The sequence below is a fragment of the Streptomyces venezuelae genome (assembly GCF_008642375.1).
Lineage (GTDB): Bacteria > Actinomycetota > Actinomycetes > Streptomycetales > Streptomycetaceae > Streptomyces > Streptomyces venezuelae_G.
Genome location: NZ_CP029194.1, coordinates 8221037 through 8336379, shown reverse-complemented (window position 1 = coordinate 8336379; position 115343 = coordinate 8221037). Strand labels below are relative to the sequence as shown.

Sequence of the window (115343 nt, the reverse complement as noted above, 5' to 3'; positions counted from 1 at the left end):
AGCTGTCCTCGCAGCACAGGATGTCCTGGACGGTGATCCCGGCGGCACGGATCCGCCCGCGCAGCGCGCCGCGCCGCTCGCGTACGGTCTCGTCCTCGAGCAACTCCCCGATACTGCGGCCCTCTTCGTTCATGCGTCCCCCCCTGAGGCCTCGGATCCCCCACCGCGTGGCGGTTCACACCCGTTGGGGGTGCTCCCTCCAGTGGCCCTCGGGAACCCCTCGTGTTGAAGGGGCAGTTCGCCGGCGCGCTCGGTGTGCCCCGCCGACCGCGGCACCTTGGAACGGCCGGACTATTCGCTCGGCTCCACATGCGCGTTGTCGATGTACAAGTACATTCCGCCGTGCTCCGAGCACCGGAGGCCGACAGAGACGCGCCGCGCCATGTCGTCCTGGCCGAGCACCATGGCAACAGCCACCTGGAACACCATGGTTCCGTCGGAGCATCTGAAGTAGTCCCCGGACGACAGCGAAGGAAGCGGGGTCACGGACGGTACGAGTCGCCAGGGAAAGGAAAGCACCTCCGAGGGAAACGTCGCCGGGTCGTCCCCGTGCCACACCCCGATCGCTATGAGGCAGCCGACGCAGTAGCAGTCCCCCGCCCACACCTCGAACTCGTCCACACCGTCCGAGCCGCACAACCGGCAGGCCACCGGCACGGCCACAACCCTCTCCCCCGCCCCCGCCCGCACCGACCGCTCGACCAGCGACACCAATGCGACGTACTCCGCACCCGCTTCGGCCGCCTCAGCGCCACATCCGAGATCATGATCCATTCCTCGATGATCACACGCACCCGGATCCCTGAGCCGACCGTCGACTCGGCGGCGCAGCACCTGTCATGCGCGACCGTGGCGCGTCCCGAGGATCAGGACGCGTTCGGCGCGGGGTCTCCGCAGCCCGCTGCTGCAATGCGGCGGCGTGCGAGTGTCGTACGGGTCCGGTGTCACGATGCACGCGCGACGGGCGACGACTACCGTCGTACGCGCGCGACGGTCGCGCGGCGCTCGGGTTCGTACGGACCGCACGGCTGCGGTTCCACGGCGGCGGCGAGTGCCCGGAACGCAGGGGGTGGGGCTCCATGCCGAGTCGTCGCGTGGTCGTGGTCGGAGCCGGGATCGGCGGGCTCACGGCCGCTGTGGCCCTGCACCGCCGCGGCTGGCACGTCACCGTCTGCGAACGCGCCCCCGAACCCCCCGTCACCGGCGCCGGGATCGGCCTCGCCCCCAACGCGCTGCGCGCACTCGACGCCATCGGTGTCGACGTCACGCGCGTCACCGGCAGCGCCGTACCCGGCGCGATGGGGGTGCGCCGCTCCGACGGCCGGTGGCTCGTCCGGGTCGCCACCGCCGACCTGGCGGCGCGCTACGGGATGTCCCCGATCGCCGTCCCGCGCCCGGCCCTCAACGTCGCTCTCGCCGCCGCCCTGCCGGCGGGGGCTCTCCTCTACGGCTCCACCGTGACCGCCGTCGACGACGCCGGGGGCCGCCCGGTCCCGCGCACGGAAGACGGACCGGACCTTCCCGGCCTTCCCGCGGACCTGGTCGTCGCCGCCGACGGGATCCACAGTCCGCTGCGCCGCGCGCACTTCTCCGGCCACCCCGGCCTGCGTTATGTCGGCGAGACCGCCTGGCGGGCCCTGGTGGAAGCTCCGGACCTGGGGATCCAGGCGATGAGCGAGACGTGGGGGCGGGGCGAGCGGTTCGGCGTGACCCCGCTCTCCGACGGCCGGTTCTACCTCTACGCCACCGCGGCCGTTCCGGCCGGTGGCCGGTCGGACGACCCCCGTGCCGAACTCCGCCGTCGGTTCGGCTCGTGGCATCACCCGATTCCGGCGCTGCTGGACCGCGTCGACCGGCTCACCCCCGGCGACGTCCTGAGGCACGACCTCTACGAGTTGGCCGCCCCGCTCCCCCGGCTGCACCACGGCCGGATCGCCTGGCTCGGCGACGCCGCCCACGCCATGGCACCGAACCTCGGCCAGGGCGGCTGCCAGGCCATCGAGGACGCGGTGGTCCTCGCCCACCTCCTGCCCGCCGGGGACGACGGCGCCGGTGCGGACGGCACGGACTGCGCGGATGGCGGGGACGGTGCGCACGGCGTCCCGGCTGCCCTCGCCGCGTACACCGCCGCCCGTCGCGACCGCACCGATGCCGTGCGCGTCCGTGCCCGCCGCGTCGGTCGGCTGGGCGCCTTCCGTCACCCGCTGGCCGTGTCGGCCCGCGACATCGCGGTCCGTGCCACCCCTGTCCGGCTCGCCCTGCGTGGCATGGACGACCTGTTCAACGGCTTTCGGCTGCCGGACCGACCGGTGGGGTGACGCGGTGGAACCCGTCCACGGCTCCTGCCCCACCCTCGGATGCGCACTCATCTGCCGCCGATGCCTGAAGTCGTTCCGTGCGGAGTCTCAGAGGGCCGTCCCCTTGCAGTCCGGCGGCTTGAAGGCGGCCCGGAAATCCGGGCCGGTGTACGCGAAGACCACTCCGCCGTACCGTGAGCTTCGTCCCCTTCGCGGAGGCCTCCTTCGGTCCCCCGGCCCGACCCGCGGCTGACCGCCACAACTCTCGTCCGCTGGTGCCGGCCGAGCCCCCGCCCAGCGCCCCTACCGGCCGCGCAGGGTCCGCATCCGTAGCGAGTGATCGGACACGCCGTAGAGGGCGTTGGCGAAGGCGGTCAGGTCACCCCGCGAGCGAGCCGGTGTCGGGTTCGGGCATCCGCTGCTCGACGACCGCGCGGTAGCCGTCCATCACGAGGACCGCCTTGGACTTCCACCAGCGGTAGATGGTGCTCTTGGCGACGTCGGCACGCAGCCTCCGCTCACGAGGTCGGCTACGACGAGCTCGCCGAGTTCTCGCCACCCCGGACGACCACGTCGAGGTGCCCGAGGCCGTCCGGCTCGTCACCGAACTGCTCGGCGCCTGACCGCCGCGGGCGCTCGCCGACGCAGATCGGCAGGACCGGCGTGAGCGCCGGCACCGACGGGTCGCGGTCTTCGGCGCGGGTTACATCGGCCTCGTGACGGGTGCGTGCCTGGCGGAGCTCGGCCATCGGGTCGTCGTGCGCGACATCGACCCGGAGAAGGTCCGGATCCTCGAAGGAGGTGACGTGCCGATCTACGCGCCGGGCCTGGGCGACATGATCGCCGGGAACAAGGAGCGGTTGCGGTTCACGCTCGATCTCGACGAGGCGCTGGACAGAGCCGAGGTCGCCTACGTGTGTGTCGACACTCCGCCTTCCGTGTCCGGCGACGCCGATCTGTCGCGGGTGTGGTCCGTCGTCAGGTCCCTGGCCGGCGCCGCGCATCTGCGCGCGGTCGTGGTGAAGTCGACGGTGCCGGTCGGCACGGGCGCCCGGGCCCGCGCCGCGCTCGACGAGGCCGGGCTCACGGGCACCGGTTACGTGTCGAACCCGGAGTTCACCGCCGAAGGCCGCGCCGTGAGCGACTTCATGCACCCGGACCGGATCGTCATCGGCACCGACGACCCGGCAGCCGCGGCGCTCGTCGCCGAGCTGCACGAGGGCATCGAAGCGCCCGTCGTGACGATGGACGTCCGGTCGGCCGAGATGGTGAAGCTCGCGTCGAACGCGCTGCTCGCCACACGGATCAGCTTCGCGAACGAGATCGCGACCCTGTGCGAGAACACCGGGGCGGACGCGATGGAGGTCCTGGGCGCGGTCGGGCTCGACCACCGGCTCGGCCCGCACTTCCTGCGTCCGGGGATCGGATGGGGCGGCTCGTGCTTCCCCAAGGACTCCGAGGCGCTGCGGCAGCTCGCGAGCAACACCGGCTTCCATCCGATGCTGCTGTCGGCGGTGATCGATGTGAACAACATCCAGAAGCGGCGGGCGGTCCAGAGGCTCAAGGACGTCCTCGGCGATCTGGCCGGCCGGGAGATCGTGCTGCTGGGCATGGCGTTCAAACCGGGTACGGACGACATGCGCGAGGCTCCGTCGACCGTCCTGGCGTCGCGGCTCGCCGCCGAGGGCGCGCACGTGCGGTGCTGGGACCCGCTGGCCCGGCACGGCGAAACGGAGCCGTGGCTGTCCGCCACCCGGTACGCGAGCCCGGACGAGGCCCTGGACGGTGCGGACGCGGCGGTCCTCGTCACGGAGTGGCCGCAGCTGAAGGACGTCGACTGGGCACGGGCGGCCGCGGCGATGCGGCAGCCGGTCCTCTTCGACGGACGGAACCTGCTGGACCCGGTCCGGATGCGGGAGTTCGGCTTCACCTACATGTCGGTCGGCCGCCAGTAGACCGCGCCGGCGCCCGCTGTCCCGGCCGGAGGTTCCGGCCGGCCGGGACAGCGATGCTGAGCTGCGTTGCTCAGGTGACGGCTGCAGGGCTACGTCACCTGCGCGGAGCCGCTCAGCCGTACATCGCCGCGCGGTACAGGGCCGCGAGCGCGCCGTCGATGGGATGGGGCTGCGGATTGCCGGAGGAGTCGAGCTCGTTCCACCTCTGCCTGTTCACCGCGACCGCCATCTGCCGCTCGCCGTCGGCGCGGATCATCGCCAGCGCTCCACCACCCCAGACGGTGCCGCCATGCCCCCAGAAGACACCCTCACCAGGACCCTCCATCGGGTGCAGGCCGAGGCCGTAGTCGATCACCCGTCCTTCCTGGGAGACGACCGGGACGGTGTGCTGCATCTGCGCCAGTGACGGCAGGCTGACGATCTTCCCGGCCAGCAGTGCGCGAGAGAAGCGGTTGAGGTCCGAGACCGTCGATATCAGCGAGGCCGACGGCCCCACCCATGACATGTCGTAGACGCTGTAGTCGCGCGGCGGGTCGATCATGCCGAACCACGACTCGTAGAGCAGCGAGTGCGGCCCGCTGACGTACGGCTCCGTGGGGAGTTCGGTGTCCCGGAGCCCGGCGCGCTCGATGACGTTCCGGGTGATGTACCGCTCGGCCGTGGTGCCCGTCGCCTGTTCCAGGAGTTGGACGAGGAGCAGGTAGTTGGTGTTGGAGTACACCCCTGGCGTGCCGCCCGGGAGGCCGACGGCAGGTGCGGTGACCCCCATCTCGATCAGGTCGACGGGGTCGAACCGCGTGAACCGGTGGTCGTCCAGGCTCTGGGGCCCGGTGTTCGCGAGGTCGGGGAACGCCTTGAGGGAGGGATAGGCGTACGGAAGGTACTCGGCGAGGCCGCTGGTGTGGTTGAGCAGCATCCGGACCGTGATCGCGGCACCGCGCTCTCCGGGAACCAGCTTCGGAAGGTAACGGCCGATCGGCGTGTCGAGCCCGATCCGCCCCTTCTCCACCTGCTGCAGCACCGCCGCGGCGGTGAAGACCTTGGTGATGCTGCCGACGCGGTGCCGCATGTCGGCTGTGACGGGGCGGCCGGTGGCCACATCGGCGACACCGGCGGCGCCTCGCCAGACCTGGTCGCCGTCCCGCACCTCGGCGAACAGGCCCGGCATCCCGGCGCGGTGGACGGCTTCGACAGCCGCGTCCAGCGCCGCTGAATCCAGTGGGTTCTTCACGTCATGCGTCCCTTCGTATCCCCCGGGGCTCCGCATCGGTCGGTCGCCTGACCCCGGCCGCCTCCTGCCGGGCACACCTCCCGGCAAGCTCATGTCCTCATTATGCACGCGGTGCGTGCAACACCAAGTGCATAGGCTAGGCTGAAGTTCGGCGAGAGGAGCAAGATGGCAGGCCGAAGGCGTTGGTCGACCGAAGAAATCCTTGATGCGGCGGCGGAACTGCTGCGCACGGGCGACGCCGAGTCGTTCAGCGTGCGAAAGCTGGCCGCGACCCTCGGGACCGATTCCTCCAGCCTCTACCGACACTTCCGCAGCAAGACCGAACTGCTGCGCGCGGTCGCCGACCGGATCCTGGTCGCCGCCATGGACGGCCACCGCGCCGAGGGCGACTGGAAGCAGCGCGTCACGGCCCTGGCCCTGCGCGTGCGGGAGGCCTTCGGCCGGCAGCCTCAGCTCGCCGCGGTATGGGGACGTTACGCGTCGGGCGGCACCGGATCCCGGCTGGTCATGGAAGAGGCGCTCCAGGCACTGCGCGCCTCGGGACTGCCCGACGAGGAGATTCCGGTGCGCTACCACCGGCTCGCGGTCCTCATCGCCGCACTGATCGCCTCCGAGGCCGGGGCCGGCACGGTCACCCCGGAGGAGCGTGAGCAGGGCCTGGAGCTGTTCCGCGTGGCGGTGCTGGGCGCCGACCCCGAGCACTTCCCGGCCCTGGCCCATTTCGCCAGGGACGTCCGCCCCCTCGGGGCGGACCGCCGCGCCGCTTTCGAGGAGATCCTCGCCGCCCACCTCGCCGACGTCGAAGCCGCGGTCCGTCCGGGCTAGCCGGCCGAATCCCCCGATCCGCCGACTCGCACTAGCCTGGAGTCATGGCAGTGGTGCGGGTCGGCGACGTCGACGTCGCCTATACGCGGAAGGGACGCGGGCCGGTCGTGGTCCTCGTTCACGGGGCCGGCGTCGACGGGCGGATGTGGCAGCCGCAAGTCGAAGCGCTGGCGGACGAGTTCACGGTGGTGGCCTGGGACGAGCCGGGGTCCGGGCGGTCCGGCGCCTTGCCGCCGGGCTTCGGGCTCGCGGACTTCGCGCGCGCTCTCGCCGCGGTGATCGAGGACGTCGGGCTCGGGCCCGCCCAGGTCGCGGGCCTGTCCTGGGGCGGGACGGTGGTCCTGGAGCTGTACCGGTGGCGGCCGGACCTGGTGCGGTCGCTGCTGATGGTGGACACGTACGCCGGCTGGAAGGGCTCGCTGCCCCCGGAGGAGGTCGCGGCGCGGGTCGAGGGAGCACGGCGGATGCTCGCCGCCCCTCGGGAGGAGTTCGACCCGACACTGCCGGGGCTCTACGCCGCCGGCCCGCCGGAGCGCTTCGCGGTGCTGCTGGAGGACATGGGCCGGGACGTGCGGCCGGAGACCATGGCCGCGCAGCTCTCCTTGATGGCCGAGGCCGACGAGACGGACCTGCTGCCCCGGATCACGGCGCCGACCCTCCTGCTGTGGGGCGAGCGCGACGCCCGCTCCCCCCTTGCCGTGGCCCACGCCTTCCAGGCCGCGATCCCGCACGCCGAGCTGGTGGTGATCCCCGCGGTGGGCCACGTGAGCAACCTGGAGGCGCCGGAGGCCTTCACGGCGGCAGTGCGCGCCTTCTGCCGCGCCCACGCCTAGAGCCCTTCCGGCACACACCTTTCAGCGGACCATGCCGTGACTCACCAGGTACCGCGGGCTCAACCACCGCCACGACCGCCGCCCCCGCGACTGCCCGGTCTTCCCGACCTCGCCGCAGCCGTCTGCTACTACGAGCGACTCCTCCGCCTCGCCATACAGGGCACGGTCTCAACCGACCCCGTACCGAGCGGTTTATCCCATGCACCTATGCATGCAGCATATTCCTTGACAAATGGCGCGCACCGGACAAACGTGGGCAGCAAGTACCGCGCCCGTGGAATCGAGCACATCATGACCGGAACCACGAAGACCAAGAGGATCGGTGCTGCACTCGCCGCCGTGGCGGCGTCCTTCGCACTGGGTCTCGGTGGGGCCTCGATCGCGGAGGCCAAGATTCAGCCGGTGGACATTTCCTGCACCAACAACGCGGGCCATGAGCCCGGCGGCCAGCAACCGTCCTGCAAGGGCAGTTCACTGACTCAGGAGTCCGAGAACCAGAACCCCGCAGGCCACGCCCCTCGCGGCCATAACTGACACCCCCCCTGTAACCCTCTAGCGGCCTCTTCGATCGCGCCGGCGAGCGCGGTGAAGAGGCCGAATCAGGCGGCGGACGCCTGCGCGGTGACGTCGGGTCAGCTTGGTCGGATTCGGCACTTTCACAACAGGCCGTAGGGCGTTTCGTACAGATCAAAGATCATCAGGTCCGCCTCCCCGGGCCCTGGCCCGGGGCCTCCCGCGCCGGCGGGGCGATTTCGTCGATGACGTCCAGGAAGGGTTCCACCAGGGGGTTCTTGCCCGCGGTCGGCCACATCAAGCCGTAGTCGATGCTCGACGCGTCGTGGACGGGCACGAAGACCATCCCCGGTCTGGTGTGGAACTGCTCGGCCCGGGCGGCGACGGTGCTGACGCCGACACCGGACGCGACATGGACCAGGACCTCCGGCCAGTACGTCGTCGCCGGCCCTTGAGGGATGGGACGCCCCGCAGGGGTACGGCGGGGGAAGTAGCGGTCCATCCAATAGCGCGGGATGCGAGCGTCGGCGAGGGTCACCAGAACGGTGTCCGCGAGCTCCTCGAGCGAGACGGACTCCCTGGAGGCGAACGGGTGGTCAGCGGGGACCATCAGGGACCGCGGTTCCTCGAACAGCACCCTCCCGGTGGTGATGTCCGGCTCGTTGATCGGGAACTCGGTCATCTGCACATCGACGGTGCCGGCCCGCATGCCGCCCAGGGGATCACACAGCTGGATCTCCTGGATCTCGACCTCGCAGTCGGCATACCGGGCGCGGAACAGGTCCGCGGCCCGCACCATCAGGTTCCCGCACCACGGCCCGGACCAGCCCACCCGCACCACCCCCTTGATCCGTACACCCCGAGCGGTCGCGATGGCCTGCGCGAGCCCGAGACCGATCTGCTCGTAGGCCGGCAGCAGGTCGTCCCGCAACCGCTCCCCCACCTCCGTCAGAGTCACGCTGCGACTGTTCCGTACGAACAACTGCGCGCCGACGCGGCGCTCCAGCTTCCTGATGGTCTGACTGATCCGGCTCGTCGTCACGCGCAGCCGCTCCGCCGTACGCCCGAAGTGCAGTTCCTCGGCAAGCGTGAGGAACGCCTCCAGCTCCATGCGCTCCAGCATGTCCTTCCCCTCCCCCTTCGTGAAGCCACGCTCAACGCAGCGTGCCTTCTTCCGTTCTTGTCGGCGGATCCGCCGTTCTTGGATGCTGAGGTCACCGCGTTCGACGGACGGACCGCCTCGGTCGACCGCGAAGGACGCGGCACCCGGACGCGCCCCCGCACCACACCCCGGCCAGACCCCGACCACACCCCGACCTCGCCGTCGATCGCCTCTCGGTCGTCGCATCGCTCGGTCGTGTCCTGGTCGCACCCTGGCCGCACCTCGGTCGCGCCCCCGGCCCTACGAGAACGGAGCAGCACTCATGAGCAAGGTCGTCGTCGTCATGTACGTGTCCCTGGACGGCGTGGTCGAGAAACCCGCGTGGACCGGCCCCTTCTGGAACGACGAGCACGCCAAGTACCAGCACGGACAACTGCTCGCGAGCCGGGCACTCCTGATGGGTCGCGTCACGTACGAGGAGATGGCCTCCTCGTGGCCGGCCCGGGACGAGTCGGACCCCTTCACCGCCCGCATGAACAGCATCCCGAAGTACGTCGCGACCACCACGCTCGACAAGGCGGAGTGGAACGCCGTCCTCATCGAGGACGACGTCGTCGAGCAGGTGGCCAAACTCAAGTCCGAGCCCGGACAGGACCTGCTCGTCTACGGCAGCGTCACCCTCGTCGACCACCTCATCGCCCACGACCTGGTCGACGAACTCAAGCTCTTCCTCCACCCGGTGGTCGTCGGCGCCGGCCGCCGCCTCTTCTCCGACGGGGCCGTCGGACGGACATGGACGCTCGCCGGCACGGCGGCCCTCAGCTCCGGCGCGATCGTCCTCGACTACCGGCCGGTGCGGTCCTCCTGATCCGGTGACCGATCGTCCGCTCACCTTCAGCAACCCCCTTTCCCACCAAGGAAGTACACCACCATGCGCAAGATCATCAACTCCACGTACCTCTCCCTCGACGGCGACTCGGAGAAGCTCGACCAGTGGTCCTTCGACTACTGGAGCGACGACCTCGAGCGCTACGCCAACAAGCTGCTCTTCGCCGCCGACGCCCTCCTGATGGGCCGTGACACCTACCTGAACTTCGAGCCCGCGTGGTCGCAGCGAGCCGGCGCCGACGCGTTCGCCGACCGCATGAACAGCATCGACAAGTACGTCGTCTCCTCCACCCTCACCGGAGGCGACTGGGGCAGGACGACCGTCATCCCCCAGGACGCTGCCGTCGAGGCCATCACCGCGCTCAAGGAACAGCCGGGCGGCGACATCCTCATGTACGGCTTCGGTCCCGTCGCCAAGACCCTGCTCACGCACGGCCTGCTCGACGAGGTCCACTTCTGGGTGCACCCGGTGATCGCCGGCGGCGGAACCCTCGTCACCGACGGGTTCCAGCACCGCCTCACCCACACGCACACCGAGGTGCTCGACACCGGCGTCGTCGTCCTCACCTACATCCCCGCGCCCGCCCCCAAGGGCTAGGCCCGCTTCCCGTAGCGCCGGGTCGGCGCCGCCGTGGCGGCAGACCGAGATCACCCAGAAGCTGTCCTACGGCTACGCCCAGTACGCCGACCCGGCGATGCGCGCCCAGACGCTTCAGTACCGGCGATGCTTCTGGAGGTCGACCGCGTCAACGAGCCCATCGACGACCTGGTGGACGAGCTGCGGCGGTACACCGAGCGGTACGAGCTCTTGGCGTCGAAGGCCGACGCTGCCAAGGTGAAGGCGACCTGGGGAGCGGCGGTGCGCGACTTGCGTCTGTGGTCGCGGATCTATTCGGCATCCCAAACGGCCCGACAGGGCTTCATGGGCGTGGCCTGCTTGACCCGCCAGGCCGCCGCCTGCACAGTCGGGATGCGGCACCGTGGCAGCGCCGCACCCATCTGTCGGCTGGTCCCTCGCCCATGGGGCGTCGACGACCCTGACTTCCAGGAGCGACTGGCCCGATGGTTCTCGACCTGGTGGTGATCGGTACGGCCATCACCCTGGGGCCCCTGCACAACAGCGCCTTCATCCTGCTGCTCTCCTCGCGGCGCGGCGTCCGTCAGGGTCTGGCGTTCTTGTTGTCGTGGCTGGCTAACCTGATCACCGTGATCGCCGTCGTGGTGCTGCTGACCGGCGGCCAGCCCCCGGCCCGGCACAGTGCGCCGTCGACCACCGCGATCGCCGCGAAACTCGCCATCGGTCTGGCCCTGGTGCTGTACGGCGCGCACCGGCACCGCCGGCCGCCGCGCCCGCACGGTCCACCGCGCTGGGCCGCTCGGATCGACAACGCCTCCTGGGTCACGGCGGCGGGTCTGGCGTGGCTGCTGCAGCCCTGGGGCCTGGTCGGCGCCGGGGCCGCCACTGCCCTCGAGGCGAACCTCTCCACCGCCGGCGACTGGCTCGCGCTGACCGGCTACTGCCTGCTGGCCACCCTCAGCCTCATCGTCATGGAGATGTACGCGGTCTGGGCGCCCACGGCCGCGTACGCCCGACTGAACGCCCTGCGGAACTGGCTGGGCCAGCATCAGGAACAGCTGATTGTCACGATCTCCCTGCTCGCCGGTCTCTGGCTGACCGCCGTAAGTATCTACGAGCTGGTCTCCTGAAGCAGGCGGGCCCCAGTTGCGGTCCCCGGGCGGCTTGATGGCGCTCGACGAGGAATCCTTCGGGGAAATACCGGAACCCGCAGGATTCAGCTTGTGCGCTGCAGTGCGGGCGGCGTCCAGTCGCCGGTGAGGGCGGGCCGCCGGGGCCAGTACAGGCGGAGGAAGACGTTGAATCTGCCCGCGGGTGCGGGGAGCCAGTTGCCCTCGCGGTCCGGGCCCGGGTGGTCGTGCTGGACGTAGACGTCCAGGGAGCCGTCGGGGTTGGACCGCATGCCGCTGCGGTCGCCGATCGCATACCGGTTCAGCGCGTTGTCGGCGAAGAGATGGCGCTCGTTCATCATCGTGAGGGACCAGAAGCCGTCGACGGGCGGGATCTGATCGGCGTCGAAGTGGAGCACGTAGCTGTGGGCCCCGTCGAGGGGCCGGCCGTCGGCGTCGGCGGTGGCGTGCGGATACAGCGCGTCGGCGTCGAGGTTGGCCCCGTACCCGACGAGGGTGATGACCGCGCGCTTGGCGTAGTCCGTTCCGTAGCCCCCGAGGCCTCGGTGCACGGCCCACCCGCCCGTGTTCACGGACTCCGCCTGCTCGAGCAGGTCTCGCAGGGTCTCCGGGCCTCGCCGCGCGCCCGCCTCCAGGGCGGCGAGCTGCTGGGCGGACAGGTCGTCCAGGCTCGCGCCGGGTGCGATGCCGAGTTTGGCCAGGCGGCCCAGGACCGGTGCGTCGGCGGGGTCAGGGGGGTTGTCCACCATCATCCGGTTGAGGAGGGTGAAGTACTCGCGGCCACCGAGCGCGTGGACCTGGTCGACGGGCGCCGTCGTGGTGTCGACACCGGCGGAGACAGGCACGTCGGTGGGAGGAGAATAGTCGGCGGGGTCGCCGGTCCACCGCGACAGCGGAATCAGCCGGGTTTCGTCCTGCAGCTTGTTCACGGCCGGGAAGTCGGACGGGCCGCTGGTCGCGTACCGGGCGATGATCCAGTTCACTGCGGTGGGCGACTTCAGCAGGGTCAGCCCGGGCGGCGTCGCTCCCGACCAGGACGGGCCGACGATCAGGAACGGGCCCGCGGACGGGCCGTACTCGCGTCGGCCGACGACGGCGCAGACATTGGACCAGGCATCCAGGATCGGGACCATCCAGAACCGGTCGCCGAAGTCGGGCAGGGTCAGCACCAGGGGCTGGTCGGACAGATCGAGCCAGGCACTGGAGTACAGGGTGTCGGCGTTCGGTGAGACGACCTCGGTGAAGGAGGCGTCCGGGGTGGCGCGCATGTAGCAGAACTGGTTGACCGGGGCCTTCCGCCGCGCGTCGTCCCGGGCGGGCACCGCCGTCATGGAGTCCTTGGTCAGGGCCGCCGTGACCAGCGGATACCCGTAGATCCACGCCTCCGTGGCCGGCTTCTCCATCGACTCATCCGTCATCGGCATCTCCCAGGTGCTACGGCGAACCTCATCCGGGCCGACGCTATGAGCGCCGTCCACCGCCCGCGCGGCGAGTCCGCCGGACGGGTGACGCGGACGGACTTGCCGGGCCTGACCGGCGAACGGCGTGTCCACGCTCGGCGGGCGACGGGCGCATCTCACCGATCGAGGGGTAATCGTGGAACATGCGGCACGACGCAGCAGCGTGAGCACCACGGCCGGCGAGTGTGCCGCAGAGGCCACCAGCCGGTCTGCCCGAACAAATCAAGGTCGGGCAATGCACTCACCCAGGCTGCGACGGAGAAGTCCAAGCTGCTGGATACGGAGTTCATGGCGGCCGGGAGCGGGAAGAGACGTGCAACCCAAGGATCGTCGGCCCACCCACGGGACAGGTGGTGCTGTCCGGACGGGACGGGCCCGGGCGGTGGCCCGGGCCCGCGTAGTGCCGGTGATCAGTCTTCATCCGCGGACTTGTCGTCCGGCGGCGCGTCGGTCTTGCCGCCCTGGTTCAGCATGCCGCCGAGGGCGCTGAGGTTGCCGGCACCGCCGGTCAGGGCCGGTGCCGCCTTTCCGGCTGCGTCGACGGCGATCTGGGCCATCTTCTGCAGGTGTTCGGTGGCGGTCTTCAGGGCCTCCTGGGCGCGTTCTCCGGCGGCCTTGTCGTTGCCGGCAGCGGATTCGATGCCCTTGGTGAGTACCTGGCTCATGTTGCTGAGGCCGCTCATGTCGCGGAACAGGTTCGCGGTGACCATGGCCTGCGCCGCTTGCAGGGCGGTCGGGTCGGGCATCGCCGCGAGCGGCGTGAACTTCGCTTGGGAAGCTCCCATGCCGGCCGCCGTGACGTCGAGGTTCTGCGCCCGTGTTCCGGTGGAGACCGGTGCGATGTCGGCCGGCGTGATCTGGATGGGCGAGTCCTTCCAGTTCCAGAAACGGGTGAGGTCGATCTTCTCCGCCGAGTTGGCCCGGCCCAGCACGGCCTCGGCGAAGACTCCCTTGGTGGCGATGGCGATCGTGTTGGTCACCGGCGCCCCGAACGTGGCATCGCCCGGCTGGCGGGCTTTGGTCCACGCCTCTCGTTCCTGTTCGCTGCTGAAGTTCCACCGGAAGCCGAGGTAGTTGCCGGTGGCGGCGATCGGCTTGGGGTCCAGGAGCGTGCCGAGGAGGACCGGTGCGGCGTTCGAGCCCGGGGGCGTGTACGAGTAGTTGGCGAGGATGCGGCTGAGTGTCAGCTCGTCGGCGTTGGCCCACACGGCCTGGCTGTAGTGGCGGCGGTTGTCGTTCAGGTGGTCCAGAACCGCCTGTGGCACGTTCCCGCCGCGCACGTGGAATCCGAGTGAAGCGAGGTAGGTGCGGGTGCCTGACTTCACCGTCGAACCGAACAGTCCGCAGATGGCCGCGCCGCCGGCGTCCTCGGACAGGTCGGGGGCGGCGGTGGTGGTCTCGGCGATCCCGAAGTTCGCCACGCCCGAGGCCATCGTCAGGCGCAGTCCGGCGAGACTGCCGCGGGCGGCCGTACCGGCCCAGGCGTCGACGGAGATGAGCTTGTCGGCGCCTGCGAAGGCGTACGAGGCGCGCTGCAGCACGCCGGAGCCGCCGGTGTCGCCGCAGCGGAAGGTGTGGCCCGGGAAGACCACCTGGAGGCTGCGTATCCCGAACTCGTCGTACCAGACGTCGATCTTGGACGCGTAGGGAGAGTCGGTCTTCGGCGGGACGTCGAAGGCGACCGGTGCCTCGCGTGCGGCGGTGAGCAGCCGGAGGATGTACCCGTTGCTCATCAGCGCCCAGTATTCTCCGCCGACGGACGAGACGACATCCACCAGTCCGGGGACCCCGGCGAAGTACTTGGGGGCAGTCCAGGTCGTCGCACCGGCCTCCACCACGTGGGACTTGCCGTCGGCCGCGACGCCCCAGAGCACGCCGTCCGGGCCGGCGGACAGGCGCTGCACGTTCGGCGCCGGAGTCCGCTCCACCCAGTTGGTGCCGTTGCGCTCCCACGTCCGCCCCTGCCGGCAGTACCACACCTTGTTCTTTCCGACGACGGCTACATCGTCGGCGGTGATCTTCAGGTTCTGCGACGCGCCGTTCGGGTCGCGCTGGTAGAGCGAATTGTCCATGCCGACCAGGTAGAGCGTGCCGTCAGAGCCGCAGGCGAGGCTCAGCCCCGCCCAGCCCTGCGGGTCGGGTCGCCAGGTCGTCCCGTCGAATTGCAGGAGCAGGTTGTCGTTCCTGAGCGCCCACACGGTGTTCTTGCCCGGCGCGATGCGGATGAGTTCGGTGTTCAGGCCGGTGGTGGGCATCGGGTTCCACTGCCGGGACACGGGATCGAACTTCACCGGACTGCCGTCGGACTTGCGCACCCCGTAGGTCCCCATGGCCGATGCGGCGATGTCTACCAGCTCTACCCCGTCGAACACCTGGGGGACCGACGGCGTCTCCGGAGCCGAACACGCGTTGAGCTTGCGCACAGTGGTGTCGAACGGGTTCGCGGCCCGTATCTTCGCCGCCCAGTCGGCCGGCGCCACCGATGCGAGCGCCTCCTTGTACCGCTGGAGGCTGGTGTAGTTGAAGGTGAGCTCTTGCAGCGGGATGAACAGGCAGCGTTCCAGTTTGGTCGGCTTCGTCGTCACGTTGTAGACCTGGACGACCTCGTAGTACTGCACCGACATCGCGTGCATGTGGTTGTAGTTGGTGACGACCCGGGTGACGACCTGGTCCTTCTCCGACTGCGTCGTCTCGCGCACGACCGTCATGTTCCGGCTCCGGGCCGCGGTCGCCAGCTGCTGGGTCCGCGCGCTGATACGCTGCGCCGCCTCCTCCGCGACCGACTTCACGCCGGTGGAACGCGACACCGCGGTCGTGAAGCCGGTGTTCGACGACTCGCCCCAGTTGCCGCCGGCCCCCATGCCGAATAACGCAACACCGATGCTGCCGCCCGAGCTGGATGACTTGCTTGCCTGAGACGCCTGGGACGTGCCGTACTGCTCCTCGCGAGCGATCGCGTTCGCGACCTCGCTGATCGAACGGTTCTGATCAGTGGTTCCGGCCAGGGCTTCGTTCTCAGAAGCCGTCTCGGTGCCGGTGACCTTGGTGCTGCGCTGCCAGTCGACGACCGCGACCCTGGTGCTTTCGCCGGGCGCGAGCGCGAGGCTGTGCAGCAGCCGGCCGAGGGTGACGCCCTGGGCCGACCAGCTCTGCTCCGTCGTGACGATCATGCCCTCGGCCGGCCGGTCGTAGAACGGCAGGTTCTCCTCGCCGAGGTCGATGGCACCGGTCAGCTTGCGCGCCGGTTTCGCTCCGGGGATGTCGGTGAGCACCACCGAGCGGTACCGGACGATCTCCACCGGGTAGTTGCCGGTGGTCGGCAGAAGGTCCTTCGGCGTCGGACCGTCGAGCATCGCCTTGTCCACCTCGAACTTCGGCGACGTACTCGACGGCGTGGTGGTGTTCGTCGGGGTGGCTTTGGGGGTGGTGCCAGGTGTTCCGGTGCTCGTATCACTCATCACGATGCCCGTCTGTGAAGACAATGAGAAGGGTCGGCATGACCGCCGGACCTTGGAGCGCCTGACTCGAAGGCAGGTCACGCCTTCCGGATCGCTCGAAAACTACACAACTTGATCACGAAAACGACAAACTTTGTCAAACTTGGCCGGAACCAGCGCCCGACTCGGCGCCCCTTTCGCAGCGCCTGCTTCAGGCACGCCCGGCTACCGGGCGCCGGCCGGCTTGGGTGCCCGTGCACCGTGGGACCGAACGACATGCGGCCTGGCGCCCGCCGGGACGAATGGAGTCGCGAAGTTGCCGGTGATCACGCCACCGCGCGCACCGACCGTTGCTCACCGGCAGGAACGGCCGTAGCCGTTCCCACTCCGCATCCGACAGATCACCCCGCCCCACACATGGGACGACGATCCGACCAGCCGACAGTCACATGACCGGCCGGACAGCTCATGGTCCCCGGTCCGGGGACTCAAGGAAGGAACGTCACTGCCGGGAAGGCCCGGGACGGTCCGTCGAGCAAGTGCCCCCGGCGGTGGCGCAGGTGCTCGTCGAAGAACGCGAGCGGGTAGGCCTGCTGGATCCTCACCGCCTGGTCGGGGGCGAGGCTGCCGATCACGTCCTCCAGCTGCCGCCCACTCCATCCGAGCAGCTTCGCCAACTGGGGATACAGCGCCTCGTTGTCACCGTATGAGACGTGGGCCGCCCCCTGGACCTGGATGTTCAGCCGCCGGCCCCGCAGGCACGACCAGAACGTGGCGACCGCGGGATCCGTGGCTCGTGTGAACGCGGCGGACATCAGCATGAACGGCCGGTCCAGCTCCCCGGCCAGTGGCGGGTTCATCTCCATCGGGCCGTCGAGACTCAGCCCGGCCCGGATGCGCTCGTCCGCGAGCGTGGCGCAGGCGGTGGCCGTCCCGCCCTTCGACCAGCCGAACGCGCCCATGCGCCGCGGATCGAGCGAGCCGAGCAGCCCGGTGGGCGGCTCCCGCCGGTCGGCGTCCGGATTGGACCCGGCGGCGAGCCGCTCGACGCAGTCGAGAACGAAGCGCAGATCCGCGGCGAAGTCCCCGGGCAGGGTCGGCGCCTTCCGGTCGCGGTGGGGGACGGCGACACGGCCGTCGGGAAGAACGGTGTACGTGTCGTACTGGTGAGCCACCGTCACCACGGCGTACCCGTGGCTGGCGAGCTCCTGGACCACGATGGTGTGGTCCCCCTGGTGGCTGTGCGCTCCGTGCGAGAACACGACGACGGGCAGCCGTCGCCCCGACCGCCGCACCGGAGCGCCCATGTGGCCGGCGGTGAGCGGAACCAGGAGGCCCAGGTCGCCGAACCCCGCGTCGGCGAGGAACGCCTGGAAGGCTCCTGCCGGCATCCAGGGCGCCACCGGGTACCGCTCGACGTTCCGGGCGGGATACCAGACGGTGGCCATCAGCTCGCGGGAATGCCCCGGGCCCGCGATGGCGTCCGGGCGCGACCGGTCGACGAGGCGCAGCGGGACCGTGCCCACCGGGTGCGGCCCGGTGGGCACGGGCAGCGTGAAGCGCACGGGCGCAGGCGTGCCCGTGCCCGAATCCGCCCACACGGGGCCGACGCTCGCGGCAAGCGGGACGGTGGTCCCGGCGGCCAGCGCTGCTCCCAGAATGCGGCGGCGCGTCATGCCCTGTCGGCTGATGAACGGTGCGGTCGCCATGACCCTCCTTTGATGACGGATCGTCAATCGTGCCGTGACGGGCGGTCCGTGGGCACATGGGAACGCTGCCACGAGCCCCGCCCGTGCGGCATCGGCCCGCGGGTTTACACCCTGGGTCTACGTGGTCGGCGATGGTTGTCTCCCGATGCCGGGTCACCGCGCCGGCCCACCGCACCACGGCAGTGGGTCCGTCTCCTCACGCTCGCCGCCGAGAGGCCAGCCAGTCGCGGTTCCTGCTCACGCCTTGGGCTTGAGAAGGAACCTTTCACCCCGTCCGTCCGTCATGTCCACGGGGGTCCCTGGAGACCCCAGCACCCCGCCTGTTCGCTCTTCACCACCGAGGCCTGAGGAGATCCATGGCCGACACCGTTCACTCACTGGCTGCCGGCGTGCACGAACTGCTCGTGGCGATAGGGACCAGCGGTCCCTCCGCGGTGGCCACCGCGGGCATCCATGACGTCATCGCGCGCGCCACGGTGCTCGGCCCTGACGCCGCGTGGCTCGTCGCCGCGGGCCAGGCGACGCTGGGCGTCCTGGCCGTCGCGCACGGGCAGAGGGATCAGGCCGTCGTCCACCTCGACGCCGCGGTGGCGGCCGGTTTCAACGACTGCGTGATGCTCCACTCCGCCCCGCTGCGTCCGCTGCACGGTGATCCGTACTTCCGAGCGCTGTATCAGCGGATGCTCATCACCGAGGCCGACCTCGACGAGCTCTTCTGGCTGCACCGGGAAATGCAGCTCATGGCCCAGGACGCCCAGACAGCGATGATCGACGACATCGGCCGACTCGACACCGGAGTGTCGCTGCTCCCGCAGGCCCCCATGCCGACCCGCGTACCGAACACCCCCGGCATCCTGATCACCCGCATCGATCTCGCCGCGACCCAGACGACACTCCAACAGGCCGCCCTGAAGCTGGACTTCCAGCGCAGTTCAGGCAACACCAGCCTCAGTCTCATCGACGACTCGTGGGACTACACCCGCGCCACCCGCGACGCGTGGCTCGCCGACGACCGGGAATCCCGGCGCCGGCGGGCCGCCGAGGCCCGGGCCTTCGTCGAGCGCCCCGGCGCCGGTACCACGCTCGCGCTCTGCCCGCCCCTGGGCTCGATCACCTACCCGGCCTGAGGACATGCGGGGGTGGCGATGGACCGGCCGATCGCGGAGGTGGCCCGGAAGTGGGAGGACCTGGCCCATCTTGTCGCCGAAGCGGCGGAGGGTACGGGGCAACTGCCGTCTCCCGCTGCGTGCATGAGACGTACGGTGTTTCTCCGGTCACCGGCCGCCCGCGAGTCAGGCTGCTACTTCTCCACGGTGTAGGTCAGCTGCGCGAAGCCGCCCCCGAGGGCCGCGACCCCGTCCAGGCGGAGGGGGACGTCGTCGTGCAGCTCGCCGAAGAGCCGGTGGCCGCCCCCGATCAGGACCGGGGCGACGCTGATGATGAAGCGGTCGACGCGACCGGCGCGGATGAAGCTCTGGACGAGGCGTCCGCCGTCGGGGTAGACGTGCTTGACTCCGCGCTGGTCGAGGTCGGCGACGAGGGTGTCGATGTCGCGGTAGACGGTGACACGCGGGTCGGCGTCCTCGGGGAGCGTGGTGCTCAGGACGCCCACGTGACGGTCGCCGTAGAGCCAGTTCTCCTCACCGAAGCCGATGACCTTGTCGTAGGTGTTACGGCCCATGATCACGGCGTCCACCGAGTCGAGGAACGCGAAGAAACCCAGGTCGCCGGCCTTCTCGCCGCGCGAGGTCAGCCACTCGATGTCGTCGTTCGAGCGGGCGATGTAGCCGTCGAGACTGGTACCGATGAAGACGGTGGCGGCGAACGTCATGCGGGCCTCCTGAGCAAGTGGTCGAGGTCGTCGTGGAGCAGAGTGGCGGGATCGCCGTCGCCGGTCATGGCCCACCGCAGCAGGGAGCCGTCCATGGTGATCTTCACGGCGCGGGCGAGGCGCGGCACGTCCGCGCCGGCGGGGAGCTCGCCCCGTGCGGCAGCGTCGGCGAGGAGCTCTCGGAGCACCGCGTCGACCGCGCGGGTGTGCGCGGCGGCATGGACGCGGAACTCGGGGTCGGACAGGTCGAGTTGGAGCATCCCAAGATGGTTGGCCATCTCCTCGGGAGTGGACATGCGACGGGCGAACTCGTCGGCGACCGCGTGCAGCGCCGCGAGGGGCGATTCGTACGCGGCCTGTGCGCCGCGGTACGGCGCGGCGGCGCCGGCGGCGGCGTCCGCGGCGAACGCCAGCAGCAGGCCCCGCTTGGACCCGAAGCGCTGCAAGAGGGTCGCCGGGGAGACCCCCGCTTCGGCGCCGACATGCGCCAGGGTGAGCCTGCCGGGACCGTGCGCGCCGATGGCGCGCCCTGCGGCGGCGAGGATGTCGGTGTCGCTGGTGACGCGTGGCCGTGGCATGGACCCTCCTTCGGGATCGACCGTAGCACGTTAGTAAATGGGCGTTCATTTATTAACCGGTCCCCCGAGGGGGACGAAGGCTCGGGTGCGGGCGACGGAGCGGATTCTGCCCAGGGGGAGGCCGGTGAGGGCGGCGATGCGGTCCGGGCTGTAGCCGAGGGCGGCCAGCGTCCCCAGTTCTTCGCGCAGGGCTCCGGTGGAGCAGCAGGGTTCGCCGTCGTTCGCGTGGACGTGACCGTTGAGGAGTGTCCACGCGGTGTTCGTCGGACTGGATGAGCCGAGTACGGCCCTCCAGCCGCCGGACAGGGCGAGGAAGGTCTGTTCCACCGCCTCGTCGGCCCTGTGCGAGGGCAGGCACGCCCGGGCGTAGGCGAGGTAGTCGGCGTGGTGCAGGGTCCGGAACGCTTCGAAGGACAGCGGCATGGCCGCGTGGCGCCTGTTGATGGTCATGATCGACGCAGAGATCACTCTTGGCCCCGTGGGTGTGTGGTGTTCAGCCGAAGGCCGCTGCGGGCAGGGCCGAGGTGGACGGGGATACTTTCGCGGCCTGCCAGAGCGGGCGGAGGTCGGCAGGGCTCCCCCTCAGGGAGAGAATGATCTTGGCGATGGTCTCCCAGTCGGGTATGCGCGAGCCGTTGAGGGCCAGGACGATCTCGGGGAAGGTCGGCTTCGTGTCGGCGTTGACGGCGCGCTGGATGTCCCAGGGGGTCGGCCGGCCCGCGGCCAGGTAGAGGGCGCGCAGACTGGTGTGGAACTTGACCCTGGCGGCTTCCGGGTCATCCGGGGCGGGCCCCTGGTCGTGGTCCGGGGTGCGCTGGGCGGCTTCCCACAGGGCACGCAGCTCGAAGGGGCTGCCTTCGCAGGTCTCCACGAACCGCTCGACGACCGGCCATGCCGGCCGCCTCGTGCCGGCGAGGATGCGTGAGACGTAGGACGGGGAGACACCGACCTTGAACGCGGTGTCCTTGATCGTGAGACCGGTGGCCCGCTGCAGCGATGTCATCGCGGCGGCGAACTGCTCACCGGGAGTCTGGGCGGGCGGGAGAGGGGCACCGGCGGCGCGGACCGTGGTGTCGGGGCGGCCCGTCGCCGCGGGGCGGCTCTGCCGTGTTTCCCGGGCGAGAGCGAGGCGGCGGCTCACCTTGTCCTGGGTCCACTTCTTGCGGAAGCTCTCGGCTCCGCACCCGGCGGCCTCCGCGATCACCATCCACGAGTCCCCCCGGGCGCGGCCGCGCGCGACGATGGCGGCCTCGACGTCCATGAGGAACCGGTAGTGCTCGGTGACCTGCCGCATGAGGACGTCGGTGTCCTCGCTGCCCTGCACGGCGGCGAGCATGGTGGTGGCGGAGAGCTGGAGATCCTCGGTGGTCGCCGCCAGGTCCTCTTCGTACCGGGTGAGGTCCGGAGGCTCGGCACAGGAGCTGCGCGCGGCGGCGCGGCATGCGCGGGAGCAGAAGGTGTTCGGGCGTCCTCGCCTGACGGCGTACTGGAAGTCCGTGCCGCAGCGGGAGCACTGCCGCGTCTGCTGCCGTGGAGAACCGGACGGCATGAAGGTGCCTCTTTCGGGGTGCGTGCGGGGAATTAAGGCGGGCGGACCGGTCACGGATGGCCCGCTGCGCGGAAAAGTCCGGCAGCGGGCCCCTGATCGGCTCGGCCGTCGAGCGCCCGGCTCACGGAGCCGGTCGCGGGACGCTCCGGATGGGGGGTGGCGAATTTCTCGTCCGCCGAGTGATCTTCAGGATCGGCGAACGCGCTTGTAGACCACCCTGGTCCCCGCACCCAGTACGGAAATAGCTATGGCCAAAGCTCCGACGACCGCCGGATCCTGCCCCCCGGTGATCAAGATGATCGGCAGAACGGGGAGAGCGAGAAAAGCGCTCCCACGTGCCGTGACCGTCAAGTCATCCCCACGACGCATTTCCCCTGGACAAAGCGGGGTCATGATAGCGTCGGCACCTGACTCCGGCACCCATAACGGGCGCAGGTGGTGATTGCGGTCGTAAGGCATGAAGCGAACCCTCCTTGGGTGCAGTTCGGCACTGCACGGCCGTGATCGAGGCGATGGAGCAAGGACCCTGGCTCTGGTTTGACGGCCCGCCAGGGTCCTTGTCGTACCGGCGTATACCGGTGAGCGGGACCCTAACCCCGGACCGATACGTGGCGCCACGCGCACACAGGGTTATGGCCGCATGCGCCCGTCCCGCGCACACAAATCCTCGCTCTCACCCCAGATCACTTTTGACACGCTAATTCGGGCATCCATCGCTAGAGGCGATCAATTTCGATCACGCCAGGCTTAAGAGCGGTCGAAATTCTCGGGATATTGGCGCGCCGGGCTGAAGAAACCCGCGGATCTTCCCCGAAACCTGCCTCCGTAACCCCGCGCCCCCCACCCCGGCCGTGCCCCACGCCACCGTTCGCCACTCCCCGCCACAGCGCATACGCCGAAATGCGCGCCCCGGCGGCCGAGCCACCGGTCCGGAGCCGAACGGTGCACGATCAGCCACCACAACGAGCCCTCGGCCCGCGCGCGTGCCACCGTGAGAAGTACCTATGACCGCCACAACGGCCGACGCGCGGCAGGTGAGGACGTGAACGGACCCCGCACCGACTACCAGGCGGTCTTCCAGGCCCTGCCCGGCGCGGTCGCGCTGCTGACCCCCGACCTCGTGTACGTGGACGCCAACGGGGCGTTCCTGTCCATGGCCGGCCGCACCCGCGACCAGCTCATCGGCCGCTACCTCTTCGACGTCTTCCCCGACAACCCCCGCGACCCCTCCGCGACCGGCATGCGCAATCTGTCCGCCTCCCTGCAGCGCGTCGCGGCCACCGGCGAGCGCGACACCATGGCCCTGCAGCGCTACGACGTGGAAGACCTGAACCGTCCCGGCGTGTGGCAGGAGCGGTACTGGAGCCCCGTCAACGTCCCCGTCCTCGCCCCGGACGGCAGCGTGACCCTGCTGCTGCACCGTGTCGAAGAGGTCACCGAACTCATCAGGGCCCGAGGCGGCCGACCGGGCGGGGACCACGCCCAGGTCCTGGAGGCCGAGCTCTACACCCGCGCCAGGGAACTCCAGGAGGTCAACGAACGGCTGCGCAAGGCCCACGCCCGCGAACGCGAAGTCGCCCTCCACCTCCAACAGGCGATGCTGCCCGCCCCCCACGCCCTCGGCCAACACCACGCCGCCGTCCGCTACCGGCCCGCCGTGGGCGCCCTGAACGTCTGCGGGGACTGGTACGACCTCGTCGACATGCCCGAGACAGGCCGCACGGCCGTAGCCGTCGGCGACGTCGTCGGCCACGGACTGCACGCGGCGGGCGTCATGGGCCTGCTCCGCAGCGCCTTGTCAGCCGCCTCACACGTCGCCGACGGCCCCGCCCAAGCCCTCGAAGTCCTCGGCCTGTACGCCCGCACCGTCGCAGGAGCCGAATCCACCACCGCCGTCTCCGTGTACATCGACTGGAACAACCACACCCTCACCTACAGCAGCGCGGGCCACCCCCCACCGGCCCTCTGCCACCCCGACGGCACCGTCACCTTCCTCGACCAGGCGACCGACCCCCCACTAGGCGCACGCCCCGAACACGCCCCGAGGCCCCAGGCCCACACCCCCTTCACCAACGGATCCGCCCTCGTCCTCTACACCGACGGCCTCATCGAACGCCGCGGCGAGGACATCGACACCGGTCTCACCCGCCTCGCCGACTCCCTCGCCCGGCACCACACCGCCCACCCCGATGCCCACCCCGACACCCTTGCCGACGCCCTCCTGGCCGACCTGATCCCCCCGGCCGGCCTCACCGACGACACCGCCCTCCTCGCCATCCGGCTCTGACGCCGGCACCGATACCCACACCGGGCTTCGGCACACCGTGCGCCCCGCCCCGCGTCACGGTGCGCCGGAACCCTCCTCCGCCTCTCCCCAGCCCCGCAGTTCGGCCGAGCCGGGCAGCGTGCCGGTCAGCCGGACCGGGCCCGCCGCGTTGGTACGGAGGGCCAGGACCCGTCCTCGTACGGTGGCAGAGACGGGACCACGGGCGGTGACCGCGGTCAGGGCACGACTGCCCGCGGCGAGGTAGTAGCGCGCCCCGGACGGGGCCGTCCAGTACGCCCCCGCCAGCACGTGCTGGCCGAACCGACTGCACGCCGCCGTGTGCGCGGGCCGCGTGCCCGCGGGCCGTACCGGCGCCGGTCCGCTGCGCCTGTCCGGCCCCTCCCACGCCACCGTCACGCGGGCGCGCCCGTCCCAGTTCTCCGCCCGGGTGCACGTCCACGTGGCGCGTCCGGCGCGCTCCGGCAGGGTCTGCTGGGCGAACTCCCACCGGTTCACGGCGCGCACGCCGGCTCCCCGCAGGTCCGGCAGCGCGCAGGCGGAACGGGCCCAGGCGGCGAGGCCCGCCGCCGACGTCGCCTCCCGCGGCTGCCGCGCGGGGGCTCCGGTCCCCGGTGGCGGGGTCCACGTGAGGTGCGCGGGGTTGAGCTCCCCGAGATCCGCCAGCAGGAAGGAGTGGTTCTCGACGATCCGGGAGGAGGACCGTACCTGCAGCGCGGGAACGCGACCGCAGTCCCCCGGCCCCGGGGGTACGGGGTCGGTGACGCCGTCCTCGGAGACGGCCAGCCGCCGGGCGGGCACGTCGGGCCGCAGGAGGTCCCGCACCGCGCTCTCGTCGATCCAGGGGGCGAGCAGGAACCGCGCTCCGAGCGGCGTCCTGCTCACCGTCACGGCGGCGCCGGTGGTCACGTCCGCGTCGTCGGCCCGGGCGAGTTCGAGGGCCGCCCCGCCCTGGCCGGTGAGCGGTTCGGCGTACCGGACGAGGCGGTCGCCCTCGTGCAGGAGGACGACGGCCGAGCCGTCGACCTGACCCGCGAAGAGCAGACGGGCCGGGGCGGCGGGCGGGGTCGTCGGCGTGCCCGGCGCGACGGTCACCCGGACAGCGGTCCGGTCGCCGTTTCGTCGGACGGTCCGGCTGCCGCTCCCCCGTGCCCAGGCGTCGAGAGCGCGGGACAGCAGGGCTGTGTCGCCTGTTCGGGCCCCGCGAGCGGGCCACGCGGTGAGGTCGACGCGGGCGGTGTCGGACCATTGCTCGCCAGGGGTGCGGACCAGGAGCTCGGGGTCGGCCGCGCGGGCGGCAGCGATGTCGAGGGCCGTGGCGGGCGGCGCGGGCGTGGCCGTCCCGGGCTTCGGGGTGAGCACCGCGGCCGTGGACGCGGCGAGCAGCACGGCGGCGGCGAGGGCGGCCATTCGGGTCCGGTGCCGGCGACGCAGCAGGTCCGTCGGTCGTGCCTGAACGGTGCAGGGGTCGAACTCGGCGCCCTGCAGAAGCGATTCGGCGGCCGGGCCGATGGTGGTGCGGAGATGTTCGGCGGCGTGGAGCGCTCGGTCCGGCGCGGTCACTCCCGCTGTCGAGAGGAGGAGGGCGGCGGACTGCGGGGTGAGTCCTTCGAGTACGCGCAGGGCGAAGGCGGCCCGTACCTCGGGGGTCACCGCCGCCAGCGCGGATTCCAGCGCGAGCTCGTCGTCGCCACCGGCCCGGGGAAAGAGCCGCAGCCCGAGGACGGCGGGGAGCGGGTGCCGCCCGAGGGACCACCTGGGACGGGCGGCCGCCCGCAGGGCGGCGGACACGACACGTGACCGCAGCCAGGCCAGAACCGGCCCCTGCCCCTGACCCTGCCCTTGGCCCGGCCCCGGCTCGTCGCGCTGCGCGGGAACGGTCGGGCCGGGTGTCGGGCCGGGACGCGACCGGGCTGCCGTGAGGGACTTCTGTACGAGGGAGTGCGCGGCGAGCACGCGGCGGTGCCGGCCGAGGGCGGGCGGGAGGATCAGGTGCGCGAGCCGGACGAGCCGCGGGTAGTGCTCGACGAGCGCCGCCTCGGCATCGTCGCGACCGGGGCGAGGGGGCGCGGCGGGGGATATTCCGGTGCTGGGGAAGGTGTCGTACGACTGCATGCCTGTGCAAACGAGAGCCGCGGGGAGCGGTCACCTCGGACAGGTGCTCCGAAGGGTCCCCCGGATCACGTACCACGCTCGCAGCGTTCGTGCGTCGTACGATGAAGGGATGACGGACGCGACACACGGCGTCACCACGGGTGCCGTCGCCCGGCGGCTGGGCGTCTCCCCCACGACCCTGCGGTCGTGGGACCAGCGGTACGGAATCGGTCCGGCGGCCCGTGAGGACGGGCGTCACCGGCGCTGGTCACCGGCGGACATCGCCGTGCTCGAGGCCATGTGCCGACTCACGACATCGGGCGTGCCACCGGCCGAGGCGGCCCGGGTGGCCCTGGCCGACGCCGGGCACCGGCCGTCCCTTGCGCGGGCCCCCGGCGTCGCCGCGCCCGCGAGCGCCCCGGGATCCGGCAACGGGCTGCCGCTGGGTGGGGTCCAACGGGAGTTCCGGGGCCTGGCCCGGGCGGCCGTACGCCTCGACAGCCCCACCATGGACACGTTGCTGCGCGAACTGGTCGCCGCGCACGGGCTCGTCACCTCGTGGGAGGAGGTGATGGCGCCCACCCTGCACGCCGTCGGCCGCAAGTGGGAGTCCTCGAACGACCGGTACGTCGAGGTCGAGCACCTGCTGTCCTGGCACATCTCCACGACCCTGCGGCAGGTGGCCGCTGCCGCCCGCCCGCACCCGGCCGGCTCGCCGCCGGTCCTGCTCGCCTGCGTCCCGGGCGAGCAGCACACCCTGTCACTGGAGGCCCTGGCCGCCGGCCTCGCCGGACAAGGCCTGCCGTTCCGCATGTTCGGGGCCGCGGTACCGGCCGAGGCGCTGGACGCGGCGGTGCGACGGCTGGGGCCGACCGCCGTCGTCCTGTGGTCACAGTCGCGCTCCACCGCGAGCCACGCGCTCGCCCGGCACGTGGCGGACACCGCTTTCGGCGTCAGGGGCGCCCGGACGCACCCGCTGGTGCTGCTCGGCGGCCCCGGTTGGGCGGGGCGGCCCGTCGCACCCGGAATGCTGCGCCCCACCGGCCTGCGCGAAGCGCTCGCCGCCCTCGCCCACCGCTGCGCGGCCGCCTCCGGCCCGACGTCCGGACCCCACGCCGCAGACCGGCAGGCCACCGTCACCGTCGAATGAGAGACGGTGGAGACGGGCGGGACGGCGCAGCGACAGGCGACGCGGCGCCGCCGTGGGCGCTCCGGCTCGATGGGCCGCCCGCCGCGGGGGCGGGCTGCCCGGAATCGGTGCGGGTGGCGGGAGCGAGGCTGTGGCACAGCCGCTGCAGTCCGCGCCGGGTGTGGCTCTTGACCGTGCCCAGCGGCAGGCCCGTCCGCCGCGCGATCTGCGTCTGCGTCAGGTCACCGAAGTACGCGAGGGCCAGGACGTCGCGCTGGACGCGCGGGAGCCGGGCGAGCTCGCCGGTGATCACGAGGCGGTCGAGCAGGTCGTCAGGGCCGTCGGCGGCCGCGGCGTGCGGAGGCAGGGCCGCCCCGGCGGCGGCGACGAGCTCGGTCCGGCGGGTGCGGGCAGCGAGCGTGTCGGCGATCCTGCGGCGCGTGATGCCGACCAGCCAGGCCGGGACGGGGCCCCGGTCGGGGCGGTATCCGTGGCGGCCGCGCCAGGCGGCGAGGAACACCTGCTGGGTGACGTCCTCCGCCTCGCAGGCGTCCCCGATCGTCCGGGCGGCGAGGGTGAACACCAGGCCGCCCCAGCGCTTGTACGCCAGGGCGAGGCACTGCGCGTCGCCCTGGGCGAGTCCTGCGCCGATCTCCGCGTCGGTCGGCTCGGCGATGTCCGGGAGGAGGGGACGAGGCTCCTCGCCCGCCGCGAGGGGCTGCGGGCGACCGACCGTGGGCACTGCGCTCATGACGACTCCTCCTCCGGCCCGGGGTGTGCGGGCGGGTGCTCCCTGCCTCCTCAGGTTCCGTCGGACGGCGTCAGCGGCTCAAGACGCATCGGTTGTGCGTTGTTTTCCGGAAGACCCGGGGCCCGCCCTGCGCGGCCGGCGGCGGCGTGGACTCAGTCCTGGCCACGGGCTCGCCGGAAGCGGCCCAGGCCGTCGGCGAGCGACACGATCGGGTCGGGGTAGTCGAGAGTGGCCCGGTCCAGCGGGGCGAGCTTCCACGGCTCGTGGATCAGGGGGGCCTCCAGAGCGGCGAGTTCGGGGACCCAGCGGCGGACGTAGGCGCCGTCAGGGTCGTACCTCCGCGCCTGGAGAACGGGGTTGAGGACCCGGTTGGGCCGGGTGTCGGTGCCCGTGCCCGCGGCCCACTGCCAGTTCAGCTGGTTGTTCGCGATGTCGCCGTCGACGAGGAGACCGAGGAAGTGGCGGGCTCCGAGCCGCCAGTCGAGGTAGAGCGTCTTGGTCAGGAACGAGGCAGCGAGCAGCCGTCCCCGGTTGTGCATCCAGCCCTCGTGGGCGAGTTGACGCATGGCGGCGTCCACGAGGGGGTAGCCGGTCAGGCCGGCCTGCCATGCCCGCAGGTCGGCGTCGGCCTGCTTCCCGTGCCGCCAGCGGTCGTGCCGGGTCCGGTAGTCCTGCGTGGCGGCGTGCGGGCGGGCGTTCAGCACCTGGTGGTGGAAGTCCCGCCAGCACATCTGGCGTACGAACGCCTCCGCCCCCGCCCCGCCCCGCGAGCGCGCGCGGTGCACCACCTCGTTCGCGGAGACCGCGCCGAAGTGCAAGTACGGGGAGAGGCGGGAAGTGGCGTCGCCGGCGAGGTCGTCGTGCCGGTCCTCGTAGGCGTCGACGTGCCGTGACAGCCAGGCCGCGAGCCGCTCGCGGCCCTTGCGCTCGCCGCCTGCCGCCAGCCCCTCGGACACGGACGCGACGGCGGTGCGCGAGGGTACCTCTTCGGACCGCAGGGCGCCGGGCACCGATACGGACCGGGGCGCCGCGGCCGGGGGCCGGTGCGGCTCGGCCGACCACCGCCGGTGGTACGGGGTGAACACGGCGAAGTGGTCCGACCCGGCCGGGGTGACCTCACCGGCCGGCAGCACGGTGACGACCCCGTCGTGGACGTACAGCCGGCGTCCGTCCGCCTCCAGGGCATGGCGCAGCCGCCGTTCCCGCTCGTGGGCGAACGCGGTGCATCCGGCCGCCATGTGGACCTCGTCCGCGTCGGCCTCCCGGGCCAGGGCGCACACCTCGGCCACGGTGTCGCCGTGCCGTACGACGAGCCGGCCGCCCCGGGCGCGCAGCCCGGCGTCCAGGTCGGTCAGGCAGTCGGCGAGGAAGGCGAGCCGGTTGGGCGCGGCGAAGCCCGCCCGGTCCACAGCCGGGTCACGGACGAAGAGGGGCACGACCTCGGGCGCAGAGGCGAGGGCCGCCCGCAGGGGCGGGTGGTCGTGGAGCCGAAGGTCCGAGGTGAAGAGGACGATCACGACGTTCATGGCACCATTCCTGGCGATCGGCACCGGGGCGGTGGTGGGGCGCGCCCGGTGGGCTGCTGCACGGGGATCTGCGATCCTCCTTCGCCGGGCGGTGTGCTGCCGGATGCACGCACCCACGATTCCCCGAACCGACGAACCCGCCCATGAGAGGTCCTACGGATGCGAGGACTCCCGCGCGGCGGATGGGCGTGCCTCGCCCGCACGGGCGAACTCCTCCGCGGCTCCCGCGATTCTGCGGGCCATACCGCCGAACACGACGGCGTGGAAGGGGGCGACGCTCCACCAGTAGAGCTGTCCGGCCAGGCCCCGGGGGTGGAACAGGGCGCGCTGCCGGTACCTCGACCGGCCGTCGCCGTCGTGCTCCACGTACATCTCCAGCCAGGCCAGGCCGGGCAACCGCATCTCGGCCCGGAGCCTGAGCATGCTCTGCCGCTCGATCTCCTCCACGCGCCAGAAGTCCAGGGCGTCGCCGACCCGCAGCCGGGCGGCGTCACGGCGGCCGCGGCGCAGCCCGACCCCGCCGGAGAGCCGGTCGATCCAGCCTCGCAGGGCCCAGGCGAGCGGGAACGAGTACCAGCCGTTCTCGCCCCCGATGCCCTCGACGACCCGCCACAGGTCCTCGGCGCCGGCCTCGACGTCCCGCTGCCGTTCGTCGGTGTAGAGGCTGCCGCCGGCCCAGTCGGGGTCGGTCGGCAGCGGGTCGCTCGGCGCTCCCGGCACCGCGGCGGAGGACCAGCGGGTGACGACCTGGGCCTCGCGGACGCGCTGCAGGGCGAGGGTGAGGGCCCGGTCGAAGGGCAGCGGTGCCCCGGGCGGGTCGGGCACGTGGTCGGCGATGTCGTGCTCGGCGCAGACGACCTCGTAACGCAGGGACTCGGCGAGCGGCCGGGCCAGGGCGGCGGGGACCGGGGTGACCAGTCCGATCCAGTGGCTGGACAGGCGGGGGGTGAGCACGGGAACCGGCAGGATCAGCCGGCTGGGCAGCCGGGCGACACGCGCGTAGCGCTCCATCATCTCCCGGTAGGTCAGGATGTCGGGGCCGCCGATGTCGAAGGTCCGGCTGACGTCGGAGGGCATGCTCGCGCTGCCGACGAGGTAGCGCAGGACGTCACGGACGGCGATGGGCTGTACGCGGGTGCCGACCCAGCTGGGAGTCACCATGACCGGGAGCCGCTCGGTGAGATAGCGGAGCATCTCGAACGACGCCGAGCCTGAGCCGATGACGACGGCGGCACGCAGCACGGTCGTGGGAACGCCGGAGGCGAGCAGGATCCGGCCCACTTCGGCCCGGGAGCGCAGGTGCGGTGAGAGCCGCTCGTCCGGGAGGTCCGCAGGGGTGAGTCCACCCAGGTACACGATCCGACGGACACCGGCGGCCCGCGCCTCGGCCGCGAAGGTACGGGCCGCGAGCCGGTCGGTCTCCTCGAAGTCCCGCCCGGAGCTCATGGAGTGCACGAGGTAGTAGGCCACCCGCACGCCGCGCAGGGCGGGTCGCAGGCTCTCGGCGTCCGTGACGTCGCCACGGACGGTCTCGACGCGATCCGCCCATGGATGGTCGCGGAGGTGGGCGGGGGTGCGGGCCATGCACCGGACGGCGTATCCGGCGTCGAGCAGCTCGGGCACGAGCCGGCCGCCGATATAGCCACCGGGGCCGGTGACCAGGCACAACTCGTCCGTGGACGAGGAGGAGGCCGCAGTGGACGAGGTCCGGGAGCGCGGCGCCATGAACAGCCACCCCATTTCTGACCTGAAGGACACGTCATGTCGGGTGCCACCCCGCCTACGGGCGGGACGGCGCGTCCACTCTTCCCCGTTCCCGCCCCCGCCGGATGCGGGTACCCGGCGGGGCGACCGTGACCCGCGGAGACGGAATGGTGTCTCGCAGAGCGGCTCCCTGCACCGACCGTACAATGTCCAGGGTTTTGAGCAATCCACCAACATCTGCGAATGGCAGGTACTGCTTGATGGACACATCAGAGCTGACAGAAGCGTACATCGAGGATACGAGCAACATCTTGGTTGCGCCTTCGGTACTGCACGACGATGAGTCGATCAGGAACTTCTTCGGGTCCGTCATAACGCCGGAGGACCTCGCTTCCGGTCCGCCCGACGTCACGGCGCAGAAGACCGTCTACCTGTGCGGTGACATATCCGGGATCAGCGGTCACCAACTGCGTGCGGCAGCCAGGGTTTTCGTTGTCCGGGAGCTGTCGCACGGGTACCACGAGGATGCCGACGACAGTCCTTGGGTTCGCATCGGCCTCGGCCGTGTTCCCCTCCGCGTGCACGGAGTCGGCGTGTACTACCGCCGCTTCTTCGGGCTTGACGTCGATCACTTCGAAGGGATTCGTGCGGAGCACGAGTTCCAGTCACTCACAGAGTCCACCAAGCCCGGAACAGCCCATCGCAGCGGTATCTATCTGACGCCCGTCACGCGAGACGGTGACGAACTGCATTTCCGTCTGCTCCGGTGCTCCACGAATCTGTCGGGGCCGACCGAGAGTTTCCGCCCGACCGATACGCGTATCGTCGAGGCCCTGAACCGCGAGGCGGGCACCGTCTTCCGGAAGCAGGCATCTCTGAATCACGTCCTCGCTCAGGTCTACCGCAACACCCTTGCCACGGCCGAGCGCAAGCAGTCCAAGGCCAAGATCTCGGCGCATGCCGACAAGACCAAGGACATGCCCGTCAACGGCATCATGGCTTTCTGCACCTTCTACGACCGGCTCGAAAAGCTGCAGCCTCTGACGGAAGACGCCTTCGACTACGGCGTGAAGGGTGTCAGCGGACTGACCAGGCTCCGCTTCCGGCTCAAGGAGCAGACCGAAGGCCGTGACGGGGTCGCGCTCCCCTCGCAGTTCACCGTGACCCTCTATCCGGGCTCCGTCTTCTTCATGCCGCTGTCCACCAACCGCCTGTACACGCACGAGATCCGGCCCGCATCGTTGGACGCCGGCCTGCTCCCGACCCGCCTGGGCTACGTCGTGCGCTGTTCGAGCGCCGAAGCCGTTCACAAGGACGGCCACACGTTCCTGAAAGTGGCCGGGGGTCTGGTGAAGCTGGGGCCGCCCACACCGGACGGCATGGACGAGCTGCGCAGGCTGTACGCCGAGGAGAACAGGACCTCGTCCTTCATCGACTACGGCGACGAATTCCTCTTCAGCATGAACTCGGGGGACTACGATGCCCCCCGAATCTAGGATCTCGGACGAGATCCTCTCGTACAGTGTGCCGACCGAGGAGGATCTCTTCGCGGAGCTGTCCGCGTCGACTCGTTGGGAGGATGTGGGAAAGGGACGGCGCAGTGCCACCCTGACCAGGATCGACGAGGTGGGTGGCGTGCCTCTTGTCCGCACCACCACGCGATACAGCAGCCCGGCGCAGCGGTTCCGGGCGGTGCACGAACGGCTGGCGCAGCAGGTTCAGGAGCATGCGGCGCTTTCGGTCGGCTTCAACAACGCTCTCGTCGAGTGCTACACGAACGCGTACAAGACCATGGGCAGCCATTCCGACCAAGCCCTCGACCTGGAAGGCGAGTCGTTCATCGCCGTCTTCTCCTGCTACCGACATCCCGAAGCGAGCCCGCCGAGGAAGCTGATCGTCGAATCGAAGAGCTCAGGTGGCGAGAGGATCGAGATCCCCCTCGCGCACAACAGCGTCGTCGCGTTCTCCGTCGACTCGAATCGGCGGCTCAAGCACAAGATCGTCCTGGACGCGCCTGCCCAGGCGGCGGACAACCCATGGCTGGGCGTGACGTTCCGAACGTCGAAGACCCTCGTTCGGTTTCGCGACGGCCGTGCATACCTGCCGCAGGGTGCGTGTCTCACGTCGGCCGACGATGAGCAGAGGCAGGAGTTCTACCGACTTCGGCGCCGCGAGAACGACGAAGTGGACTTCTCCTACCCCCCTCTGACGTACACCATCAGCGAGAGCGATCTGATGCCGCCCGTCTGACCGTTCTCACGCCACCGGGCGCGGCCCGCAGGGGAACCTTTCGCCGCGATCGGGCGTCTGTTCCGACGAGTGCCGGGATCGGCGCTCGGGTGCGCCGACGAAGTGAGGTGTCATGCAGGCCGAGGACTCGACCACGCTCGAAGCCACGCTGACGGACGGGCGGCGCATGACGCTGTCGCTCCCCGCCACGGACGCGCCGTGGGCAGCCGACGGGCTCCGTGCGCTGCGACCCGTTCTGCCCACGCACACGGGGCGCGGCGAGGAGCCGCCGGCGCTGCCGGAGCGGCCCGCCCTGCCGCTGGAGGTGGCGATCCTCGGCTTCGGGCTGTAGCGGGCGATCCGGTCGCGCCGACGGCTCGGCGTCCCGTCAGGGTGTGATGCTGAACAGCATCCGCTGTCCGGGGTGTTCGGTGACGGTCCAGAGCTGGTCCGGTGAACCGGGCCAGACGGAGAAGTCCTCGACACCGATCGCCGAGGTGCGGCGGGCGGCCGTCTCGACGAGTCGCCCGGTGGCGGAGTCCGGGCGGGCGACGATCACCTTGCCGTTGAGCGCGCCCCGGCTCTGGCTGAGGTAGTACGTGCCGTCGACGACCGCGGCGCCCTGGATGCCGCCGTTGTCCTCGTAGGCGGTGTTGAAGGGGACGCGGTAGGCGGAGTCGGCGGCCCAGTTCCCGTTGGCGTCCAGCGCCGGGGTGCCCCCGGTGTCGTTCACCGGCCAGCGGATCACCCGGCCGGTCCGGTACGCGTCGGTGGCCTGCGCCCGCTCGCACCATTCGCCGGTGGTGATGTGCCGTACGGCCGAGCTGCGGTCGAGGCTCGCGAAGCTGGTCTTCGGGGTGACGTCCGTGGCCTCGCAGGTCTTCTCCTCGTCCTGCATGTCGCAGGGCGTGCCCGGCGGCGGCTCGACCGTGTCGCAGGCGGTGTTCGTCCAGCCGTCGCTCTGCGGCAGGATGTAGCGGTAGCCGTGGGCGTGGTAGACGCCGTTCTGCCGGCCTATCGCGGTCTTGGAGGTGCCCCACTGGTCGGCGGGGAGGGCGCCGAGGTCGATGATGTCGCGCAGGTCGAAGACCCGGAATCCGCGGTTGGTGTCGGCGACGTACAGGTAGTAGCCGTACCAGACGATTCCGCCGGCGTGCAGGGAACCGTACTGCTTCTGGCTCGTCGAGTAGTGCTGCGAGGTGCGCACGCTCATGTAGCTCGCGTTGCCCGAGGAATTGATGAACGGGTAGACGAGCAGGACGTGGGCGTACTTGCCGGTGCTGGAATCGATGAAGGAGACGCGGACACCCTTGCGTTCGGTGTTCAGTCCGTCCACGTCCGTGTCGTCGGGCTTCTTGTCCTTGTTCCAGTCGTCCTTGTTGTACCAGGTGACCAGCATGGGCTTGTGGTCGGCGGGGTTCCATCCCGTCTCGGGGTCGCCCCAGGTCCGGTCCGCGTCGGCGTCGGCGACGGTGGTCACGCCCTGCGGCCACCACTCGGAGTTCGCGTCGCCGTTGTCGGCGTCCTCGAAGCAGAAGCTGCGGGAGAAGCCCTCCGGGATCGTGCTTCCTTCGGTGGCGGCGCCGTTGCAGACGCCGTTGGACCAGGTGCCCTCGCGAGGGGCGGCCTTCAGGATCGAATTCACGCCGACATTGGGGAGATCGGCATTCAGTTTGCCGACTCGGTCGTGCAGTTCGGCCCGATTGCCGATCGGCTGAAGCTTGAAGTTGCGAAGATCCAGACCGGGATCGGCGGCGGCCTGAGCGGAGCCGGTCGCGAGCAGTGAAGCGGTGACCGTCGCCATCAACGCCAAAAGCGCACGCGTTTTATACATTCTCTTCACGTAGAACTCCCACGCTTATCATGTGCATGACTCGCGGGAGTTTAGGCGACACCCACTTCCGTTCGGGTTCGCGCCCCCTTCGACGTGCTTACTGCGGACCATTCATGACGACCCATCAGCGTGCGGTGGCACCCTCGGCCCAGTCGCCGGTCTGCGGTCTGCGGGCCTCGATCAGGGTCCGTGCGGAGTGGGCCACGAACGGCCCTTCCGCGCGGATCAGCGCGTCGAGCGTGCGCAGTCGGGGCAGGTGGGACTCCACCGTGAACCCCGGCACGATCCAGACGACCTTGCGCAGGAACCAGACGACGGCGCCGATGTCGTGGAACTCCATGCGCAGCCGCTCGGAGCGGAGGTCGACGATCTCGAGACCGGCGCCGCGGGCCGCCGCGCTCTCGTCGTCGGGGTGTCGGTGCCGGGCCGCCTCCGGCTGCGGGCCCAGGAAGTACTCGACCAGTTCCCAGACGCTGGCGGGACCGACGTGCTGGGCGAGATAGGTGCCGCCCGGCCGCAGGACGCGGACGATCTCCGTCCACCACACCGTGGCGGGGTGGCGGCTGGTGACGAGGTCGAACGCCGCGTCGGCGAAGGGCAGTGGAGGCTCGTCGGGATCCGCGACGACGACCGCTCCCCGCGGGTGCAGGAGCGCCGTGGCCCGCGCGAGGTTGGGAGGCCACGACTCGGTGGCCACCATCGTCCGCGGCAGTCTCCGCACCCCGGCGAGGACCTCCCCGCCGCCCGTCTGGACGTCGAGGCCGGCCGAGGCGCGGGCGAGCCGGTCGCCGAGCATCCGCTGATAGCCCCAGGAGGGCCGCTGCTCCGTGGCCCGTCCGTCGAGCCAGGAGAAGTCCCATCCGTCGACGGACGCCTCGGAGGCCTCCTCGACGAGTTCTTCGAAGGTACGTGTCATCCCTTCATCATCCGTGCCGGCCGGGTTGCCGCCGCCGCGACCTGCCGAGGCTCCCGCGACCCTGCCGGGGGTGAGGGTCACGGTCGCCCCCGCCGCGCGGTCGCCGAGGCCCGTGCCTCCCGGTCCGCGTCCCACGCGTCCACCACGCCCGGGAGTTCGACACGGGAGCGGATTCCCAGCCGGGCGAAGACGCCCCGGAGGTGGTGGTCCACCGTGCGGGGGCTGAGGGAGAGATGGTCGGCGACCTCCTGGTTCGTGGCGCCACGCGCGACGAGGCGGACGATGCGCTGCTGCTGCGGGGTCAGCTCGCGCAGCGCCGCCGGGTCCGTCGGCCCGCCCGAGGCGCCTCCGGTGGCGCGGAGTTCGGAGCGCGCGTGCTCGGCCCAGCCCCCGGCGGCCGCCCGTTCGAAGGTCACGAGGGCGTCGCGCAGCGGGCCGCGCGCGTCCCCCGGCCGTCGGCGGCGCCTCAGCCACGTGCCGTACGCCAGGAGGGTGCGGGCCCGCTCGAAGTCGTTCCCGCAGCTGTCGTGGCGGCGCACCGCCTCGCCGAACCAGTACGCCGGCGCCTCGCCCTCCCCGAGCAGGGCCCGGCACCGCGCCAGCTGCGCCTGTGCCGCACCGTCGACGCCCAGGGCGGCCCAGGCCGCGTACTCCTCGGCCGCCTCCCGGGCCTCCGCGTCCCGGCCGGCCGCGACCGCGGCCTCCACGAAACAGGGCACCGCCAGCATGCGCAGCGCGAAATGACCGCCCCGAGGACCCGGCCGGACCAGCGGGACGAGCCGCGCCGCCGCCTGGGCGGCCAGCCCCCTGCCCAGCTCGGCCCGCGCCAGCGCCCACTCGGCGAGCGTCGCGGCCTGCGTGAGCCCGTGCGGTCCCGCTGTCGCGAGCGCGCGCCCGGCGTGCTCCGTCACCGCGGTGCCGTCGCCCTCCACCGACGCCACCAGAGCCAGTACGGCGTGCTGGTGGGCCGCCACGTTGTGCTGGCCCGTCGCCTCCGCCGTCCGCAGCCCCTCCCTCGCCGTGCGCGCGGCCCGGCTGTACCGGCCGGCGCGTAGTTCGGCGTACGCGAGCTGTTCGAGCGCGCGGGGCAGCAGGGCGGTACGGTGCTCCGCCCGCGCCCGGACCAGCGCACGGGCGTGGACCCGGGCCGCGGTCGCGGTGTCGCCGAGGACGAGCGCGGCCGACCCGGCCCGCAGGAGCAGCCGGGGATCGTCCGTGGCGCCGTCCCCAGCGACCACCCGCGTCAGTGCCGTACGAGCGTCGTCGAGCCGTACGGTCAGCGCGGCGCTCAGCCCGTCGGCGAAGTCGCGCTCCGTGCCACGCACGTCCTCACCACCGTCCAGGGCGGCCAGGCACCCCTCGACGTCACCGCCCGCCCACGCCGCCTCCATCGCGAGGAACCGGGCGTCGGACGCCTCCACCGGCGCGCGTCCCCGCAGCAACTCCGCTGCCTGCAGCAGCTCTTCATGGGCGTCCATGACCGGGCCGCCGGCCAGTACGGCGAGTCCACGGGCCAGCTGCGCACGGCCGCGGGCTACCGGCGAGAGCGCGCGCACGGCGGCCGGCGGTCCCAGCCGGTCGGCACGATGCCCCTCACCCCGAGCGAGCGCAGCCGCGCCGGCCGCCGGGCCGTCCGCCGGAGGGACTGCCGAGGGTGCCGCACCCGCGGCCGGGCCGGGGGCCCGGGTCTCCGCTCGCCATGCCGGCCGGGCCGAGGCGAGCGCGGCGCGCCCGAGGAACGGGTCGTCGAAGCCGACCGCCCCGTCCCTGCGGCGGCGCAGGAGCCCGTCCGCGACCAACCCCGCCAGCGGCTCGGCCGAGGCACGCGCCCCTCGTGCCCCGACGGGCGCCCAACCGCCGACGCCGCCGCCCCCACTTCCGCCTCCGCTCCCGCCTCGGACCCCGTATGCCTCCGTGCTCGGGCCGCCGGCCCCGGTACGGCCCGCCAGGACTGCCACGGCGACCGTGGCGAGCAGCCGGCGGGAGGCCGCCGGGAGGCGCTCCAGGAGTCCTCCGTACACCTCGGCGAGGACCGTGTCGTCGACCGCCGGCTGCGGCAGGGGCAGGGTTCCCGCGAGCTGAGCCGCGGTCAGTCGCCGTACCGTCGCGGCCAGGACACCGGGATGCCCGGCCGCCTCGTCGAGCAACCGCTCCCCCACCGGCGGTGCCGGAGCGGCCACCGGACACAGGTCACCGAGCAGCGCCCGCGCCCCGGCCGTGGTCAGCCTGCCCAGCCGTACCGTCTCCGCCCCCGGTACTTCGGGGAACGTGTGGTGGCGCGCGGCCGACACCAGCCACCCCACGCGGCGCGGCGGGCCGGGCCCCCGGCCGTCGGCCTCCTGCCAGGCAGCGGCGAGGGCGGCCCGTGAGTGCGCGTCCCAGAGGTGGAGGTCGTCCGCACAGATCAGTACGCGGTCCGCCTCGGTGGTGAGGGTGGCCACGGCCCGGGCGAGCCCGCCTTCGCCCCGCGCCAGCCGCAGTGCCCGGCGCGCGCCCGCCGGGGTGGGGGCGAGCGTGGCGAACAGCGCTCGCGCCGCGCTCCACGGGCCCCGGTGGTGGGGTGCGGCGACGCGGTACGCCGTACCGGGAAAGTCGTACGCCGCCCGGGCAAGGAGGCTCGTACGGCCCTCTCCGGGGTTGCCGGTGACGAACAGGACGCCTCTGCGTCCGGCTGCGATACGGGCCGACAGGCGTGCCACGGCGGCGAGTTCGGCCGTGCGGTCGTAGAGCCGCGGGCCGGCGGCGGTGTGCGTCGTTCCGCTCACGGCGGTGACGTTACCGGCCCGTAGGGGACGGCGGAAGGTTCCCGGGGCTGGGCAGTGGCCCAGACCCGGGAACCGGGCTCTGTGACGGTGCACAGAGCAGCCGCCAGGAGCCGTCAGGAGCCGAGCGGGCAGGTGCCCCGGTACTCGTCGATCGTCAGACTCGGTCGCGGCAGCGGGCACAGGAACTGGTCGTAGCGGGTGTCGTCGTCGATGAAGCGCTTCAGCCAGGAGAGGCTGTACTTCGCGATCGTCGTGTTCGACGAGTTCGGGGTGAAGTGCGTGGCGCCGTTGAGCTCCAGATACGCCTTGTCGAGAGAGCCGGGCAGGCTCTCGTAGAACAGCTCGGAGTGGGTGGCGACGGGGGCGATCGTGTCGCCGTCCGCGCCGATGACGAGCGTGGGCGTGGTGATCTCGGGCCAGGTCTTGTCCGTGTTCCACGCGGTCAGGGGGACCGCGGCCTTGAGCGACGGCCGGCTCTTGGCCGCTTCGAGGGAGCCGCCGCCGCCCATCGAGTGCCCCATCACACCGAGCCGGCTCGCGTCGACCCGGCCTCGCACCGCACTGCGCTGGGTCAGGTAGTCGAGCGCCGCCAGGAGTTGCCGCCCCCGGCTGTCGGGCTGGTCGACCGTGGTCAGGGTGTCGATGGTGAACACCACGAAGCCCTGCGAGGCCAGCCGGGGCCCGAGCCACGCGATCGAGGACTGGTAGGCCGTGAAGCCCGGCGAGATCACCACCGCGCCGAAGGTGCCGTCGCTCGTGGACGTCGGGTAGTAGATCGTTCCGCCGCCGAAGCCGCTGACGGCGAGCGAGGAGACGGTCGTCTCGCCGACGGTGTACGAGCCGCGCAGCGCCTCGATGCTCGTCCGGGTGGGCGCCGGACCGCGCTCGTACGGATTGCCCGCGGCTGCCGCCGTGCTCGCGGGAGCGGAGCCGGCGGCCTGGGCGCCGGGGGCGAGCAGCAGGGTCAGACAGGCGGCGGCCATGGCCGCGCCGAAGTGTCGTGTCACGACGGAGTCGTCCTCTCGTGTCGTGGGGTGACCGCCGCCCGAGCGTCCGGGCGTCGGCCACGCCGTGATCTGGCCCGGCCACTGTCCGGTCGACACGCCCGGCGGGCATCGGCAGAATCACCGGCCTTCTCGGGACGGCGCCCGTGAACCACGGCCGTGGCAGATCCGAGGTGCCCCTCGGAGACCGCCGCCCTGTCAGATGCGGAGCGTCCCGGGGAACGCGCCGTGGCCGACGCCCGATGCGGTGACGGCCAGCCAGCCGTGGCCACGCGTTCCGGTCTCCGGGCCGACTTCCCCGGGGTCGACGGAGAGGTACGCGCAGGCTGACCGGGCGCCCGTGGTACCCGCGTTGGAGGCGACCTCGTCGTACTCGGGGTCAACGTCCGGATCGTCGGCCGCGAGCGTCTCCCACGGCAGCGGGTCGCCCTCCCATTCGGGATCGCTCTCGGCGACGTACTGGCGGATCACCCGGCCGTTCTCGGCCACGATCCACATGTCGGCGCCTCCGGCGTCGTCCAGGAAGAAGAACTGGGCCTGGCCGCAATGCACGCTGACCCGCTCGACCGTCTCGATCATCCCGTCCCAGAACTCGCCGACGAGCTGCTCGAAGGAACCGAAGACGAGGCGCCAGCCGTCCAGCTCCGGGGTGACGAAGGCCCGCCCCACGAAGCGGTCGGCGCCGTCCGGCCCCGGCACGCGGACTTCCCGGCCCTCCGACGCCTGGACGCCCGCGGAGACGGTGACGGGCCGCCGGTCGTGCAGGCCCAGGGCCTCGAAGATCCCCTCGTACGACGCCCCGGGCACGGCCATCCACCAGCCGCTGAGCGTCGACTCCGGAAGCCTCGGGATCTCGTGCGGGATCTTCACCCGTATCAGCCGCTCGATCACCGCGCGGTCGCGGTCGTCGAGCGCGTCGGCCCCGCCGCCCGCGACGAGCGCCGCCATCGCACCCCGCCTGGTCCTCGGGGACGCGGACGGGTCACGCCGCAGCTCGCGCAGGCGCGGCCGGAAGGAGTCGTGGAACCGCCGGGCGTAGTCGGACGCCTTGAAGGGGACGAGGCCACCGCGGGCGAAGGTGTCCACCAGCGCCCGGAGTCCGGCCTCGGAATCCACCCGCAGCCTGAGGAGGCCCGCGAAGCCGTGGCCCGACCTCCCGTGGTCCGGATCGGCCGCCAGGGCCGCGTACCGGTCGGCGGACTGCTCGTCGAGGGATTCGATCTTCATGGGCAGCACAGTAGACCCGGCCACCGACTGCGACCCTGCGGAGCGTCGGCCGTGCGCAGCAGGACGAGGCGCTGTCAGTGCCGGGTGCCACCATCACGTCCATGAGCAGTGACACCTTCGACTGGTACGACTTCCTGCGCCGTTGGCAGGAGGAGTGGGTTCCACGCCCGGACGAGGACGGCGAGCCGCCCGTCGCCCCCCTGAACCGGCCGGGCGCGGACGAGGCGGTGATCGCGGCGGCCGAGGAGCGGCTCGGGAAGCGTCTGCCTCCCTCGTACCGCGAGTTCCTGGCCGTGAGCGACGGGTGGTACGTGGAGCAGACGGCGGGGATCCACCGGCTCGGCGGCACAGCGGACATCGACTGGTTCCGCGATCCGTTCGGCATGACCCCGATGTACGAGGAGGGTCTGGGCGACGACCCGCGCGAGGAGGAGGTCCTGCTCGCAGGGATGTGGCAGCGGGCGCTGCGGCTGGAGACCGATTCCGACATGTCGCACGCCCTGCTCGACCCCGGCGACACCGACCGGGACGGCGAGTGGGCGCTGTACGTCTACAAGGGCTGGAGTGGCGAATTCCCGGACCGTTACCCGTCGTTCCGCGCATACATGGAGGCCATGTACCGCGGCTTCCACGGCGACCGGGCGGGGAGCCCCGAGTTCGTGAACGCGACCACTCGCGCCCAGGACGCCCGGGTGGACGAGGCCCACGCGCTCGCCCTGAGCGGACGGTACGAGGAGGCCCTGCCCCTGCTCCAGGAGGCGCTGTCCTTCGGCCGGCCACGGAGCGGCGTCCTGCTGAGCCAGCTGCGGCACCTGCTGGCCCCGCACGACCACCAGGGGTACGGCCTCCTGGGGGCTGACCCTCTCTACCTGCCGGAGATCCTCCCGGTGGAGGCCATGGCGGAGGCATCCCACCGCGCACGCCGGCCGGGCCACGACGACCACTGGGTCGGGATGATGACCGCGCGCGGGGCGGCCCGTCAGACCGTCGAGGCCGTCCTGGGCGCGGTGCGGGAGGGCACCCATCGCTACGCGCCTCGCGGGACATGGGGCCGGGCCGTCGCCGAGGCCCGGGAGTCCGCCCTCTGGGGTGCGACCGACGCCGCGTGGCGGGCACTGCGGGACGCGCTGCCGCGATGGGAGGCTCCGGGCCCCTCACTGATCGCTCCGCTCGGGCTGCTCGCCGACCCGGTCCTGGGTCCGCTGATCACCCCGGAGCGTGGGCGGGAGCTCCTCGCGACACCGCGGGCCGGGGCGACGGGACCCGCTCCCGAGCCGGTGCCCGACCTCGACCCGCCGGGCCTCGCCTGGCTGGCGGAGCCATCCGCGTACCGGCAGTCGTTCGACGCGTACCGCTGCGTCTGGGTGGAGGGGACCGCCCCCGAACGGCTGCCCGCCCTGATCGGCGAGGAGGGCGCCGGGCTGAGCGCGCCCACGGATCCGTACGCCGTCACCCGGCGGGCACTCAGGCCCCACGAACGGGAGGGTGTCGAACTCTGGGAGGACCGGGCCGTGGTCGCCGTCGGCCGCACCGGCGCGTCGTGGTCCTTCGCGTTCGACGGCTACTCCCACCACTACCTGGGCGACCTCTTCCTGTCCCCCGCCGTGGCCGCCTCCGCGTCCGGCCGCGCGGTGGTGGTGTGGAGGGACCCGAGGCGTTCGTCCGTGGCGGACCGTCCCGCCGCGTTCCACCTGTCGGTGGCCGAGCACGGCGAGGAGCTCTACGCCTTCACCGTGCGAGGTACGGAGATCCGTCGCTCCGGCGTCATACCCGAGGCTCTCGACCCGGCGCGGCTGTTCCCCCCGGAGGGCAGCGGGGCGGACGACGAGGAGGGCAGCGAGGCGGACGCCGAGCGGCGCCTGCTCCACGCCCTGCACACCGAACTCGGGCTCTCCCTCCCCCGCTTCGCCCTGACCCGGGGCAGACTCCGCACCTTCACCACCCGCTCCTGGACCCGCGCGCCGGGCCCGGGCGAGGGCTTCGCCCACCTCAGGTTCGAACGCCACCGGCCCTGAGTCCGAGCGGACACTCGCCGCCTGTGACCCACGTCACGGATTCCGTCTTCCTCTTTCCGTTATCCCCACGCCGGGCCGAGGCTCTCCCCTGCGCAAGGAACTCCACAAGAGGCAAGTGAAGGACGGACAGCGTGCAGCGGACGATGGATCTTGAGCAGCTGACGGACACCGAACTGGTACGGGCGGCGCAGTACGGCGACCCCTGGGCGCGCGAGCAGCTCGTCGACGTCCACCAGCCGCTCGTCCGGGCCCTGGCGGCTCGCGCCCTCGACGGCCGGCCCGGCGCCGACGCGGCCGTGGGCGCCATCGTGCGGGACACCCTCGGCCGCGCCGAGTTCGCGCTGGGCACCCTGCCCTCCCCGGAGGCCTTCCGCCCCTGGCTCGTCGCGATGGCCGTGGACAGCACCCTGGCGCACGCGGCAGCCGCCGCACACGGCCTCCCGACCGGGCCCGCAGCCCCGGGCACCGATTTCGCAGAGGCCCTCTGCTGGCTGGACGTCGAGGACACGCTGATGGTGGCTCTGTGGTCGCTGGAGGAGGAGGGGTGGCTGAGCCGGTACGAGACAGCCGCCGCGCTGAACTGGACCCCGCACGACACCGCGATACGGATGGAAGCCGTACGCATACGCCTGGACGCTGCCCGGTCCGTGGCCACTGCCCTGGCTCACACCCCGCGCTGCCCCGACCTCGACCAGCAGGCAGCCGGCTGGGGCGGCGAGCCGAGCGCTCCTTGGCGCGACCACCTGGCCCGCCACACCGCCCACTGCGCCCACTGCGCCGGGGGGACGGGATTCGGCTCGCCCCTGCCTGTCGGCGCCCCGGGAACCGGCGCGTCCGTGCCCGTCGGCGCGGTCGCAGCGGCTGCTGTCCCCGGCGCCGCCGACCCGACCGAGAGCTTCTTCCTCCTCCCCGATCACACCGATCACACGGCTTCCTTCGCCCTCGCGGAACCCGACCCCACCGCCGCGACGGCCGATCTGCGCAGCAGCCGCGCGTCCCGTCGTCGGCGCCGCCAGGCCGACGAACGCACCCGCCGCCGCGCCGCCGTCGCCGCCGGGATCGCCGTCGCCGCGGTGACCGGTGGGATCTTCTCGCTGCACTCCGCACGCCAAGGGGACGAGGAGCTGTGGCAGGCGAACCAGGCAACCGCCTCCGGCCTCGACCTTCCCCTGTCGAACGAACCGGACGCACTGACCGCCTCTCCGTCGACGGTCACCACCTCCCCTTCCACGGCGTCCGCCTCCGCGTCCCCGTCGCCCTCCAAGGCCTCCGCCTCGGCCGGCGCCTCTGCCTCCGCCGCCAAGACGCCCGCCCCGGAGCGGACCGTTTCCACGCCCACCAAGAGCCCTCGCCCCACCACCACGAAGCCTGCGACGAAGCGCCCCACTCCTCCTACCGCCGGTCCCGACGCCACACCCTCCGCGCCGGCGACGACGACTGCCCCCACGGGCGGCACGGACTCCGGTTCCGGGGGCGGTCCGCAGCAGGACACGGGCCAGAGCTCGGCGGCGGAGCAGGTGATCGCACTGGTCAACGCCGAGCGGGCCAAGGCCGGCTGCGGGGCCCTGAGCGCCAACGCCACCCTGACGAAGGCGGCCCAGGGCCACTCCGACGACATGGCCGCGCGGGACTACTTCGACCACACCAACCCCGACGGCGACGGCCCCGGCGAGCGCGTCACGGCCGCCGGCTACCCGTGGTCGACGTACGGCGAGAACATCGCGATGGGCCAGAGCACCCCCGAGCAGGTCATGGAGGGGTGGATGAACAGCCCCGGCCACCGCGCGAACATCCTCAACTGCGACTTCAAGGAGATCGGCGTCGGCATCCACACCAGCGGCGGCCCCTACTGGACCCAGGTGTTCGGCGCCCGCTGAGTCCTGGACCCCGGACCCCTGCCCGCGGCTCCGGCACCCGCGGGCAGGGGTCGGCCCGACAGCCGATGTTCGGCGGGCCGCACCTGTCGCTGCCGAGCTTCCAGCGTGCGGCAGGGCGACCGCATCTACCCGGTGCGAGCCCACCGCGCCCGTCTCCACGCACCGGGGGTGCTGGAGGGCACCCAGGGCGTCTACCGCCTCGCGGCACACTCCGCGGACCTGGCCGAGACCAGGTTCACCAACGGCGTTCCGGCACAGGGACATTGAGCCCTCCATCCTGACGCCGACAGTTCTCGTCATTCCTGACCCAGAATTCACGTGCGTCTCAGCCGCCCCCCTCGGTCCCCTTCTGTTACATCTTCACGGAATGACCTCAGTGTGATGATCAGTCCGTCCGCATGCCTTTTCATCGGCCTCACCTCCGCTTTAAGATTGCCCTGCGTGCCGGGCAACTCGCGGTGTGTGATGCAGGGTGCTGCTCTCCGGTCACCCGTATCGCAATTCGTCATCGGATCCGTGACTCATGGAATTGGGTGACCCATGCCTCCTCGGCTTGTCGGCCATCAAGGCTCCCTGTCTGGACAGCGGTTCCCGATCGGCGCCACACCTCTCACCTTGGGTCGCAACGGCGACAACAGCATCGTGATAGTCGGCGGGAACGTCTCCCGCTTTCACGCCGAAGTGCGCCGCGAGGGGCACGGATTCGTGTTGTACGACAGCGGCAGCAGCAATGGCACGCGGGTGAACGGGGCTCGCGTGACCTCGCACGAGCTGCAGCCCGGGGACCTCATCGAGATAGGCACCGAGACGTTCCGCTTCGAAGCGGCCGACGCGATGGAGACCATCCTCGACCTCTCCGTACTGCGCCCGCTCAGCCCCTCCTCCCAGGCGACCCTGGCGGCAGGGCCGGTGCTGAACGTCACCGTTTCGGGCGGTGGTCCCGTCGGCCTGGGTTTCGCTCTGCTCCTGGAACACCTCATGGGGCATCGAGTCGCCATCACCGTGTACGACAGCCGCTGGACCCAGGACGGGGCGAAGGTCGTCTGGAAGGACGAAAGCCAGGGCAACGTACGCCGGCAGCAGGTCGTCACGGTGCAGAGCCGCCAGTATCTGAACCTCCCGGAGGAGGTGCAGGAGCGTCTGTTCCGCGGCGACGCGTTCACCGAGATGTGGCCGGTCGGCCCCGACTCGGTCCGCGGCTACAGCCCCAGGAACCTCCGGATCGCCTACATCGAGGACACACTCCTCGAACTGGCCAACGAAAAGCCGGAACGCATCCGTCTCGTCCCCGCCGCGTTCGACCCGGCCGAGCACCAGAAGACCGAGACCAAGGATCACGTGCTCGCCATTTGCGAGGGCGGCCGCTCCCGAACACGCGAGTACTTCGCCGACAAGTTCGGTAACGCCGACAAGTCCATCTACTCGCTCCACGGCCAGCACATTCAGGATGTCGTCCTGGGTCTGCGCGTCAAATCGACACTGACCGACCCCATGACGGTTCTCCTGACCGTGGCCCAGAACCGCTTTCTTCTCAACGCCCTTCGCGGCGAGGGATTCCTGAACATGCGGCTCACCGACGCCGAGGCCGCGGAAGTGGTCGGCATCGATCCTGTCCGGCACGTATTCGAGGATTGCATCGCCTCACGCCCGTGCGTCATGGGGCGCGACGGCCACGGTGATTTCCAGTGCTCGACGCACAGCACGCTCTTCCTGCCCGCCATGGTCAGGGGTTCGGCCCTGTGGAAGCGGGTGCTGGAGGGGCTGACGCTGTTCGGGGTCGCCGAGAGGGACCTGAGCGCCGTCACCGCCTTCCGGCTCGACATGGTGCAGCGCCCCAGGTTCACCACCCGTCTCCACTCCGCCACGTCGTCCTCGCCGGGGACGTACGGCTTCCTGCTCGGCGACGCCGCCAACGCGATCCACTTCTGGCCGGGGCGGGGGCTCAACAGCGGCCTGGGCTCCGCGATCTCGCTGGCCCGGTCCCTCAACGGAGCCTGGAGGGGCAGGCCGTTCCGCGACGCCGACTTCGCGCGCCATGAAGCAGCTATGTCCATGCTCCAGTACCGGCACAAGAGCCGCGCGTGGAACACGATGATCACCACCGACGAGCACGGCGTCAGCCGCCCGATCAAGGAGAAGATCGCCCAGAGCATCGAGGAGAGCGAGGGGAAGGACCTCGACAGGAACGCGGACATCGACGCCCTGATGGAACGACTGCGCTCGATCCGCGACCGACTGACGTCCCGCCTCCCCGGCATGCCCGACGATCCGACTCTCCGGAACCACCTGGAGTCGCTCGACTCCTCGACCCTGCGCACGTTGTGGGAGAGCGGCGCGTGGGACACCCTCACCGTCGGGGGCGAGGAGGTGGACATCGACATCTTCTACCAGCAGGGCTCACCCCCCACGACGGACCCGACGAGGACGCGCGCCGTGTCGTGATCACCACCTGAGCGGCGGCGTTCACCGCGCTCGCTCGACCCGGCGTGCGGCCGGGAGCACGTGGGCGGCGCAGACGGTCAGTCGGAGTGCCCCTCGGGAAGGGGCGTTCCGGCGTATCGGGCTTCTGCGACGTCGATGGCCGTATCTGCTTGCTCCGACGTTCCGACGGTGAAGACCTCGATGTTGTCACCGTCCACCACGCGAGCGCGAAGGTGGACGGTGGTGTCGTCCACACCGATGGCTCCGGTGACGTTGCCGGGGCCACCCGGTGCGGAGGTGAGGTCGATGGTGATCCGGTTGCCCCCAGCGGTTCCCCCGGAGCACTCACGCAGGTCTTCGAGTAGCCGGGTGTCGTCCCCGTCTTCCACCACGACCTCCATGAGCTGATCGCCTCCGTCAGAGATGTATCCGATGCGCTGATCGGCCTCAGTGGCCACGCGCGCGTATGCGGGGCACCCCGGAAGTTCGGGGACGGCGTCGGGGCTGAACTGCCCCTGCGGATCGACGGGGCTCCCAAAAATCTGCTCGGCGTCCTCGTCGGAGATCAGGCCGTGCGGCGGCGCCGGCGACTCGGTTGCCGAAGCACTTCCGGAAACGCTTCCCACGCCTCCCCAGGCCACTGCGGACAGGAGCGCCCCGCACACCGCCGCCGACGCCACCGCTCGACGCCCCCGGGCCCTGGCCCGGCCGGAGAGGATGTGGCGCTGAACGTTCACGACTTCAGGATGAGCCGCTGCCGGACGGTCCGCATTCCGTAGATCTCCGGGGTAGACGGATCTCCTTGCCGAGCCGGCGAGGAGCGATGTGGATTCCTGTTCGTTTGGCACAGTCATGCCGGATCGAGACCCTACCGGCCCCCGCCAACGCATGCAATCCAGCATTGAAACTTTTCCGAAGACGAATCAATCTGCGATTGAAACTCTCCAGTTGGTCACGCAGCTATGCGCAGCGGCGAGGCGCCTGGAAGCGCCACCTCCGCCATGGCCAGTGGGGCCGAGTGTCACCCCCTCATCCCGATGCGACCTGCCATTTCGCGTGACCTCCTTGACCTCACCTCGCCGGCTGCGACGCCTCCGGACCGTCGCCGTCCGGGTCGACATCCCCACACCCCGCGGGTGTGGCCGGCGTCAGCGATGTGCGCGCGAAGTATTGACAGCCGCTTCGCCAAAAGCCTCAATATTCAACACAGTTCAACAGGTGGTTCGGGTGCTCGACCGCCGCGAGGCTCCGCTCCTGACCCCGTCGCTCCACACGCTCAGCCCACCCTCACCGGATGGCGGCTGCCTCGGCGGCCGTCATCCCCCTCTCCGGAGGGACCCCCCACCCGAAAGGATCGACCGCTCATGCGTCGTTCTGTCTGTGCCTTGACCGCTGCGCTCGCAGTGGTCGGCACCGCGCTCGCCCTACCCGGTCCCGCGCCGGCGATGGCCGCCACCGCCGCCGGTGCGGCGGCGGGCCCGTACGTGATCGAAGCCGAGAACATGTCGCTGACCAATTTCGCGACGGACACGGTGAACCACACCTGGAACGGGACGACGGTCGACAACGTCACCTACGTCCGTGGGGCTTCGGGCCGGACGAGCACGGCCAGGAGCACGTTCTCCGGCACGGCCGGGACGTACGACCTCATCACGCGGTACAACGGCATGACCGAGAACGGTGTGACGTACCAGCTCACCGTGAACTCCACCACCGTGGATTCCTGGGGCACTTCACGCCGCTACGGACGCGACCACACCGACCCGGTCAACATCGACACCCGTACGTCGAGCAAGGTGCAGCTCAAGCCCGGCGACATCATCGAGCTGACGGCCACCTCGGCGGGCGAGGTCCCGCGGATCGACCGGATCACGGTCCAGGAGCACGTGGGGGCGCCGACCAGCACCCTGACCATCAAGTCCCCGAACGCGGCCCTGAACGACGGCTTCAACTGGGGGAAGAACCGTGCGCTGGCCATGACGTTCTACCCGGGCAACCCGATGATGGGCCACGAACCGGAGTGGTGGCGGCTCAAGAACGCGTCCCACCCGACGGTGGAGCCGGGTTACTGGGGCGCGTACACCAACCGGGAGTCGTACTACAACCGCGACATCTCCCACCAGTCGGACGGCGCGCACGCCGTCGGCCTGGACGCGGAGACCTTCCACATGATGAAGACCTTCGCCGCCGACGCCGACGACCCGGGCCAGAACGGCTGGCCGCTGTGGGCGCACAGCTCGTACGGCGCGATGTACTACATCGACGGCACCGGATTCCGTGAACTTCCCTCCCCCTTCAACCTGATGACGAAGGCTTACAAGCAGTACCAGTGGACCGGCGACCGCGCGTGGCTCGACGACCCTGACCTCTCGAAGTTCTACGACTCGACGATGGGGACGTTCCTCACCGGCCACGAGGTCAGGTGGAACGACGCCGACCCGGCGGCGGAGCAGCCTGTTTCGCGCAAGCAGCCGGGCGAGTACACCGCCACCTTCTTCGAGTTCCCGAACGAGAACCTGGTCTCGGCCGCCGACTCCCTCGGCTACCAGTACCAGTCGATGCTGGCGTACTCGGCGATCCTCAGGGCGAGGGGCGACATCGCCGGCAGCACCACGTGGGCGGAGCGCGCCAAGCGGGTCCGCGCCCACTTCGAGAGCAACTGGTGGGACTCGGCGAACAACCGGTACGTCCGGGGCAAGGACGCCGCCGGCACGGGCTACAGCAGCTGGGGCCACGAGGCCAGCTTCCTGATGATGCTGACCGGGCTCGGCGACCACGGCCCCCGGACCGACGGCTACCTGGACTTCATCGCCGCGAACGACGACAACCTGAACGTCGAGGCGACCTCCTACCTGCCCGAGATGTTCTACCAGTACAACCGCCCTGCGGAGGGCTGGGCCTGGCTCAAGAAGCTGATGGCCGACAAGAACACCTACCCCGAGATCTCCTTCCTCGCGGTGAGCAGCACGATCGACGGCATGATGGGCGTGCAGCCCGACGCCCCGAACGACAAGGTCGCCACCGTCTCGCGGCTGACGTCCGAGACGCCGTGGGTGGAGATCGACCACCTGAAGGTCGGTGAAAACGACCTGAAGCTCCAGCACACCGGTACGACGGCGTCGAAGCTCACCAACAACGCGGGCGGCACGGTGAATTGGGAGGCCCAGTTCTACGGCACCCACGCCACGATCACCGTGAACGGCACGCCCCACGCGGCGCAGACCAAGTCGCTCTACGGGAAGACCGTCTCGTACGTGACGGTTCCGGTGACCGCCGGCGCGGCCGTGACCGCGACCGCCGGGACCCCGGCGGGCGACACCATCGCTCCCACCGCGCCGGCCGGCCTCGCGGCGAGCGGCGCGACCTCGGACAGCGTGGAACTGGCCTGGACGGCGTCCGACGACAACGTCGGTGTGACCGGCTACAACATCTACCGCGGCACCACTCTCGTCGGTACGACGACGGGTGCGGCCACCCGCTTCACCGCCATGGGCCTTTCGCCTTGGACGTCGTACACCTTCACGGTGAAGGCGGTCGACGCCGCCGGGAACGTCTCCGGAGCGAGCAACGCCGTCACCGCCTCCACCAGCGGCGACGGCCAGCGGGTCGACCTCAGCTCGCTGACCTGGAGCAGCGCCCGTAGCGACTTCGGCAGCATCAACAAGGACAAGAGCGTCGACGGCAACACCCTCAAGCTCAACGGCACGACGTACACGAAAGGCATCGGCACCCACGCCAACAGCACCATCACCTACCAACTCGACCGCGGCTACACCCGCTTCCGGTCCGACCTCGGCATCGACGACGAAGTCAGCAGCAACGCCACCGTGAAGTTCGAGGTCTGGGGCGACAACACCAAGCTCTACGAATCCCCCACCCCGATGACCCCCACCACCGCAACCGCCTCCATCAACCTCGACGTCACCGGAGTCACCACCCTCACCCTCAAAGCCACCGACACCGGCGACGGCATCAACAGCGACCACGCCGACTGGGCCGGAGCCACGCTCCTGAACTAGCACGTGCTCATCGAGGGGCCCGACGGTCCCGACGGACGCCACGCCCGGCCGATCGCTTCGGCACGGGCGTGGTTGTCCGCGATCAGAGCAGGCTGAGCCGCATGACGACCCGGGGATGGCCGGCCAGCACCGAGGTGGTGTCGGCCGCGTGAGTGAAGCCCGCGCGTTCGAAGTTCTTGCGGAGCCCGGCGTACGCCATCGTCATGTCCACCCGGGTGTCCCCGTTGTCCAAGGGATAGGCCTCGATGGCCGGGGCGCCGTGGGAGCGGGCGAACTCGACGGCGCCGGCGATCAGGGCGTGCGAGACGCCCTGTTTGCGATGGCCGGGGCGTACGCGGATGCACCACAGGGACCACACCGGAAGGTCGTCGACGTGCGGGATGGTGCGGCTGCGGGCGAAGGACGTGTCCGAGCGCGGTGCCACGGCAGCCCAGCCGACCGGCTCGTCACCGTCGTAGGCGATCACCCCGGGAGGGGGCTGCATACGGCACAGCTCGCCGACGTACTCGCCACGGGCCGGCCCGCGGAGTTCGTTGTTGAGTTTGGACGGGATCCGGTAGCTCAGACACCAGCAGACATTGGCCTCGGGAGACTTCGGACCGACCACGGCCCGGACGTCCTCGAACACCGATGCCGGGCGAACTTCGAAGGTCATACCGCCACGATGTCACGACGCGCCCGACGATGACGGAGATCCGCACCGACAGGCCGACGGGCCGACGGGCCGGGCCCGCGTGCCGGCGGCCTTCCGGTCGGCCGGGGCGACGGACGGCCGCGAGGTACGGAACCGCCGACCGGGCCTGAGCGTCGAAGGGCCATGGCAGAGAGAACGGGACAGATCATCTTCACCCTCGCGCTGGTCGCCGGGCTGCTCACGGGATGCACCGAGACCGGCGAGAGGACGGAGGCCGGCCCGACGACACCGTCCAGCCGGATGACACCGTCCGGCCGGCCGACACCCGCCAGCGAGGGGATTCCCTTCGAGCTCTATACGCACTGCGGGATCGACGAGGCCCGCATCGGCTCGACGTACTTCGAGGCGGAAACCCCGCTCTCCGACGGCTCGGGCAACCCGCCCGAAGGGTGGGACAACCCCACCCAGCGCGGCACGATGACCCTCAAGTCCAAGACGGAGGCCGTCTTCACCGACGACGCCGGGCACGAGGTGAAGTTCCGCGCCCGGCCGGGCGCGACCTCCTTCAAGCGCATCTGCGCATAGAGCCGGTCCGATGGATCCGCGGGGTGGGCGTTGCTCGACCGCCTGTCAGCGGCCGAGCACATCTACTACCTGAACGGGCTCGGGGGCGTGGCCGTTCATGACTGGGCTCCTGTGCACGAGTACTTCCACGAACTCGTGCTCATCGACCGCTCGGCCGGACGGATCACGCTCGTCGTCGCGGCCGACGACTGAGGCGATCGGCATCGTTGCCCGGGGGTCGTGTGCGGGATCTGGCGTCCTACGGCTTCGGAGGCCGCCCGGATATGGCGAGCACGCGAGCCAGGGCGGCCACGACGGGTGTGGCGTGGTCCGGGACATGACGGGAGGCCCAGTCGGCTGCCAGGGTGAGGAAGTCGGTCAGGTCGTGCTCGACGCCGGTGAGCAGGTGCCGGAGTTCGGTGACGGGCAGCTCGATCACCGGGCTGTCGCTCTGCTCGGCATTGACGGTGAGCCGTACGGTGTCACCCGTACGTTCCGCCAGCGGCGACTCCGGGTCGTGGCCGAATCCGAGCAGGTCGCCGCCATCGAGGAGCTGGTGCCAGTCGCGCCAGTCCTCCAGTCCGTCGCAGCAGCCTGGCAGGAAGGTGACGCCTGTGGAGGTGTCGGTGACTCGCAGACCCCCTGCGGCGAAGAGGGTGTCGAAGGTCAGCAGTCCGTGCAGGTAGGAGGCCCGTGCGTCGGCCGGACGGGGTGGGCGGTCGCCGTCGGAGTCGGAGTCGGGATCGATGTCGTTGCAGTCGGCGATGCGCATCACCGCCGTTCCGACCTCGGCAGGTGAGAGGCTGCCGCTGAGCGGCAGGAAGCCGAACGGCTCGATCTCGGCGACAGGCCAGAGGTCGAAGCCTTCAGGGGCGTGTATCTCCAGGACGGGCTGCATCACGATCACCCGGCGAAGTGTTCCCCATCCCCGGCCCGGATCGCCTCCTGCTTCTGCCGAGGCTCCGTCTGCCGTAGGACTTCGACCGCCCGGGGAGAGGTGATACTGGCCGTGGAAGTCGATCCGCCGCCGGCCCAACTCCGGCTGTGGATCGGACCGATGAGGACGAACCTCTGTCCATGCCTCCGAGGGGAGCCGTTCATGACCACGGCGAAAGACCTGTTCATCATCGCCCTGAACCATCCGAGGCCGGAGCAAGCCGTGGGGCAGGGCGACCTGTCGCTCGCGCTCGCGGGAGCCGAGCTGGTCGACCTCATCGGTGCGGGAGCCGTCACCGTGGACGGCGATCACCTCGTGCCGGGTGAGGCGCCGGCGCTCGACGATCCACTGCTCGGCGAGGCCGCCGAAGGCCTCACCCGGCAGTCGCCCTACGAGCGGATCGAGGACTGGCTGTGGCGCCGGGGCCGGGACCTTTCGGCGGCCTACCAGACCGCGCTGGTGGAGGACGGTGAGCTGACGCGGAAGCGCAGCGGCCGGTTGCCCTTCGGTTCGAACGTCGTGGAGCCGGTCGACACGCCCGGTCGCCGCAAGGCAGACGCCCGCTGGGACGAACGGGAGCCGGTCCTGGCCGCCCTCGCCTCGGCCGTGGGCATCGGTGGCGATCGGTCCGACGAGGAGCCCGGCTTCGACGACGAGGCGGTGACGGCGGTGGTGGCAGCCGTCCACGACGCGGTGATGGAGCTGGAGGCCGTACGGCAGAGGCGGACCATCGAGAACTCTGCCTTCGCCAACCTCTGGCGCGGGTGAGTCCAGTTCGGGTACGGGAGGGGAGCGCTGTGTCCCAGGAGGAACGTGATGTCAGGCTGGGCCTCACCGGCTTGTCCGATGCGGAGCGAGCCGCCCGGATACAGCTGCTGACGGAGCGCGTCACACGTGAGGCCGCTGCCGCCAGGGCCGCGCTGCGGGCGAAGCGGGCCGGACGGCACACGACACAGGACCCTGCGCCGGAGAGCGACTGAAGCCGGCTGGGTCGGAGATCCGGGGCGACTCGGTGCCGTCGGCCGACAGCTCGGACATCATGGCACCCCGTTTCGGCGGCACAGCACCGTGTTCGCCGAGGCCGAGCGGGCCGTGCGCGAGCACGACGACGACGACCAGGTCCGGTCACGGCCGGTGCACCGGTCGTGCGTCATCTGCGGCTGTGCCGGGGACACCGGACGCGGGACACAGCCGGAGGGTGATGATCTGGAACGGGCGCAGGGTCAGGGACAGCTGTCCTGCGGCGGTCTGCCGGGCGGCGCCGGAGTCCTCGCCGGGGGCGAGCGGGCGTTCCAGGAGATCGGTCACGGTGGCCGACTCCAGCGGGAAGCCCGTGCTCAGCAGGGCCGTGGCCCGTCCGCCGTGTGCCTCGTAGAGGCGCACGACGACATCGCCGGAGCGGTCGTCGGCGAGCTTGACCGTGTCGATGACGACGGCGTCGTCGTCCGTGGCCACGAGTGGGGCGATCTCTACCGAAGCGCCCGTCACGGAGCGTTCGGGCACGTTGAAGCCGTATCCCTCGCGCACCGCGTCCGTGATGTCGGCGCCGATCACGAAGCCGTACCGGAGGCGGTGCCGGCCCTGGTCGGAGTCCGGGTCGGGATAGCGCGGGGCGCGGAGCAGCGAGAGCCGGACCGTCGTGGTGGTGCCGCCGTCGGGGCGGACGTCCCGGGTGACCTCGTGTCCGTAGGTCGAGTCGTTGACGACGGCCGCGCCCCAGCCCCGTTCGCCGACGTGGAGGAAACGGTGGGCGCAGAACTCGAACTTGGCCGCGTCCCAGCTGGTGTTGGTGTGCGTCGGGCGCTGGACGTGCCCGAAGGGGATCTCCGCGCTGGAGTGGTCGGCCCGCACGTCGAGGGGGAAGGCGGCCTTGAGGAGCTTCTCCTTCTCGTTCCATTCGATCTCGGTGTCGATGTCCAGCCGCCGGGCCCCCTCCGCGAGGGAGAGGAACTGCTCGATCCGGGAGTCGCCGACCGTCCGCACCACCCGCACACCGCCTGCCCCCGCGTGCACCGACTCGGCGTCGCGGAGGTCGTGCACGGTGTTGCGGTAGAAGGCGTCGATGTCCCAGGCGTCGTACTCGTTCGGGAAGTCCTGGTGAAGCTGGAGGAGGTTGACCGCCGTGCCGGGGGCCAGGGCCTCGCGGGCTGCCGTGATGTCGTACGCCGAGGTGACCAGGCCCCGGTCGTCGATCCGGACGCGGACGAGTCCGTTGTCGAGGAGGTGACCGTCCTCGACCGGCACGGGCGCCACGGGGCGGGCCGGCGAGCTCGTGCGCGGCGACGCGCCGAGGGCGGGGATGCCGTCGCGGGTGAACGGGGAGGCGTTGAAGACCACCTTCTCCTCGCCCTCCCCCGCCAGCGCGCGCTGGGCCACGGCGACGATCGCCTCCAGCTCTGCGGTCACCGCCGCGTAGGTCCCCTCGGCCTCGCGGTGCACCCAGCCGATGGAGGAGCCGGGCAGGATGTCGTGGAACTGGTGGAGCAGGACCGTCTTCCAGATACGGTCCAACTCCTCGTACGGATAAGAGAATCCGGACCGTACCGCCGCCGTCGCCGACCACAGCTCGGCCTCCCGGAGCAGGTGCTCGCCGCGCCGGTTGCCCTGCTTGGTGCGCAGCTGGCTGGTGAGCGTGCCGCGGTGGAACTCCAGGTAGAGCTCGCCGAGCCACACCGGGGCGTCGGGGTACTCCGCGTGTGCCCGCTCGAAGAAGTCGGCCGGGCTCTCGATGGTGACCCTCGGCGAGCCCTCCAGGTCCTCGACGCGGGCCGCGCGGGCCAGCATCTCGCGGGTCGGGCCGCCGCCGCCGTCGCCGTAGCCGAACGGGAGAAGCGAGGTACCGGCCGCCTCCTTGTCCTGGAAGTTCCTCACGGCATGGGCGAGTTCGGCACCGGTGATCTCGGCGTTGTACGTGTCGACGGGCGGGAAGTGGCTGAAGATCCGGGTGCCGTCGATGCCCTCCCACCAGAAGGTGTGGTGCGGGAACTTGTTGGTGGTGTTCCAGGAGATCTTCTGGGTGAGGAACCAGCGCACTCCGGCGAGCTTCATCAGCTGCGGCATGGCGGCGTTGTATCCGAAGGTGTCGGGCAGCCACATCTCCTGCGTCTCGACGCCGAACTCGTCCAGACAGAAGCGCTTTCCGTGGATCAGCTGCCGGGCGAGGGACTCGCCGCCGATGATGTTGGTGTCGGGCTCCACCCACAGGCCGCCGACGGGGAGGAACTGTCCGGTCTTCGCCTTCTCCTGGACGCGGCCGTAGACCTCGGGGCGGCGCTCCTTGAGCCAGGCGAGCTGCTGGGCCTGGGACATGGCGAAGCGGAAGTCGGGGTGGTCGTCCATGAGGTGGGTGACGTTGGAGAGCGTCCGGGCGACCTTGCGTACGGTCTCGCGCAGCGGCCAGAGCCAGGCGGTGTCGATGTGGGCGTGTCCGACTGCGGACATGCGGTGGGCGCTGGGGGCGGCGGGAGCCGCGAGCGCGGGGCGGAGCACCTCGCGGGCGGCGGTGGCGCTGCCGGCCACGTCCTGGAGGTCGATGGTGTCCAGGGCCCGCTCGATGGACTGCAGGAGTTGCCAGCGGCGCGGTTCGGCCTCGGGGAGTTCGCGCATCAGCTCACCGAGGACGTCCAGGTCCTGGGCGAGTTCCCACACCCGGGTGTCGAAGACCGCGAGATCGAGGCGGAGCAGCTGGTAGATCGGAGCGTCGGCGATCCCGGTGCCTGTGCCTGTGCCTGTGCCTGTGCCTGTGCCTGTGCCTGTGCCTGTGCCTGTGCTGGTCAGCCAGGAGGGTCTGTCGCCGGTGCGGGTGGGCACATGGCTGTCGTTCAGGTTCGGGTTGGCGGCGGCTTCGACGTAGTACGTGAACTCCTCGCCGCCGACCGCCGGGGCGGCGACCGGGATGTAGGCGTTGCGGGGGTTGAGGGCCTTCACGACGGTACCGTCGGCGCGGTGGACGAGGCCCTCGCTGGAGAAGCCCGCACCGGTGAAGTTGAAGCCGATGTCGACGACGGCCTCGACCCGGCGGCCGGCCCACTCCTCAGGCACCCTGCCGCTGATCCGGAACCAGCTGGTGGTCCACGCGGGCCCCCAGCGGTGGCCGAGCGTCACCGGTTGGTACGGTGCGGCCAGGCCCTCGGCGACGGGAACGGGCTCGCCCGGAACGTTCCAGATCGCGATGTCGAGCGGGACCGTGAGGGCGTGGACAGCCGGCCTGATCCGTTCGCCGAGGACGCGGGCGAGCCGCTGCTCGGTGAGGCGTTGCTTGCTGTGCATCGGTGTCTCCGTGGTCGTGCGGGCAGAGGTGGACGGAGCCTCGGTGCGTCGATCCGGCCTCACGAGCGGTAGATCTCGTGGGCGCGTGTCGAGGAGTCGGCGGGGTCTCAGTCCTCGACGGGTCCGAGGTCGGGTGTCCCGCGGAGCTCCACGCGCCGGGTGGTGGAGCCGTGCAGTTCGAGGACGGTGATCTCGTTCCGCCCCGCGCGCAGGACCGGGGCGGGGACGTAGAGGGTGGTCTGCGGCCCTCGGGACCAGTAGCGGCCGAGCGCGAAGCCGTTGATCCACACCAGGCCCTTGGTCCAGCCGTCCAGGGCGATGAAGCCGTCGGCCGGACGGGCGATGTCCACGTCTCCGCGGTGGAAGGCCGGGCCGACCGGGGGCGCGGAGGGGTCGAGCGGCGTGAAGGACGGGGCGTTCGGGTCGTCCATGGGCAGCGGACGGCTGTACCAGTCCACGAGCGTCAGGCCGTTGGTGGTGACGGCGCCGAGGAGTCCCTTGCGGTCGTGCATCGCCCGCCCGTAGTTCACCCGGCCCTGGTTCTCGACGAGCACGGCCAGGTGGGCGCCCCTCCGGGGGGCGAGGAAGGTGAGCGTGTGCTCGTGGTTCTCCCGTTCCAGGACACCGACCGGCTGCCCGTCGACGAACACCTGGGCCCGGTCGTGCACCTCTTCGACGCGGAGCACGGTGCGGCCGGCGTCCGGGAGGGTCGTCTCGTACAGGACGAATCCGAAGGGCTGGCCGAGCTGTTCCATGGTGACCGGGTGGTCGGCGTGCACCGCGGGGCCGCCGAGCAGCTCGATCTGGTCCAGGAGGCCGGCGCAGGTGGTGAGTTCGGCGACGGCCTCGGCGAGCTTGGGTGCGGGCGCGGGGACCGGCTCGTCGGGTACGGGGGCGTACCGGGCGATGACCTCGCGGAACGCCGCGTACTTGGGTCCGGGGTCGCCCGCCTCGTCCAGCGGGGCGTCGTAGTCGTAGGAGGTGACGGTGGGCCGGTAGGTCCCCTTGTCGTTGGCGCCGTTGGTGAAGCCGAAGTTGGTGCCGCCGTGGAACATGTAGAGGTTGACCGAGGCGCCGGCCGAGAGCAGCCGGTCGAGGTCGGCTGCGGCGTCCTCCGCGCTGCGGGTGACGTGGGTGCCGCCCCAGCGGTCGAACCAGCCGATCCAGAACTCGGAGCACATCAGCGGGCCTTCGGGCTGCTGGGTGCGCAGTGCGGCGAGTCCGGCGTCCGCGCGGCTGCCGAAGTTGACCGTGCGCAGGACTCCGTCGAGGCCGCCGCGCTCCAGGTCGGAGGGCTGGTCGCAGGTGAAGAGCGGGACGTCCACGCCGTGCCGGTGCAGCAGTTCGGCGAGGTCGGCGAGGTATCCGGAGTCGTCTCCGTAGGCTCCGTACTCGTTCTCCAGCTGGACGGCGATGACGGGTCCGCCGCGGGTCGCGAGGTGGGGGCCGACTGCGGCCAGGAGGGATTCGAGGTAGTCGTCCACCGCCTTCAGGTAGCGGGGGTCGCGGCTGCGCAGTGCGATGTCCTCGTCCGCGAGCAGCCACGAGGGAAGGCCGCCGCCCTCCCATTCGGCGCAGATGTACGGGCCGGGCCGGAGCAGGACGTGCAGTCCTTCGGCGGCGGCGAGGTCGAGGAAGCGGGGCAGGTCGAGACCGCCGTCCGCGTGGAACTCGCCGCGCCGGGGCGAGTGCAGGTTCCACGGGACGTAGGTCTCGACCGTGTTGAGCCCCAGCAGCCGCGCCTTGTGGAGCCGGTCGGCCCACTGCTCCGGGTGGACGCGGAAGTAGTGCAGTCCGCCGGAGATGATGCGGAACGGTCGGTCGTCGAGACGGAAGCCGTCTGCGGCGATCTCCAGTCGAGGCATGGCTGTGGTGCTCCTAGGTGTCGGTGCTGGGGCGCCCTGCTGGAGTGCGGGGCCGGGGTGCCGGTGCCGGAGACTGTCGGTCAGCTCAGGGGGCGGCAGAGGAGGGCGTCGGGGGCACCGCCGTGCTGCCACTTCCAGGTGTGGGCGACGCCGGCGAGGTACTCGTCGTCCCGGCACTGGCCCTTGTAGGCGCCGGGCGCCCAGTCGCTCGCGGTGGAGCCGCCGGTGGCTGGCCGGTTGTCACCGCGGTCGAACCAGAGCAGCCGGTTCGTGGTGGGCAGCGGCGTGGCGGAAGGAGCGCAGAGCAGGGCGGCCATCGCGTTGCCCTTGACGCTGTAGCCGACGGCGAAGGTGTTCCTGGGGCATTCGAGCTTGTTGTAGCCGCTCGCCCAGTCGCCGCTCGTGACGTAGCGCTCGTCGACGACGGTGGTCCACATGGTGTCCGTCTTGGCGAGCTCCCTGCCCGCGTCGGTGCACAGGCCGCGGTTGTTGCTGCGGGCGAGGGCGACGAGCCGCTGGCTGTCGGGGCAGTTGCCCTTGCGGTTGCCGACGCTCCAGTCCGCCTGGCGGCGCATGGTGGCGGAGAGGTTCTGGTCGCCGAAGTCGAGGTTGACCATGTTCCAGTGGTCGACCTCGGCGACCTGTCCGGTCTTGCCGGGGGCGTTGACCAGCTTGTTCCAGTGGGCGGCGCGCCAGTCGCCTGGGTCGTTGATCGCCTGCCGGTTGCCGGCGTCGTCGTAGGAGATCAGCGCCCAGTTGTCGTTGATCTTGCCGTTGGTGCTCCAGCCGACCAGCGGCCACTGGGCGAAGTCGGTGTCGTTCTCCACCAGGATGTCGGTGAAGCGGGCGAACCAGTCGATCTCCTTCTGGTCCGTCTGGCCGCGTCCGCCGGTGCCGAACTCGCTGATCCACACGGGGGCGGTGAAGTGCTGCCCCTCGTCTGTGACGAACAGGGCCTGATCGTCGACCACCCGGATCAGGTCCTCGGGCGAGAGGTCGCGGTAGCGCGGGTCGTTGGTCTCACCGTTCTGCCAACCACCGGTCGAGCCGGTGTGGTTGGGGCCGGTGAAGCCGTAGAAGTGGGCCGCGTAGACCAGCTTGCCGGAGTTGATCAGGGTGTTGGAGAGGTTGCGGACCGGCGTCAGCGTGGGCCGGCCGTGGGGGAACATGCCCTGCGGTATGCCCTGCCAGTTGATGCCCTCCATGATGACGAGCATGTCCGGGGCGGCTTCGAGGATCCTGTTGCCGGCCAGCTGGTAGGCCTTGTAGAGGTCGTGGTCGTTGCCCCAGCCCCAGTTCGGGTCGTTGTTGAAGTCCCGGCGGACCTCGTTGCGCAGGTCGGCACCGACGACGCGCTTGTTCGACGCGTAACGGTTCACCAGGAAAAGCCAGTTGTCGATCCACTTCTCGGTGGTCTGGCTGGTGTTCCAGCGTTCGTTGCCGTCCAGGGAGCAACAGAAGCGGTAGGTGGTGGTGTGGTTGTTCAGTATGACCGCGAAACCGTCGGCGGTGAGAGCGGCGACGACCGCGTCGAACACCTCGAGCGGGGTCTTGCCCTGGAGCTGCGGGTTGGCCGCCACGGCCTGGTCCGGCACCACCGTGTCGTCGTCGATCATCGCGTCGGCGTACGGCAGCCGGATCGAGTTCAGGCCCAGCGCGTGGAAGTCGGCGAGGATCCGGCTGATCGGGGTCCGGTCCAGGCCGAGGGGGATGTTGTTCGACTTCTGGTCCGCCTGGTGGTTCAGGACGTCGTCGACGTCGCCGCTGCCCTCCCAAGTGCCCTGGGCGCCTGCCCAGTTGCTGGCCTTCAGTTTGAAGCGGTTGCCGTCGGCGTCGACGATGTACCGGCCCCGCGTGCTCAGCGGGCCCTTCCAGGACGCGGCCAGCTGCTCGCCGGTCAGTGCGACGGGGGCGTCGGTCACGGCGGCGGGTGGGAGGGCGGTCGCCGTGCCGGGGAGGGCGCTGACGAGCAGGGCGCCCGTGGCCAGCGCGGCCGTCAGGGCCCGGGTGACGGTGCGCGCGAGGGCGCCGTCGGGCCTGCGTGATCTCATGGTGCTGTCCTCCAAGGTGTGGGAGTGAAGGAGGTACTGCATCCCGGACCGGCGGTCCGGAGTCGGGGAGCCTAAGGCGCCGTCAGCCCTTGAGGCCGGAGTGGGCGATGCCTTCGACGATGTGGCGCTGGGCGACCAGGAACATGACCACCAGAGGGGTGATGGTCACGACCGCGCCCGCGAACAGGCCGGGCAGGTTGATGGTCTGCGCCGTGAGGAAGGTGGAAAGGGCGATCTGCGCCGTCCAGGAGGACGGGTCCTGGCCGATGACGAGCGGCCACAGGAAGGCGTTCCAGCTGTCGATGAAGGCGAGCGCGCCGAGTGAGGCGAGCATCGCGCCGGACGACGGCAGGGCGATCCGGCGGTAGAGGCCGAGCCAGCCGAGGCCGTCCAGGCGGCCGGCCTCCTCGATCTCGCGGGGGAACTGCAGGTAGAAGTTGCGGAACAGCAGGACCGCGAACGGGTTGAAGAGTCCGGGGACGATGATGCCCCACAGGGTGTTGACGCCGCCGAGCGAGCCCACGACGACGAAGGTGGGCACGAAGGTCACCGAGCCGGGGATCATGAGCGTGGCCAGGACGAGGCCGAGCACGACGCCACGTCCGGGCACGGGGATGCGGGCGAGCGCGAATCCGGCGGCCGAGGCGAGCAGGGTGGACACCGGGGCCGTGATGGCGGCGATCAGCAGGGAGTTGCCCAGGGAGCGACCCATGTCCAGCGTGGGGTCGCTGAACAGGGCGGTGAAGTTCTCCCAGTGCATCGTCGAGGGCCACCAGGTCCACTCCGGGGACGTCAGGGTCCGGGTGTCCATGAGCGCGTTGCGCAGCATCAGGTAGAAGGGGGCGAGGAACACCACCATCAGGACTCCGGCCAGCAGGCCGCGCGCGGGTCGCCGCAGGGCGCGGGCTCCCTCTCGTACGGTCGTCACCGGGTTCACTCCTCGCTCTTTCCGAAGCCCGTGACCCGCCCCTGGACCAGGGTCACTCCGACGATCAGGGCCGTGAGGACGAAGGCGCCGGCCGATCCGAGACCGTAGTTCTGGGCGCCCATCGCGGTGTCGTAGAGGTACGTCAGCGGGGTCTTCACCGGCGCGGTGCCCGATCCGGACATGCCGCCGCCGAACAGGTTGTAGAACTCGTCGAACGCCTGGAAGGCCGCGATGAACATCAGCATCAGCACGGCCACCGAGGTGTTGCGCAGCATCGGCAGGGTGATCCGGCGCAGCAGACGCAGCCCGGTGGCTCCGTCCAGGGCGGCGGCCTCGTAGACCTCCCTGGGGATCGCCTGAAGGCCGGCGAGGAAGAGCACCATGTAGAAGCCGACCTGGAGCCACAGGCGCAGCGTCACGAGGGCGATCCAGTACAGCGGGGGCTCGCCGGTCTGCAGCCAGGGGACGGCCTCCATCCCGAACCAGCCGCCGATCATGTTGGCGATGCCCGCCGGCATCCCGCTGAACAGGGACATCTTCCACACCAGCGAGGCCGCGACGTACGAGACGGCGGCCGGGATCAGGAACGCGGTCCGCAGGACGGCCCGGCCCCGTCGGATCCGGTGCACGAGGAGCGCGAGGCCGAGTGAGGCGGCGAACGTGACCGGGACGATGAACAGGGTGAACAGCAGGATCTTGACCAGGGAGCCCCGGAAGACGGCGTCGCCGAACAGCTGCCGGTAGTTGTCGAGCCCCACCCAGTCGCCGAGCGCGATGGTGCCCTGGGCGTTGCTGAGGCTGAGCAGGAAGCTCCAGCCGATCGCGATGTACTTGAACACTCCGAGGCCGATCAGCATCGGCGCCGTGAGCAGGGCGAACGCGCCCCAGGCGCGCAGGTCGACGCGGCGGCGCCGGGTCCGGGCGGGGCCCCGCGGTGTGTCCGCGGGGCGCCCGGCTCTCTCGGAGCGTGGTGCGGCGTGGGTGGTGGTGTTCATCAGGACAGCTGCTTGTCCACGGCGAGCTGGGCCTGCTTGGCAGCGTCGGCGAGGAGTGCGGCGGGGTCTCCCTGACCGGTGACGACCTTCGCGGCGGCGGCGCTGAACGGGGTGCCGGAAGCCGAGTCCCAGGTGTTCGGGTTGATCCTGCCGTACGTGGCGGCGAGCTCGACGGCCTCCTTGGCGGTGCCCTTGCTGAGCTTGGCGGCCGTGGCGGCGACGGACTTGCGCGGGGGGACGTGGAAGCCGTAGCTCTCGGACCAGTCCTGCTGGAGCTTGGTCTGATCGATCCAGAGCCACTTGACGAACTTCTTGGCCGCGTCGACGTTCTTGCCCTTGGCGTTGACGCAGCTCGTCCAGCCGCCGACCCGCAGGACCGGGCTGCCGCCGGCCTTGAAGGCGGGCCACGGCAGGATGCCGAAGTCGTCGCCGAGCGCCTGCTCGATGGCGGGCATGGCCCACAGCCCGCACCACTGGATCGGTGCGACGTCCTGGACGAAGGCCGAGGGGTCCCACCAGTCGGTGGTGAAGCCGAGCAGCAGGGACTTGTCGTCGTGGAAGCGCTTGAGGGCCGAGACGGCCTCGACGGCCTGGGGAGTGGCGAAGCCGATCCTGCCGTCGGCGACCAGCTCGCCGCGGTTGGAGAGCAGCGAGAGGGCCGGCATCTCGCCGACTCCGTCGTTGCCGACGAACAGGCCCTTGGTCTTCTTGGTGGTCAGCGCCTTGGCGGCGGTGACGAGGGCGTCGAAGGTGGTGGGCGGGGCTATCCCGGCCTTGGCGAGGACGCTCTTGCGGTAGTACAGCATCATGACGTCGTCGATCATCTTGACGCCGTAGAGCTTTCCGTCGACGGTCACCAGGTCGCGGCCGGCCTGGTTGAAGTCGTCCTTGACGCTACCGTACTCCGCGTCCAGTGCGGCGACCTGGCCGCGTCGGGCGAGTCCCTGGGTGAAGTCGCCGTGTTCGAAGACGTCGGGCGCGGCGTCGGTGAGCAGCGAGGCGTTGAGCTTGGCCGTGTAGTCGCCGGGCACCCAGGTGACCTTGACCGCGACGTCCGGGTTCGCCTTGGTGAACGCGGCGGCGTAGCGGGTCAGGGCCTGCTGGGTGCCGGCCTCGCCGTAGGCGTGGGACCAGACGTTCAGGGTGGTCTTCGCCCCGTTCGAGGAACCGCCGGTCGGGCTGCTGGTGCAGCCGATCGCCGCACCGGCGACGAAGAGAAGGGAACCGCCGAGGAATCCTCTACGGCTAAGCTGGTCTCTCTGTCCGCTCATGTCACTTCCTTGCGTGGTGATGTGGGCGTGCGGGTGGTGTTGTCCGGCGGGGCCGGTGTCCGACGTTCACGGCTGGCAGGCGGTGACGGACATCGGTCGCGTCGGTGACGCGGGCCGGTGATCGGGGTCCCGGTCACTCGGCGTTCCCGGGGTGACCCTTCGTGCGCTCGGTGGCACTCTCAGGGGAAGAGCGCCTGGATGCTGACGACGGCCGCCGCTCGGGCCCATTCCTCCCAGGGAAGGGGCCGCAGGGTCAGCGGGCATTTCGCGGCCGCCTTGAAGCAGTGCGCGGTGTACGCCTCCCTGATGTGCACTCCGAAGAGGTCGTAGGTGTCGAGCCCTTCTCCGGTGACGACGACGCGTTCGGGCCCCACGAGGCTCACGAGATTGGCGATGCCGACCCCGATGGCCTTGCCGGCTTGGGCGAAGGCCTCCCGCGCGGCGCGGTCTCCGTCGCGGGCGAGGCGGACCGTGCCGTCGAAGTCGAGGTCGGTGTGGCCGGTCGCCCGGCGTACCGTGCCGAGGATGGCGTCGCTGGAGGCGATCGCCTCGACACAGCCGACCGAGCCGCAGTGGCAGCGCGGCCCCGCCGGATCGACGCTGATGTGGCCCATCTCGCCGGCGACTCCGTAAGCCCCCTCGATCAGTTGGCCGTTGACGACGATTCCGGAGCCGATGCCCGCGCCGATGGTGACGAGCGCGAAGTACTCGGTCCCGATGCCGTCGCCGAACCAGTGCTCCGCGACGGTCAGGGCTTTGACGTCGTTGGCGATCGTGACGCTCAGCCCGGTGGCACGGGCCGTGATCTCGGCCAGTGGCACGTCGCGCCAGCCGGGGAGAACCGAGTAGCGCACACGCCCACCGGGACGGTCGACGTCCCCGGAGACGGCGATGCCCACGTGCCGCGTACGGGAGCGGAACTCGGGCCGCGCGTCGAGGAGTTCGTCGACGAGGTCGGCGATCAGGGCACACACGGCCGTCGGGCCACGGTCGACCAGCGGGCGGCTCGCGTGGACGCGCGGCCTGGATCGCAGGTCGCACACCGTGCCGTACAGGGTGTCGGCACTGATCTTCACTCCGACGAAGAACTCCCGGTCGGGGGTGACCGACAGCGGGTTCACCGGTCGTCCGGCTCCTGGCGCGGTGCGCTCCGGTGGGAGTTCGTGCAGGTAGCCGTCGTCGATCAGGGGCCTTGCGGCCTTGGTCACCGCGGTCGAGGACAGCCCGGTGCGGCGGGCCAGTTCGACCCGGCTGAGCGGGCTCTCGGCCAACAGCAGGCTCAGGATGGCGGTTTCGGCCGGAGCGGTGACCAACGGCCTTGTCTGGTTCGGAAACACGGCGGCAACGTACCGGTAAATAAATAAGTTCGTCCAGTATTGATTTTCACGAAATGGCCCACCTACTCTCGGGTCACTTGCGTGCCCCGTTGGATGCTTCGCCGACGACCGGCATCCGCGGCACGCCGGAATCACACGTTCGCCCGACCTTCCCTGGGACCACTCGTGCCTCGAACGTCCTCGACCGTCTCGTTCGACCGCGCCCTCGGGCTCGCGGTCCTCCGGACCCCCCACAGCGTGTACGCCCTGCGCATCGGCGCCGACGGCAGCCCCCGGCATCTGTACTGGGGGCCCGGCCTGGGAGACCCGGAACTCACGGCGCTGCCCGACGTCATCTCCCCCGCGGAGAGCAGCTTCGAGGCCGACGCCGCCCCGGACGAACTGGCGCCGCAGACCGGAGCCCGCTTCGGTCCCGCGGGCCTCCAGGTCCGCTTCGCCGACGGCACGCGGGGCGCCCAGTGGCACTTCGCCGGCCACCGCATCGAGGAGGGTGAGCTGCGCCTGCGCCTGACCGACCGTCACTATCCGCTGGCCGCCGAGCTCTGCTACCGGGTCCGCCCGGGCAGCGACGTCGTCGAACGCTGGACGGAACTCACCCACACCGGGACCGAGGACTCCGGTCCGATCACGGTCGACCGGTTCGACTCCGCCTCCTGGACGGCCCCCGCCCTCCCCGACTACCGGCTCAGCCACCTCGTCGGGGGCTGGAACAGCGAGTTCCAGCTGCACCGCGACCGGCTCCCGGTCGCCGAGACCGTCCTCACCAGCCGCCGGGGCCTCACCAGTCACCACGCGAACCCCTGGCTCGCACTGGACGACGGCACCGCCGGCGAAGAGGACGGCGAGGTCTGGAGCACCGCCCTGGCCTGGAGCGGAAGCTGGCGCGTCACCGTGCATCGGGACCCGGTCGGCCGCACCACCTGGACCGGCGGCTTCGGTCACGAAGGGGTCTGCCGGACGCTCGACCCTGGCGAGACCTTGAGCACCCCGGTCTTCGCGGGCCTGTACACCGAGGGCGGCTTCGGTGCCGCGAGCCGCGCCTGGCACACGTACCTCCGTACCCACGTGCTCCCCTCCCCCGACCGGGACCGGCCCGTCCTCTACAACTCGTGGGAAGCCACCGGCTTCGGCATCGACCACCCCGGACAGCTGCACCTGGCCCGTCTCGCCGCCCGTCTGGGAGCGGAGCTCTTCGTCGTGGACGACGGATGGTTCGGCGCGCGCACCAGCGACCGGGCGGGCCTCGGCGACTGGACACCCCGGTCCTCGGCCTTCCCCGACGGCCTGCGGCCGCTCGCCGACGAGGTGCACCGCCTGGGCATGGACTTCGGCCTGTGGGTCGAGCCGGAGATGGTCAACCGCGACAGCGACCTCTACCGCGCCCATCCGGACTGGGTCGTCCACACGCCGGCCCGGGACGCCACCGAGCTCCGCAACCAGCTCATGCTGAACTTCGCCCGCCCCGAGGTCGAGGCGTGGGCGCTGCGGACCCTGGACCGGCTGGTCCGCGACCACGCCGTCGACTGGCTCAAGTGGGACGCCAACCGGGTCGTCACCGAGGCCGGCTGGCCGGGACATCCCGACCCGGACCGGCTGTGGACCGACCACACCCGCGCCGTGTACCGCGTCATGGACCGCCTCCGCGCCGACCACCCCGGCCTGCGGATCGAGGCCTGCGCGGGCGGTGGCGGCCGGGTCGACCTCGGCATCCTCGCCCGTACCGACCAGGCCTGGACCTCCGACAACACCGACCCCGTCGACCGGATCGGCATCCAGCACGGCTTCAGCCAGCTCTTCCCCGCACAGACCATGGCCGCCTGGGTGACCGACAGTCCCAACGTCACCACCGGCCGCACCACTCCCCTGCGCTTCCGCTTCCATGTGGCGATGGCCGGATCGCTCGGCCTCGGCGGGGACCTCACACGCTGGTCCGAGGAGGAACTCGACGAGGCCGCCGGGCTCGTCGCCCGCTACAAGGAGATCCGCCCGCTCGTCCAGCATGGGCGGCAGCACCGCCTCAGCGGCCCCGACGGTGTGACAGGCATGCACTACGCCTCCGAGGACGGCACCGAACACGCCGTTCTCGCCTGGCGCCCCACGACCCGCTTCGGCCACGCACCCACCGCACTCGCCCTGCCGGCCCTGGACCCGGCTGCCCGGTACCTGGACCTGGAAGACGGCACGGCCCACAGCGGCGCCGTCCTGGTGCGACGCGGCATCGACCTGACCCTGCCCGAGGGCGACTACGCGAGCCGGCTGATCCGGCTTCGCCGGGCGGCCTGAGAGCCGGCGGCTCCCGCCGCCGGTGTCGTCACAGGTGCAGCGTGCCCTGGAGGGCGCGGTGCACCAGTGGCGGATGGCCGTGCGTGCGGCGGAAGGCGGTGCTGAAGGCGCGGACGTCGGCATAACCGCAGGCTTGAGCCACTTCCGTCACCGAGGTGCCGGCGTCGAGAAGCAGGGCCGCGCCCAGGTCGAGCCGCATCCGGCGCAGGGTCGCCATCAACGAGCCCCCGGTCTCGTGCCGGAACAGCCTTTCGGCATGGCGTGCCGACAGGTGAACAGCGGCCGCGACGTCCCGGACCGTCACGGGCCGGGACAGGTTGTCGGCCAGGTAGCGTTGCATCGCCTCCACCGCGGGCGACAGCCGGGTCGCCGCAGGTGACCGGATACACAGGTCCTCGTCGGCCGCGAAGGCTCGCGCGGTGTCCACGACGAGTGCGGCCCCGAGGCCGGAGAGTACGGACTCGTGCCCGGACCGTACCGGTGCCGCATGCTCGCCGAGGACGGTGACCAGGGACGCGAGTGAACCGATGCGCCGTGACACCGTCGGCCTCGTGGTGTCGGTGAGCCCCGACCACCAGCCCCGGTCCCCAGGTCCTGGGCCGTGCTTCCCAACCCGCAGGGCGAAGCTCCAGAAGGCGATGCCCAGGGGCTCCGTGTGACTTGACTCGATCTCGTGCACGTCACCCGGGCGGGCGAGGAAGACGTCGCCGGCACCGACGTCGTGGCGTTCCGCGCCGGTGCGGAACCGCCCGGCGCCGCTGTAGGCGAGGCATACCTCGTAGAAGGAGTGCCGGTGCCAGTAGTTGCGCCAGGGCGACGCCGGATAGAAGCCCCAACTGACGAAGTCGGCCTGGAAGGCGCCGGCCTGGCAGGTCTGCAGCACACCACTCAGCTCGGTGAGCGAGCCGGCATTCGCCACGTCCTTCAGGTTCAACCGGTTCTCCTGCCCGTGGGGTCGACGCCGGCCAGCATCATGCCCTGTCCCCGTGAGTGGTCGTGCGCCCGGATCACCGGTGGATCCGCCGGGTCCCGGAACTGCACCAGCCAGGTGGTGCGAGCCTCGCCGCTGAGGTTGACGCCGGAGGCATGGACGGTCAGGTAGGAGAAGAAGAGCACGTCACCGGCCTCGGCGGGAAGCGGGACGGTCGCGTCGAACGAGACGTCGGGAAGGTGGTGGCCGCCGTCCTCCACATGCTCCAGAGGCCCCTGTCGGTGACTGCCCGGCACGATCCGCACACACCCCTTCTCCTCCGGAGCGTCGTCCAGGTGAAAGATCGCCGCACCGACGCGGTGGTGGGTGTGCGGGAAGAACGGGTGGTCCTGGTGCGGAGGAAACGGCGAGCCGTTCTCCGGCGGCTTCACGAACAGCTTGGTGTGATGCAGCTGTACGTTCGGCCCGCCCAGCACCGCTGCGGCGACGCGGGTGAAGCGCTCGTCCGTCAGCAGCCGGGAGAACGCCGCGGCGTGGAACTGCACATCGTGCAGGTGCTGCAGCCGGGTCGGTGTTCCGGCCGCGATGCCGGCCGCCGAGTCCCACGTCGGGTTCTCGTCGTCGTCCAGCACGGCCAGCACGTCGTGGGCGCACTGGCGGTGGGCAGCGGCCTCCTCCCTGCTCAGCAACCCCTTGACGAGCACGTACCCGTTCTCGCTGTAATGGCCGGCCAGGGCCGTGAGATCGGGCGTCTCCCCCGTCGTCGTCACTGTCTTCCTCCTCCGTCCTGGCCGCTCGGAGTGCGGCCGGGTTCGGGAACGACGTTAGGTTTCCGGCCGACGCCCGCTGTAGACCCGCGACGGACGACGGTGTTCGCGGGACGGACATGGTCCCCGCACCGCACCGTTCATGGCAGCGGCCCCCGCCGCAGCCTCCGGGTGAGCTGACGCCGTCAGCGATTGCCAGACCAAGGTTGCCGTCGCAGAGGCCGATCAATCCGGCCGGAAGACTTCCACCAAGCGAGGACTTGTGCAATTTTACATGTCACACATCATTGGTCGCGTGTCCCAGCGCTGCCACAACGGCCCCGGAGGCCCCCACAGATGCATCCGTTCCGGATATCGAGAGCCAACGCGCGCAGACTTCCTGCGCTCGGCGCAGCCGTCCTCATCACGCTCGGCCTGTTCGCGCCGCAGGCCCAGGCCGCCTCCGTCGGCGCCGCGACCCCGGCCCGTACGAACTCACAGGGAGCCGCTGCCTCGGCGCCGCGGTCGATCCCGGTGCCCAAGTCGCCCGACGCGATGAGCAACAGCTCCCGCTTCCGCATCTCCGCGCAGGACAGCACCGAGGAATCGGGCCCGGCGCCCGCCCCGGCCGTCAAGCCCGTCAAGGTCGGCAAGCAGTCCACGGCCGCCGCCGCGGACGAGTGCCCCGACCTCGGCGGAATCGTCAACGCCACGGGCAGCGCCCTCGTCCAGCAGCTCAAGGCGCTCCCCCGGATCAACTGCACGTACCCGCTGTTCGGCCTCACCGGGGAGAACGCGCGCAAGGCCTTCCGTGAGGCCCAGATGGTGACCGTCGCCGACGCGCTGCGCGACGCCTCCGCCACGTACTCGGGCAACAACAGTGCCGCCATCGGCCAGTTGGTGCTGTTCCTGCGGGCCGGCTACTACGTGCAGGACAACAACGCGGACGTCGTCGGCGACTACGGCACGGCGCTGGACACCGCGGCGCGCGGCGCGCTGGACGCGTTCTTCGCCTCCCCGCGCAGCAAGGACGTCACCGACGCCAACGGCGAGATCCTCAACGAGGTCGTCACGCTGATCGACAGCACCCACACGGCCGGGCGGTACGTCGGCGTCGTCAAGTGGATGCTCGGCGGCTACGACAGCACCTGGCCCGGCCAGATGAACCTCGCGATGCAGCACGTCGAGTGGGTCGTCGAGAACGGCTTCAAGGCCAAGGACGACGGCCGCGGCTGGCGGGCGGCCCTCAAGGCCGACCCCACCGTCCTCGACACCTGGGCCGGCTTCATCACGCGCAACGGCGCGCAGCTGAACCGCCTGGACGTCGTCAGCAACGTCGGCCGCCACCTCGGCCACGCCCTCGACGTCCCCGAGCTGAAGGACCGGCTCCGGCCGCTGCTCAAGGACCTGATCAACCGCTACCCGAACGTCGGCCCCACCGCGCCGATCACCATGAACCTGGGCTGGTACACGCGCCAGTACGACAGGGGCAACTGCGCGGCCTACGCCATCTGCGACCTGGGCGAGCGCGTGCTCCCGGCGATCCTGCCGATCCAGCACTCGTGCAACCCGGGCCTGAAGATCCGCGCCCAGGACATGTCGCCCGGCCAGCTGGCGAGCACCTGTACCAGCCTGGTCAACCAGGACGCCTACTTCCACCGGATCATCGGCGACAAGGGCGCGATCCCCGGTGACGTGAACACCAACCTGGAGGTCGTCGTCTTCGACGACTACACCCAGTACGCGCTGTACGCCTGGGCCATCTACAACATCGACGTCGACAACGGCGGCATGTACGAGGAGGGAGACCCCGCCGCCGCCGGCAACCAGGCCCGCTTCATCGCCCACGAGGCCCACTGGCTGCGCCCGGAATTCCAGATCTGGAACCTCAACCACGAGTACACCCACTACCTCGACGGCCGCTACAACATGCACGGCGACTTCGAGGCGGGCATGACCACGCCGACCATCTGGTGGGTCGAGGGCATCGCCGAGAACATCTCGTTCGGCTACCGGGGCGAGCGCAACGCCGACGCGATCGCCGAGGCCCGCAGGAACACGTACAAGCTGAGCGACCTGTTCGACACCGTCTACGGCCAGGACGAGGACCCCGAGGTCAACGCGAGCCGGGTCTACCGCTGGGGCTTCCTCGCGGTCCGCTACATGCTCCAGGCGCACGCGGCCGACGTCGAGACCGTGCTGGGCAAGTACCGCGCCGGTGACTGGACCGGTGCCCGTACCTTCCTGAAGCAGACCATCGGCACCCGCTACGACGCGGACTTCGCGACCTGGCTGACGACCACGTGCGCGACCGACGACTGCGGTCCGCTGCCGGAGGCCGGCTCGACCGCACCCGCCCCGCTCTGCACGATCAGCGACCCCCGTCAGTTCGACCAGAACTGCCGCCGGGACAACCTCGCCGCCGCCACCGGCAACTACAGTTACCACTTCGTGTACCTGCCGGCCGGCGTCAAGCAGCTGACCGTCACGAGCAGCGGCGGCACCGGCAACGCCGACCTGTACTACGGGGGCGGCAGCTGGGCCACCACCGGCAACCACCTGGCGAAGTCCACCAACGCCGGCAACGGCGAGACGCTGACGATCGACAACCCGCCGTCCGGCTGGGTCTACTTCAGCCTCGCCGCCGCGCAGGGGTTCAGCGGTGTGAGCCTCTCGACGCAGTCCAAGTGATCCGGCGCGCCGGGGCCGGGCCCAGCCGGCCGGCCCCGGCGCACGTTTCTCGTCGGACGCCGACGGCCCTGAACCGGGGCAAGCCCGGTTCAGGGCCGCAGCCTTGGCCTGCGGGTCACGGCCGAGGAGGGCCTAGTCGAACGGGTCGAGCGTGATGTAGGCCTGTCGCGGGTCGCCGTCGTGGACCAGCGATTCGTGCGCGCCGACGTCGTCGAACGCGAAGCCGTACGCCTTGCCGTCGGCCATCTGGGCGTGGATCTTGCGGGAGTAGTGGTTGGTCACCGCGTCCTTGTAGAAGCCGGCCGACGAGGTGTCCGGCTGGTTCGGGTTGGTGAGCAGGGTGGAGCGGTTGTAACCCGCGCACAGAGTACGGGAGATGGGGCCGCGCACCTGGTCGTTCGGGGCGTCGAGGTGCTTGTAGCAGCCGAAGACGCTGTCGGAGTCGGGCTTCTGGAAGGAGGTGACGACGGCCCCCGCGCTGTTGGTGAAGTTCATGACGTTGCCCGAGACCCGGCCGTGGTACTTCACCGAGGGCTGGTTCGCGAAGGGGGTCACGGTCAGCGTCGAGGTGGCGTACTTCGCCCAGACGCGGTTGATGTAGTCGTTCATCACCCCCGAGGGCAGCGCGCCGGCCTCGACGCCGTGGCCCGGGGCCAGGGCGCGCAGCACGGTGCCGTCGGCGCGGGTCTGGATGAGGTTGGCCCAGCCTCCGGGCTGGCCGCGCAGCGCGTCGTAGAAGCCGCGGTAGCCGCCGGGCTTGAGGCGGCCCGTGTTCGCGACGGTGCCGTCGGGGCGCTTCACGCCGACGGCGTACGGCGCCGAGACCATGTCGACCTGGGTGCTGTTGATCCACAGGCCCGAGTCGTTGAGGGTGTACTCGGACCAGTTGAACAGGATGTTCCTGTTGGGATCGCTGGGGTTCTGCACCGCGGGCTGCACGAGGCCGCCCGTCGCCAGCTTGAAGACCAGCTTCTGTCCGTAGCTGAAGTAGATCCGGCCCGAGAACTTCGGCAGCCGGACGGTCATCGACCGGCCGTTGGCCGGGCCGGTGATGGCGGCATCGGGCGCGGGCACGGGCGTGGAGCCCCCGGCCGGCCACGGGTGGAAGGTTCCGTTGGCGTCCGCCCACCCCTGCCGGCCCGTCGAGAGCTCGGTGCCGAGGTTGTAGACGTAGACCTGCTCACCGCGGGCCGAGTTGTTCGTGAAGGTGAGCGGAATCGTCGCGGGGACAGCGGCGGAGGCCGGGTCGGGGTCGGAGGCTCCGACGACGGTGACGGTGGTGCCGATCAGCGCGGCGGCGGCGAGGGGGATGAGCCGGATGCGGGTGCGCCTGTGCCGTGGGGACATGAGGGCTCCTCGGAGGTGGGGACTCCGTACTGGGGGACGTGAGCTCGTGAGAGCGCTCTCAAGAGTGGCGAAGATGGCCTGGACCTGTCAATGAATCAGGGGGAGGCCGGGCGGAAGGGCCTGGCTCGTGACGCACGGACGCGGCGAGCGATCGGTCAATTCTGGACGCGAGGGGTCAATTCCGAGGGGCGAGGGGGCAGTTCCGGGAGAGGGCGATTCCGGGCGGGATCGATCCCGGGAGAGGGCGATCCCGGGCGGGAGCGATTCTGGGCGGGAGCGATTCTGGGAGGGGGCGATTCTGGGAGGGGGCGAGCGTTCAGCGCGCCAGTCGGTCGAGCGCGGCGAGCACCGGCGCGACCCCGTCCTCCGCGGCCAGGCGGTCGGCCAGCGCGCGGGCACGCGCACGGTGGGAGTCGTCCGACGTCGCCCGGCGCAGGGCCTCGGCCAGGGCCCCGGAGGTGAGGCGGCGCAGCGGCACCACCCCGGGAGCGGTGCCCAGCGCGGTCAGCCGGGACGCCCAGAACGCCGCGTCGAACTGGACCGGCACCGGAACGGTCGGCACCCCGGCCCGCAGGACGGCGCCGGTCGTGCCCGCCCCCGCGTGGTGGACGACGGCGGCCGTCCGCGGGAACAGCAGGGAATGCGGCACCTCGTCGACGGTCAGGATGTCGTCGCCCGAGGCACCCAGTCCCGCCCAGCCCCGCTGGACGATCCCCCGCACCTTCGCCGCGCGCAGCGCGGTGACGATCTCGCGGCTCACGCGCCCGGGATCGGGGACGGTGGCGCTGCCCAGGCCGACGAAGACCGGTCGGGGCCCGGCGACGAGGAAGTCCTCCACCTCCCGGGACAACTTCCCGGTCTCGTGCGGCCACCAGTACCCGGACGTCTCCAGGCCGGCGGGCCAGTCCCGGGGCCGGGGGACGACGAGCTCGCTGTAGCCGTGCAGCACCGGCCGCGTGCGCCGGTCCCGGGACCTGCCCGTCGTCACGAGCCCGTGCCGCCGCCGCAGTGACCGTACGGCTTCGGAGAACAGCAGCTCCACCGACGTCATGACGAATCGTCCGCTCAGCCGGTTCCCCACCGTGCCCAGGGACCTCGCCCCCAGGACCGGAGCGGGGAACTCCCCGGTCGGATGCAGCGGCTGGAGGTGCAGCCCCAGGACGGGCACCGACAGGCCATCGGCGATGGCGTACCCGAGCGGCCCCAGCGACCCGCTGACCAGCAGGACCTCGCCCTCCCGCGCCACCTCCACCAGGGCCGCCGTCATCTCGTCGGCCGCTCCCCTGGCCATGGACGCCAGCCGTACGAGCTTTCCCGCGCCGGTCCTCGCGTCGTGCAGCCGCCGGCCCCGCGCGGAGTGCAGCTCGGCACGCGGATCCACCGGCAGCGGACGGAACCGCACCCCCGACCCCGCCACCAGCGGCTCGAACACCCCGTGCGCGGCCAGCGTCACCTCATGCCCGGCCCGTACGAGACCGGCACCCAGACCCGTGAACGGCGCGATGTCGCCCCGCGACCCTGCCGTCATCATCACGATGCGCACGCCGCCAGTCTGCCCCACCCGATGCCGCCTGAGCCCTGCGCTCCGCCGGATTGCCTATGCTCCATGTGTCCGGCAGGTCCGTGCGCGGGCTTCCGACGGAGAGTGAGGGGACTGTGATGAGTGAACCGACGAAACCCGAGGTCAACGTTCCGGAGGGGGATGCTCCGACGGAGCTGACCGTTCGGGACCTGGTCGTCGGGGACGGAGCCGAGGCGAAGCCGGGCACGGTGGTCAGGGTTCACTACGTCGGCGTCGCCTTCGCGTCGGGCAAGGAGTTCGACGCCTCCTGGGACCGGGGTGAGCCGTTCAAGTTCGCCCTGGGCGGTGGCAGGGTCATCAAGGGCTGGGACCGGGGGGTGAGAGGGATGAAGGTCGGCGGTCGGCGCGAGATCATCGTTCCCCCGCGTCTCGGCTACGGCAAGCAGTCGCCCTCGCCGTTGATCCCCGCGGGTTCGATCCTGGTCTTCGTGGTGGATCTGCTGTCCGTCGCCACCTGAGGCCGCGCGGACGGCGCCGTATCGACCGATGAGTTTCCGGCGGCCCCGCGGTCTGCCCTGCATGGAGAACACTTCACGCACGGAACCGATCGATCTCGGAGCGGCCGCGGAGCGCGTCGCCCGGCTCGCCGAGGGCATCGACGACGCGCGGCTCGGCGACCCGACGCCCTGCCCCGAGTACGCGGTACGGGAACTGCTCGGCCATCTCGCCGGGCTCGGTGCCGCCTTTCGCGACGCGGCCCGCAAGGAGTTCGGGCCGACGCCCGGCACGCCGCCCGGCTCGTCCCGTCCGGTGCTGGCGGACGACTGGCGGACAGCCCTGCCGAAGGTGCTGGACGAACTGGCCGCCGCCTGGCGCGAGCCGGGCGCCTGGGAGGGGGACACACAGGCGGGCGGGATCGACCTGCCGGCCGCCGTGATGGGGCGGATCGCGCTCGACGAGCTGCTGATCCACGGCTGGGACCTGGCGCGGGCGACCGGTCAGACGTACGAGGTGAGCGAGGAGGAACTCAGAGTCTCCGAGGCCCTGTTGACTCCGGCCGACGACACCTCCGGCGACGGGTTCTTCGGCCCCGTCGTCGCGGTGCCGGACGGCGCTCCCCTGCTCGACCGTGTGATCGGCCTCAGCGGCCGCCGGCCCGACTGGCACCCGGCCCGAGGCCCGGCCATGGGGTGATCAGTTGCCGGATCCGGCGCAGCCCTTCCCGTACCTGTGGTGTCAGAACAGGCGGCCGCCGAAGGGGCTGCCCGGTCCGTAATAGGCGGACAGCTCGTCCCGGTAGCCCGGGTCACCGAGGTGCTTGTCCCGGTGGAACTCGGGGGCGTCCTTGATCTGATCCTTCGTGCGGTCGACGAAGATCTTCCGCTCGTCCACGTCGACCCGCACGACGGTGCTCGCCGGGAGGAGCACCTCCTTGCCGAAGATCCAGACACCGGTGTCCACCACCAGGTAGGCGTCGTCCACCTCGTCGGAGTGCTTGTCCACCTTCCCGATGCCTCCGTCGGTCGCCTCGACCTTGTAGCCGGTCAGGTCCGCACCGGCGAGGTGACCCGAGGTCGTCCTGTAGCTCCACACGTGATCGGTCACGCTGCACCAACTCCTCCGGTAGGCGGAGGACGGCCGGTGGTGTGCCGGCGTCCTCCGTTTCCTGTGCCGTACGGGGTGTGCCGTACGCGGCGGAACGTGTTTCCCGCCTGGGCTCCGCCTGCCCCGGCCCCGGCAAGTCATTCATGGACCTCCTCGGGCGGGAAGTTTGACGTGCTCGCCGGCGGTGAGGCGTAGGGACGGGCCTGTTCGACTCGCCGACTCGTCGATTGGGGAGCACGTGGAGAGCGTCATCCGGCTGGCCGTCGCCGTGGGTGGCTCGGCGCTGGCGGCCTTCGTCGCCTGCCGTGCGGCCGACATGCTGGCGCGGTTCGCCGACGCACGGCATCCGGAGACCCCCTTGTGGGGGCTGCTGCGCCGCTGTCGTACGCCGTTGTACGTCGTCCTGCTGGCCGCGCTGCTCAGATGGACCTACCCGTACGCGGCGGAGCCGGGCGGGGCGCCGGCCGAGCATACGGAGACTGTGGGTCACGTCCTTCTGCTGTGCCTGATCGGCGGCGGAGCCTGGCTGACGGTGCGGACGGTCGCGGCCGTCGTCGAGTCCACGTACGCCCGCTACGCCGGACGTTCACGTGACGCCGCACGGCTCCGCCGCGTCCGTACACAGGTCACGCTGATCATGCGGGTGGTGGCCGTCGCCGTCGGGGTGCTCGCCGCTGCCGCGGCCCTCGTCACCTTCCCGTCCTTCCGTACCCTCGGGACGTCCCTGCTCGCCTCGGCCGGCATCATCGGCATCGTGGCCGGCGTGGCGGCCCAGTCGACGCTGAGCAACCTCTTCGCCGGCTTCCAGATCGCCTTCGGTGACATGGTCCGCATCGGCGACACGGTCGTCGTCGACGGCGAGTGGGGCGTCGTGGAGGAGGTGACCCTCACCTTCCTCACGGTCCGGACCTGGGACGAGCGTCGCGTCACGCTCCCCGTCTCGTACTTCACCTCGCGGCCGTTCGAGAACTGGTCGCGCGGCGGCGCGGAGATGACGGGGTCGGTCTTCGTCCACTGCGACCACACCACTCCGGTCGCGCTCGTCCGGGCGCACCTCCGGGAGTTCCTCACCACGTGCGACACCTGGGACGGGCGGGGCTGGGACCTCGCCGTGACCGACACCTCGCCGACCGGCATCACCGTGCGGGCGATCGTGACGGCCAAGGACGCCGACGACCTCTGGACGACCCGTTGCGCCGTACGGGAGGAGCTCGTCGGCTGGCTCGCCCGGGAGCACCCGGGCGCCCTCCCCAAGGTCGTCACCGCTCCCGCGGCCGACGCGTTCGACCGGCTGGGGGCAGGCGACCGGGCATCGCGCCAGCGACGGCTTCGTCGGACCGACCGGAGTCACACCGGGCCGGCGGACACGCCTCCGAACTGAGCGTGTCCCCGAGCCGGCCACGGGGTTCCGCGGGTTCCTTCAGGCCTTCTGCTGCATGGAACGGCGCGCCGGGTTGCCCTGTTCGGCGGCCTTGGGGTCCTTCTCGTCGGCTTTCGCCCGGACGCCTTGGGCGATGCGCTCGCCGAGGGTCCTGTCGATGTTCGTCCAGTAGGCGAAGGCACGCTCCAGGACGGGCTCGGTGACGCCGTTGAGGAGGTGGCCGACGACGTTGTCCACCAGGCGGTCGCGGGCCTCGTCGTCCAGGACCTCGCGCACGAGAGTGCCGGGCTGGCCCCAGTCGTCGTCCTCTGGGTGGGAGACGTAGGCCGCCCTGGTGATCTCGCCATCCGCCGTCCAGCTGGGCGGAGACCCGTGGCGCGCGGTGTCGGCGGCCGGACCGCCCTTGGAGTTCGGGGCGTAGACCGGGTCGGCCGTTTTGCGGTAGGCCATCGCGCCGTCCTTCGAGTACGTGTGGACGTCGACGACGGGCGCGTTCACGGGCAGCTGCTGGTAGTTGCCGCCGATGCGGTGGCGGTGGGCGTCCGCATACGAGAACAGCCGGGCCAGCAGCATCCGGTCGGGGCTGGGTCCGATGCCGGGGACGAGGTTGTTGGGCTGGAAGGCGGCCTGCTCGATCTCGGCGTGGTTGTCGGTCGGGTTGCGGTCGAGTGTCATGCGGCCCACCGGGATGAGCGGGTAGTCCCCGTGCGGCCAGACCTTGGTGAGGTCGAAGGGGTTGAACCGGTAGTCCGCGGCCTTCTCGTACGGCATGACCTGCACGTGCAGGGTCCAGCTCGGGAAGTCGCCGTCGCGGATGTGCTCGAACAGGTCTCGCGTGTGGTAGTCCGTGTCGACGGCCGCCATCTGGTCGGCCTCGTGCTGGGTGAAGAACTCGATGCCCTGATCGGTCTTGAAGTGGTACTTCACCCAGAACCGCTCGCCGGACGCGTTGATCCACATGTAGGTGTGGGACGTGTAGCCGTTCATGTGGCGCCAGGAGCGCGGGATGCCACGGTCCCCCATCAGCCAGGTGACCTGGTGGGCGGACTCCGGGGAGAGCGTCCAGAAGTCCCACTGCATGTCGTGGTCACGCAGGTTGTTGTCCGCGCGGCGCTTCTGGGACCTGATGAAGTGCTGGAACTTCATGGGGTCCTTGACGAAGAACACCGGCGTGTTGTTGCCGACCATGTCGTAATTGCCTTCGCTGGTGTAGAACTTCACCGCGAAGCCGCGCGGGTCGCGCCAGGTGTCCGGGCTGCCGCGCTCGCCGGCGACGGTGGAGAAACGGACGACCAGATCGGTGCGGGTGCCGGGCTGGAACAGCGCCGCCTTGGTGTAGCCGCTGACGTCGTGGGTGACCTCGAAGCGGCCGAACGCGCCGCTGCCCTTGGCGTGCGGCTGGCGCTCCGGGATCCGTTCTCGGTTGAACTGCGCCATCTGCTCGATCAGGTAGGCGTCCTGCATCAGGATCGGACCGCCCGGGCCCAGGGTGAGCGAGTGTTCGTCGCTCTCCACCGGGGCACCGGAATCGGTCGTGGTGGCGGGTCGGCTGTCGGTCATCGCTCGTGCTGCCTTTCCTCGCGTCGGGCGTGGCGCACCCCTCGATCGGGGACGGCCCCGGGTACGGGCGGGCGCGCGACAGCGGGGCGGCGGCCCTCTCCGCCCCGCGCACACACGTCCCACCCTGCGCCCACTCGCCCGAGGCCACCACCGGAGGCCGGGCACCGCCCTCTCCGCGGCAGGCGGAAAGCGGCCTCCAGGCCCGGGCCGAGGGCGAGGGCTGCACCGACGTCGCCCACTGGCGCCGCGTTCACGCCGACCACTGGCAGGACAGCGAGGGCCGCGTCGACCGACGACACTCACGTCGTGTGCGTGCACTTCACGCGCACGAGCCCGGCGTCCGGCTGATCCGACGGCCGGCCGGCGGCGCCGGGTCACGCGGGCGTACCCGGCGCGCCACGGGGGTGGCCGGGCCGTCGGCCGCGGGTCAGGCGACCGTCAGGACGATCTTCCCGGTGGTGCGGCCCCGTTCGCCGATCTCATGGGCCTTCGCGGCCTCGGCGAGCGGCAGGACGGTGTCGACCACCGGCTTCAGCTGCCCCTTCTCCACGAGGGACGCGATCTCCCTCAGGCCGAGGTGGTCGGGTTCGACCAGGACCCAGGCCGCCAGCACGCCGTCCGGGGCGGCGGGGACGTCGTCCGGTCCCGGCAGGGTGATCAGCCTGCCGCCCTCACGGAGCACCGTGAGCGAGCGCTCGGCCGTCTCCCCGCCGAGGCCGTCGAGGACGACGTCCACTCCCGAGACCACGTCCTCGAAGCGGTTCTCGCGGTAGTCGATCACCTCGTCCGCGCCCAGCTCCCTCACCAGGTCGTGCTTGGCGGCGCTCGCGGTCCCGATGACGTACGCGCCTCGCGCCTTGGCGATCTGTACGGCGAAGTGCCCCACCCCTCCGGCCGCGGCGTGCACCAGCACCCGCTCCCCGGGACGGACGTCCGCGGTGTCGACGAGGGCCTGCCAGGCGGTGAGCGCGGCCAGCGGCAGCGCCGCGGCCTCCACGTGGCTGAGCGAGGCGGGCTTGGGGGCGAGGTGCCGGGCCGGGGCCACCACGTACTCGGCGTATCCGCCGGCCTGCCGGGGGAACAGCGGCATGCCGAAGACCTCGTCGCCGGGGCGGAAGATCCCCACGCCGGGACCCACGGCCTCCACCGTGCCGGACACGTCCCACCCGACGGCCGGCACGGCGCCCCACTCGATGAGGGCCCCGCCCGCGCGGGTCTTCCAGTCCACGGGGTTCACTCCGGCCGCGTGGACCCGCACCAGGACCTCGTTCAGACCGGGCGTGGGGCGCTCCACCTCGCGCTCCACCAGGTTCTCGGGTCCGCCCCACTGCTCCACGACCACCGCACGCATGTGTCCGCCTCGTTTCCGTCTCGACCGGCGCGCCCCCGGAACTCTTCCGGCGGCGATGAGTCCACGATCCGGTACGCCGGTCCCACGCGGTATTGGCCGTTCGGCCAGCATGTGACAGGATCTGGCCATGAGGGAAACGGTCGGACGGATGACGCCGGACAGCCACGAGGGGCCCCGGGCGACACCGCACCGGGTCGCCGTGCTCGCGCTGCCCGGAGTGCCACCGTTCGAGCTCGGGATCCCCTCCCGGGTCTTCGGCTGCGTCGAGGACGCGGAGGGCCGCCCCCTGTACGAGGTCACGATCTGCACGGCGGACGGGGCCCCCGTCCCGAGCGACGCCGGGTTCACCGTGCAGCCCGCGGCCGGTCCCGAGGCCCTGGCCGCCGCCGACACCGTCGTCCTCCCGCCCACGCACGCCATGCCGGAGCTCGGGCACGGCGGCCCGCTCCCGCCCGAGGTCGCCGCGGCCATCGCCGGCATCCGGCCAGGCACCCGCCTGGTGTCCATCTGCACCGGGTCCTACGTACTGGCCGCCGCCGGTCTCCTCGACGGCCGGCCGGCCACCACGCACTGGAACCTGGCGCCGGAGTTCCGCCGGGCCTACCCCCGGGTCAAGGTCGACGAGGACGTGCTCTTCGTGGACGACGGCGACGTGCTGACCTCCGCGGGCGTGGCCGCGGGTGTCGACCTGTGCCTGCACATGATCCGCCGCGACCACGGTGCGGCGGCGGCGAACCGCGCCGCCCGCATGTGCGTCGTGCCGCCGTGGCGGGACGGAGGACAGGCGCAGTTCATCGACCGGCCCGTCCCCGAGCCCACCCTGGCCAGCACCACGGCCACCCGCGCCTGGGCCCTGGAGCACCTGGCCGAACCGCTCACCCTCGCCCGGCTCGCCGAGCACGCGCGGATGAGCCTGCGCTCCTTCACCCGTCGCTTCCGCGACGAGGTCGGCATGACCCCCGTGCAGTGGCTCACGGGTCAGCGACTGGAACTGGCCAAGCAGCTGCTCGAGACCACCGACCTGCCCGTCGACCTCGTCGCCCACCGCGCCGGCCTCGGCTCCGGGAACTCGCTGCGCGCTCACATGCGTACGGCCTTCGGCACCTCGCCCGCCGCCTATCGCCGCGCCTTCGGCACCACGGCCCCGCCGGTACCCGTCGGAACCCACCAGGGAACCGAAGCGCCGGCCGAGCGGGGCAGCACTGCCGGAGCCGATGCTCCGGCGGAGGGCGCGCGGAGCCGCTGACACAGGGTGGGCGGAGCCGCCGTCGGCGTGCTCGCAGGTGTCGAGGCCTGCCCCGCCTTACGCTGCGTCTGTCAGAAAACCCCTCCGAAAGCGCGGATGGTCTTGTCTGCCGGCACCGTCATCGCGGGCATTCTGTTCATGTGGTGCGTCCTGTCGTACCGGCTCGCGCGATGGAGCATCACCGCACCGATCGCCATGATGCTGGCGGGCATCGCCCTCACCAGCGGCTCGGACCCGCCGCTCGCCTTCGACTTCGGAGACCTCGGCGGGTTCGAGCGGACGGTGGAGATCATCGTCGCCCTGCTGCTCTTCGTCGACGCGACCGAGGTGCCGGCCGGTGTGATCCGGCGGGAGCGGAACATCGTCGCCCGCCTCCTGGGGGTCGCGCTGCCGCTGACCCTGGGCGCCGCCTTCCTGGCCTCTCTCGCCTTCTTCCCCGACCAGCCCGGATGGGTCCTGGCGGTACTGGCGACCGTCGTCGTCCCTCTCGATCTGGCGCTCGCCGGGGCCTTGGTCAGGGACAGGCGCGTGCCCGCTCGCCTCCGGGAGGTACTCAACGTCGAGGGCGGCCTGAACGACGGGGTCATCTCACCGGTCTTCCTGCTCTGCGTGGCCGGCGCCGCCGCGTCCCGCACGGCCGGCGGCGACTACGCCGAGGCCCTCCTCACCGCCGTCGGAGCGGCGGTCTTGGCGGTCGGGGCGGGCTCGCTCGTGGGCTGGCTGGCCGGAGGGCTGCTGCGCCGGTCCTGGGCGAAGGGCTGGACGCTGCCCGCCGCGACGCGGCTCGCGGTGCTGAGCGTGCCGATCGCCGCGTACACCCTGTCCGTGTCCCTGGGCGGGAACGGCTTCGTCGCGTCCTTCGTGGCCGGTGTCTGCATCGCGCCGGCGCTGCGTCGTCTTCCGGAGGACGCGGTGCAGATGACCGACGACCTGTCGACACTGTTGACGCTCGCCCTGTGGTTCCTCTTCGGCCAGATGGTCAACGACGAGTTCTGGGACGGTTTCCACCTCTCCGTGATCCTCTACGCCGTCCTCGCCGTCACCCTGGTGCGCCTGGTGCCCGTGATGCTCGCGCTGATCGGTACGGAGCTGTCCCTGACCGACCGGCTGTTCCTCGGGTGGATGGGGCCCCGAGGAGCGACCACGGTGGTCTTCGGCCTCCTCGCCGCGATCGAGCTGCCCGCCGCCGGCGGCGGTGACTTCGTGTCCCGGGTGATGGTGATCACGGTCATGGTCAGCATCGTCCTGCACGGCCTGAGCGCCGAACCCGTCGGCCGCCTCTACGCCCGCCGCCGGCGAGCCTCCCGGGAGCTTCGGGGCGCGGAATGAGGTGGGGAGGCGGGGCCGGAGGGTGGAAGGTGCGGCGGACCGGCGTGCGCGTCCGGGCCGCCGCACCGGTGTCAGGACGGGAGCCACGCCCGCCAGGTGGTCTCGTTCTCCTTCACCCAGCGCCCCGCCGCCTCCTGCGGCGACAGCTTCTGCTCCGCGATCATCAGGGCGACCTCGTTCTGGTCCTCGGTCGTCCAGCGGAACCTCTTCAGGAAGGAGGCGGCGTCACCGCCTCCGTCGGCGAAGCGGGCGTTGAGGAACTTCTGCAGCCGCGTGTGCGGGTAGGCGCAGGCCACCTTCTCCGGGTCGGCGTCGCAGCCCTCCTTGTAGGCGGGCAGCTTCACCTCCGTCATGGGGACCTTCTCGAACAGCCACTGGGGCTTGTACCAGTAGGTCAGGAACGGCTTCTTCTCCTTGGCGAACTGCTTGATCTGCGTGATCTGCGCCGCCTCGGAGCCCGCGAACACGACCTGGTAGTCGAGGTCCAGGCTGTTCACGAGTGCCTTGTCGTTCGTGACGTAGGACGGGGAGCCGTCCAGCAACTGGCCCTTGCCGCCGCTCTCCGCGGTGCGGAACACGTCGGCGTACTTGTTCAGGCTCCGCCAGTCGGTGACGTCCGGGTGCTGCTCGGCGAAGTACGTCGGCACGTACCAGCCGATGTGGCCGGTCACCCCGAGGTCTCCGCCCCGGGCGATCGTCCCCTTGTCGTCGATGTACCGCTTCTCCTGCTCCGGGTGACCCCAGTCCTCCAGGATGGCGTCCACCCGGCCCTGGCTGAGCGCGTCCCAGGCGGGGACCTCGTCGATCTGGACCGTGTCCACCCGGTAGCCGAGCTCGTGCTCCAGCAGGTACTGGGCGACGGCGACGTTGGCCTGCGCGCCCACCCACGACTGCGTGGACAGGGTCACCGTGCGGGAGCTCTTCGCGTCGGCGTACGGGGATGCCTGCCGGGTCATGTCGGCGGCGCCGCAGCCGGTGAGGCCGGCCGCCAGGGCGGCCGCGGTCACGAGTGCGGTGATGTGCGTACGAGCCATCTCAGGCCCCCTTTCCGGCGAGGCCGCGGCGTTCCGTCGGCTGGGTGACGCGGTCGAGCATCAGGCCGAGGCAGACGATCGCGGCACCGGCGACCAGGCCGGTCGCGAGGTCGCCCTGGGCGAGGCCGAAGACCGCGTCGTATCCGAGTGCGCCGCCGCCCACGAGGCCGCCGATGACGACGACGGCGAGGACCAGGACCACGCCCTGGTTGACGGCGAGCAGCAGCGCGGGCCGGGCCAATGGCAGCTGTACCTGGAAGAGCTGCTGCCGCCCGGTCGCGCCCAGGGAGCGCGAGGACTCCAGCGCGGCCGGGTCCACGGCGCCCAGTCCCTGGGCCGTGATCCGTACCACCGCGGGCAGTGCGTAGACCACGGCGGCAGCGACGGCCGGGGCGCGGCCGACACCGAACAGGGCGACGACGGGGATCAGATACACGAACTGCGGCATCGTCTGGAAGACGTCGAGAACCGGACGCAGCGCGCGTCCCGTGCGGCTGCTGCGGGCCGCGGCGACCCCGAGGGCGAGGCCGAGCAGCAGCGTCACGGTGACGGCGGCCAGGACCTGGGACAGCGTGTCGAGCGCCGGGTCCCAGACTCCGAGCACGCCGATCGCCGCCATCGCGAGGACGGCGGTCGTGGCGGTGCGCCAGGTGCCGATGAGCAGGGCGAGTGCGCCGACGGTCAGCAGAACCGCCCACCAGGGCAGCCAGTGGAGGCCGTCGCGCAGGGGGTTGAGGACCCAGGTGGTGAAACGTCCCGCCCAGTCGGCGGTCCCGCCGACGAGGGGTACACCGGAGTAGAGGTGGGCGGTCATCCAGTCGACCGCCCCGTTGACGGGTCCGGCGATGTCGACCGTCCAGGAGTGGGGCCAGGCGAGCCGGTCGGACAGGCGGCCCGCGACGGCGACGACGGAGGTCACCGCGAGAGCGACGGCCCAGCCGAATCCGGCCCGGCGGGCCGGAGCCGCGCCGAGCCGCTCCCCGGCCGCGGCGGTGACCCGGTCCAGGACGACGGCGAGCAGCACGATCGGCACACCGGCGGCGAGCGCGGCACCGACGTCGACGGAGCCCAGTGCCTGGTAGACGCGGTCACCGAGGCCTCCCGCGCCGATGACGGACGCGATCACGGCCATGCCGAGGGCCATCATGATGGCCTGGTTGACGCCGAGCAGGAGTTCCTTGCGGGCCAGTGGCAGCCGGGCCGTCAGCAGCCGCTGCCGGCCGGTGGCGCCGAGGGACGCGGCGGCCTCCAGGACGCCGGCGTCCGCGCCGCGCAGCCCGAGCGCGGTGAGACGGGCCATCGGCGGGGCGGCGTAGACGACGGTCGCGAGGACGGCCGCGGGTACGCCGATGCCGAAGACCAGGACGACGGGCAGGAGGTACGCGAAGGCCGGCAGCACCTGCATGGTGTCGAGGACCGGGCGCAGGATCCGGTGCAGGCGGTCCGACAGTCCGGCGGCGAGGCCGAGGAGTCCGCCGAGCAGGACGGACGCGGCGACGGCGACCGCCATCAGCGCGAGCGTCTGCATGGTGGGCACCCACATGCCGAGCAGTCCGCACACGGCGAAGGCCGCGACGGACGTCAGGGCGAGCCGCACGCCCGCGACACGCCAGGCCACGAGCCCGGCGGCGGCGGTGACGCCGGCCCAGCCGAGTGCGAGCAGCACCAGGTACACGGCGCGGACGGACACGACCACGGCGTTGCTGACGTGTCCGAGGAAGTGGAGGAACAGCGGGTGGCCGTCGCGGTTGTCGATGATCCAGTCGCTGGTGCGGTCCAGCGGCCCGGACAGATCGACGGCGAGCGAAGCGGGCCAGCTGCCGCCGCCCAGGAGTACGGAACCGAGAACGAACGCGACGGCCGCGCCCGCTCCGATCAGTCGGCCGCGATGGGGCGCGAGGGAACGCAGCGCCCCGGGCCCGGGGGCGACGCCGGTCGTGGAGCCCGGAGTGACAGGAGTGGCGGTGGAAGTCATCGGCCCCACCGCCCGGGGACGGGAGCGCCGGTCGGGCGCCCCAGGACGGTGGCGCCCGTCGTGCCGCCCGGCGGCGGCCAGGTCGTATGGGAGTGCATCAGGCCACCGCCTTTCCCGTCGCGGCCGGGATGCCGGCGACGACACCGAGGAGTCCCGCCCTGTCGACGACGCCGAGGCAGCGGCCGTCCTCGACGACCCGCGCGTTCTCGCCCGTGCGGGCGACGGCCTCGATGGCCTCGTGGACGGTGGCGCCGGGGGCGAGCGCGGGGCCGGTCTCGTGCTCGTCGGCGAGCGCGGGGCGCATCGCCGAGCGGACGGTGAGCACCTGCTCGCGCGGCACGTCGCGGACGAAGTCCCTGACGTACTCGTCGGCGGGGGCGCCCACGATCTCCTCGGGCGTGCCCAGCTGGACGACGCGGCCGTCGCGCATCAGCGCGATGCGGTCGCCCAGCTTCAGCGCCTCGCTCAGGTCGTGGGTGATGAAGACCATCGTGCGTCCCTCCTCCCGGTGCAGGCGTACGACCTCCTCCTGCATGTCGCGACGGATGAGGGGGTCCAACGCGCTGAACGGCTCGTCGAACAGCAGGACTTCGGGGTCCACCGCGAGCGCGCGGGCGAGCCCGACCCGCTGCTGCTGGCCGCCGGACAACTGGCTCGGCCTGCGGTGCTCCATGCCGTCGAGGCCGACCTTGGTGACGAACTCCGCCGCCCGCTCGCGCCGTTCGCCGCGTGCCAAGCCCTGGATCTCGAGCCCGTAGGCGACGTTGTCGAGCACCGTCCGGTGCGGCAGCAGCCCGAAGTGCTGGAAGACCATGGCGGCCCGGTGCCTGCGCAGCTCGCGGAGCCGGCCGGTGTCCATGGACAGCACGTCCTCGCCGTCGATGGAGATCCGGCCCGAGGTCGGCTCGACGAGCCGGGTCAGGCAGCGGACGAGCGTCGACTTGCCGGAGCCGGAGAGGCCCATGACGACGAAGACCTCGCCTCTGCGGACGTCGAAGGAGACGTCGCGGACGGCGGCGGTGCAGCCGGTCCGCTCGCGCAGCTCGGCGGCGTCGAGTGAGGCGAGTGACTCGTCCGAGGGCACGCGGTCGGCCTTCGGGCCGAAGACCTTCCACAGGTCACGCACGGAGAAGACGGAGGACGCGGGCGTCTGGGGCGAAGTCGTGGTGTGCGGCGTGGTGTTCATCGGTTGGTGCCTCCCAGCAGCTCGGCGCATTTCTCGCCGACCATGAGGACGCCGATCATGGGGTTGACGGCGGTCATCGTCGGGAAGACGGACGCGTCGGCGATCCGGATGTTGTCGAGTCCCCGGATCCTCAGGTCGGGTGCGACGACGGCGAGTTCGTCGTCCACGGCTCCCATGCGACAGGTTCCCGCCGGATGGTAGACGGTGTGCGCGACGTGACGGGCGTACGCGCTGAGCTCCTCGTCCGAGGTGACCTCGGGCCCGGGGCACACCTCGCGCTTCAGCCAGCCGGCCAGCGGCTCGCTCGCCGCGATCTGCCGGGCGATCCGGATCCCGTCGACCAGGGTCCGGCCGTCGTAGTCGTCCTCGTCGGTGAAGTACCGGAAGTCGAGCGCGGGCTTGACCTCGGGGTCGGCGCTCGTGAGGTAGAGCCGGCCGCGGCTGCGCGGCTTGGGGATGTTCGGTGTCATCGACACGCCGTGCGCGGGCCGTTCGTAGCCGATCCGCTCCGGGTTGTCGGTGAAGGGGATCTGGTAGAAGTGGAACATCAGGTCCGGTCCCTTCGACTCCGGGTCCCGTCGCACGAAGAGCCCGGCGTCGGAGTCCATCGCGGAGTTCTCCGGGATCGGGCCGTGCGTCTCCCACACGATGACCGACTCGGGGTGGTCGAGCAGGTTCTCCCCCACGCCCGGCAGGTCGTGCGCGACGGGGATGCCGAGCTTCTCCAGGTCGGCACGCGGCCCGATGCCCGAGTGCAGCAGCAGGCGCGGGGTGTCCACGGCGCCCGCGCACACCAGGACCTCGCGCCGGGCGCGTACGACGTGCTCTTCGCCCTCCTTGGTGCGGATGTGCACACCGGTGGCGCGGGTGTCCTCGAGCTCCAGCCGGAACGCCCAGGTCTCCAGGGCGATGTGAAGGTTCGGCCGGTCCAGGAACGGGTGCAGATAGGCGACGGACGCGGACGACCGTTTGTTGTTCTCCGGGTGGTAGGCGAGGTCGAAGAAGCCGACCCCTTCGTGGAAGGGGCTCCGGTTGAAGCCTTCGACGTGCGGAACACCGAGCGTGGTCCGGGCGGCGTCGACGAAGTCCCGGGCTATCGCGTTCCGGTCGGCCTCGTCGACGGGCACGATGTTGTTGCGCAGCCGGGCGAAGTAGGGGTCCATGGCCGCCGCGTCCCACCCCTCGGCACCGGCCTCGGCCCACTCGTCCCAGTCGGAGGGGAGGGGCTTGAACGCGATGAGGGTGTTGTGCGAGGAGCAGCCGCCGAGGACGCGCGCGCGGCTGTGGCGGATGTACGAATTGCCGCGCGGCTGCTCGGTGGTGGGGTAGTCGTAGTCCAGCTCGCCGCCGAGCAGGCCCATCCAGCGGCGCAGGGTGAGGACGTCGTCGCGGCCGACGTCGCTGGGGCCGCCCTCGATGACGGCGACGGTGACGTCCGGGTTCTCGGTCAGCCGGGAGGCGATCACGGAACCGGCGGTGCCGCCGCCGACGACGACGTAGTCGTACACGTGCTGGTCGTTCATGCCTGGTCCTTCGCCGTCGTGCCCGCGAACCAGCGCACGGGGCGCGGAGCGAGGTTCTGGTAGATGTGCTTGGCCTCGCGGTACTCGGCGAGACCGCTGGGGCCCAGTTCGCGGCCGATGCCGGACTTTCCGAAGCCTCCCCATTCCGCCTGCGGCAGGTAGGGGTGGAAGTCGTTGATCCAGACGGTGCCGTGGCGCAGCCGGGCCGCTACCCGCCGGGCGCGGTCCTCGTCGGAGCTCCACACCGCTCCGGCGAGGCCGTACTCGGTGTCGTTGGCGAGGGCGACGGCCTCCTCCTCGGTGCGGAAGGTCTCCACGGTGAGGACGGGGCCGAAGACCTCTTCCCGCACGACCCGCATGCGGCGGTGGCACCGGTCCAGGACCGTGGGCCGGTAGAAGTAGCCGGGGCCGGCCGGCTTCTCGCCGCCCGCGCGCAGGACCGCGCCCTCGCCGAGGGCGGAGGCCACGTACTCCTCGGTCCTGGCCAACTGGGCCGCGGAGACCAGCGGACCGCATTCGACGCCCTCGTCGGTGCCGCGGCCGAGGCGGATCAGTCCGGCCCGGCGGGCGAGCTCGGTGACGAAGCGTTCGCTGAGGGACTCCTCGACGATGAGGCGCGATCCGGCGGAGCAGACCTGGCCGCTGTGGATGAAGGCGGCGTTGAGCGCCTGGTCGACGGCGGTGTCGAACCCGTCGGGTGTCGAACAGGCGTCGGCGAAGACGACGTTGGGGTTCTTGCCGCCCAGTTCGAGGGCGACCTTCTTCACGCTGTCGGCGGCCGCCTTCGCCACCTTCGTACCGCTGGCCAGACCGCCGGTGAACGATACGAGGTCGACATCGGGGTGCTCGGCGAGCCGGGCACCGACCGTGCCACCGGGGCCGGTGACGATGTTGGCCGCGCCGAGCGGCAGACCTGCCTCCAGGAGCAGTTCGATCAGTACGACGGTGGTCAGCGGGGTGATCTCGCTGGGCTTGATCACGAACGTGTTGCCGGCGGCGAGGGCGGGCGCGATCTTCCAACTTGCCTGGAGGAGCGGGTAGTTCCACGGTGTGATCAGGGCGCAGACCCCGACCGGCTCGTGCACGACGATGCTGCGGATCTCCTCCGAACCGGCGTCGACGACCCGCCCGCCGCTCTCGTTCGCCACGAGGTCGGCGAAGTACAGGAAGGCGTCGCGGACGCAGTCGACGTCGACGCGGCCCTCCTCCAGCGTCTTGCCCGCGTCCTGGCTCTCCAGGGCCCCGATCCGCTCGCGGTCCCGCTCCAGCAGGGCGGCGACCCGGCGCAGCAGGGCGGCCCGCTCGGCGGCCGGCGTACGGGGCCAGGCCCCGTCGTCGAAAGCGGCTCGCGCCGCGGCCACGGCGTCGTCGGTGTCCTGGACGTCACCCTCGGCCACGACCGCGAAGGCGGTCGCGTCGACGGGGTCGATGATCTCGCGCGTGGCGCCGGTCAGGGCCGAGCGCCATTCTCCGCCCACATGGATGGTCTGTAGTGCTGCCTTCACGTCGCGTCTTGCCTTCCGTTCCCATGGATCCCCCTGCCGGTCGGACCGGCGAACCCGCCGCCTGCCCTGCCTCCCGAGATCCATGCGCAATGCATGACCGAGAGTGTCGTGGCTCACTCCTAAAATGGGGATAGAAGGGCACATAGACGCCATTACGTCAGGCAGGCAGGGCCTGGTGGACCCCGTCGCTCTCGTACCGTGACCGGGGCCTCGTCACGCCTCCCGGTAGAGGGCGGTGAGCAGTTCGATCACGTGCTGCGCCGCCGGGTGCGGGTCGTCGCGCCACCAGGCCAGCCGCACCGCGACCGGTTCGGCATCGCGCACGGGGCGGTACACCACGCCGGGCCTGCGGTACTGACTGGCGGTGGCCTCCGCGCTCATGCCCATGCGACGACCGGTGGAGATCGCCGTGAGCCAGTCGTCCACGTCGTACGTCTCCTCGGTCGCCGGCCGGGAGTCCGGCGGCCACAGCTCCGGCGTCGTGGTGCCGGTGCGCCGGTCGATCAGCAGGGTGTGGCCGCTCAGGTCCGCGAGACGCACCGACCGGCGCCTGGCCAGCGGGTCGTCGGCGGCCATCGCGCACAGCCGCCGTTCGAGCCCCACGATCGCCGAGTCGAAGCGGCGGTCCTCCAGCGGTCTGCGCAGCACGGCCAGGTCGCAGGAGCCCTCCGCGAGCCCGGCGGTCGCCGAGTTGACCCGGACCAGGTGCAGCTCGATCCCCGGATGCGCCGCGGCCCACCTGCGCTGGAAAGCCGGAGTGTGGCGGCCGAGGGCCGACCAGGCGTAACCGATCCGCAGGACGTGCTGCCCCGCCGTCGCGTCCCGGACCAGCTCGTCCGCCGCGGCGAGCACCCGCCGCGCGTGCGTCACCACGCGCACCCCCGCGGCCGTCGGCGTCACCGACCGGGAGGTGCGCCGCAACAGCCGTACGCCGAGCGCTCGTTCGAGTGAGGCCAGGGTCCGGGAGACCGCGGCCTGCGAGACGCCGAGCGCCAGCGCGGCATCGGTGAACGTCCCCTCGTCGACGATCGCGACGAGACAGCGCAGCTGCCGCAGTTCCACATCCATGACTTCAGCGTATGGATCGGATGCGCACATGCATTTTGTGCAAGCACGGTCCGGCGCCACGATCGGCCCATGCACACAGCCCCGGCCGGGTCCGCCCCGGCGACGCACACCGAGCCGACGCAGCGCACTTCCCCGGCCGGTGTGGCCGCCATGCTCGGCAGCGGCATGTCCAATCAGATCGGCGCCGCGACCGGCTCCCTCGCCTTCCCCGTCCTCGGTCCCGTCGGGGTCGTCGCGGTCCGCCAGTACGTCGCGGCCGCCGTGCTGCTGGCCGTCGGCCGGCCCGCGCTGCGGAGCTTCACCTGGTGGCAGTGGCGGCCCGTCATCCTGCTCGCGGTCGTCTTCGGCACGATGAACCTCTCCCTCTACACCGCGATCGACCGTGTCGGCCTCGGGCTCGCCGTGACCCTCGAGTTCCTCGGCCCGCTCGCCATCGCCCTGGCCGCCACCCGCCGCCGGGTCGACGCGCTGTGCGCCCTGATGGCGGCGGCCGGCGTCGTCACCCTCATGCGCCCGCAGCCCTCGACCGACTACGTCGGGATGGGCTTCGGCCTGCTCGGGGCGGTCTGCTGGGCGTCGTACATCCTGCTCAACCGGACGGTGGGCAGCCGCGTCCCCGGTGCACAGGGCAGCGCGGCCGCCGCGCTGCTGTCCGCCGTGATGTTCCTGCCGGTCGGGCTCTGGGTCGTACTGCGCCACCCGCCGACCGCCGCGTCCCTCGGGTACGCCGTGGCGGCCGGCGTCCTGGCGTCGGCCGTGCCGTACCTCGTGGACCTGTTCACACTGCGCCATGTACCGGCCGCCGCCTTCGGCCTGTTCATGAGCGTCAACCCCGTGCTCGCGGCCCTGGTCGGCTGGATCGGGCTCGGACAGGGCCTCGGCTGGATCGAGGGGGCGGCCGTCGGAGCCGTCGTCGGCGCCAACGTCCTCAGCATCCTCACCTCACGCCGCTGACGACGGAGCCGGCGTCGACCGGGTCAGGAGCCGAGGATCTTGCTCTTCTGTGCCGCGAACTCCTCCTCGGTCAGGATGCCCTGCTCCTTCAGCTGTCCGAGTTCCTTGAGCTGATCGATCTTGCTGCCCATGTCCGTGGCCGGCGGGGCGGGCGGGGCCGCCGGGGGCGCCTCGGCCGGTGGCGGTGCGTATTGTTCCGCCGGAGCCGGCTCCTGCCGGGCCCAACGGCCCGCCTGCCGTCGCGAGACCCTGTTGGAGACGGCCGTCGCCGTCCCGGCCACCACTGCCGTACGCGCCACACCTCGAAGAAGTCCTGGCATGTCGTTCCTCCTTGGCCGCTGTTCGATCGGGTTCCTCAACCGTCCGGAGCCGTCAGGCAGCGGCGCTGCCGCCCTCCGGCTCCCCGGCGTCCAGCGAGGCCAGGAGCGCCTGCACGGGGATGCGTCCGCCGGCCACGAGCTGCGCACCGCCACGCCGCAGCTCCCGCGCGAGGGGGGCGGCCCAGAGGTTCTCGTAGACCAGAATGCCGGCCGAACTGCCCGGTTCCAGGGCCATCCCCGCCTCGTCGAGGTCGTCCTGCCCGAGGAGCCCGGACGAGGAGCCCTCGAACACGGACAGGTCCAGCTCACCGTCGTCGTCGAGATCCCGCAGTTCCAGAGCGGTGACGCTGCCGTAGGTGTCCTTTCGGACGAACGCGAGGTCGAGAACGCGGACGATGCCTCTGTCGACCAGGTCGAGGAGAAGGGACAGCCCCTTGCCCGTCATCCGGTTGCCCGGGAACTCGATGACCAGGAAGTCGACCGGCCCCATGTCCTGGAATTCGTTGCTCATCACCGCTCCACACCGTCGGGAGGACATGACCGAGCCCAACCCCGTCCTCGTCGCATGACCACGGACGCGACCGGAGCCAGTCCTGATCCCATTGCAGCATTCGCCAGAGGGCTTCGCACATTCACGGCGGGGAGCACGGAGCTCCGGCGCCGACGGCCGGCGACCGTCCTGTCGCTCTCAGGCCGCGGTGTTGACACGGGCGATGAGAAGAGCGATGTCGTCGTCCGCGGAAGCCGGTACGAGGTGGGTGAGCAGGCGGTCACAGAGGGCGGGCAGGGACGGGCCGGGCTCGGCGAGCAGGTCGGTCAGCTCGGTGAGGCGGGCGTCGATGTCGCTGCTTCGGGACTCGACCAGGCCGTCGGTGTAGAGGACGAGGAGGCTGCCCAGGGGTAGCGTGACCTCGGTGGTCGTGAAGGGAATGCCACCGACGCCCAGCGGCAGACCCGGCGGGACGTCGAGCAGGCGGACGGCGCCGTCAGGAGAGACAGCCACAGGAGGCGGGTGGCCGGCGCGGGTGATGCGGCAGCGGCCGGTGGCCGGGTCGACCACGACGCACAGGAAGGTCGCCAGCATCGGCTCGGCGAGATCGTGCAGGGCCGCCTCCAACTGGTACAGCATGTCCTCGGGCGAGAGGTCGAGGCGCGCGAGGGCCCTGACGCTCGCGGAGAGCCGCCCCATCACCGCGGCGGCCGCGATGCCGTGCCCCATCACGTCGCCGATGACGAGCACGGCTCTGCCGTCCTCCAGTGCGATGACGTCGTACCAGTCGCCGCCGACCTCGTTGACGTCGCTGGCGGGCAGGTAGCGGTGGGCGACTTCGATCCCGGGCGGAGGGGTGATGTGCTGCGGCAGCATGCTGCGCTGCAGCACGGCGGCCGTGTCGTGTTCACGGCGATAGAGGCGCGCGTTGTCCACGCAGACCGCGGCGCGCGCCGCCAGGTCACCGGCGAGGTCGACCTCCCCCTTGGTGAAGGGACCCACGGCACGGGTCCGGTAGAAGGTGGCCAGGCCCAGCACCACGCCCCGGGCGAGCAGCGGCGTCATCATGAACGAGTGCACTCCCAGCCCCAGCAGCTCGGCAGGGGCACTGGAGTGACCGGCCGCCGGCACGATGGCCTCCTCGTCGAACTCGCGCACGACGAAGGGGCGGCGTTCACCGAGTGCCCGGGTGTACGGCGCGTTGACGGGAAAGACGAGTGTGCGTCCCAGGGGGGCGAGGACCGCCGTGACGGACGATCCCGTCAGCGGGGCCTTGGCCACCCGGCGCAACGCGGCGCCGCCCACCAGGCCGGTGCCGAGTTCGCCGCCGGCGGCCAGGGACTCCAGGACGTCGACGGTGACGGCGTCCGCGAGCTCGGGCACGGCGACGTCGGCGAGCTCCTGCGCCGTGCGTTCCAGGTCCAGGCTGGTGCCGATCTTCAGCGTGGCCTCGTTCACGAGGGCGAGATGGCGCCGGCCCGCCTCGGCTTCGAGCTGCGCCTGCTGCTGGGCGGTGATGTCGATCAGCGTCGCGGCCAGCCCGATCGGACGTCCGTCGGCGTCCTCCAGCCGGACGTACGACCCCGACCACACGTGGTCGTGGTCCGGGTCGGCCGGCGTGCGGCCCGTACGGCGGGAATCCACGACGGGCCTTCCCTCGTCCAGGGCCCGGCGCATCGCTCGCTCCATGTCCGCGGCGTTGACGTCGGGCAGGATCTCGACGAGGCGGCGCCCGATGTGGGCGGCCTGCGACAGGCCGTTCATCGCCTCCAGAGCCGGGTTGACGCGGAGGAAGCGCAGCTGGGTGTCGAGGACCGCGATGCCGACCGGGGAGCGGGAGAACAGTCCGTCCCACACCACCGACGAGCCGCGGATCCGCCGTGCGGCCTCCGCCTCCGCGGCGAACACCAGCACCGTCGTCCCGCCCCGGTGGCGGGCCGGCACCGGGCACGCCCAGATCTCCAGGTCCAGCGGGCGTCCCTCCCTGTGCCAGGCGGTCACCGTTCCCATGACCCCGCTGCCGGTGGCGGCGCCCTCCCACAGCGACCGGCCGAGACTGCGGTCCGCACCCGGGTGGAGCAGGTCGGCGATGTGCCGGCCGAGCACCTCGTGCGGCGTGTAGCCGAGCAGGTCCTCCGCGGCGTGGTCCCAGCGGACGATCGCCCCGTCCGCGCCCGTGGCCACCACGGCGACCTGCAGGGCCCCCAGCCAGCCGCCCGCGTCCCGGGCCGCGCCGGTGGTCACTTCGTCGAAGGGCACCTGCTCCATCGCCACCGCGATTCCGGTACCTACGCACCCCTGGACGGCTGCCGTCATCCTCAGTATGGGCGCGCGTCCGCGCTTCGTCGCGCGGACCGGAAGCGCGGGCCCGGTCGTCGAGGGCCAGGGCGCTGACCCGCCCCGGCGAGACCTCGGCGCACGGTTGTTCTAGCGTGGAGGGAGACACACTCCGCGCAGCGGCGACGGCCGGGGCTTCCCGTGTCCCGTCGGCCGCCCACGGGCAAGAGTCCGTTCGGCAGGTGAGATTCATGAGCGGCACAGCCGGCCCGGCCGGCGACGGAAACCACCGGTACGACGTGATCGTCGTCGGCGCACGCTGTGCCGGGGCACCGACCGCGATGCTCCTGGCTCGCCTAGGTCACCGGGTCCTCCTGGTCGACCGGGCCACGTTCCCCAGCGACACGATCTCGACCCATCTGATCCATCCGCCCGGACTGGCCGCGCTCGACCGGTGGGGACTCCTGGAGCGGGTCGTGGCGACCGGGTGTCCGCCCATCGACACCTACGCGTTCGACCTCGGACCGTTCACCATCGTCGGGTCCCCGGCCGACGGGCGATTCGCTGCGTCCCACGCACCGCGCCGCACGGTCCTCGACAAGATCCTCGTCGACGCCGCCGCGGAATCCGGCGCCGAGGTGCGCGAGGGGTTCACGGTCGACGAGGTCCTCTTCGACGGGGCGGCGGTGACGGGGATCAAGGGCCACGGCAAGGACGGCAGTGCCGCCGTCGACGAGGCCCGGGTCGTCGTGGGCGCGGACGGAATCCACTCGTCCGTCGCGCGGGCGACGGGCGCCGCGGACTACGCGGCGAAGCCGAAGATCAACGCCTACTACTACACGTACTGGGCCGGCCTGCCCATGCACGGCGTCTTCGAGGCGTACGACCGCGGCGACTGCGCCTTCGCCGCGTGGCCCACCAACGAGGACCTGACGCTGGTCATCTGCGGCTGGCCCATGCGCGACTTCGAGGCGAAGCGCGGCGACGTCGAGGGCAACTACCACGCCACGCTGGCCCGTGCGCCGGCGTTCGCCGAGCGGATCGCCCGCGCCACCCGGGCCGAGCGGTTCGTCGGCATGGCCATCCCCAACTACTTCCGCAAGCCCTACGGACCCGGCTGGGTCCTGGTCGGCGACGCGGGGTACCTGAAGGACCCCATCACCGCGCAGGGCATCCAGGACGCCTTCCGGGACGCGGAGCGGTGCACACGTGCGCTCGACGACGTGCTCGCCGGCCGCCGGCCGTTCGACGAAGCCATGCGGGGTACGCAGGAGGCGAGGGACCAGCAGGTCACGAGCATGTACGAGTTCACGGCGGACTTCGCGACGATGGAACCGCCGCCCCCCGAGATGGAGCAACTGCTCCTCGCCGTGGCCCAGAGCCCTGCGGCCTGCGACGAGTTCGTCAGGGTCACGGCGGGCGTGACCCCGCCCGAGGAGTTCTTCGGCCACATGCACGAACGCATGAACCGCCGGATGCCCGACGCGGCCTGACGGCATCCATTGACGCAGATCCGTCATCGACCGCCCGGCCCCCGCTCCGATGCGAGCGGGGGCCGGGCGGTGGGGGCGTCTACCGGTGCGGTCGGGCGTGTCTACGGCGCGATCTCGAACTGCGGCGGCTGGAGGCCCGCCAGGCACCGGGTGTCCGGTCGGGCGGGGTCGGCGAAGAACGATGTGGTGATCGTCTGCGCGCACGGCGAGTCGGCGAAGACCACGTGGGCCACGTAGGGGACCGTGATGGCGTGGGACCGGCTCAGCGTACGGGCCACGTAGGCCCCGTTGCTGGGCGCGGTCTGGGCGTCGAAGCCGCCGGACAGGGCGAGGGTCGGGATGTCGCTGCGGGTCACGTCCCTGATCCAGGGGGGCGCCGGAGGGACGTCCCAGGCGCGGCAGTCGTCATGGAGCCAGGCGAGTTGCGGCGCGTTGGGAAGCATCGATTCGGGGAACGACGGGAACGCGCGGCGTCCGCCCCGGACGATGTCGGCCCGGCTCTCGTACGGTGTCCACTGGCTGCAGAAGACGCCGTAGACCAGCCCGTGGGAGACCCTTCCGATGGCCTGCGGGCTGTACTTGCCGCCCGCGAGCTGCTCGGCGATCCGCTGCCCGTTGCCGTGGGCCAGTTCGTCGATGGAGCGCGGCACTCCCTCCGCCAGGTGGCTGGCGAACGTGAGCCAGGTGACGAGCTGGCTCCCGTCCAGCACGACCTTCACCGGCTCCGGGTGGACCGGGACCGTGACGGTGACGGTGAGCGGCTTGGCCTCCAGCTCGCTGACGAGGCGGAGGAAGGTGGCCTTCAGGTTCGGGTAGCGGGTGTTGCAGGCGGGCTGCTCCGCGCAGGCCTTGAACAGACCGTCGAAGCCCTCTCTCGCGGCCTTCCAGGTCACGGCCCCGCCTGCCCGGGAGGGCGGCAGGACGCCGTCGATGCCGACCGACCGGATGCCCTTCGGGTGCAGGCGCATGTAGTTGAGCGCCAGGTGGGTGCCGTAGGAGATGCCGAGGACGTTCCATTTCCTGACCCCCAGCGTCTTGCGCAGGGCGTCGTAGTCGGCCGAGCTCTCGATGTCGTTGTAGGCGCTGCGGTCTGCCCCCGTACCGTCCACCCGGTCCCGGCAGGCCCGGGTCGCCTCGACGTGCAGGCGTCCGGTCGACGGCGCGTTGGACACGAGACCGAGGGCGCGGGCGTTGAACCGGTCGATGCCGGGACAGGTGAGCACCGGGTCTGCCGAGTAGGTGCCACGCTGGGACATGAAGATCACGTCGCGGTCCCGGTTCAGGTCTCCGGCCAGCGCCATCGGGATCTCGGAGACCGCATCGTCGCCGGGACCGCCGGCGAGCCACACGATCGGGTCGGGTGACGGCCTGCTGCTCTCCGCGGGCATGATCGCGACGGCGAGGGTGATCTTGCGTCCCCCGTGCCCCCCGTGCCCCCTGGGCTCCTTGGGCTCCTTGGGCCCTTTGGGTCCCTTGGCCCGGTGTTTCTCGGGCACGGTGAGGGTGCCGCAGCGGGCGCGCGCCAGATCGGGGATCGGGTCCGCCGTCCTGGGGCAGGGGCCCGGTTCGAAGTGGGCGTCGCCCACCGTGCGGGCGACCGTGCCGATCGGGCCGCCGGTGCCGGTCTCGGCGTGTGCGGGGATCGCGGCCAGGCCGACGACGAGGGCTCCGGCCGTGGCTCCGGCCAGCGTTGTCGGGAGCCGTCGCGCGGGGCGCCGGCGCGGGGTCGTTCTTGGGGACATCGTGCGTCCTCCGGGTCAGGGGATGATGGTGAACGGCTTGGGCACGACACCTGCCACACAGCGGGTGTCGGGCTCGGTCGGCCGGGTCAGGAAGGAGCGCAGGACCGACGCGGCGCAGGGTTCCTGGGGCACCACCCAGTGGGTGATCCCGGGGACCACCACGGCGGTGGAGCGGGGCAGCGTACGGCCGGCGAACGGCCCCCAGCTCGCGCCGGTCTTCGCGTCGAAGGTCCCGGTGATGATGAGCGTGGGCACCTCGCTGTGGGTGGGCACCCGCTGGACCTCGGTGCGGTCCGGTACGTTCCAGGCGCGGCACAGGTCGTGCTCGAAGGGCAGCTGCGGCGCGTGGGCCAGCACGGAGTCCGGCCAGCCGGGGAAGGCCCGCCGGCCCGCCTTCAGCACATCGCGCTTCGAGTAGCCCGGGGCCCATTCGGCGCAGGCCACCGAGTGCGTCAGTCCGTGGGCGAACTCGCCGATGGCGGGCGTCGCGCCGGCGGCCTGGGCCCGGGCGAGGCGTTCCGGATTGCCGGCGGCGAGTTCGTAGAGCGCCGCGGGGACATCGGCGGACGGGACGAGTCGGCCGTTGGTGACCAGCAGGTTCACCAGCGTGCCTCCGTCGAGGACGACCTTCACCGGGGTTCCGCCACCGGGCGGCGGCACGGTCAGCTTCAGGGGGTTCGCCTCCAGCCGCCGGACCTGCTCCGTGAGCGTGCGGGAGAGGTCCGGGTAGCGGGCCTTGCAGGCGGGCTGGGCCTCGCAGGCCGCGAAGACCGCGCTGATCCCCTCCTGGGCGCTGTCCCAGGCCCACGGCAGGCTCACGATCTGCGGCGGTACGACCGAGTCGATCGCCAGCGAGCGGATGCCCTGGGGGTGCCGGCGCAGGTAGGTGAGGCCCAGGTCGGTGCCGTAGGAGTACCCGTAGACGTTCCACTTCTTGATGCCCAGGGCCTTGCGCAGGGCGGCGAAGTCCGCGGCGTTCTCGGTGGTGTTGTAGGCGCTGAGGTCGGCTCCCTCGGCCGTCAGGCGATCCCGGCACTCCTTCGCCGCGCGCACCAGCCCTCGCCCGGTGGACGGCGCGTCGTAGGGCATGCCGACGGCGGACGCGTTGAAGCGGTCCATCTCCGGACAGGCGAGGTTCGGCTGCGAGTGGAGGGCGCCGCGCTGGGTCATGACGATCAGGTCGCGGTCCCGGTTCACCTGGGAGGCGATCAGGAAGGGGATGGCCCCGATCGCATCGCCGCCGGGACCGCCCTCCATGAAGACCACCGGGTCCCCGGCGGGCTTCGCCGACGTGGCCGGAATGATCGCGACGGTCGTCCGGATGGTCCGGGTGTTCTTGCGGCTGCGGTTCTCGGGCACTTCCAGGAACCCGCACCGCCCGGGGATCGGCTCCGGCGTCTCCGGGCACGGACCGGGCACGAACCGGGCCGGGTGTCCCGGCCGGGGGCCCTCCGCGGAGGGTGCCAGGGCACTGCTCGGCGTGGGGCCGAGCGCGCCGAGCACGGCCAGGCCTGCCGCGACGAGCGCCGTCCTGGTGCGCGCGCGGTGGGGGCGCCCCGGTAGGGGGGTGTGTCGCGCCGTCCGGCGCCGAACGCTCCTGTCGACTCCGCGAACGGACGGCAGGCCGTCCGGGCCGATGCTCTGTTCCGGCATGTCATCCCGTCTCTCGGACGTCCCCGGCCGCTCGGAGCCGGGGCGCGTGGGCGTGGCCGCCCGTCGCATGTCCGGCGAGGTCGGCGTACGCCAGCCTGCGTCCGCATCGGGAGGCCTACCACTCAAGGACTCCACTCGGAGCAGGGGTCCTCGCGAGAGCGGGGTACGCCGCGAGAGCGGGGTACCCCGCGAGGGAGGGGGGAGGGGCGCTTCGGTCCGTTGACGTCGCTCGCTCGTCCGCGCCGGGGCCCGATGCGTACGCGGTCAGCTCGTCGAGCCCCCCGGAACCTCGCAGTTGTTGCTGACACCGAGGACCGGGCCGCCATCCCGCGGTGCGGGATTCACGACCGACCCACGCGTCCCCGTCGTCCGCGGCCTCAGGACGTGGCGTACCAGCCGTTCGCGCCGCTGCCTTCCGACGGGTCGTACGACTGGTGGAGTCCGAGCAGCGCGGCCACCAGCCTGGGGTCCCAACTCCCGTCGAGGACGCGGTACTCGTCCGCGACCCCTCGGAAGACGAGATGCGCCCGGCGTGAGGAGTCGCGCCAGATCACCCTGCGCGGCTTGCCGAAGGCGTCGTCGCCCTCGCCCAGCAGGGACAGGATCAGCCACAGCAGGCTCACGGGCAGGCCGACGGGCCACCACACCGCCCACCAGAACAGGCGCCCGCGGAAGCCGCGCACGGAGTGGCCGGTCACCGACTCGACGGTCCAGCGTGCGCGGGCGCCGCGCAGAGCGCGTCCGCGCCGGTAGGTGATCCGGCCCAGCGGGGCGCCGTACGGGTCGTCGACGCGGTAGACGGCCGGGCGTCCGCTGATGCGAGAGCCGGTCCGTTCGGTGGACACCCGGGCTATCGCGGTCTGCCCCTCACCGACGACGTCGAAGGTGCGGGCCGAGGAGTCCGAGGCGTCACCCCGGCCGTCCGGTACGCGGCAGAGCAGCCCGATCGCGATGTCCCCCTCGCGGCCCGCGCCGCTGCCTTGGCGTACGACGACCGGCCAGGACGTCCCGTACCGCACGTTGTACGTCATCCGGCCCTCGGCCACGCTCGCTCACCCTTCCTCGCGTCGCCGGACGACGACGCTCCCCGCGGTCATGATCTCAGCCGCGCTTGCGCTTCACGGCGGCGGCCAGAGCCGAGACGGCGCTCGTGAGGGCCAGGGTCCCGATCATCACCATAATCGCGCCGATCAGGAAGAGGCCGCTCGCGTCGTCCGACCAGTCGTAGAAGGCGGCAACGGTCAGGCCCGCCGTCGTGCCGATCACCCCGGCCACGGCGTACTCCCGGAACGCCGTCCAGCACACCGGAGCCAGCAGCGTCAGGCCGAGGCCGACCACCTGCCACGCCTCGTACGGACCGGTCGTCGAGCCGTCGGGGTGCACATCGCGGTGCTGGTCCCAGCCCAGCCAGGCGGCCCACACCGCCATGGCCACCGCCGCCGACACCAGGGCGGCCCACACCTGGAAGGTTCTTCTCTGCTGTCCTGTGTTCATGGCTCCAGTGTTCCGGCCCGCCCGAACACCCGTCAGAGTCCGGATACTCAGTTCGGTCCGAGTACGTGCGCGGCCACGGACCGTACGAAGTCACACCCGCGTGGCATACAGGCGGTCTGGGCCGAAAGGCCGTCAGGTAAGTATGATCAAGCGATGTCTGACATGACTGAGACCACGCCCGGCTGGCTGACCACGGACGAGCTGAACACGGCCCGGGCCCAGATGCCGATCCTGTACGTCGAGGCCGTGCCCGTGCGCGTGGACGACAGCGGCGAGGTCACGAGCATCGGGCTGCTCCTGCGGATCGGCGCGGACGGGACCATCAGCCGGACCCTGGTGTCCGGTCGTGTGATGCAGCACGAGAGAGTCCGTGACGCGCTGCTCCGCCACCTGGAGAAGGACCTCGGACCGGTGGCGCTGCCGCGCGTGCCCGCCTCTCTGCAGCCCTTCACCGTCGCCGAGTACTTCCCGACGGCGGGCATCACCCCCTACCACGACCCGCGCCAGCACGCGGTGTCCCTGGCCTACATCGTGCCCGTGGCCGGCGACTGCCGCCCTCGGCAGGACGCCCTGGACCTCGTCTGGTTCAGTCCGCAGGAGGCGGCCTCCCCGGCGGTGCAGAACGAGATGCCGGGGGGCCGCGGGGTGCTCCTCAAGCAGGCCCTCGCGCACGTGGGACACACGTACTGAGATCGCCCTTCCCCCCTGCGGCCGCCCCGCGTCGGCCGTCGAACCTCCCGGGCCCTCAGCGCAGCCGACGGGCGCGCAGCACCACGTCGTCGGTGTGGTGCGCGCCTGCGCCGCCGTCGGGTACGACGCGTGGCCGCTGCTCGTCCACTTCCACCACCCAGTCGTCGGTGAGCAGTGCGGCGACCATCGAGGGCCAGACGTAGTCGGCCGGGTCGAAGCCGCCGTCGTCCGCCTGCTGGGTGTCCATCCCCGCGTGGTGGACGAGCAGCAGCACGCCACCGGGCGCGACGGCCGCGAGCAGAGCCCGCTCGGCCGAGGCCTCGGGGGTACGCAGCAGGGCCGGGTACTGCGCGGAGACCAGGTCGAAGGAGGCCGGCGCGAGTCCCGCCTCCGTCAGCGTGGCGTGCACCCAGCGGACGTCGACACCGGCGTCCCGCGCGTGCCCGGCCGCCCGCTCCAGTGCCACGCCCGAGACCTCGAGCGCGGTCACGTCCCAGCCGCCGCGCGCCAGCCAGACGGCGTCCGCGCCCTCGCCGCAGCCGACGTCGAGCACCCGCCCGGGGGTGAGTCCGGCGACCCCGGCCACGAGTGCGCCGTTGGGCTGCCCGCTCCAGAGTTGCTGCCGATCGGCGTAACGGTTGTCCCATTCCGCCCGCACCGCCGGGTCGCCGAGGTATCCGTCACCGGCGGAGGAGACGTCCGGGGCCGGCGCTTTCGCTGTGATGTCGTCGGTCATGCGCCCCACCGTCGCCGAGGGTTCCCCGGTCACGCCACTTCTGTTGCCGGACCGGCAAAAGCGGCGCCCCGCCTCACAGGCCCGACGACGACCACGACCACAATTACGGCTACGACCGTGCAGCGGTCCCGCAGCCGTCGTGGCCCGCGCGGCCCTTCCCCATCGCCTTGCTGCGGTCGTAGGGATCGACCGTCCGGCTCTTGTCCGTGGTCTGGTCCGAACCGCCGCCGAACTCCGGCCTGAAGTATCCGGTGTACGTGTCGCAACCGCCGTTGGTCATGTCGGTCTTGTACGAGAGGAGAGTGAACGTTCCTGCTTTGGTGATCACCTTCTCCGGGTCGTCCCAGCTCACCACCGTCTCCCGTCGCACGATCGTGCGCACGACCTCGTCGCCGCCGCCCGCCGGTGCGACCGGGTACACGTAGGTGACGTCGGCCGTCACCTCAAGAGCCCCGCGCTTCCCCTCCCGGAACGTGATCCGCCCTCGGGCCTTCACCACGTCCCCGACCAGGCGTGCCTGCGCCGGGTCGAAACGGCTGAAGAGCAGCAGCGGGTCGTTGTCCTTGTCGGGTGCGCTCAGCGAGGTCGACACGAAGGTCCTGACGTCCGGCTGATCCGGGTTCATCAAGGCGATCGCCTTCTCCGGGCGGGCGCCTCGCAGCACGGTCCGATCCAGGTTGGACGCCGCGAGGAAGTCACGTGTCCGTGCGAGCGCCCGCTGCACCTCCGCCTTCGTCATCCACCCGGTGGCCTTGGCGGCCGGTACGGTGATCCCCGCCGTATCGTTCGCCCAGCGCGCCGCCGGGGACCCCCGGAAGGGGTCGGCGAGTGTGGCCCGCCGGGCAGGCTCGGCAGCCGGTGCCTCCTGCGGTCGCTCCGATTCCTGCGCCAGGGGCTCCGCCGCCGGGCTCTTGTCGTCGGACCAGCCGACGATGCCTCCCGGGTCCACCGCCACGACCAGGAGGGCGATCGAGGCCAGGAAGCCGGCGACGTACCAGCCCTTCTTCCGCCGCGGGCGAGCGGGAGTGTGCGCACGCCACGGCGTCGGCTCCGCGGGCTCCGTCCACAGCCGCCCCGCCACCTCGCGGGCCCGTGCCGACGGCTCCTTCGGCGCGTCCCCCGCACCGTCGGCCGCGCTGCGCAGGAACTCCTCCCACACCTCGTCCGGTACCGACGAACCGTCCCGCTCTCCGCCCTTGCCCACGAACTACCCCTCATACCCCGTGCGTTCTCTGCCCCTCCGCGGGGCCTCCGCATGATCGCATATCCCAGAACGGCACCATCCGCGCAGGTCAGAGCCGCTCCGGCCCGGAGAGACCACGGGGGCGAAAAATCATTCGATCCGGCATCGTCCGTCGCACTAAGGTCGGCGTCGTGGCAACGAAACTCAATCAGATCATCGCAGTGGAGAAGGGCGTCAAGTCCCGGGCTCACCAGGACCTGACGACGGCGCATCACGGTCTGCAGAAGCCCGCGTTGCTCGCCGGGATCTCCCGTACCTACCAGCCGAAGGACGAGGAGGGTGAGCAGCTGCCGCCCGAGTCGACGCTCGTGCAGGTGAAGGCCGAGGACGTGCTGCGGGACACCGCACGGGCACTGACCCGGCTCTTCGATGTGACGGCCACCAAGGACTGGGCGAACTGCGACGCGCGCGCCGACATCACGGTCGACGGACGCGTGCTCGTGGGGCAGGTGCCCGTCGCGTACCTCCTGTTCCTGGAGAAGCAGCTGACGGACATCAACACCTTCGTCCGCAAGCTTCCCGTCCTGGACGCCGCCGAGTCGTGGACGCAGGACCCGTCGACCGACGCGTGGAAGACCGACGTCGTCCGCACGGTCCGGACGAAGAAGGTGCCGCGCAACCACGTCAAGGCGGAGGCGACGGACAAGCACCCGGCGCAGGTCGACGTGTACTACGAGGACGTCCCGGTCGGTTACTGGACCACGGTGAAGTTCTCGGGCGCGCTGCCCGCCCGGCGGGTCAACGAGCTGCTGGAGCGGGTGGAGAAGCTCCAGCAGGCGGTGAAGTTCGCCCGCGAGGAGGCGAACAGCGCCGAGGTCACCGACCAGCGGGTCGGCGACGCCGTCTTCGGCTACCTCTTCGGGTAGCCGGGACACACAGACTCCCCGGTCGCATGACGCGGCCGGGGTGCGCGAGGAGCGCAAAGCTGAAGCTGAGCCTTGTCGTGACATCCGCGGTTCCAGTGGAGGTTCGAGTCCTCCTCCCGGCACTTCCCGCCGGGATGGCCCAACCAGGCAGAGGCAGACCGCGGTCAATCTCAGACTATTGCTCCAGACTCAGCATTCGCCGCTCATCGCCGGATCGACCGGGCCCGGGCCCTGGTGCGTCGAAATGCCAGTTCGAATCTGGTCCGCCGAGCTCGATCGGCGGTGGTCCAACGGCAGGACGCGACGCAATGACGAATGATCCGGGTCCTCAAGCGTGCCGGCGTGTGATGTGAGCGGCATCGACAGGGTCCGGGGGCAGGCTACGCCCCCGGACCCGCTCCCTTTTCCGGGCGGGATCCGCGGGCGTGCCGTCGGGGACTACCGCCCTTCGCCCGGCGTGGACAAGGACGCGATGTAGTCGCGCAGGGCCGCCGCGGCGACGGCGAGCGGGAAGCGGGTGCCCAGCTGCCCGTCCGGGCGGACGACGAAGCCGGTCGGGCCGTCCGGCCGGTAGAGCCGGGCGAACTCCCCCTCTGCGTCGCGGTATCCGGCGACCGAGGCCAGTCCGTCCAAGCCCGTCGGCGGCGCCTCGCGGGCCAGGACGGCGAGGGTCTGCGGGCGGTGTTCCGCCTGCGGGCCGCCGCCGGGCCACCGCACGACCCCGCTGGCGACCGCCGCGGCGGCCAGCTGGGCGGGATCGGCCGCGTACAGGAGCAGGACGTGCTCCGTACGGCCTCGGAGGATGTCGAGCAGCCTCAGCGGGTACGCGGCGACCGGTGCCGTCAGGCCGGCGCAGTCCGGGGCCCGGTCACCGGACTGCGGCGCTCCGGCCGGTCCGTAGATGCTGCGGGCGAGGGGCCCGCCCCGGTAGCTGACGAGCAGTTGGGCCTCGCGGAGCATCACCGTACGCTGGTCGTCGGGCTCGGCTTCGATGCCGTGGGCGGCATGGCGCACGGTGCGTCCGACGACCTCCTCGCCGACCGGGCGGCGCTCGGCGTCGTAGCTGGCGAGCAGGGCGGGGCCGGCCTCGGCGCGGCAGACGAGGGCGAGTTTCCAGGCCAGGTTGCAGGCGTCCTGGATGCCGGTGTTCATGCCCTGCGCGCCGGTGGGCGGGTGGATGTGGGCGGCGTCGCCCGCGACGAACGCCCGTCCGTCGCCGTATCGGTCGACGATCCGGTGGCTGATCCGGAAGACGGAGGACCAGCGCATGCGGGAGAGGGTGGCCGGCCTGGGGGCGAGCCGGTCCACGACGGCCTGGATGTGGGACAGTTCCGGGGCCCTGCCTGCCTCGAGTCCGTGCGCCACACGGTCGCCCTTCGCCGTCCCGCTCTCGGCGCCCGTGCCGCCCGGGCCCGCGGCCTTCGTGGAGAGTTCGGGCGGGACCATCATCGACATCCGGTAGCGGCCCGTCCCCGGCAGCGGGATGCAGACCAGCAGGTCGTCGGTGGAACCGTCGTCGGCGAGGTGGCTGGACCGTACGCCGTATCCGTACGGCAGGTCCCAGTCGGCCTCGACGTCGGCGAGCATGTACTCCTCGGGGAAGGCCCCGCCCTCGAAGGTGAGTCCCAGCTGTTTGCGTACGGTGCTGTGGGCGCCGTCGCAACCGATCAGGTACCCCGCCCGGGCCTCCTCCTCGGCGCCGGCGGCGGTGCGGAGGACGGCGGTGACCCCGTCCCGGTCCTGCGTGAAGGACAGCAGTTCGGTGCCGCGCTCGACGGTCGTGCCCAGGCCGGTCACGTACTCCTCAAGGAGGCGCTCGGTCTCGTACTGCGGGAGCGCGGCGAAGCCGTACGGCACCTCCGGCGGCAGCGTGAGCTCGATCCGGGCCCGCTCCCGGCCGTTGACGTAGACCAGCTGGCCGCGCATTTCGGCCGCGGTCTCCAGGGCCGCGCGGGACAGGCCCATCCGGTCCCAGATCTCCAGGGTGCGCGGCTGGATCCCGACCGCCTTGGCGTACGGGAGCGGCGCCGCGAGCCGGTCGATCAGGCGGCAGCTCACACGCCTGCGGCGGAGCTCGGCGGCGGCGCTCAGTCCTACCGGTCCGGCGCCCACGACGAGTACGTCGGTCATGCGGGTGCGCGCCACGGCTGCCTCCCAGCGGCTGGCCCCCGGATCGGTCGTACTCCCTCTTCACCGTCTCCATCGTCACTCGTCGGTGCGGGGGCGGCGAGCCGAGTGTCCGGGCCGCCCTTCTCCTCGTCCGGTAAATCAGTGATCGTCTGCGGGGCGCTCGTGATCCAATGCGCGCATGACGAATCTCGTGGAGAAGGCCCGGCTGTTCCGTTCGCTGCACGTCCCGGGCAAGCCCCTGGTTCTGCCCAACGCCTGGGATGCCGCGTCCGCCCGGGTCGTGGCGGAGGTCGGTGCGCCCGCGGTGGCGACGACCAGCGCCGGGGTCGCGTGGTCGTTGGGCCATGGCGACGGGGATCACCTGGGCCGTGACGAGGCCCTGGGCGCGATCGCGCGGATCACGGCCGCCGTCGACGTGCCCGTCACCGCCGACATCGAGCGGGGCTACGCGGCCGACCCCGCGGGAGTGTCCGAAACGGTACGGGGCGTCCTGGCTGCCGGAGCGGTGGGCATCAACCTCGAGGACAGCCTGCGGCCCGTCGCCGAGCAGGTCGAGCGGATCGCAGCCGCGCGCCGGGCGGCGGACGAGACGGGCGTCCCGCTGTTCGTCAACGCGCGCATCGACACGCACCGGATGCCTTCCGGCGATCCGGCGGCATGGCTGGACGAGACACTCGTCCGGGCCCGTGCCTACGCGGCGGCCGGCGCGGACGGCATCTTCGTCCTCAGCGCTCTGGACGCGGCGACGATCGGGCAGCTCGTGGACGGTTCGCCCCTGCCGGTGAACCTCGCCGCCGGCCCCGGCGGGCTGCCCGTCTCCGCGCTCGCCGACGCGGGGGCCGCCCGCGTCAGCGCGGGGTCCTCCATCGCCGAGGCGGCCTACGGCCTGGTCCGACGGGCCGCCCGTGAGCTGCTGGCGCAGGGCACGACGGGCGAGCTGGAGGGCGGATTCGACTACGCGGCGCTCAACGCGCTGCTGCTGGCGGACCGTACGCGCTGAGACGGACGAGGGCTACTTCCACTCGTAGAGCTTGGCTGTGGCCTTTCCGCTCTCCTCCACATGGAACTCGAAGAGACCGGCGATGCCGGTGAGCCGCGCGAACGTGGCGGAGGCGGTCTCGAAGAACAGGGCGCCACGCCAGTCGATCGCGCCGGTGTCGTCGAAGCGGCCCACGCCGGAGCCGTGCCAGGTGATCGTCTCGCCCTCCTGGGTCATCGTGACGCCCTGGCCCTCTCCCCAGAGAGTGCCGTCGGCCCGGACGACCGACTCGTACGTGCCCATGTCCTTGACCCCGACGCCCAGGAGGGTGCCGGTCGCCTGGAAGGACGCCTCCAGTACGGGGTGGCCGCCGTCGGTGGACAGCACCCGGATTCCCGTGGTGTCTCCTTGTGTCTCGCCGATCAGATCGCCGAGCATGATGGGACTCCTCTCCGTGGAAGCGACAGGACGGGTCCCCTCTTCCGGACTACGCCCGAGCACGGACGCTGTCAAACGGGCGCACGCCCTCACCATCGCAGCACGCCCCTTACCATCGGAGCCTCGAAGCGCGCGGGGGCGGGAGGACAGGGTTCATGGGGACGACGTCGGGGGCGGTGAGTCGTCGTGGGTGGCTGATGCTCGGCGGGCTCTTCGTGCTGGGCGGAGGCGGCACCGTCGCGTGCGCGTCCGCCGACCGTAGGGACGAACGGGACCTCCGGGAGGTCAGCACCGACGTCGAGCCGCTCGAGCGCCGGTTCCGTGCGATCGGCCGGCTGTCCGACCCCCACTGGCTCGGCTACAACCCGAACGACTCGGGGCGCGAATGGATTCCGGACCAGGACCCGCGGATCCGGGTCGTCGGGGTGGCGCGGCTGCCCGCCGGGGCCGTCACCTCCATCGTCGGCGAACCGAAGTACGCCTTCGGGCCCTCCGCGCTCTCTCACCCTCCCGACGAACTGGCCGAGTTCCTGCCCGAGGACGCCGGGTGGGTGGGGAGTGTCCGCTACGACAAGCACATCACGCGCTCGCGCTACGTCGGCAGGTTCCATCTCTCGCCGACGACGGACCACGTGTACTTCGACACCGTCGCCCCGGAGATCGTGGGAAGCTCGCCGTCCCTGTAGTCACCCGCCGTGTCACGCTCGCGCCGGCATGGTGCAGGGTGGGTCCCATGCTTGCTGATCATCACGAGTACGACGTGGTCGTCACCGCCGTGGCCCCGGTCGGGGCCGCCGTCAGCGCGGACGGCTTCGAGGGCTTCGTCGACCAGGTCAAACACCCCTCCTGGCGGTCGGACGTGCCCCGTCCGGCAGTCGGTGACCGCCTGCGGGCCGTGGTGCTGGACGCCACCAGGACTCCGGCCCGGTTCAGTGCCCTGCCGAGTGACATCCGGATCGCCCGCGGCCTGCGCCACACCCGGCCTCTGGAGCGGCTCTGCCCGCCGCCGCCCACCGGCGGCCGGGACGTCGAATGGGCCGCCGTCGAGGAGGCGTTGGGCGTCGTCCTGCCGGCCGACTACAAGCGGCTCGTCCGGACCTACGGCGGCGGGGTCTTCGCGGGTCTGCTCTGGCTCCTGGAGCCGGACTGCCCGGACGCGATGTACGACCTCGTCGCCCAGACCGCCGAGCGCGAGGAGATCCTCACCGATCTCTGGGCCATGGGCGAGAAGAAGCCGCCGGAACTCGACGAGGGCGACGTGCGGCTGGTGCCCTGGGGGTACGTGGAGGGCGCGGGCCACGTCCTGTACTGGCTGGTCCGGCCCGGCGTCGAGCCGGAGGAGTGGACGGTGATCCTCAACGAAGGGCGCGGCCCGCTCTGGGAGGCCCATGCGATGTCGTGCAGCCAATTCATCCACGACGTGGTCACGGACACGTCGTCCTCGTACTACTTCGACGACATCGACGACATCGTCGACCCGGAGGAGAGGACCCTCTTCCGGCCCACGTCGCAGATCCTCGGTCAGGAGGAGGTGTCCCGGCCTCCCGCCGAGGGATGATCGCCGACGCGCGGCGCGTCCTCGAACCCGGGCACCGTCACCTCGTCCTGGCGCACTCCCTGCTGGATCCGCCCCGGCACGAGCTTTGACCCCCGAAGCACGGCCACCGCGGCAGGTCGGGCGAAGTCACTGCACATTCAGGCGGAACGGGTGGGTGAGGTCCTCGGGGCAGGTGAACACCCGGAGTTCGCCGCAGCGGCCCACGTTGAGCCGCGGGTCACCCGCGCTGTCCAGCGTCAGGAGGAGCCGCATCCGGGCCCCGCAGGCGCAGTCGATCCGCACGAGGCCGGTGAGGTGCCAGCTGGGCCATCCTCCGGCCTTCCAGCCCGGCACGCAGGCCGGCTGTCGCGCGTACTCGACACCCCGGGACTCCGCCCACGTGTGCGCCGTTTCGACGATCTCCGCCGGGAGTTCGTCCTGCTCGGGCAGATCGACGACGCCGACCGGGGCGAGGACGCAGGGGCGGGGGGTGTAGATGTCCTGGGCACGCTCCGGCCTCGGAGGGTCGGCCACGGTGCCGACCGACTCCGCGGCGCGGTAGCGGAGTTCGGCGTTCGGTCCCCAGTAGTGCGGCTGTCCGGGAGGCTCGGCGTGTTCGTCCGGGCACCACAGCAGCTGGAGCAGGTCCGTCCCCTCCGGCACGGGCAGGTGCGGGACGTCCTGGGTGCGGAGCTGGAGCACCGGGATCATGGGGGCCGGGGCGGACGGGTACTCCGAGACGGTCCGGATCCGTTCCCAGGTCTTCAGGTCGATCGCGGACGCCCCGTCCAGGATCCGGGTCCTCGCCGCCTGCTCCTCCTCGGACATCACGGACGCGCCGGGGGTCCGCGCCCGCCTGCGGGCCTTCATCCGGCGGTCGTACTCCTGCAGGAGATCCCGGTCGCCCTCCGACAGCTTCTCCCGCTTCCACACCACGTGCGGGGCCCGGCACACCGGCCACGGCTCGTCCGCCGGCCACAGCAGCGGGCCGCCGACGGAGCTGTCACGGGGGCCGGGGTCGCCCGCCGCCGGGCGGAGGAGCGTGGCCGGGCGGGCGTACGCGGCGAGGGGACCGGGCAGGTCCTGGGTCGCTGTCAGCGGCTGCGGGCCGACGTTGTCGTCCGTCACGGTCGCTGTTCCTCCAGCCCCGCCACCGCGGTGTCGATCATCCAGTGCATCACCGAATCCGGCAGCGCCGGATTCATGACGGCGTCCCGCACGAACTCACGGTCACGCAGCGCGCGGACCAAGGCCCGTGCGGGCAGCGCGGGGTGACGGGCCGCCGCGTGCCGGACCGCGGCGCTCCCGTCGTCGAGCAGACGAACCGCCGAGGCCGCCGAGAGCCGGGGATCGGTGGCGGCCCGGAGCCGGACCTCGCCGTCCTCGTCACGACTGAACCGCTCCACGAGCTCGGGGGTGGATTCGGGGTCGTCCAGGGCCAGTTGACGCAGGCGCGGGTGCGGGTCGGTCGCGTACGGAAGCAGGCCCGCGCGCGGGAAGTTGGGGTGGGTGCGCGGCCGGCCCGGTGAGCTGAAGCTGCCGTTCCACCACTGCCAGACCTCCAGGAGCATGTCGGCCGGCGCGTCGTCGCAGGACTCCGCGAGGAAGAGGCGTACGACCCTGTCCTCGTCCCGCGCGAGGCGCTCGACGACGTCCGGCGGGAGGTGCCGGGCCCGGGCGACGGTGCCGCGCAGCAGCGGGTGACAGGAGGCGGCGAGCCGGCGCATCGCCTCTGGGTCGCCGTGGAGGTCCCGCACCCACGGCACGTCGTGCCGCATGCCGTCGAGGTCGAGGCCCGGCAGGCATGCCGCCCGCTGTTCCTCGGAGAGCACGGGGTGAACGGAGGCCGCCCTGCGTACCGGCTCGTTCTCGTCCGCCAAGAGCGCGGCGAGGGTCTCGGCAGGCAGGCCGGGATGGGCGGCGAGGGTCCGCCGTACGTCCACGTTCTCGTCGGCGGCGAGGAGGGCGAGCGCCTCGGGGTGCGCGTGCGGATCGGCGGCCAGGGTCCGTCGGGTGTGCGGGTCCTGGTGCGCGGCCAGGGCCTCGTGGGCAGCTCGGTCCGTCGCCCCCGATCGCTGCCGGGCATCGCCCGCGGCGGCGGCCCGTACCGACGGGTCCGGGTCAGCGGCGAGGGTCGTCAGAAGGTGTGACGGAAGGCCGGGGGTCCTGGCGGCCTCCGCGCGGACGAGAGGGGACGGGTCCGTGGCGATCCGCTCGTGTCCCGCCTCCGTCAGGCCGCCCCTGGCAGCGGCGATCTCGACGAGCAGCGCGCGCCGGGCCGGGCTCTGCTCGCCCAGGACCAGGACGGTCCACTGCTCCGGGGCCATGGGCCGCCGGCGCTCGGCGAGCGCGGCACGGATCTGGGGGTCGGGGTGCGTTGCGGCGGCGTCGAGGACGGTGGCGGACGACGTGCGGTGCAGGGGTGAGACGGCTCCGAGGTCGAGCAGTCGGATCAGTACCTCGTCACTCGCCGCGTCGTTGAAGCCGAGCCACTCCACCCACGTCCCCCACAGCCTCCTCGTGGGCCGGAGCCGGGCGGCGCGCAGCCCTTCCCACGCGGCCTCGCGCTCCTCGGGGGTCTCCCGCGCCGCCGCCCGTGCCGCCTCCTCCAGTCGTTCCCGGACTCCCGTGACGGCGACGAGCCACACCTCGTACTCCTCACCGGTCACACCGAGCAGGGCATCCCCGTCCACGGAGAGGGTGACGAACTCAGGCCGACCCGGGCGGTCGCCGAGCACGCCCGCGAGATCCCAGGCGGGGGCGAGGCGGACTCTGGCCCAGGGGTCGCCGCCCCCGACGTGGACGAGGAACTCGCCCTTGTCGTCGATGATTCCGTGCTCGCCCGCGAGACGGTGCCACTGCGCGTTGAGTGCCGGGACGAGGTCGGGCCGGTCGTCGCGGACGGTGGCGGTCGGCACGGTCTCGTACGAGATCACGGGGCGCCAGGCGGCCATGGGCGTCAGGACGTTCTCGGGGCCCCACTCCCCCACGAGCTCCAGGCCCGCCCGGTCCAGCAGGTCGACCAGTTCCGCCCTCGTACGCCCTCGTCCGCTCCCCATGGCCCCATCCTGCCCGAGTGGGCGGGTGGGGCACCGATGCGGGGCCCGTTCTGCCGCATCCGGCCCTCAGGTCACTCCACCGTCCCCCACCACGCCCCGGCGGGCACGGCGTCCGCCGCCGGGTGGTCGGCCGCGCCGTCGCGGAGAGCGAGCCTGGAGACGATGCGGTAGCGGTCGCCGCGGTAGAGGGAGCGCACGTACTCGACAGGTCTGCCGCCGGTGTCGGACGTGATCCGGTCGAAGAGCAGCGCGGGTGAGAGGACCGGTACGTCCAGCAGGGCCGCCTCCTCCTCGCTCAGCACCGTCGGTTCGATGGACTGGACCGCGTGGGCCGTGCGGATCCCGCGCTTCTCGCGCAGGTGCGCGTAGAAGCCGCCTTCCATGTCGGCGACGGTGAG

96 protein-coding genes and 1 pseudogene (2 of these 97 running past the window's edge) are annotated in these 115343 nt (G+C 71.4%); 38 read left to right on the top strand and 59 right to left on the bottom strand.

Annotated features, from left to right (window positions below; translation table 11 throughout):
* Both DEJ46_RS37880 and DEJ46_RS37875 read right to left on the bottom strand, forming a co-directional pair.
* Nucleotides 1–133, bottom strand: partial view of a helix-turn-helix transcriptional regulator gene (locus DEJ46_RS37880; RefSeq protein ID WP_150273671.1) — the 5' end (the start) only. 749 nt of this gene lie to the left of the window's left edge; the window shows 133 of its 882 coding nt (coding positions 1–133); it begins with the start codon at nt 131–133; its stop codon lies beyond the left edge, outside the window.
* Between the two features lie 158 nt (nt 134–291).
* Nucleotides 292–774, bottom strand: a complete 483-nt coding sequence (locus DEJ46_RS37875) for a hypothetical protein (RefSeq protein ID WP_150273669.1) — start codon at nt 772–774, stop codon at nt 292–294.
* Between the two features lie 305 nt (nt 775–1079).
* On the opposite strand from DEJ46_RS37875, the gene DEJ46_RS37870 reads away from it, so the two are divergent.
* A complete protein-coding gene (locus tag DEJ46_RS37870) occupies nt 1080–2318 on the top strand; it encodes an FAD-dependent oxidoreductase (protein ID WP_150273667.1) in 1239 nt (412 codons plus the stop codon).
* Between the two features lie 358 nt (nt 2319–2676).
* On the opposite strand, the gene DEJ46_RS37865 is transcribed toward DEJ46_RS37870, so the two are convergent.
* Nucleotides 2677–2856 carry a hypothetical protein gene (locus DEJ46_RS37865; RefSeq protein WP_150273665.1) on the bottom strand — a complete coding sequence of 60 codons (180 nt, stop codon included), beginning with the start codon at nt 2854–2856 and terminating at the stop codon, nt 2677–2679.
* Complete coding sequence (locus tag DEJ46_RS37860) at nt 2828–3046, bottom strand: hypothetical protein (protein WP_150273663.1); 219 nt, start codon at nt 3044–3046, stop codon at nt 2828–2830. Before DEJ46_RS37860 ends, DEJ46_RS37865 begins: the two co-directional genes overlap by 29 nt.
* On the opposite strand from DEJ46_RS37860, the gene DEJ46_RS37855 reads away from it, so the two are divergent.
* On the top strand, nt 3014–4252 hold the full coding sequence (locus tag DEJ46_RS37855; RefSeq protein WP_263411772.1) for a UDP-glucose dehydrogenase family protein: 1239 nt from the start codon (nt 3014–3016) through the stop codon (nt 4250–4252). The two genes, DEJ46_RS37860 and DEJ46_RS37855, sit on opposite strands and share 33 nt — an antisense overlap.
* A 112-nt stretch (nt 4253–4364) precedes the next feature.
* Here the strand turns inward: DEJ46_RS37855 and DEJ46_RS37850 are convergent, their stop codons facing one another.
* Nucleotides 4365–5483 carry a serine hydrolase domain-containing protein gene (locus tag DEJ46_RS37850; RefSeq protein ID WP_223835387.1) on the bottom strand — a complete coding sequence of 373 codons (1119 nt, stop codon included), beginning with the start codon at nt 5481–5483 and terminating at the stop codon, nt 4365–4367.
* A 165-nt stretch (nt 5484–5648) separates the two neighbouring features.
* On the opposite strand from DEJ46_RS37850, the gene DEJ46_RS37845 reads away from it, so the two are divergent.
* From DEJ46_RS37845 to DEJ46_RS37835, 3 genes are all read left to right on the top strand, one after another.
* Nucleotides 5649–6308, top strand: a complete 660-nt coding sequence (locus DEJ46_RS37845) for a TetR/AcrR family transcriptional regulator (RefSeq protein WP_150273657.1) — start codon at nt 5649–5651, stop codon at nt 6306–6308.
* 44 nt (nt 6309–6352) lie between these two features.
* The gene (locus tag DEJ46_RS37840; protein WP_190623088.1) at nt 6353–7141 is read left to right on the top strand and encodes an alpha/beta fold hydrolase; all 789 of its coding nucleotides are present in this window, start codon (nt 6353–6355) and stop codon (nt 7139–7141) included.
* 252 nt (nt 7142–7393) lie between these two features.
* A complete protein-coding gene (locus DEJ46_RS37835; protein ID WP_150273655.1) occupies nt 7394–7675 on the top strand; it encodes a hypothetical protein in 282 nt (93 codons plus the stop codon).
* Between the two features lie 163 nt (nt 7676–7838).
* On the opposite strand, the gene DEJ46_RS37830 is transcribed toward DEJ46_RS37835, so the two are convergent.
* A complete protein-coding gene (locus DEJ46_RS37830; RefSeq protein WP_150273653.1) occupies nt 7839–8777 on the bottom strand; it encodes a LysR family transcriptional regulator in 939 nt (312 codons plus the stop codon).
* 301 nt (nt 8778–9078) lie between these two features.
* On the opposite strand from DEJ46_RS37830, the gene DEJ46_RS37825 reads away from it, so the two are divergent.
* The 4 genes from DEJ46_RS37825 to DEJ46_RS37810 all read left to right on the top strand — a co-directional run bounded on the left by DEJ46_RS37825 (nt 9079) and on the right by DEJ46_RS37810 (nt 11351).
* The gene (locus DEJ46_RS37825; RefSeq protein WP_150273651.1) at nt 9079–9624 is read left to right on the top strand and encodes a dihydrofolate reductase family protein; all 546 of its coding nucleotides are present in this window, start codon (nt 9079–9081) and stop codon (nt 9622–9624) included.
* A 63-nt stretch (nt 9625–9687) separates the two neighbouring features.
* Nucleotides 9688–10242 carry a dihydrofolate reductase family protein gene (locus DEJ46_RS37820; RefSeq protein WP_150273649.1) on the top strand — a complete coding sequence of 185 codons (555 nt, stop codon included), beginning with the start codon at nt 9688–9690 and terminating at the stop codon, nt 10240–10242.
* Between the two features lie 126 nt (nt 10243–10368).
* A complete protein-coding gene (locus tag DEJ46_RS37815; protein ID WP_150273647.1) occupies nt 10369–10728 on the top strand; it encodes a hypothetical protein in 360 nt (119 codons plus the stop codon).
* Nucleotides 10707–11351 carry a GAP family protein gene (locus DEJ46_RS37810; protein WP_150273645.1) on the top strand — a complete coding sequence of 215 codons (645 nt, stop codon included), beginning with the start codon at nt 10707–10709 and terminating at the stop codon, nt 11349–11351. Before DEJ46_RS37815 ends, DEJ46_RS37810 begins: the two co-directional genes overlap by 22 nt.
* 86 nt (nt 11352–11437) lie before the next feature.
* Here the strand turns inward: DEJ46_RS37810 and DEJ46_RS37805 are convergent, their stop codons facing one another.
* The 3 genes from DEJ46_RS37805 to DEJ46_RS37795 all read right to left on the bottom strand — a co-directional run bounded on the left by DEJ46_RS37805 (nt 11438) and on the right by DEJ46_RS37795 (nt 17957).
* Nucleotides 11438–12769, bottom strand: a complete 1332-nt coding sequence (locus DEJ46_RS37805) for a DUF1254 domain-containing protein (RefSeq protein WP_150273643.1) — start codon at nt 12767–12769, stop codon at nt 11438–11440.
* Between the two features lie 452 nt (nt 12770–13221).
* Nucleotides 13222–16350, bottom strand: coding sequence for a hypothetical protein (locus tag DEJ46_RS39425; RefSeq protein WP_223835386.1), 3129 nt, complete (start codon nt 16348–16350; stop codon nt 13222–13224).
* 386 nt (nt 16351–16736) lie between these two features.
* On the bottom strand, nt 16737–17957 hold the full coding sequence (locus tag DEJ46_RS37795) for an alpha/beta hydrolase family protein (RefSeq protein ID WP_150273641.1): 1221 nt from the start codon (nt 17955–17957) through the stop codon (nt 16737–16739).
* A 356-nt stretch (nt 17958–18313) separates the two neighbouring features.
* Here DEJ46_RS37795 and DEJ46_RS37790 point away from each other — a divergent pair, with 356 nt between their 5' ends.
* Nucleotides 18314–19084 (top strand): hypothetical protein, encoded by a 771-nt coding sequence (locus DEJ46_RS37790; protein ID WP_150273640.1) that lies wholly within the window; start codon nt 18314–18316, stop codon nt 19082–19084.
* Between the two features lie 173 nt (nt 19085–19257).
* Here DEJ46_RS37790 and DEJ46_RS37785 read toward each other — a convergent pair whose 3' ends face one another.
* From DEJ46_RS37785 to DEJ46_RS37770, 4 genes are read right to left on the bottom strand one after another with little or no spacing between them, the layout of a single operon-like run.
* Nucleotides 19258–19788 carry a dihydrofolate reductase family protein gene (locus DEJ46_RS37785; RefSeq protein WP_150273639.1) on the bottom strand — a complete coding sequence of 177 codons (531 nt, stop codon included), beginning with the start codon at nt 19786–19788 and terminating at the stop codon, nt 19258–19260.
* Entirely contained in the window at nt 19785–20366 is a 582-nt protein-coding gene (locus DEJ46_RS37780; RefSeq protein ID WP_150273638.1) for a TetR/AcrR family transcriptional regulator, read from the bottom strand. Before DEJ46_RS37780 ends, DEJ46_RS37785 begins: the two co-directional genes overlap by 4 nt.
* 45 nt (nt 20367–20411) lie before the next feature.
* Entirely contained in the window at nt 20412–20816 is a 405-nt protein-coding gene (locus DEJ46_RS37775) for a hypothetical protein (protein WP_150273637.1), read from the bottom strand.
* Nucleotides 20817–20859: 43 nt separating this feature from the next.
* The gene (locus DEJ46_RS37770; protein ID WP_150273636.1) at nt 20860–21915 is read right to left on the bottom strand and encodes a helix-turn-helix domain-containing protein; all 1056 of its coding nucleotides are present in this window, start codon (nt 21913–21915) and stop codon (nt 20860–20862) included.
* 1042 nt (nt 21916–22957) lie between these two features.
* Between DEJ46_RS37770 and DEJ46_RS37765 the strand changes: the two genes are divergently transcribed.
* Nucleotides 22958–24202 (top strand): PP2C family protein-serine/threonine phosphatase, encoded by a 1245-nt coding sequence (locus DEJ46_RS37765; RefSeq protein ID WP_150273635.1) that lies wholly within the window; start codon nt 22958–22960, stop codon nt 24200–24202.
* A gap of 54 nt (nt 24203–24256) precedes the next feature.
* Here DEJ46_RS37765 and DEJ46_RS37760 read toward each other — a convergent pair whose 3' ends face one another.
* On the bottom strand, nt 24257–26314 hold the full coding sequence (locus tag DEJ46_RS37760; protein ID WP_150273634.1) for a hypothetical protein: 2058 nt from the start codon (nt 26312–26314) through the stop codon (nt 24257–24259).
* Between the two features lie 109 nt (nt 26315–26423).
* Here DEJ46_RS37760 and DEJ46_RS37755 point away from each other — a divergent pair, with 109 nt between their 5' ends.
* Entirely contained in the window at nt 26424–27443 is a 1020-nt protein-coding gene (locus DEJ46_RS37755) for a MerR family transcriptional regulator (protein ID WP_150273633.1), read from the top strand.
* On the opposite strand, the gene DEJ46_RS37750 is transcribed toward DEJ46_RS37755, so the two are convergent.
* The 3 genes from DEJ46_RS37750 to DEJ46_RS37740 all read right to left on the bottom strand — a co-directional run bounded on the left by DEJ46_RS37750 (nt 27430) and on the right by DEJ46_RS37740 (nt 31424).
* Nucleotides 27430–28173, bottom strand: a complete 744-nt coding sequence (locus tag DEJ46_RS37750; protein ID WP_150273632.1) for a sigma-70 family RNA polymerase sigma factor — start codon at nt 28171–28173, stop codon at nt 27430–27432. The genes DEJ46_RS37755 and DEJ46_RS37750 overlap by 14 nt on opposite strands.
* A 152-nt stretch (nt 28174–28325) precedes the next feature.
* On the bottom strand, nt 28326–29699 hold the full coding sequence (locus DEJ46_RS37745) for a cryptochrome/photolyase family protein (protein WP_150273631.1): 1374 nt from the start codon (nt 29697–29699) through the stop codon (nt 28326–28328).
* A gap of 153 nt (nt 29700–29852) precedes the next feature.
* Nucleotides 29853–31424 (bottom strand): SDR family oxidoreductase, encoded by a 1572-nt coding sequence (locus tag DEJ46_RS37740; RefSeq protein WP_150273630.1) that lies wholly within the window; start codon nt 31422–31424, stop codon nt 29853–29855.
* A 239-nt stretch (nt 31425–31663) separates the two neighbouring features.
* Between DEJ46_RS37740 and DEJ46_RS37735 the strand changes: the two genes are divergently transcribed.
* From DEJ46_RS37735 to DEJ46_RS37725, 3 genes are all read left to right on the top strand, one after another.
* A complete protein-coding gene (locus DEJ46_RS37735) occupies nt 31664–32899 on the top strand; it encodes a hypothetical protein (protein ID WP_190623086.1) in 1236 nt (411 codons plus the stop codon).
* Nucleotides 32883–33653 carry an alpha-ketoglutarate-dependent dioxygenase AlkB gene (locus DEJ46_RS37730; RefSeq protein WP_150273627.1) on the top strand — a complete coding sequence of 257 codons (771 nt, stop codon included), beginning with the start codon at nt 32883–32885 and terminating at the stop codon, nt 33651–33653. The genes DEJ46_RS37735 and DEJ46_RS37730 overlap by 17 nt, the downstream gene beginning before the upstream one ends.
* Before the next feature lie 112 nt (nt 33654–33765).
* Nucleotides 33766–33984, top strand: coding sequence for a hypothetical protein (locus tag DEJ46_RS37725; RefSeq protein WP_150273626.1), 219 nt, complete (start codon nt 33766–33768; stop codon nt 33982–33984).
* 36 nt (nt 33985–34020) lie between these two features.
* Here DEJ46_RS37725 and DEJ46_RS37720 read toward each other — a convergent pair whose 3' ends face one another.
* From DEJ46_RS37720 to DEJ46_RS37700, 5 genes are all read right to left on the bottom strand, one after another.
* Nucleotides 34021–35277 (bottom strand): hypothetical protein, encoded by a 1257-nt coding sequence (locus DEJ46_RS37720; RefSeq protein ID WP_150273624.1) that lies wholly within the window; start codon nt 35275–35277, stop codon nt 34021–34023.
* A 313-nt stretch (nt 35278–35590) separates the two neighbouring features.
* Nucleotides 35591–36382: a class I SAM-dependent methyltransferase gene (locus DEJ46_RS37715; protein WP_150273622.1), complete on the bottom strand. Its 792-nt coding sequence runs from the start codon at nt 36380–36382 to the stop codon at nt 35591–35593.
* 77 nt (nt 36383–36459) lie between these two features.
* On the bottom strand, nt 36460–39147 hold the full coding sequence (locus DEJ46_RS37710; protein WP_150273620.1) for a helix-turn-helix domain-containing protein: 2688 nt from the start codon (nt 39145–39147) through the stop codon (nt 36460–36462).
* A 113-nt stretch (nt 39148–39260) separates the two neighbouring features.
* Complete coding sequence (locus DEJ46_RS37705) at nt 39261–40130, bottom strand: alpha/beta hydrolase family protein (RefSeq protein WP_411757851.1); 870 nt, start codon at nt 40128–40130, stop codon at nt 39261–39263.
* 219 nt (nt 40131–40349) lie between these two features.
* Complete coding sequence (locus DEJ46_RS37700; protein ID WP_150273616.1) at nt 40350–41378, bottom strand: hypothetical protein; 1029 nt, start codon at nt 41376–41378, stop codon at nt 40350–40352.
* 101 nt (nt 41379–41479) lie between these two features.
* Between DEJ46_RS37700 and DEJ46_RS37695 the strand changes: the two genes are divergently transcribed.
* From DEJ46_RS37695 to DEJ46_RS37685, 4 genes are all read left to right on the top strand, one after another.
* Entirely contained in the window at nt 41480–43393 is a 1914-nt protein-coding gene (locus DEJ46_RS37695; protein ID WP_150273614.1) for an SMI1/KNR4 family protein, read from the top strand.
* 131 nt (nt 43394–43524) lie between these two features.
* Nucleotides 43525–45270: a CAP domain-containing protein gene (locus tag DEJ46_RS37690; protein WP_223835385.1), complete on the top strand. Its 1746-nt coding sequence runs from the start codon at nt 43525–43527 to the stop codon at nt 45268–45270.
* A 105-nt stretch (nt 45271–45375) separates the two neighbouring features.
* Nucleotides 45376–45537, top strand: coding sequence for a hypothetical protein (locus DEJ46_RS40350; protein WP_223835384.1), 162 nt, complete (start codon nt 45376–45378; stop codon nt 45535–45537).
* A 273-nt stretch (nt 45538–45810) separates the two neighbouring features.
* Nucleotides 45811–47712, top strand: a complete 1902-nt coding sequence (locus DEJ46_RS37685; RefSeq protein ID WP_150273612.1) for an FHA domain-containing protein — start codon at nt 45811–45813, stop codon at nt 47710–47712.
* 77 nt (nt 47713–47789) lie between these two features.
* On the opposite strand, the gene DEJ46_RS37680 is transcribed toward DEJ46_RS37685, so the two are convergent.
* Complete coding sequence (locus DEJ46_RS37680; RefSeq protein ID WP_150273610.1) at nt 47790–48545, bottom strand: hypothetical protein; 756 nt, start codon at nt 48543–48545, stop codon at nt 47790–47792.
* A gap of 531 nt (nt 48546–49076) precedes the next feature.
* On the opposite strand from DEJ46_RS37680, the gene DEJ46_RS37675 reads away from it, so the two are divergent.
* On the top strand, nt 49077–51710 hold the full coding sequence (locus tag DEJ46_RS37675) for an NPCBM/NEW2 domain-containing protein (protein WP_150273608.1): 2634 nt from the start codon (nt 49077–49079) through the stop codon (nt 51708–51710).
* Between the two features lie 82 nt (nt 51711–51792).
* Here the strand turns inward: DEJ46_RS37675 and DEJ46_RS37670 are convergent, their stop codons facing one another.
* A complete protein-coding gene (locus tag DEJ46_RS37670) occupies nt 51793–52365 on the bottom strand; it encodes a GNAT family N-acetyltransferase (protein ID WP_150273607.1) in 573 nt (190 codons plus the stop codon).
* Between the two features lie 162 nt (nt 52366–52527).
* Between DEJ46_RS37670 and DEJ46_RS37665 the strand changes: the two genes are divergently transcribed.
* The gene (locus tag DEJ46_RS37665) at nt 52528–52929 is read left to right on the top strand and encodes a hypothetical protein (protein ID WP_150273605.1); all 402 of its coding nucleotides are present in this window, start codon (nt 52528–52530) and stop codon (nt 52927–52929) included.
* 30 nt (nt 52930–52959) lie between these two features.
* Nucleotides 52960–53121 carry a hypothetical protein gene (locus tag DEJ46_RS39420; protein ID WP_190623365.1) on the top strand — a complete coding sequence of 54 codons (162 nt, stop codon included), beginning with the start codon at nt 52960–52962 and terminating at the stop codon, nt 53119–53121.
* A 46-nt stretch (nt 53122–53167) separates the two neighbouring features.
* Here the strand turns inward: DEJ46_RS39420 and DEJ46_RS37660 are convergent, their stop codons facing one another.
* Nucleotides 53168–53806 (bottom strand): hypothetical protein, encoded by a 639-nt coding sequence (locus DEJ46_RS37660; RefSeq protein WP_411757850.1) that lies wholly within the window; start codon nt 53804–53806, stop codon nt 53168–53170.
* 201 nt (nt 53807–54007) lie between these two features.
* Here DEJ46_RS37660 and DEJ46_RS37655 point away from each other — a divergent pair, with 201 nt between their 5' ends.
* The gene (locus DEJ46_RS37655; RefSeq protein WP_150273602.1) at nt 54008–54613 is read left to right on the top strand and encodes a GOLPH3/VPS74 family protein; all 606 of its coding nucleotides are present in this window, start codon (nt 54008–54010) and stop codon (nt 54611–54613) included.
* 357 nt (nt 54614–54970) lie between these two features.
* Here DEJ46_RS37655 and DEJ46_RS37650 read toward each other — a convergent pair whose 3' ends face one another.
* The 7 genes from DEJ46_RS37650 to DEJ46_RS37620 all read right to left on the bottom strand — a co-directional run bounded on the left by DEJ46_RS37650 (nt 54971) and on the right by DEJ46_RS37620 (nt 66561).
* Entirely contained in the window at nt 54971–58114 is a 3144-nt protein-coding gene (locus tag DEJ46_RS37650; RefSeq protein WP_150273600.1) for an alpha-mannosidase, read from the bottom strand.
* 107 nt (nt 58115–58221) lie between these two features.
* Nucleotides 58222–59979: a glycoside hydrolase family 35 protein gene (locus DEJ46_RS37645; protein WP_150273598.1), complete on the bottom strand. Its 1758-nt coding sequence runs from the start codon at nt 59977–59979 to the stop codon at nt 58222–58224.
* An 80-nt stretch (nt 59980–60059) separates the two neighbouring features.
* Nucleotides 60060–62030 (bottom strand): glycoside hydrolase family 5 protein, encoded by a 1971-nt coding sequence (locus DEJ46_RS37640; protein WP_150273596.1) that lies wholly within the window; start codon nt 62028–62030, stop codon nt 60060–60062.
* Nucleotides 62031–62112: 82 nt separating this feature from the next.
* A complete protein-coding gene (locus DEJ46_RS37635) occupies nt 62113–62958 on the bottom strand; it encodes a carbohydrate ABC transporter permease (protein WP_223835383.1) in 846 nt (281 codons plus the stop codon).
* 5 nt (nt 62959–62963) lie between these two features.
* The gene (locus tag DEJ46_RS37630) at nt 62964–63953 is read right to left on the bottom strand and encodes a carbohydrate ABC transporter permease (protein ID WP_150273595.1); all 990 of its coding nucleotides are present in this window, start codon (nt 63951–63953) and stop codon (nt 62964–62966) included.
* Nucleotides 63953–65224, bottom strand: a complete 1272-nt coding sequence (locus DEJ46_RS37625) for an ABC transporter substrate-binding protein (protein ID WP_150273593.1) — start codon at nt 65222–65224, stop codon at nt 63953–63955. The genes DEJ46_RS37630 and DEJ46_RS37625 overlap by 1 nt, the downstream gene beginning before the upstream one ends.
* A 179-nt stretch (nt 65225–65403) precedes the next feature.
* Nucleotides 65404–66561, bottom strand: coding sequence for an ROK family transcriptional regulator (locus DEJ46_RS37620; RefSeq protein WP_223835382.1), 1158 nt, complete (start codon nt 66559–66561; stop codon nt 65404–65406).
* 165 nt (nt 66562–66726) lie between these two features.
* Here DEJ46_RS37620 and DEJ46_RS37615 point away from each other — a divergent pair, with 165 nt between their 5' ends.
* Nucleotides 66727–68844: an alpha-galactosidase gene (locus DEJ46_RS37615; RefSeq protein WP_190623363.1), complete on the top strand. Its 2118-nt coding sequence runs from the start codon at nt 66727–66729 to the stop codon at nt 68842–68844.
* Nucleotides 68845–68872: 28 nt separating this feature from the next.
* On the opposite strand, the gene DEJ46_RS37610 is transcribed toward DEJ46_RS37615, so the two are convergent.
* Nucleotides 68873–69778, bottom strand: coding sequence for a helix-turn-helix domain-containing protein (locus DEJ46_RS37610; protein WP_150273587.1), 906 nt, complete (start codon nt 69776–69778; stop codon nt 68873–68875).
* Nucleotides 69775–70545 carry a phytanoyl-CoA dioxygenase family protein gene (locus tag DEJ46_RS37605; RefSeq protein WP_150273586.1) on the bottom strand — a complete coding sequence of 257 codons (771 nt, stop codon included), beginning with the start codon at nt 70543–70545 and terminating at the stop codon, nt 69775–69777. Before DEJ46_RS37605 ends, DEJ46_RS37610 begins: the two co-directional genes overlap by 4 nt.
* A 333-nt stretch (nt 70546–70878) precedes the next feature.
* Here DEJ46_RS37605 and DEJ46_RS37600 point away from each other — a divergent pair, with 333 nt between their 5' ends.
* Complete coding sequence (locus DEJ46_RS37600) at nt 70879–73212, top strand: M9 family metallopeptidase (RefSeq protein ID WP_190623084.1); 2334 nt, start codon at nt 70879–70881, stop codon at nt 73210–73212.
* Between the two features lie 132 nt (nt 73213–73344).
* Here the strand turns inward: DEJ46_RS37600 and DEJ46_RS37595 are convergent, their stop codons facing one another.
* Entirely contained in the window at nt 73345–74559 is a 1215-nt protein-coding gene (locus DEJ46_RS37595; protein ID WP_150273582.1) for a glycoside hydrolase family 64 protein, read from the bottom strand.
* A gap of 316 nt (nt 74560–74875) precedes the next feature.
* Nucleotides 74876–76102, bottom strand: a complete 1227-nt coding sequence (locus DEJ46_RS37590) for a glycosyltransferase (RefSeq protein ID WP_223835381.1) — start codon at nt 76100–76102, stop codon at nt 74876–74878.
* A 116-nt stretch (nt 76103–76218) separates the two neighbouring features.
* Between DEJ46_RS37590 and DEJ46_RS37585 the strand changes: the two genes are divergently transcribed.
* A complete protein-coding gene (locus DEJ46_RS37585; protein ID WP_150273578.1) occupies nt 76219–76599 on the top strand; it encodes an FKBP-type peptidyl-prolyl cis-trans isomerase in 381 nt (126 codons plus the stop codon).
* Nucleotides 76600–76660: 61 nt separating this feature from the next.
* Nucleotides 76661–77275 carry a TIGR03086 family metal-binding protein gene (locus DEJ46_RS37580; RefSeq protein ID WP_150273576.1) on the top strand — a complete coding sequence of 205 codons (615 nt, stop codon included), beginning with the start codon at nt 76661–76663 and terminating at the stop codon, nt 77273–77275.
* A 42-nt stretch (nt 77276–77317) separates the two neighbouring features.
* On the opposite strand, the gene DEJ46_RS37575 is transcribed toward DEJ46_RS37580, so the two are convergent.
* A complete protein-coding gene (locus tag DEJ46_RS37575; protein ID WP_150273575.1) occupies nt 77318–77686 on the bottom strand; it encodes a PRC-barrel domain-containing protein in 369 nt (122 codons plus the stop codon).
* A gap of 238 nt (nt 77687–77924) precedes the next feature.
* Between DEJ46_RS37575 and DEJ46_RS37570 the strand changes: the two genes are divergently transcribed.
* The gene (locus DEJ46_RS37570; protein WP_150273573.1) at nt 77925–79067 is read left to right on the top strand and encodes a mechanosensitive ion channel family protein; all 1143 of its coding nucleotides are present in this window, start codon (nt 77925–77927) and stop codon (nt 79065–79067) included.
* 39 nt (nt 79068–79106) lie between these two features.
* On the opposite strand, the gene DEJ46_RS37565 is transcribed toward DEJ46_RS37570, so the two are convergent.
* Together DEJ46_RS37565 and DEJ46_RS37560 are read right to left on the bottom strand one after the other, a co-directional pair.
* The gene (locus tag DEJ46_RS37565; RefSeq protein WP_150273571.1) at nt 79107–80627 is read right to left on the bottom strand and encodes a catalase; all 1521 of its coding nucleotides are present in this window, start codon (nt 80625–80627) and stop codon (nt 79107–79109) included.
* 427 nt (nt 80628–81054) lie between these two features.
* Nucleotides 81055–81978, bottom strand: coding sequence for an NADP-dependent oxidoreductase (locus tag DEJ46_RS37560; protein ID WP_150273569.1), 924 nt, complete (start codon nt 81976–81978; stop codon nt 81055–81057).
* Nucleotides 81979–82105: 127 nt separating this feature from the next.
* Here DEJ46_RS37560 and DEJ46_RS37555 point away from each other — a divergent pair, with 127 nt between their 5' ends.
* Entirely contained in the window at nt 82106–83224 is a 1119-nt protein-coding gene (locus DEJ46_RS37555; protein ID WP_223835380.1) for a GlxA family transcriptional regulator, read from the top strand.
* A gap of 102 nt (nt 83225–83326) precedes the next feature.
* Entirely contained in the window at nt 83327–84553 is a 1227-nt protein-coding gene (locus DEJ46_RS37550; protein ID WP_150273567.1) for a cation:proton antiporter, read from the top strand.
* Nucleotides 84554–84624: 71 nt separating this feature from the next.
* Here DEJ46_RS37550 and DEJ46_RS37545 read toward each other — a convergent pair whose 3' ends face one another.
* The 6 genes from DEJ46_RS37545 to DEJ46_RS37520 form a co-directional block, all read right to left on the bottom strand.
* On the bottom strand, nt 84625–85587 hold the full coding sequence (locus DEJ46_RS37545) for an ABC transporter substrate-binding protein (RefSeq protein WP_150273565.1): 963 nt from the start codon (nt 85585–85587) through the stop codon (nt 84625–84627).
* A gap of 1 nt (nt 85588) precedes the next feature.
* Nucleotides 85589–87562 (bottom strand): ABC transporter permease subunit, encoded by a 1974-nt coding sequence (locus tag DEJ46_RS37540; RefSeq protein ID WP_150273563.1) that lies wholly within the window; start codon nt 87560–87562, stop codon nt 85589–85591.
* 97 nt (nt 87563–87659) lie between these two features.
* Nucleotides 87660–88748, bottom strand: a complete 1089-nt coding sequence (locus DEJ46_RS37535; protein WP_150273562.1) for a glycine betaine/L-proline ABC transporter ATP-binding protein — start codon at nt 88746–88748, stop codon at nt 87660–87662.
* A complete protein-coding gene (locus DEJ46_RS37530; protein ID WP_150273560.1) occupies nt 88745–90271 on the bottom strand; it encodes a GMC family oxidoreductase in 1527 nt (508 codons plus the stop codon). Before DEJ46_RS37530 ends, DEJ46_RS37535 begins: the two co-directional genes overlap by 4 nt.
* Entirely contained in the window at nt 90268–91776 is a 1509-nt protein-coding gene (locus DEJ46_RS37525; protein ID WP_150273559.1) for an aldehyde dehydrogenase family protein, read from the bottom strand. Before DEJ46_RS37525 ends, DEJ46_RS37530 begins: the two co-directional genes overlap by 4 nt.
* A 213-nt stretch (nt 91777–91989) precedes the next feature.
* Nucleotides 91990–92844, bottom strand: a complete 855-nt coding sequence (locus tag DEJ46_RS37520) for a LysR family transcriptional regulator (RefSeq protein WP_150273558.1) — start codon at nt 92842–92844, stop codon at nt 91990–91992.
* Between the two features lie 69 nt (nt 92845–92913).
* Here DEJ46_RS37520 and DEJ46_RS37515 point away from each other — a divergent pair, with 69 nt between their 5' ends.
* Nucleotides 92914–93798: an EamA family transporter gene (locus tag DEJ46_RS37515; protein ID WP_150273556.1), complete on the top strand. Its 885-nt coding sequence runs from the start codon at nt 92914–92916 to the stop codon at nt 93796–93798.
* 23 nt (nt 93799–93821) lie between these two features.
* Here DEJ46_RS37515 and DEJ46_RS37510 read toward each other — a convergent pair whose 3' ends face one another.
* From DEJ46_RS37510 to DEJ46_RS37500, 3 genes are all read right to left on the bottom strand, one after another.
* Nucleotides 93822–94118 (bottom strand): SHOCT domain-containing protein, encoded by a 297-nt coding sequence (locus tag DEJ46_RS37510; protein ID WP_150273554.1) that lies wholly within the window; start codon nt 94116–94118, stop codon nt 93822–93824.
* 52 nt (nt 94119–94170) lie between these two features.
* Nucleotides 94171–94629 (bottom strand): DUF6325 family protein, encoded by a 459-nt coding sequence (locus DEJ46_RS37505; protein WP_190623082.1) that lies wholly within the window; start codon nt 94627–94629, stop codon nt 94171–94173.
* A 177-nt stretch (nt 94630–94806) separates the two neighbouring features.
* On the bottom strand, nt 94807–96876 hold the full coding sequence (locus DEJ46_RS37500) for a SpoIIE family protein phosphatase (protein WP_150275124.1): 2070 nt from the start codon (nt 96874–96876) through the stop codon (nt 94807–94809).
* 260 nt (nt 96877–97136) lie between these two features.
* Here DEJ46_RS37500 and DEJ46_RS37495 point away from each other — a divergent pair, with 260 nt between their 5' ends.
* A complete protein-coding gene (locus tag DEJ46_RS37495; RefSeq protein ID WP_150273552.1) occupies nt 97137–98378 on the top strand; it encodes an NAD(P)/FAD-dependent oxidoreductase in 1242 nt (413 codons plus the stop codon).
* A 101-nt stretch (nt 98379–98479) separates the two neighbouring features.
* Here DEJ46_RS37495 and DEJ46_RS37490 read toward each other — a convergent pair whose 3' ends face one another.
* The 4 genes from DEJ46_RS37490 to DEJ46_RS37475 form a co-directional block, all read right to left on the bottom strand.
* Nucleotides 98480–100120 carry an alpha/beta fold hydrolase gene (locus DEJ46_RS37490; RefSeq protein WP_150273550.1) on the bottom strand — a complete coding sequence of 547 codons (1641 nt, stop codon included), beginning with the start codon at nt 100118–100120 and terminating at the stop codon, nt 98480–98482.
* 15 nt (nt 100121–100135) lie between these two features.
* Entirely contained in the window at nt 100136–101773 is a 1638-nt protein-coding gene (locus DEJ46_RS37485; RefSeq protein WP_223835379.1) for an alpha/beta fold hydrolase, read from the bottom strand.
* 377 nt (nt 101774–102150) lie between these two features.
* The gene (locus tag DEJ46_RS37480) at nt 102151–102819 is read right to left on the bottom strand and encodes a hypothetical protein (RefSeq protein WP_150273548.1); all 669 of its coding nucleotides are present in this window, start codon (nt 102817–102819) and stop codon (nt 102151–102153) included.
* A 55-nt stretch (nt 102820–102874) separates the two neighbouring features.
* The gene (locus tag DEJ46_RS37475) at nt 102875–103267 is read right to left on the bottom strand and encodes a hypothetical protein (protein ID WP_150273546.1); all 393 of its coding nucleotides are present in this window, start codon (nt 103265–103267) and stop codon (nt 102875–102877) included.
* Nucleotides 103268–103429: 162 nt separating this feature from the next.
* Here DEJ46_RS37475 and DEJ46_RS37470 point away from each other — a divergent pair, with 162 nt between their 5' ends.
* On the top strand, nt 103430–103957 hold the full coding sequence (locus DEJ46_RS37470) for an NUDIX hydrolase family protein (protein ID WP_150275121.1): 528 nt from the start codon (nt 103430–103432) through the stop codon (nt 103955–103957).
* A 55-nt stretch (nt 103958–104012) separates the two neighbouring features.
* On the opposite strand, the gene DEJ46_RS37465 is transcribed toward DEJ46_RS37470, so the two are convergent.
* Nucleotides 104013–104693, bottom strand: a complete 681-nt coding sequence (locus DEJ46_RS37465; protein WP_150273544.1) for a class I SAM-dependent methyltransferase — start codon at nt 104691–104693, stop codon at nt 104013–104015.
* A gap of 109 nt (nt 104694–104802) precedes the next feature.
* Nucleotides 104803–105897: a hypothetical protein gene (locus tag DEJ46_RS37460; protein WP_150273543.1), complete on the bottom strand. Its 1095-nt coding sequence runs from the start codon at nt 105895–105897 to the stop codon at nt 104803–104805.
* Between the two features lie 170 nt (nt 105898–106067).
* Between DEJ46_RS37460 and DEJ46_RS37455 the strand changes: the two genes are divergently transcribed.
* The gene (locus DEJ46_RS37455) at nt 106068–106802 is read left to right on the top strand and encodes a hypothetical protein (RefSeq protein ID WP_150273541.1); all 735 of its coding nucleotides are present in this window, start codon (nt 106068–106070) and stop codon (nt 106800–106802) included.
* A gap of 34 nt (nt 106803–106836) precedes the next feature.
* Nucleotides 106837–106924 (top strand): annotated as a pseudogene (locus DEJ46_RS37450).
* A gap of 316 nt (nt 106925–107240) precedes the next feature.
* Here the strand turns inward: DEJ46_RS37450 and DEJ46_RS37440 are convergent.
* Nucleotides 107241–108932 carry an FAD-dependent monooxygenase gene (locus tag DEJ46_RS37440; RefSeq protein WP_150275119.1) on the bottom strand — a complete coding sequence of 564 codons (1692 nt, stop codon included), beginning with the start codon at nt 108930–108932 and terminating at the stop codon, nt 107241–107243.
* A 178-nt stretch (nt 108933–109110) separates the two neighbouring features.
* On the opposite strand from DEJ46_RS37440, the gene DEJ46_RS37435 reads away from it, so the two are divergent.
* Nucleotides 109111–109932: an isocitrate lyase/phosphoenolpyruvate mutase family protein gene (locus DEJ46_RS37435; protein WP_150273539.1), complete on the top strand. Its 822-nt coding sequence runs from the start codon at nt 109111–109113 to the stop codon at nt 109930–109932.
* A 12-nt stretch (nt 109933–109944) separates the two neighbouring features.
* On the opposite strand, the gene DEJ46_RS37430 is transcribed toward DEJ46_RS37435, so the two are convergent.
* Complete coding sequence (locus tag DEJ46_RS37430; protein WP_150273537.1) at nt 109945–110349, bottom strand: hypothetical protein; 405 nt, start codon at nt 110347–110349, stop codon at nt 109945–109947.
* Between the two features lie 155 nt (nt 110350–110504).
* Between DEJ46_RS37430 and DEJ46_RS37425 the strand changes: the two genes are divergently transcribed.
* Nucleotides 110505–111035 (top strand): hypothetical protein, encoded by a 531-nt coding sequence (locus DEJ46_RS37425; RefSeq protein WP_150273535.1) that lies wholly within the window; start codon nt 110505–110507, stop codon nt 111033–111035.
* 47 nt (nt 111036–111082) lie between these two features.
* Entirely contained in the window at nt 111083–111907 is an 825-nt protein-coding gene (locus DEJ46_RS40345) for an SMI1/KNR4 family protein (RefSeq protein ID WP_223835378.1), read from the top strand.
* Nucleotides 111908–112033: 126 nt separating this feature from the next.
* On the opposite strand, the gene DEJ46_RS37410 is transcribed toward DEJ46_RS40345, so the two are convergent.
* The 3 genes from DEJ46_RS37410 to DEJ46_RS37400 form a co-directional block, all read right to left on the bottom strand.
* Nucleotides 112034–113014 (bottom strand): hypothetical protein, encoded by a 981-nt coding sequence (locus tag DEJ46_RS37410; protein ID WP_150273533.1) that lies wholly within the window; start codon nt 113012–113014, stop codon nt 112034–112036.
* Nucleotides 113011–114945 carry a PE-PGRS family protein gene (locus DEJ46_RS37405; protein ID WP_150273531.1) on the bottom strand — a complete coding sequence of 645 codons (1935 nt, stop codon included), beginning with the start codon at nt 114943–114945 and terminating at the stop codon, nt 113011–113013. Before DEJ46_RS37405 ends, DEJ46_RS37410 begins: the two co-directional genes overlap by 4 nt.
* Before the next feature lie 71 nt (nt 114946–115016).
* Nucleotides 115017–115343, bottom strand: the 3' portion of a protein-coding gene (locus tag DEJ46_RS37400) for a GntR family transcriptional regulator (protein ID WP_150273530.1). Its footprint extends 528 nt past the window's final position; only the last 327 of its 855 coding nucleotides appear in the window; its start codon lies beyond the right edge, outside the window; its stop codon occupies nt 115017–115019.

Coding starts and splice junctions, on each gene's coding strand:
- DEJ46_RS37875 (WP_150273669.1), bottom strand. CDS start 774: ATGGATCATGATCTCGGATGTGGCGCTGAGGCGGCCGAAGCGGGTGCG.
- DEJ46_RS37870 (WP_150273667.1), top strand. CDS start 1,080: ATGCCGAGTCGTCGCGTGGTCGTGGTCGGAGCCGGGATCGGCGGGCTC.
- DEJ46_RS37860 (WP_150273663.1), bottom strand. CDS start 3,046: ATGGCCGAGCTCCGCCAGGCACGCACCCGTCACGAGGCCGATGTAACC.
- DEJ46_RS37845 (WP_150273657.1), top strand. CDS start 5,649: ATGGCAGGCCGAAGGCGTTGGTCGACCGAAGAAATCCTTGATGCGGCG.
- DEJ46_RS37840 (WP_190623088.1), top strand. CDS start 6,353: ATGGCAGTGGTGCGGGTCGGCGACGTCGACGTCGCCTATACGCGGAAG.
- DEJ46_RS37830 (WP_150273653.1), bottom strand. CDS start 8,777: ATGCTGGAGCGCATGGAGCTGGAGGCGTTCCTCACGCTTGCCGAGGAA.
- DEJ46_RS37825 (WP_150273651.1), top strand. CDS start 9,079: ATGAGCAAGGTCGTCGTCGTCATGTACGTGTCCCTGGACGGCGTGGTC.
- DEJ46_RS37820 (WP_150273649.1), top strand. CDS start 9,688: ATGCGCAAGATCATCAACTCCACGTACCTCTCCCTCGACGGCGACTCG.
- DEJ46_RS37815 (WP_150273647.1), top strand. CDS start 10,369: ATGCTTCTGGAGGTCGACCGCGTCAACGAGCCCATCGACGACCTGGTG.
- DEJ46_RS37810 (WP_150273645.1), top strand. CDS start 10,707: ATGGTTCTCGACCTGGTGGTGATCGGTACGGCCATCACCCTGGGGCCC.
- DEJ46_RS37805 (WP_150273643.1), bottom strand. CDS start 12,769: ATGACGGATGAGTCGATGGAGAAGCCGGCCACGGAGGCGTGGATCTAC.
- DEJ46_RS37795 (WP_150273641.1), bottom strand. CDS start 17,957: ATGGCGACCGCACCGTTCATCAGCCGACAGGGCATGACGCGCCGCCGC.
- DEJ46_RS37790 (WP_150273640.1), top strand. CDS start 18,314: ATGGCCGACACCGTTCACTCACTGGCTGCCGGCGTGCACGAACTGCTC.
- DEJ46_RS37785 (WP_150273639.1), bottom strand. CDS start 19,788: ATGACGTTCGCCGCCACCGTCTTCATCGGTACCAGTCTCGACGGCTAC.
- DEJ46_RS37780 (WP_150273638.1), bottom strand. CDS start 20,366: ATGCCACGGCCACGCGTCACCAGCGACACCGACATCCTCGCCGCCGCA.
- DEJ46_RS37775 (WP_150273637.1), bottom strand. CDS start 20,816: ATGACCATCAACAGGCGCCACGCGGCCATGCCGCTGTCCTTCGAAGCG.
- DEJ46_RS37770 (WP_150273636.1), bottom strand. CDS start 21,915: ATGCCGTCCGGTTCTCCACGGCAGCAGACGCGGCAGTGCTCCCGCTGC.
- DEJ46_RS37760 (WP_150273634.1), bottom strand. CDS start 26,314: ATGCAGTCGTACGACACCTTCCCCAGCACCGGAATATCCCCCGCCGCG.
- DEJ46_RS37755 (WP_150273633.1), top strand. CDS start 26,424: ATGACGGACGCGACACACGGCGTCACCACGGGTGCCGTCGCCCGGCGG.
- DEJ46_RS37750 (WP_150273632.1), bottom strand. CDS start 28,173: ATGAGCGCAGTGCCCACGGTCGGTCGCCCGCAGCCCCTCGCGGCGGGC.
- DEJ46_RS37745 (WP_150273631.1), bottom strand. CDS start 29,699: ATGAACGTCGTGATCGTCCTCTTCACCTCGGACCTTCGGCTCCACGAC.
- DEJ46_RS37740 (WP_150273630.1), bottom strand. CDS start 31,424: ATGGCGCCGCGCTCCCGGACCTCGTCCACTGCGGCCTCCTCCTCGTCC.
- DEJ46_RS37735 (WP_190623086.1), top strand. CDS start 31,664: ATGGACACATCAGAGCTGACAGAAGCGTACATCGAGGATACGAGCAAC.
- DEJ46_RS37730 (WP_150273627.1), top strand. CDS start 32,883: ATGCCCCCCGAATCTAGGATCTCGGACGAGATCCTCTCGTACAGTGTG.
- DEJ46_RS37725 (WP_150273626.1), top strand. CDS start 33,766: ATGCAGGCCGAGGACTCGACCACGCTCGAAGCCACGCTGACGGACGGG.
- DEJ46_RS37715 (WP_150273622.1), bottom strand. CDS start 36,382: ATGACACGTACCTTCGAAGAACTCGTCGAGGAGGCCTCCGAGGCGTCC.
- DEJ46_RS37705 (WP_411757851.1), bottom strand. CDS start 40,130: ATGGCCGCCGCCTGTCTGACCCTGCTGCTCGCCCCCGGCGCCCAGGCC.
- DEJ46_RS37700 (WP_150273616.1), bottom strand. CDS start 41,378: ATGAAGATCGAATCCCTCGACGAGCAGTCCGCCGACCGGTACGCGGCC.
- DEJ46_RS37695 (WP_150273614.1), top strand. CDS start 41,480: ATGAGCAGTGACACCTTCGACTGGTACGACTTCCTGCGCCGTTGGCAG.
- DEJ46_RS37685 (WP_150273612.1), top strand. CDS start 45,811: ATGCCTCCTCGGCTTGTCGGCCATCAAGGCTCCCTGTCTGGACAGCGG.
- DEJ46_RS37680 (WP_150273610.1), bottom strand. CDS start 48,545: ATGACTGTGCCAAACGAACAGGAATCCACATCGCTCCTCGCCGGCTCG.
- DEJ46_RS37670 (WP_150273607.1), bottom strand. CDS start 52,365: ATGACCTTCGAAGTTCGCCCGGCATCGGTGTTCGAGGACGTCCGGGCC.
- DEJ46_RS37665 (WP_150273605.1), top strand. CDS start 52,528: ATGGCAGAGAGAACGGGACAGATCATCTTCACCCTCGCGCTGGTCGCC.
- DEJ46_RS37660 (WP_411757850.1), bottom strand. CDS start 53,806: ATGCAGCCCGTCCTGGAGATACACGCCCCTGAAGGCTTCGACCTCTGG.
- DEJ46_RS37655 (WP_150273602.1), top strand. CDS start 54,008: ATGACCACGGCGAAAGACCTGTTCATCATCGCCCTGAACCATCCGAGG.
- DEJ46_RS37650 (WP_150273600.1), bottom strand. CDS start 58,114: ATGCACAGCAAGCAACGCCTCACCGAGCAGCGGCTCGCCCGCGTCCTC.
- DEJ46_RS37645 (WP_150273598.1), bottom strand. CDS start 59,979: ATGCCTCGACTGGAGATCGCCGCAGACGGCTTCCGTCTCGACGACCGA.
- DEJ46_RS37640 (WP_150273596.1), bottom strand. CDS start 62,030: ATGAGATCACGCAGGCCCGACGGCGCCCTCGCGCGCACCGTCACCCGG.
- DEJ46_RS37630 (WP_150273595.1), bottom strand. CDS start 63,953: ATGAACACCACCACCCACGCCGCACCACGCTCCGAGAGAGCCGGGCGC.
- DEJ46_RS37625 (WP_150273593.1), bottom strand. CDS start 65,224: ATGAGCGGACAGAGAGACCAGCTTAGCCGTAGAGGATTCCTCGGCGGT.
- DEJ46_RS37600 (WP_190623084.1), top strand. CDS start 70,879: ATGCATCCGTTCCGGATATCGAGAGCCAACGCGCGCAGACTTCCTGCG.
- DEJ46_RS37595 (WP_150273582.1), bottom strand. CDS start 74,559: ATGTCCCCACGGCACAGGCGCACCCGCATCCGGCTCATCCCCCTCGCC.
- DEJ46_RS37585 (WP_150273578.1), top strand. CDS start 76,219: ATGAGTGAACCGACGAAACCCGAGGTCAACGTTCCGGAGGGGGATGCT.
- DEJ46_RS37580 (WP_150273576.1), top strand. CDS start 76,661: ATGGAGAACACTTCACGCACGGAACCGATCGATCTCGGAGCGGCCGCG.
- DEJ46_RS37565 (WP_150273571.1), bottom strand. CDS start 80,627: ATGACCGACAGCCGACCCGCCACCACGACCGATTCCGGTGCCCCGGTG.
- DEJ46_RS37560 (WP_150273569.1), bottom strand. CDS start 81,978: ATGCGTGCGGTGGTCGTGGAGCAGTGGGGCGGACCCGAGAACCTGGTG.
- DEJ46_RS37555 (WP_223835380.1), top strand. CDS start 82,106: ATGAGGGAAACGGTCGGACGGATGACGCCGGACAGCCACGAGGGGCCC.
- DEJ46_RS37545 (WP_150273565.1), bottom strand. CDS start 85,587: ATGGCTCGTACGCACATCACCGCACTCGTGACCGCGGCCGCCCTGGCG.
- DEJ46_RS37540 (WP_150273563.1), bottom strand. CDS start 87,562: ATGACTTCCACCGCCACTCCTGTCACTCCGGGCTCCACGACCGGCGTC.
- DEJ46_RS37535 (WP_150273562.1), bottom strand. CDS start 88,748: ATGAACACCACGCCGCACACCACGACTTCGCCCCAGACGCCCGCGTCC.
- DEJ46_RS37530 (WP_150273560.1), bottom strand. CDS start 90,271: ATGAACGACCAGCACGTGTACGACTACGTCGTCGTCGGCGGCGGCACC.
- DEJ46_RS37520 (WP_150273558.1), bottom strand. CDS start 92,844: ATGGATGTGGAACTGCGGCAGCTGCGCTGTCTCGTCGCGATCGTCGAC.
- DEJ46_RS37515 (WP_150273556.1), top strand. CDS start 92,914: ATGCACACAGCCCCGGCCGGGTCCGCCCCGGCGACGCACACCGAGCCG.
- DEJ46_RS37510 (WP_150273554.1), bottom strand. CDS start 94,118: ATGCCAGGACTTCTTCGAGGTGTGGCGCGTACGGCAGTGGTGGCCGGG.
- DEJ46_RS37505 (WP_190623082.1), bottom strand. CDS start 94,629: ATGAGCAACGAATTCCAGGACATGGGGCCGGTCGACTTCCTGGTCATC.
- DEJ46_RS37500 (WP_150275124.1), bottom strand. CDS start 96,876: ATGGAGCAGGTGCCCTTCGACGAAGTGACCACCGGCGCGGCCCGGGAC.
- DEJ46_RS37495 (WP_150273552.1), top strand. CDS start 97,137: ATGAGCGGCACAGCCGGCCCGGCCGGCGACGGAAACCACCGGTACGAC.
- DEJ46_RS37490 (WP_150273550.1), bottom strand. CDS start 100,120: ATGTCCCCAAGAACGACCCCGCGCCGGCGCCCCGCGCGACGGCTCCCG.
- DEJ46_RS37485 (WP_223835379.1), bottom strand. CDS start 101,773: ATGCCGGAACAGAGCATCGGCCCGGACGGCCTGCCGTCCGTTCGCGGA.
- DEJ46_RS37475 (WP_150273546.1), bottom strand. CDS start 103,267: ATGAACACAGGACAGCAGAGAAGAACCTTCCAGGTGTGGGCCGCCCTG.
- DEJ46_RS37470 (WP_150275121.1), top strand. CDS start 103,430: ATGACTGAGACCACGCCCGGCTGGCTGACCACGGACGAGCTGAACACG.
- DEJ46_RS37465 (WP_150273544.1), bottom strand. CDS start 104,693: ATGACCGACGACATCACAGCGAAAGCGCCGGCCCCGGACGTCTCCTCC.
- DEJ46_RS37440 (WP_150275119.1), bottom strand. CDS start 108,932: ATGACCGACGTACTCGTCGTGGGCGCCGGACCGGTAGGACTGAGCGCC.
- DEJ46_RS37435 (WP_150273539.1), top strand. CDS start 109,111: ATGACGAATCTCGTGGAGAAGGCCCGGCTGTTCCGTTCGCTGCACGTC.
- DEJ46_RS37430 (WP_150273537.1), bottom strand. CDS start 110,349: ATGCTCGGCGATCTGATCGGCGAGACACAAGGAGACACCACGGGAATC.
- DEJ46_RS37425 (WP_150273535.1), top strand. CDS start 110,505: ATGGGGACGACGTCGGGGGCGGTGAGTCGTCGTGGGTGGCTGATGCTC.
- DEJ46_RS40345 (WP_223835378.1), top strand. CDS start 111,083: ATGCTTGCTGATCATCACGAGTACGACGTGGTCGTCACCGCCGTGGCC.
- DEJ46_RS37405 (WP_150273531.1), bottom strand. CDS start 114,945: ATGGGGAGCGGACGAGGGCGTACGAGGGCGGAACTGGTCGACCTGCTG.